General features: G+C 55.3%; 92 protein-coding genes, 3 pseudogenes and 1 riboswitch (2 of these 96 cut by a window edge). Of the genes and pseudogenes, 27 read left to right on the top strand and 68 right to left on the bottom strand.

The genetic code is table 11. From position 1 onward, the window contains the following. From FHS19_RS24980 to FHS19_RS24950, 7 genes and pseudogenes are all read right to left on the bottom strand, one after another. Positions 1 to 1,574: the 5' portion of an ATP-dependent DNA helicase gene (locus FHS19_RS24980; RefSeq protein ID WP_183584469.1), read on the bottom strand. The gene continues 382 nt to the left of window position 1, outside the view; the window shows 1,574 of its 1,956 coding nt (coding positions 1-1,574); it begins with the start codon at positions 1,572 to 1,574; its stop codon lies beyond the left edge, outside the window. A gap of 262 nt (positions 1,575 to 1,836) precedes the next feature. Then, a complete protein-coding gene (locus FHS19_RS24975; protein ID WP_183584468.1) occupies positions 1,837 to 3,012 on the bottom strand; it encodes an AI-2E family transporter in 1,176 nt (391 codons plus the stop codon). A 2-nt stretch (positions 3,013 to 3,014) separates the two neighbouring features. Further along, positions 3,015 to 4,325 carry a hemolysin family protein gene (locus FHS19_RS24970; protein WP_183584467.1) on the bottom strand — a complete coding sequence of 437 codons (1,311 nt, stop codon included), beginning with the start codon at positions 4,323 to 4,325 and terminating at the stop codon, positions 3,015 to 3,017. 600 nt (positions 4,326 to 4,925) lie between these two features. Then, complete coding sequence (locus FHS19_RS24965) at positions 4,926 to 5,489, bottom strand: NADPH-dependent FMN reductase (protein ID WP_183584466.1); 564 nt, start codon at positions 5,487 to 5,489, stop codon at positions 4,926 to 4,928. A 199-nt stretch (positions 5,490 to 5,688) separates the two neighbouring features. Further along, a pseudogene (locus tag FHS19_RS24960) lies at positions 5,689 to 7,174 on the bottom strand (DHA2 family efflux MFS transporter permease subunit). Between the two features lie 48 nt (positions 7,175 to 7,222). Beyond that, positions 7,223 to 7,855 (bottom strand): TetR/AcrR family transcriptional regulator, encoded by a 633-nt coding sequence (locus FHS19_RS24955; RefSeq protein ID WP_183584465.1) that lies wholly within the window; start codon positions 7,853 to 7,855, stop codon positions 7,223 to 7,225. Positions 7,856 to 8,073: 218 nt separating this feature from the next. Then, a complete protein-coding gene (locus tag FHS19_RS24950) occupies positions 8,074 to 10,836 on the bottom strand; it encodes a glycoside hydrolase family 2 protein (protein ID WP_376771958.1) in 2,763 nt (920 codons plus the stop codon). Positions 10,837 to 10,981: 145 nt separating this feature from the next. Here FHS19_RS24950 and FHS19_RS24945 point away from each other — a divergent pair, with 145 nt between their 5' ends. After that, complete coding sequence (locus FHS19_RS24945; protein ID WP_183584463.1) at positions 10,982 to 11,920, top strand: ArsR/SmtB family transcription factor; 939 nt, start codon at positions 10,982 to 10,984, stop codon at positions 11,918 to 11,920. Between the two features lie 352 nt (positions 11,921 to 12,272). On the opposite strand, the pseudogene FHS19_RS24940 reads toward FHS19_RS24945, so the two are convergent. The 11 genes and pseudogenes from FHS19_RS24940 to FHS19_RS24890 form a co-directional block, all read right to left on the bottom strand. Beyond that, positions 12,273 to 12,620, bottom strand: a pseudogene (locus tag FHS19_RS24940) (beta-glucosidase); the annotation flags it as partial. A gap of 223 nt (positions 12,621 to 12,843) precedes the next feature. Continuing rightward, positions 12,844 to 14,463: a type 2 periplasmic-binding domain-containing protein gene (locus FHS19_RS24935; RefSeq protein ID WP_183584461.1), complete on the bottom strand. Its 1,620-nt coding sequence runs from the start codon at positions 14,461 to 14,463 to the stop codon at positions 12,844 to 12,846. A 41-nt stretch (positions 14,464 to 14,504) separates the two neighbouring features. Then, positions 14,505 to 15,413, bottom strand: a complete 909-nt coding sequence (locus FHS19_RS24930; RefSeq protein ID WP_076173532.1) for a carbohydrate ABC transporter permease — start codon at positions 15,411 to 15,413, stop codon at positions 14,505 to 14,507. Positions 15,414 to 15,428: 15 nt separating this feature from the next. Continuing rightward, positions 15,429 to 16,352, bottom strand: a complete 924-nt coding sequence (locus tag FHS19_RS24925) for an ABC transporter permease (RefSeq protein ID WP_246426823.1) — start codon at positions 16,350 to 16,352, stop codon at positions 15,429 to 15,431. Positions 16,353 to 16,788: 436 nt separating this feature from the next. Beyond that, on the bottom strand, positions 16,789 to 17,031 hold the full coding sequence (locus FHS19_RS24920; protein ID WP_183584459.1) for a hypothetical protein: 243 nt from the start codon (positions 17,029 to 17,031) through the stop codon (positions 16,789 to 16,791). 561 nt (positions 17,032 to 17,592) lie between these two features. After that, positions 17,593 to 18,012, bottom strand: coding sequence for a pyridoxamine 5'-phosphate oxidase family protein (locus FHS19_RS24915; RefSeq protein ID WP_183584458.1), 420 nt, complete (start codon positions 18,010 to 18,012; stop codon positions 17,593 to 17,595). Between the two features lie 79 nt (positions 18,013 to 18,091). Beyond that, positions 18,092 to 18,541, bottom strand: a complete 450-nt coding sequence (locus tag FHS19_RS24910) for a Dps family protein (RefSeq protein ID WP_183584604.1) — start codon at positions 18,539 to 18,541, stop codon at positions 18,092 to 18,094. 155 nt (positions 18,542 to 18,696) lie between these two features. Further along, on the bottom strand, positions 18,697 to 19,809 hold the full coding sequence (locus FHS19_RS24905; protein WP_183584457.1) for a GerAB/ArcD/ProY family transporter: 1,113 nt from the start codon (positions 19,807 to 19,809) through the stop codon (positions 18,697 to 18,699). Positions 19,810 to 19,828: 19 nt separating this feature from the next. Continuing rightward, positions 19,829 to 20,911: a Ger(x)C family spore germination protein gene (locus tag FHS19_RS24900; protein WP_183584456.1), complete on the bottom strand. Its 1,083-nt coding sequence runs from the start codon at positions 20,909 to 20,911 to the stop codon at positions 19,829 to 19,831. Continuing rightward, the gene (locus FHS19_RS24895; RefSeq protein ID WP_183584455.1) at positions 20,904 to 22,379 is read right to left on the bottom strand and encodes a spore germination protein; all 1,476 of its coding nucleotides are present in this window, start codon (positions 22,377 to 22,379) and stop codon (positions 20,904 to 20,906) included. Before FHS19_RS24895 ends, FHS19_RS24900 begins: the two co-directional genes overlap by 8 nt. Before the next feature lie 248 nt (positions 22,380 to 22,627). Continuing rightward, a complete protein-coding gene (locus tag FHS19_RS24890) occupies positions 22,628 to 22,924 on the bottom strand; it encodes a hypothetical protein (protein ID WP_183584454.1) in 297 nt (98 codons plus the stop codon). A 105-nt stretch (positions 22,925 to 23,029) separates the two neighbouring features. Here FHS19_RS24890 and FHS19_RS24885 point away from each other — a divergent pair, with 105 nt between their 5' ends. The 11 genes from FHS19_RS24885 to FHS19_RS24835 all read left to right on the top strand — a co-directional run bounded on the left by FHS19_RS24885 (position 23,030) and on the right by FHS19_RS24835 (position 33,261). Continuing rightward, positions 23,030 to 23,269 (top strand): hypothetical protein, encoded by a 240-nt coding sequence (locus FHS19_RS24885; protein WP_183584453.1) that lies wholly within the window; start codon positions 23,030 to 23,032, stop codon positions 23,267 to 23,269. A gap of 5 nt (positions 23,270 to 23,274) precedes the next feature. Beyond that, positions 23,275 to 23,775 (top strand): hypothetical protein, encoded by a 501-nt coding sequence (locus tag FHS19_RS24880; protein ID WP_183584452.1) that lies wholly within the window; start codon positions 23,275 to 23,277, stop codon positions 23,773 to 23,775. Positions 23,776 to 24,131: 356 nt separating this feature from the next. Continuing rightward, positions 24,132 to 24,860, top strand: coding sequence for an MgtC/SapB family protein (locus tag FHS19_RS24875; protein WP_183584451.1), 729 nt, complete (start codon positions 24,132 to 24,134; stop codon positions 24,858 to 24,860). A gap of 90 nt (positions 24,861 to 24,950) precedes the next feature. Then, positions 24,951 to 25,712, top strand: a complete 762-nt coding sequence (locus FHS19_RS24870) for a DeoR/GlpR family DNA-binding transcription regulator (protein ID WP_183584603.1) — start codon at positions 24,951 to 24,953, stop codon at positions 25,710 to 25,712. A gap of 112 nt (positions 25,713 to 25,824) precedes the next feature. After that, positions 25,825 to 26,913, top strand: a complete 1,089-nt coding sequence (locus FHS19_RS24865; protein ID WP_246426790.1) for a zinc-binding dehydrogenase — start codon at positions 25,825 to 25,827, stop codon at positions 26,911 to 26,913. A 166-nt stretch (positions 26,914 to 27,079) separates the two neighbouring features. Further along, complete coding sequence (locus FHS19_RS24860; RefSeq protein WP_183584449.1) at positions 27,080 to 28,129, top strand: ABC transporter ATP-binding protein; 1,050 nt, start codon at positions 27,080 to 27,082, stop codon at positions 28,127 to 28,129. Beyond that, complete coding sequence (locus FHS19_RS24855; RefSeq protein ID WP_183584448.1) at positions 28,126 to 29,004, top strand: carbohydrate ABC transporter permease; 879 nt, start codon at positions 28,126 to 28,128, stop codon at positions 29,002 to 29,004. Before FHS19_RS24860 ends, FHS19_RS24855 begins: the two co-directional genes overlap by 4 nt. 187 nt (positions 29,005 to 29,191) lie before the next feature. After that, positions 29,192 to 29,932, top strand: a complete 741-nt coding sequence (locus tag FHS19_RS24850; RefSeq protein ID WP_246426822.1) for a carbohydrate ABC transporter permease — start codon at positions 29,192 to 29,194, stop codon at positions 29,930 to 29,932. Between the two features lie 46 nt (positions 29,933 to 29,978). Continuing rightward, positions 29,979 to 31,313: an ABC transporter substrate-binding protein gene (locus tag FHS19_RS24845; RefSeq protein WP_312887326.1), complete on the top strand. Its 1,335-nt coding sequence runs from the start codon at positions 29,979 to 29,981 to the stop codon at positions 31,311 to 31,313. 42 nt (positions 31,314 to 31,355) lie between these two features. Next, positions 31,356 to 32,144, top strand: coding sequence for a glycerophosphodiester phosphodiesterase family protein (locus FHS19_RS24840; protein WP_183584447.1), 789 nt, complete (start codon positions 31,356 to 31,358; stop codon positions 32,142 to 32,144). Between the two features lie 43 nt (positions 32,145 to 32,187). After that, positions 32,188 to 33,261, top strand: coding sequence for a phage baseplate protein (locus FHS19_RS24835; RefSeq protein ID WP_183584446.1), 1,074 nt, complete (start codon positions 32,188 to 32,190; stop codon positions 33,259 to 33,261). A gap of 119 nt (positions 33,262 to 33,380) precedes the next feature. Here the strand turns inward: FHS19_RS24835 and FHS19_RS24830 are convergent. Continuing rightward, positions 33,381 to 34,250, bottom strand: a pseudogene (locus tag FHS19_RS24830) (sigma-70 family RNA polymerase sigma factor); the annotation flags it as partial. Positions 34,251 to 34,636: 386 nt separating this feature from the next. Between FHS19_RS24830 and FHS19_RS24825 the strand changes: the two are divergent. Both FHS19_RS24825 and FHS19_RS24820 read left to right on the top strand, forming a co-directional pair. Then, positions 34,637 to 35,014, top strand: coding sequence for a VOC family protein (locus tag FHS19_RS24825; RefSeq protein ID WP_183584445.1), 378 nt, complete (start codon positions 34,637 to 34,639; stop codon positions 35,012 to 35,014). A 550-nt stretch (positions 35,015 to 35,564) separates the two neighbouring features. Continuing rightward, positions 35,565 to 37,091 carry an FAD-dependent monooxygenase gene (locus FHS19_RS24820; RefSeq protein ID WP_183584444.1) on the top strand — a complete coding sequence of 509 codons (1,527 nt, stop codon included), beginning with the start codon at positions 35,565 to 35,567 and terminating at the stop codon, positions 37,089 to 37,091. Positions 37,092 to 37,180: 89 nt separating this feature from the next. Here the strand turns inward: FHS19_RS24820 and FHS19_RS24815 are convergent, their stop codons facing one another. Continuing rightward, positions 37,181 to 38,311 (bottom strand): Gfo/Idh/MocA family protein, encoded by a 1,131-nt coding sequence (locus FHS19_RS24815; RefSeq protein WP_183584443.1) that lies wholly within the window; start codon positions 38,309 to 38,311, stop codon positions 37,181 to 37,183. An 18-nt stretch (positions 38,312 to 38,329) separates the two neighbouring features. Beyond that, the gene (locus tag FHS19_RS24810) at positions 38,330 to 39,085 is read right to left on the bottom strand and encodes a sugar phosphate isomerase/epimerase family protein (protein WP_183584442.1); all 756 of its coding nucleotides are present in this window, start codon (positions 39,083 to 39,085) and stop codon (positions 38,330 to 38,332) included. Positions 39,086 to 39,240: 155 nt separating this feature from the next. Here FHS19_RS24810 and FHS19_RS24805 point away from each other — a divergent pair, with 155 nt between their 5' ends. Next, entirely contained in the window at positions 39,241 to 40,071 is an 831-nt protein-coding gene (locus FHS19_RS24805) for a helix-turn-helix transcriptional regulator (protein ID WP_183584441.1), read from the top strand. A gap of 24 nt (positions 40,072 to 40,095) precedes the next feature. Here FHS19_RS24805 and FHS19_RS24800 read toward each other — a convergent pair whose 3' ends face one another. Then, positions 40,096 to 41,067 (bottom strand): alpha-L-fucosidase, encoded by a 972-nt coding sequence (locus tag FHS19_RS24800; protein ID WP_183584440.1) that lies wholly within the window; start codon positions 41,065 to 41,067, stop codon positions 40,096 to 40,098. Positions 41,068 to 41,208: 141 nt separating this feature from the next. Here FHS19_RS24800 and FHS19_RS24795 point away from each other — a divergent pair, with 141 nt between their 5' ends. Next, complete coding sequence (locus FHS19_RS24795) at positions 41,209 to 42,087, top strand: AraC family transcriptional regulator (protein ID WP_183584439.1); 879 nt, start codon at positions 41,209 to 41,211, stop codon at positions 42,085 to 42,087. A gap of 89 nt (positions 42,088 to 42,176) precedes the next feature. Then, positions 42,177 to 43,292 (top strand): substrate-binding domain-containing protein, encoded by a 1,116-nt coding sequence (locus FHS19_RS24790; RefSeq protein ID WP_183584438.1) that lies wholly within the window; start codon positions 42,177 to 42,179, stop codon positions 43,290 to 43,292. Positions 43,293 to 43,422: 130 nt separating this feature from the next. Here FHS19_RS24790 and FHS19_RS24785 read toward each other — a convergent pair whose 3' ends face one another. The 20 genes from FHS19_RS24785 to FHS19_RS24690 all read right to left on the bottom strand — a co-directional run bounded on the left by FHS19_RS24785 (position 43,423) and on the right by FHS19_RS24690 (position 76,889). After that, positions 43,423 to 44,742, bottom strand: coding sequence for a family 43 glycosylhydrolase (locus FHS19_RS24785; protein WP_204797580.1), 1,320 nt, complete (start codon positions 44,740 to 44,742; stop codon positions 43,423 to 43,425). A gap of 107 nt (positions 44,743 to 44,849) precedes the next feature. Then, the gene (locus FHS19_RS24780) at positions 44,850 to 46,667 is read right to left on the bottom strand and encodes a cache domain-containing sensor histidine kinase (RefSeq protein ID WP_183584436.1); all 1,818 of its coding nucleotides are present in this window, start codon (positions 46,665 to 46,667) and stop codon (positions 44,850 to 44,852) included. Beyond that, on the bottom strand, positions 46,660 to 48,297 hold the full coding sequence (locus FHS19_RS24775) for a response regulator transcription factor (protein WP_183584435.1): 1,638 nt from the start codon (positions 48,295 to 48,297) through the stop codon (positions 46,660 to 46,662). Before FHS19_RS24775 ends, FHS19_RS24780 begins: the two co-directional genes overlap by 8 nt. A gap of 18 nt (positions 48,298 to 48,315) precedes the next feature. After that, on the bottom strand, positions 48,316 to 49,869 hold the full coding sequence (locus FHS19_RS24770; protein WP_183584434.1) for an extracellular solute-binding protein: 1,554 nt from the start codon (positions 49,867 to 49,869) through the stop codon (positions 48,316 to 48,318). A 263-nt stretch (positions 49,870 to 50,132) separates the two neighbouring features. Beyond that, entirely contained in the window at positions 50,133 to 51,503 is a 1,371-nt protein-coding gene (locus tag FHS19_RS24765) for an ABC transporter substrate-binding protein (protein WP_183584433.1), read from the bottom strand. A 120-nt stretch (positions 51,504 to 51,623) separates the two neighbouring features. Further along, positions 51,624 to 52,601: a carbohydrate ABC transporter permease gene (locus FHS19_RS24760; protein ID WP_183584432.1), complete on the bottom strand. Its 978-nt coding sequence runs from the start codon at positions 52,599 to 52,601 to the stop codon at positions 51,624 to 51,626. Further along, positions 52,598 to 53,494 carry a carbohydrate ABC transporter permease gene (locus tag FHS19_RS24755; RefSeq protein ID WP_183584431.1) on the bottom strand — a complete coding sequence of 299 codons (897 nt, stop codon included), beginning with the start codon at positions 53,492 to 53,494 and terminating at the stop codon, positions 52,598 to 52,600. Before FHS19_RS24755 ends, FHS19_RS24760 begins: the two co-directional genes overlap by 4 nt. Then, complete coding sequence (locus tag FHS19_RS24750) at positions 53,491 to 55,644, bottom strand: DUF5696 domain-containing protein (RefSeq protein ID WP_183584430.1); 2,154 nt, start codon at positions 55,642 to 55,644, stop codon at positions 53,491 to 53,493. Before FHS19_RS24750 ends, FHS19_RS24755 begins: the two co-directional genes overlap by 4 nt. Positions 55,645 to 55,708: 64 nt before the next feature. Then, positions 55,709 to 57,724 carry a YIP1 family protein gene (locus FHS19_RS24745; RefSeq protein WP_183584429.1) on the bottom strand — a complete coding sequence of 672 codons (2,016 nt, stop codon included), beginning with the start codon at positions 57,722 to 57,724 and terminating at the stop codon, positions 55,709 to 55,711. A 26-nt stretch (positions 57,725 to 57,750) separates the two neighbouring features. Then, positions 57,751 to 58,617 (bottom strand): carbohydrate ABC transporter permease, encoded by an 867-nt coding sequence (locus FHS19_RS24740; protein WP_183584428.1) that lies wholly within the window; start codon positions 58,615 to 58,617, stop codon positions 57,751 to 57,753. 4 nt (positions 58,618 to 58,621) lie between these two features. Further along, complete coding sequence (locus FHS19_RS24735) at positions 58,622 to 59,593, bottom strand: carbohydrate ABC transporter permease (protein ID WP_312887325.1); 972 nt, start codon at positions 59,591 to 59,593, stop codon at positions 58,622 to 58,624. Beyond that, positions 59,590 to 62,544, bottom strand: coding sequence for an extracellular solute-binding protein (locus FHS19_RS24730; RefSeq protein WP_183584427.1), 2,955 nt, complete (start codon positions 62,542 to 62,544; stop codon positions 59,590 to 59,592). Before FHS19_RS24730 ends, FHS19_RS24735 begins: the two co-directional genes overlap by 4 nt. After that, the gene (locus tag FHS19_RS24725; protein WP_183584426.1) at positions 62,541 to 63,659 is read right to left on the bottom strand and encodes an ABC transporter ATP-binding protein; all 1,119 of its coding nucleotides are present in this window, start codon (positions 63,657 to 63,659) and stop codon (positions 62,541 to 62,543) included. The genes FHS19_RS24730 and FHS19_RS24725 overlap by 4 nt, the downstream gene beginning before the upstream one ends. A 467-nt stretch (positions 63,660 to 64,126) precedes the next feature. Next, positions 64,127 to 68,536, bottom strand: a complete 4,410-nt coding sequence (locus tag FHS19_RS24720) for a glycosyl hydrolase family 28-related protein (protein ID WP_312887324.1) — start codon at positions 68,534 to 68,536, stop codon at positions 64,127 to 64,129. A gap of 205 nt (positions 68,537 to 68,741) precedes the next feature. Then, the gene (locus FHS19_RS24715) at positions 68,742 to 69,605 is read right to left on the bottom strand and encodes an NAD-dependent epimerase/dehydratase family protein (RefSeq protein ID WP_246426788.1); all 864 of its coding nucleotides are present in this window, start codon (positions 69,603 to 69,605) and stop codon (positions 68,742 to 68,744) included. A 23-nt stretch (positions 69,606 to 69,628) separates the two neighbouring features. Beyond that, positions 69,629 to 70,840, bottom strand: coding sequence for an enolase C-terminal domain-like protein (locus FHS19_RS24710; RefSeq protein WP_183584425.1), 1,212 nt, complete (start codon positions 70,838 to 70,840; stop codon positions 69,629 to 69,631). A 30-nt stretch (positions 70,841 to 70,870) separates the two neighbouring features. Then, the gene (locus tag FHS19_RS24705; RefSeq protein WP_183584424.1) at positions 70,871 to 73,627 is read right to left on the bottom strand and encodes an alpha-mannosidase; all 2,757 of its coding nucleotides are present in this window, start codon (positions 73,625 to 73,627) and stop codon (positions 70,871 to 70,873) included. Between the two features lie 67 nt (positions 73,628 to 73,694). Continuing rightward, entirely contained in the window at positions 73,695 to 74,513 is an 819-nt protein-coding gene (locus tag FHS19_RS24700) for a carbohydrate ABC transporter permease (protein ID WP_183584423.1), read from the bottom strand. Between the two features lie 13 nt (positions 74,514 to 74,526). Further along, positions 74,527 to 75,420: a carbohydrate ABC transporter permease gene (locus FHS19_RS24695; protein WP_183584422.1), complete on the bottom strand. Its 894-nt coding sequence runs from the start codon at positions 75,418 to 75,420 to the stop codon at positions 74,527 to 74,529. Positions 75,421 to 75,503: 83 nt separating this feature from the next. Next, a complete protein-coding gene (locus FHS19_RS24690; protein WP_183584421.1) occupies positions 75,504 to 76,889 on the bottom strand; it encodes an ABC transporter substrate-binding protein in 1,386 nt (461 codons plus the stop codon). 432 nt (positions 76,890 to 77,321) lie between these two features. Here FHS19_RS24690 and FHS19_RS24685 point away from each other — a divergent pair, with 432 nt between their 5' ends. Further along, positions 77,322 to 78,461 (top strand): GntR family transcriptional regulator, encoded by a 1,140-nt coding sequence (locus FHS19_RS24685; protein WP_183584420.1) that lies wholly within the window; start codon positions 77,322 to 77,324, stop codon positions 78,459 to 78,461. Positions 78,462 to 78,538: 77 nt separating this feature from the next. Here FHS19_RS24685 and FHS19_RS24680 read toward each other — a convergent pair whose 3' ends face one another. From FHS19_RS24680 to FHS19_RS24600, 17 genes are all read right to left on the bottom strand, one after another. Beyond that, positions 78,539 to 80,029: a glycoside hydrolase family 43 protein gene (locus tag FHS19_RS24680; protein ID WP_183584419.1), complete on the bottom strand. Its 1,491-nt coding sequence runs from the start codon at positions 80,027 to 80,029 to the stop codon at positions 78,539 to 78,541. A 539-nt stretch (positions 80,030 to 80,568) separates the two neighbouring features. Beyond that, entirely contained in the window at positions 80,569 to 81,774 is a 1,206-nt protein-coding gene (locus tag FHS19_RS24675; RefSeq protein ID WP_183584418.1) for a TraB/GumN family protein, read from the bottom strand. Between the two features lie 44 nt (positions 81,775 to 81,818). Beyond that, the gene (locus FHS19_RS24670; RefSeq protein ID WP_183584417.1) at positions 81,819 to 82,001 is read right to left on the bottom strand and encodes a hypothetical protein; all 183 of its coding nucleotides are present in this window, start codon (positions 81,999 to 82,001) and stop codon (positions 81,819 to 81,821) included. Positions 82,002 to 82,044: 43 nt separating this feature from the next. Beyond that, complete coding sequence (locus tag FHS19_RS24665; RefSeq protein WP_183584416.1) at positions 82,045 to 83,334, bottom strand: ABC transporter permease; 1,290 nt, start codon at positions 83,332 to 83,334, stop codon at positions 82,045 to 82,047. Next, the gene (locus FHS19_RS24660) at positions 83,327 to 84,229 is read right to left on the bottom strand and encodes an ABC transporter ATP-binding protein (protein WP_183584415.1); all 903 of its coding nucleotides are present in this window, start codon (positions 84,227 to 84,229) and stop codon (positions 83,327 to 83,329) included. The genes FHS19_RS24665 and FHS19_RS24660 overlap by 8 nt, the downstream gene beginning before the upstream one ends. Further along, positions 84,207 to 85,145: an ABC transporter ATP-binding protein gene (locus FHS19_RS24655; RefSeq protein WP_183584414.1), complete on the bottom strand. Its 939-nt coding sequence runs from the start codon at positions 85,143 to 85,145 to the stop codon at positions 84,207 to 84,209. Before FHS19_RS24655 ends, FHS19_RS24660 begins: the two co-directional genes overlap by 23 nt. Further along, a complete protein-coding gene (locus tag FHS19_RS24650) occupies positions 85,146 to 85,556 on the bottom strand; it encodes a GntR family transcriptional regulator (protein ID WP_116232716.1) in 411 nt (136 codons plus the stop codon). 52 nt (positions 85,557 to 85,608) lie between these two features. Continuing rightward, positions 85,609 to 86,325 (bottom strand): hypothetical protein, encoded by a 717-nt coding sequence (locus FHS19_RS24645; protein WP_183584413.1) that lies wholly within the window; start codon positions 86,323 to 86,325, stop codon positions 85,609 to 85,611. A 208-nt stretch (positions 86,326 to 86,533) separates the two neighbouring features. Further along, the gene (locus FHS19_RS24640; protein ID WP_183584412.1) at positions 86,534 to 87,430 is read right to left on the bottom strand and encodes a DUF4850 domain-containing protein; all 897 of its coding nucleotides are present in this window, start codon (positions 87,428 to 87,430) and stop codon (positions 86,534 to 86,536) included. A gap of 405 nt (positions 87,431 to 87,835) precedes the next feature. After that, on the bottom strand, positions 87,836 to 88,300 hold the full coding sequence (locus FHS19_RS24635) for a DUF420 domain-containing protein (RefSeq protein WP_183584411.1): 465 nt from the start codon (positions 88,298 to 88,300) through the stop codon (positions 87,836 to 87,838). A gap of 28 nt (positions 88,301 to 88,328) precedes the next feature. After that, on the bottom strand, positions 88,329 to 89,243 hold the full coding sequence (gene ctaG / locus FHS19_RS24630; protein ID WP_183584410.1) for a cytochrome c oxidase assembly factor CtaG: 915 nt from the start codon (positions 89,241 to 89,243) through the stop codon (positions 88,329 to 88,331). 98 nt (positions 89,244 to 89,341) lie between these two features. Further along, complete coding sequence (locus FHS19_RS24625; RefSeq protein WP_076172878.1) at positions 89,342 to 89,662, bottom strand: cytochrome C oxidase subunit IV family protein; 321 nt, start codon at positions 89,660 to 89,662, stop codon at positions 89,342 to 89,344. Positions 89,663 to 89,666: 4 nt separating this feature from the next. Continuing rightward, positions 89,667 to 90,293 carry a cytochrome (ubi)quinol oxidase subunit III gene (locus tag FHS19_RS24620; RefSeq protein ID WP_183584409.1) on the bottom strand — a complete coding sequence of 209 codons (627 nt, stop codon included), beginning with the start codon at positions 90,291 to 90,293 and terminating at the stop codon, positions 89,667 to 89,669. Next, a complete protein-coding gene (gene ctaD / locus FHS19_RS24615; protein ID WP_183584598.1) occupies positions 90,290 to 92,140 on the bottom strand; it encodes a cytochrome c oxidase subunit I in 1,851 nt (616 codons plus the stop codon). The genes FHS19_RS24620 and ctaD overlap by 4 nt, the downstream gene beginning before the upstream one ends. Before the next feature lie 73 nt (positions 92,141 to 92,213). Next, positions 92,214 to 93,257, bottom strand: coding sequence for a cytochrome c oxidase subunit II (gene coxB, locus FHS19_RS24610; protein WP_183584408.1), 1,044 nt, complete (start codon positions 93,255 to 93,257; stop codon positions 92,214 to 92,216). Between the two features lie 414 nt (positions 93,258 to 93,671). Further along, entirely contained in the window at positions 93,672 to 94,424 is a 753-nt protein-coding gene (gene map, locus FHS19_RS24605; protein WP_183584407.1) for a type I methionyl aminopeptidase, read from the bottom strand. A gap of 219 nt (positions 94,425 to 94,643) precedes the next feature. Continuing rightward, positions 94,644 to 94,832, bottom strand: coding sequence for a hypothetical protein (locus FHS19_RS24600; RefSeq protein ID WP_036651115.1), 189 nt, complete (start codon positions 94,830 to 94,832; stop codon positions 94,644 to 94,646). Between the two features lie 381 nt (positions 94,833 to 95,213). Here FHS19_RS24600 and FHS19_RS24595 point away from each other — a divergent pair, with 381 nt between their 5' ends. From FHS19_RS24595 to FHS19_RS24580, 4 genes are all read left to right on the top strand, one after another. Then, positions 95,214 to 96,233 (top strand): serine hydrolase domain-containing protein, encoded by a 1,020-nt coding sequence (locus FHS19_RS24595; RefSeq protein ID WP_183584406.1) that lies wholly within the window; start codon positions 95,214 to 95,216, stop codon positions 96,231 to 96,233. Between the two features lie 94 nt (positions 96,234 to 96,327). Then, complete coding sequence (locus FHS19_RS24590) at positions 96,328 to 96,621, top strand: transposase (protein ID WP_183584405.1); 294 nt, start codon at positions 96,328 to 96,330, stop codon at positions 96,619 to 96,621. 188 nt (positions 96,622 to 96,809) lie between these two features. Next, complete coding sequence (locus tag FHS19_RS24585; RefSeq protein ID WP_076172872.1) at positions 96,810 to 97,148, top strand: DUF4870 domain-containing protein; 339 nt, start codon at positions 96,810 to 96,812, stop codon at positions 97,146 to 97,148. 124 nt (positions 97,149 to 97,272) lie between these two features. Beyond that, positions 97,273 to 98,205 (top strand): diacylglycerol/lipid kinase family protein, encoded by a 933-nt coding sequence (locus tag FHS19_RS24580; RefSeq protein WP_183584404.1) that lies wholly within the window; start codon positions 97,273 to 97,275, stop codon positions 98,203 to 98,205. Positions 98,206 to 98,276: 71 nt separating this feature from the next. Here FHS19_RS24580 and FHS19_RS24575 read toward each other — a convergent pair whose 3' ends face one another. Beyond that, the gene (locus FHS19_RS24575) at positions 98,277 to 99,635 is read right to left on the bottom strand and encodes a nucleobase:cation symporter-2 family protein (protein WP_183584403.1); all 1,359 of its coding nucleotides are present in this window, start codon (positions 99,633 to 99,635) and stop codon (positions 98,277 to 98,279) included. Between the two features lie 38 nt (positions 99,636 to 99,673). Further along, positions 99,674 to 100,252, bottom strand: coding sequence for a xanthine phosphoribosyltransferase (locus FHS19_RS24570; RefSeq protein ID WP_183584402.1), 579 nt, complete (start codon positions 100,250 to 100,252; stop codon positions 99,674 to 99,676). 125 nt (positions 100,253 to 100,377) lie between these two features. After that, a riboswitch (purine riboswitch) is annotated at positions 100,378 to 100,477 on the bottom strand. A gap of 170 nt (positions 100,478 to 100,647) precedes the next feature. Here FHS19_RS24570 and mscL point away from each other — a divergent pair. Continuing rightward, positions 100,648 to 101,121, top strand: a complete 474-nt coding sequence (gene mscL / locus FHS19_RS24565) for a large conductance mechanosensitive channel protein MscL (protein ID WP_183584401.1) — start codon at positions 100,648 to 100,650, stop codon at positions 101,119 to 101,121. Positions 101,122 to 101,251: 130 nt separating this feature from the next. Here the strand turns inward: mscL and FHS19_RS24560 are convergent, their stop codons facing one another. Then, positions 101,252 to 101,557, bottom strand: a complete 306-nt coding sequence (locus tag FHS19_RS24560) for a hypothetical protein (RefSeq protein WP_183584400.1) — start codon at positions 101,555 to 101,557, stop codon at positions 101,252 to 101,254. A 123-nt stretch (positions 101,558 to 101,680) separates the two neighbouring features. Here FHS19_RS24560 and FHS19_RS24555 point away from each other — a divergent pair, with 123 nt between their 5' ends. Further along, entirely contained in the window at positions 101,681 to 102,316 is a 636-nt protein-coding gene (locus FHS19_RS24555) for an NUDIX hydrolase (protein WP_183584399.1), read from the top strand. A gap of 129 nt (positions 102,317 to 102,445) precedes the next feature. Here the strand turns inward: FHS19_RS24555 and FHS19_RS24550 are convergent, their stop codons facing one another. Both FHS19_RS24550 and FHS19_RS24545 read right to left on the bottom strand, forming a co-directional pair. Beyond that, on the bottom strand, positions 102,446 to 103,309 hold the full coding sequence (locus FHS19_RS24550) for a TrmB family transcriptional regulator (RefSeq protein ID WP_183584398.1): 864 nt from the start codon (positions 103,307 to 103,309) through the stop codon (positions 102,446 to 102,448). Positions 103,310 to 103,393: 84 nt separating this feature from the next. Further along, positions 103,394 to 104,194, bottom strand: a complete 801-nt coding sequence (locus FHS19_RS24545; RefSeq protein WP_183584397.1) for a zinc ribbon domain-containing protein — start codon at positions 104,192 to 104,194, stop codon at positions 103,394 to 103,396. Between the two features lie 303 nt (positions 104,195 to 104,497). Here FHS19_RS24545 and FHS19_RS24540 point away from each other — a divergent pair, with 303 nt between their 5' ends. The 3 genes from FHS19_RS24540 to FHS19_RS24530 all read left to right on the top strand — a co-directional run bounded on the left by FHS19_RS24540 (position 104,498) and on the right by FHS19_RS24530 (position 108,107). Continuing rightward, entirely contained in the window at positions 104,498 to 106,624 is a 2,127-nt protein-coding gene (locus tag FHS19_RS24540) for an ATP-dependent helicase (protein WP_183584396.1), read from the top strand. A 134-nt stretch (positions 106,625 to 106,758) separates the two neighbouring features. After that, a complete protein-coding gene (locus FHS19_RS24535; RefSeq protein ID WP_183584395.1) occupies positions 106,759 to 107,127 on the top strand; it encodes a hypothetical protein in 369 nt (122 codons plus the stop codon). 239 nt (positions 107,128 to 107,366) lie between these two features. Then, a complete protein-coding gene (locus FHS19_RS24530) occupies positions 107,367 to 108,107 on the top strand; it encodes a GTP pyrophosphokinase (protein ID WP_183584394.1) in 741 nt (246 codons plus the stop codon). A gap of 144 nt (positions 108,108 to 108,251) precedes the next feature. Here the strand turns inward: FHS19_RS24530 and FHS19_RS24525 are convergent, their stop codons facing one another. The 4 genes from FHS19_RS24525 to FHS19_RS24510 form a co-directional block, all read right to left on the bottom strand. Beyond that, positions 108,252 to 109,094: a M15 family metallopeptidase gene (locus tag FHS19_RS24525; RefSeq protein ID WP_183584597.1), complete on the bottom strand. Its 843-nt coding sequence runs from the start codon at positions 109,092 to 109,094 to the stop codon at positions 108,252 to 108,254. Further along, positions 109,091 to 109,861, bottom strand: coding sequence for a hypothetical protein (locus tag FHS19_RS24520; protein ID WP_183584393.1), 771 nt, complete (start codon positions 109,859 to 109,861; stop codon positions 109,091 to 109,093). The genes FHS19_RS24525 and FHS19_RS24520 overlap by 4 nt, the downstream gene beginning before the upstream one ends. Positions 109,862 to 110,022: 161 nt before the next feature. Then, positions 110,023 to 113,115 carry a DEAD/DEAH box helicase gene (locus FHS19_RS24515; protein ID WP_183584392.1) on the bottom strand — a complete coding sequence of 1,031 codons (3,093 nt, stop codon included), beginning with the start codon at positions 113,113 to 113,115 and terminating at the stop codon, positions 110,023 to 110,025. A 376-nt stretch (positions 113,116 to 113,491) separates the two neighbouring features. After that, a protein-coding gene (locus tag FHS19_RS24510; RefSeq protein WP_312887323.1) for a glycoside hydrolase family 31 protein crosses the window boundary here: on the bottom strand, positions 113,492 to 115,343 show its 3' portion. The gene runs 68 nt beyond the window's last position; only the last 1,852 of its 1,920 coding nucleotides appear in the window; the start codon falls outside the window, past its right edge; it ends in the stop codon at positions 113,492 to 113,494.

Here is a 115,343-nt window from a genome sequence, read left to right as displayed (position 1 = left end):
TAGAACGGAACGTCGGGCACCTGAACCGCGCCCGCGGCAAGCTCCTGCTTAAACCGCCGCAGCTCCTCCCTGCCGTTAAACAGGATCAGCGCGCGGCCCCCGGACTCGCGAAGAAGGCGGGCAGCGGCTTCCAGCTTGCCGTTAAAATCGGCCGTCGACCGGGAGTCGGCCGGGGTCAGCACCTTCATCTGATCCGCGTAATCATACGGGGACGGCACGGAGAAGGAGAGGAAGCTGCCGATGCCCAGGCTGTCCGCGACATAGCCAAAGGATCCCTGAACCGACAAGGTGGCTGAGGAGAACACGATCGGCATCTTCGAGCCGAATACCTGCTCCTGCAGCACCTCCTTGACCGTTCTCGGCATGATAGACAGCGTGAGCCCGTCCGGTCCGTCGACGGCCCAGCAGATCAACGCCTCGGACCGCTCGAACAGATGGAGCGCCTTCTGCATCATCTCCAGATGCTCCTCTACAATCCGGAGCTCATACTCGTTCAGCGTGTACAGCTCGCTCTCAAACACGAGCTCCTCCTCGATTGAGGTGAGGAGCGAACGGAACCGGTGCACCTCGGCGAGCAGCGCGCCGTCCAGCACGATTTCCTTCCGGTCGGAGCCGGCCACATTGCGGCTTTGCCGGCCGAAGGCCGCGAACATCGCTTCGCTTTGCACGATCGCCTCGTCGATCAGCACCGCCAGCGATTCGCGGATCTCACCCTGAAGCAGCCGTGTGATAAGTTCCTCGAACACGACATGCTTCATTTTGTAGCTGAGGGCCTTCATGGCGGCCGATTCGAGCAGATGCCCTTCGTCGAAGACGACGGCACAGTGCTCCGGCAGCAGGGGCAGCTGCCCCTCCCGCTTCCGGCCCTCATAAGTCCATACATGCTCCATGTAATAATCATGCGAGCAGATGATCAGGTCCGCCGCCTGGCGGTAATGATCCCGCGACAGCGTCTGGCCGCAGCGGTGGCGGCGGTCGCAGGTGAAGCAGTCCTGGAACGGATCCCAGTTAATCCGGCTCCATTCCTCATCGGTTAACTCCGGGTACCCCTTCCGGTCCCCGTAAGCGTGAAAGGATTGCATCGGTGCGGTGGAATACACAAAATCCGGCAGGCCGGCGGCCAAGTCGTCCCAGCGTACCCCTTCTTCGTCCCGCAGCCGGACGTCGTCCAGTTTGCGCAGGCACAGGTACTGGTCAGGCGACTTGCCCAGCCGGGCATCAATGTGAAGCCCAAGATGGCGGGCCAATTTCGCGATGTCGCCCTCCGGCTTCACCAGCTGCTCGATCAGCGATTCGTCGGCGCAGGCGATGACCGCGGGTCTGCGGGTATACCTCGCATAGCATACGGAATAGAGCAAATACACGAGCGTCTTGCCCGTTCCGACTCCCGCCTCGGCAAATATCGTTTTCTTCTCGGCAAAAGCCTTCTCCAGCTGAAAAGCCATATAAATCTGCTCGTCGCGGACTTCGAAACCCGCTTCCGGCAGCACATCATAAAACACATCGGCGACCCATTCGCCTGCTTGCTGGACGAAAGGCCGCTTTGGATCATACGTAAAAGGATACCGCTTCACGTCTTTTGGTTCCCTCCAAGCTACTCATAAATACAGCCGTCCCCACTTTCGGGAAGGCGAACAACCCATTATCACATGCTCCCTCCCGAATTACAATGGGGGGTCAAAAAATAAAGCCGCCCCCTTCGGACCCATACATCCGGGGGACGGCCAGTTTTCTTTGATTCAGGCAAGCAAGATCGTTCCATGTCTTATGACGCACGTCATCTGCAGCAGAACTCGATTTTCTATTATAGCGGTCGGCTTCGAGCGGCTCTCGCCATCACGGCTCCTGGGAGTCGCCCGCTGCAACCGCCGGCGGGGGTTCGGGCCCGTAAAGTCCCGAGCGCACCCGAAACCAGCGGTACAAATGGGATACGACGACCTTCAGCACGGCATATCCCGGCACCGCAAGCAGAATGCCAACGATGCCAAACAAGTTGCCGCTCGTCAGAATGACGAAAATAATCGTGATCGGATGAATTTTCAGCGTCTTGCCCATAATTTGCGGAGAAATGAACTTCCCTTCGATGAGCTGGACGACAGTCCAGACGATGATCATCTTGAGCAGCATGATCGGCGAGGTAACGACCGCAACGATGAGCGCTGGCGTAATGGCGATCGCCGGTCCCAGATACGGGACAACGCTGGTGCATGCCGCGATGATAGCCAGAATGAGCGAATACTTTAAGCCGATTATGATATACCCGGCAAACAGCAGCAGCCCGATACAGCAGCTGACGATGATCTGCCCGCGGATATAGGAGCTGATCTGATGGTTCATTTCATTCATGACCCGCGAGGTTTCCCCGCGCAGCCGCGTCGGCACAAAGTTTAAAATGTAACCCGGCAGCCGTTTACCGTCCTTCAGCAGGTAAAACAGAATGAACGGCAGTGTCACCACGGCCAGCACGACCTCGATCAGGCCGCCCACGAATCCGCCAAGCCCCGTCCAGGTGCGGTTCAGAAATTCCGAACCTTTCTCCGAGACGGTCTTCATCAGCTCCTGCGGATCGAACGACACGGTTTCCTGCAGCTTGCTGACCAGATTGCTCCCCATCAGCTCCTCGACCTTGATTCGGGCGACCTCGGCGTAGCTTGGGAAATTGTTCACCAAATCCATAATCTGCTCCCGGATGACCGGGATGACCAGTGTCACGAGCGCGGCAAGCATGCCGATAATGAAGACGTACAGCAGCAGAATAGTGTGCAGTCGCTTCACCTTCCGCTTTTCCATAAAGTCCACAATCGGGTTGAGCAAATAATATGCAATTCCGGCGAGAATGATCGGCAGCACGACGGTTTTAACCAGGACGATCAGCGGCTCGAACACGAATGAAATTTTGGTGAGGACCAGAATGTTCAGTCCCAGGAGCAGCAGCACCAGCATAAACAATACAAATCTGTTATTTAGTAAAAACCGCTTAAAACGGCTTGCCCAATTCACCGGATTGTCCATATTTATTCCTCGCTCATCTTGATCTTCTTGATTTCGATGCGGCAGTAGCGGTTATGATCCCGCTCCAGCAGGGTAAAGGCCGTTCCTTCGTACACAAACGTCTCGCCTTCGGCCATTTCGCTGATCTGGCTGTACAGCCAGCCGCCGATCGTATCCCATTCTTTTGTATCCAGATCCATATAAAAATAATCATTGATCATTGAAATCGATACTTTGCCGTCCACGATCAAATGATGCTCGCCGATCTCCTGGACGTCTTCAACTTCGTCCTTGTCAAACTCGTCGCGAATTTCGCCGACGATCTCTTCAATAATGTCCTCAATCGTAACAAGACCGGAGGTCCCGCCGTATTCATCGATCAGGATCGCCATATGCGTCGCTTCCTTCTGCATCCGCTGCAGCAGCACATTGACCGGCGTCACTTCGGATACCGCCATCACCGGATGGATCAGGCTCGCCACATCCAGTTCTTCGTTTTCTTCATAAGCCAGGAAAAATTGCTTTGTATTAATGATGCCGATGACATTATCCTTGCTTCCGTCGATGAGCGGGAACCTGGAGTATTGCTGTTCTTTAATAATTTTCATATTTTCAGACCGCGACTTGTCTTTGTCCAAACAGATCATGTCCGTCCGCGGTACCATAATTTCCTTCGCCAGCATGTTGTCAAACGCGAAAATCCGGCTGACATAACCAAATTCGTTATCGTTGATTTTTCCACTCTCGTGGCTCTCACTCAGAATAATCTGCAGCTCCTCCTCGGAGTGGGCTTCCTCATGCTCGGAAGCGGGCTTTACGCCGAACAAACGGACCAGCTGGTTCGCCGATCCATTCAGCAGCCAAATGAACGGGTACATGATTCTGTTAAACCAGATAATGGGTGTCGCCGTCAGCAGGGCAACGGTCTCCGCTTTGCGGATTGCCACTGTTTTTGGCGCCAATTCGCCAATGACGACGTGCAGGTACGTAATGACCGTAAAGGCAATCAGCAGGGACAGAAAATGACCTAACGCTTCGGGCATATGCCACTTCTCAAACACCGGGGTAAGAATCTTCTCCACGGTCGGCTCCCCCAGGAAACCAAGACAGAGTGATGTAATCGTAATCCCGAGCTGGCACGCGGACAAATATCCGTCCAGATTGTCGATAACCTTCTTCACAGCCTTTGCGCCCTTGCGCCCTTCGGCGATCAGCTGATCGACCCGGCTTCCCCGCACACGAATCACGGCAAACTCCACCGCAACGAAAAAGGCCGACAAACCGATCAGTAATGCAACCAAAACCAAATTTAACACATACCTGTCACTTTCCACTTCTACATCTTCTCCTTATAAAGTAGTCTCGATGATTCCATCCGGCATCCCGCAGGAAGCTTCGCCTTCTGCCGTTAAGGCAACAAACGGGGCAGAACTTAAGCCCTCCCATTCATTTACCATGTGGCGGCCCGCTGAAACAGGTCCATCGCAAAATACTGGATAACTAGGTAATACGCAGAAGCCCGGGTTCAGGTTTCAAGCGACTTCTAAAAAACCATTCCATCGGCTAAGCAAAGCGAACGGTTCCGGGCCTTGTATTAAGAAGGAGGACCCCCATGCAGCTGACATAGCTGACACCTTACTTGTCGGATCAGGACCTATTGCCATAGAGCTAACGATCTGGACTATCAAAAAGAAAAAAGGCTTCAGCCATCACGGGGCTCCCCGTGTACCGAAGCCTTTCCCGCCCTGTAAGCGGACGCCCCTAACGGCGCGCACGAAGCGTTCATCCATATCCCTTGTTGGACAGGCCTCTCTCAGCACCCGTTGTTAAGTATTCTGTTCACGCTGCTTGACCGCAGCGTTGAAACCCCAGGTTCCCTTCAACCCGGAAGGCTGACCGGGAATGGGCCGATACAGCGTGCAAGTCCGGCCTGCTTACTGTTCCTCAGCGTGCTTTTTGATTTTGGTGACCAAATTATCCACGAGCTGCTGCATAATTTGCTGGGCCATCGGGTCGGTCAGCGCACCGGAGTCGTCAAATTTGGTATGCGATTGCGGGAGCAAAAATTCCGGCCGGTTCACCGCATCCATGTTAAGCGCAAACAGCAGCGAGCGTATGCCGACTTGGGCTCTGCCCGTACCGCCCATGCCCGGCGTGGCGCCCATAAGCGCTACCGGCTTCAGGGCCAGCGGCGTTTGGAGGGCCGGTCTTGAAGCCCAATCCAGCGCATTCTTCAACGCGCCTGACAGCTGCCCGTTATATTCCGGCGAGCTGATTAAAAAGCCACTCCCCGAATGCAATAGCTCGGCAAACTGCTTCACCGCTTCCGGCAGTTCACTTTCCAAATCCTGATTATATAAAGGAAGTGCGGAAATATCGGCAAGCGTGAAACGAAAATCCTCCGGCAGAAGCGCTGCCGCGTTATGGAGCAGCTGTGTATTGTGGGAATGCTTGCGGAGACTTCCGGAAATCCCCACGATATGAAAACGTTCAGACATGATCGATTTCTCCTTTTTATCGTAAGTATAGAAGCAAGGGATAGGGCAGCACGCTCCGTGCCCGAAAAGGGCCCTAGGTTCATGATACGACAGAATTCGACGGGTGAACATCAAATTTTTCCAAAAAAGAGGGAACCCGGCCTCTTCAATCAAGAAGGATTCCGGGTTCCCGTTTGGGGATGGATTCGATGATTGCCGATCAGTGGCTGATCATCAGCGACGGATCCGGCCGGCTTCCATCCGCGGTATCCGCAGCGGCCGGCTTCGGTCTCCGCAGAATGAGGCACAGCACCACGCCGACGATCGCAAAGCAGGAGGCCAGGAAGAACACATCGTCAAAACCCTGCACAGCCGCGTTCAGCGGGTTGCCTCCATGGCTGGCGTGAGCGGTGGTGCGGCTGATCAGGTAGCCTGACATGCCGGCGACCGCAAAGGACACGACGACCTGCTGGGCAGCGGCGGTCAAGGGCGTTACCCGGTTCACCAGCTTGCGCGGTGCGGCGTTCAGCACGTGAGTATTGAGCGGCATCATCGACAAGCCCATGCCGAAGCCGAGCATGAAGAGCAGCGGCATGATCGTCCACAATGACGTGTCGGCCGTAATATGCGACAGGCTGAACAGCGCGGCCGAAATGAGGAGAAGGCCGATAATCGCCACCGGACGGGCGCCGTATTTATCGAAGAACTTGCCGCCGATCGGCATGCCGATCCCGGAAGCCAGCGCCTGCGGCAGCAGGATGAAGCCGGTCTCCAGCGGCGTAAACTGGCGGATCTGCTGCAGGTACAGCGGAACGAACAGCATCGAGCCGAACAAGGCCGCCTGCATGATCCAGGATAGAATGATGCCCCGGGTAAAATCCGAGGAACCGAAGACGCGCAGCTCCAGCAGGGGGTTCTTCTGCCGAAGCTCCACGGCGATAAAAATCAGCAATGCAGCCCCGCCGACGATGAGTCCGGTCAATGCGCCGGCCGAGGACCAGCTCACGCTGCCTCCCTCATTGACGCCGTAAGCCAGCATGGCGAAGGCGATCGGGGCCAGAATCATGCCGATCAAATCGAGGTGCGGAGTCTGCTGCCGATCCGCTGTCGGCAGAAACTTAACGGCCAGGATGACGCCGACGATGCCGATCGGCACGTTGATCAGGAAGATCCAGTGCCAGTTCACATACTCCACCAGCCAGCCCGACAGAATGGGGCCGAGCGCCGGAGCGAGAAGCATCGGAATGCCGAGCAGCCCCATGATCGAGCCGCGGCGCTCGGGAGGAGCAAGCTTAAAGACTAGCGCCATGCCGATCGGCGCGACCATGCCCCCGCCGAGCCCCTGGATGACGCGGTAAATAATCAGCTGGGTCGACCGACGTCTGTGCCATGGAGCAGAGCGCCGATCCGATGACAAACATAATAATGGTAGCCAGAAAAACCTGCTTGGAGCCAAAACGGTCGGTCATCCAGCCCGCCAGCGGAATGACGGCTGATAGAGCCAATGTATAGCCGGTAATCGCCCATTGAATGGTCTTCAGGTCGGTGTGAAAGTAGCTCACCAGGTTTGGCACCGCCACGTTGACCACCGTGCTGTCCAGAATAACCATGATCATGCCGACGATAATGGCCAGCATGGGCGGAATGATTTTTTTCAGCGAGAATGGGACTTCTGCAGCGGGACTGCCCGCCAAGGTTTTAGACATAGATCTCTCCACTCATTTCTATATATAGTCTGGTTCTCCCGTTCCACTCTAGCTGTATTGGTGAAAATAATGCTCAAACAACGTGTCGATCTGCTCCTCAAGCGGTGCGATATGGATGGCGGGTGCCATGTCCTCGTCGCCTTCGGCCAGGAAGGACTTCATGATGACCGGGAAAAAGATCGCCCCGTACAGCTGCATCAGCATCTTCCGGATGTTATCGTCGTCTTCCTCCCCGGTGATTTCCCGGACCGTCCCGATCAGCCGTTGGGTCTTCATCACCTTGCAGTAATGCGAATACTCATGCTGCGATTCGAAAATAACGCGGGTCTGATCGATCATCTGTCTCACCAGTCCCGGATATTCCTGCAGATGGCGGACGTAGCGGTAAAAGAACTGCTTCAGTCTTTCTTTCGCCGGCATCGTTTCGTCTTCCAGCGCGCTAAACACATCTTCAAACGTCAGCACCAGGGAACGGATCGCCTGGGTGATCAGTTTCTCCTTCGAGCCGAAGTGATAGTTGACCAGCGCCAGGTTGGTGTCCGCCTTGGCCGCGATCCGGCGCAGCGTGGCACACTCGATGCCTTCATCCCGAATCAGCTCGACGGTGGCTTGTAAAATATCGTGTTTGGTGTCGGTTCCTGAGGTATGCCCTGTGGTGTCTTCCTTCATCGGTTCTTTCACCTGTCCTCCTCCCCTGTCATGCAGCAAATTTAAACAGCGTTTAATACGTTGTTTAATTTACTCTCGGCCGCCCTCCTTTGTCAATATTTATCTGTAAATAAATACATAAGGTTGCTTCGGGCGAATCTCACGCACATATAAAAAGCCCTGCAGCATGATGCTGCAGGGCCTCCGGCGTTCACTATTTCATCGCGCGATGGCTCTATTAAGTGGTTGCGTTACTGGCAGTGGATCACGATATCCAGCGGATAACGGCCGGCATTCCGGCCGTACAGCGCGATCCCGCCTTCGCCGGCCTGAAGCTCCAGCCGGAACTGGCGGCTTCCGTTCAGGCGCGACGCGATCCGGCTCGGCACTTCCACTTTGCATAAATAGCCGTAAGAACCGGCTTCCTCCAGCTTGTTATGCGCCGGCTGGTAATGCCAGGACAGCACCCCGCGTGCATCCGCAGGATCATCCGGCAGGACGATCGAGGCAACCTCCTCGCCGTCAATCAAGACGCGCACCCGCGACTCATGCTTACGTTCCCCGGTCATAGGGTACGAGTTCGGGTTGTACTCGGGATCCGAAAGGGCACCGTGCATAAAGTGGATGCCGGACTCCAGCTCCCTCGCCCCTTCCTTGTTCCGGACGAGCAGATGCTTGGAGCTTGCTTCGAACAGAATTTCCATCCGCCCGATCAAAGGCTGTTCCTTCGTATCCGGCAGGGAGATGTCGTAGGCAAAAGCCCCTTCCTCTCCGCCGCTTACCTTATGGTTCTGGATGGCATTCCACTGATAGGCAAAGGTCTGCTCGGCGAAATCTGCGACCGGAACGCTCAGCGTCCGCCCCTGAACCCCGTACACGCCCTCACTTTGATCGCTCCGGACATCAAACGTGGTGAAGTTCCGGGTGATGACGTTTCCTGCAGCGTCCACAAGCCGTACGGAGAACACAGCCACAGCGTCGGCCGCGGGCATCTGCACCTGAACCGGATCCAGCGGGGCTACGCCGTAACCGTCCCATGCGGCGGCTGCACTACCGCGGTCATGGACGATCCGGGTCCCGAGCCGGTCATAGGCCAGTTCCCATTCCAGACGCAGCTGCTGGCCGTGGTAGCGGTTATCGTAGCTGGAGCGCAGCAGGGACACGGTCTGGACCGAACCCGCATCGACCGTCGCGCACGGTGGCGCGTCAATGACCACGAAGTCGGCCGTATGCAGATCCGACAGCGACATACCCGGCACGATGCCGTCGTAGCCGAAATCTTTATCCGTTCCGTCGAGCCGATAGTAGCCGTTGAACTCGTTCGTCACGTCCCGCAGCTCCGTGAACACGAAGCCGCACATTTTGTCATGACGTCGGAACTCGTTCAGCATGAAATGATAATGCCAGGCCAGATCGCTGTCTCCCGTGCCGCCTTCCACGCCCCAGACGTTGCCGCATTCGCTGTTCATCAGCGGAGCATCGGTCTGGACGTTGCCGCCGATGTAGTTGGCAGCAGAGCCGGGATAGGTCTGCTCTACGACTTCAGTGACATGGGCCCGCAGCTGGTCGTAGCCGTTAATATAAAAGTGCCAGGTGTTGATATCCGTTTCGACATGGTCCCGGTTGCATGGCGAGTTATCCTCGACGATGCGGGTAGGATCCAGGCGCTTGGCCCACTGGTAAATGCCCCGTACCCATTCCTGCGTGTCCGGCAAATAGTTGCTTTCCCGGTTCCCGTCACCGGTCAGACCCGCGCTCTTGGGATCCGTCTTCAGCCCCCAGGTTTCATTGAACATAACCCAGGAGAATACGGAAGGGTGGTTGTAATCCCTTTCAATCGTCTCCAGCGCTTCGCTTTCATAGGCCGACCGCGCCTGTTCATCCGGGTTGCCCCAGAAGCAAGGCATGTCTTCCATGACCAGCACGCCGAGCTTGTCGGCCCAATACAGCTTCCGCGGCTCCTCCGGCTTGATATGGATACGGACAAAATTAAGGCCGATCCGCTTCAGCATGTAAATTTCGTGGCGCATATCCTCATCGGACGGGAACGTAAAATACCCGGTCTCGTGATAGGACTGGTCCAGCGTCCCGTTTAAATAGATCGGCTTGCCGTTCAGTGTAATCCAGCGGTATCCCCGCTCCCCGAACCGGGCCGTACCGATTTCGCGGATGCCGAAGTATGTACGGACGTGGTCCTGCCCGAAGCTTCCGCCCAGGCGGATCTCCCCTTCGTACAGCTCCGGCGAATCCGGGCTCCACAGCCGCGGATTCTCCACCCGGAAGGACGTCTCGATCCGGTTCTCTCCCGCTTCAAGGCGAATCGTCTGCCGATGACGCACCGATCCTCCGTCAAAATCGAACTCCAGCTCGGCCTCCTGCGCCACTGCGGATACGATGGCGGACTGAACGCGGATGGTCCCGTCGATCGCGGTATGGAACTTGCTTCTCTGAATGTAGCTCTGCGGCCGCGCTTCCAGCCATACCGGCTGCCAAATGCCGCGGCTCTCTCCATACCCCTGCTTGCCGCGTGCCTGAACATCCAGATCGTTGTCCTCTGCGCGGATGACGATCGTATTGTCCGCTTCCGTGCTCCACAGCCCGGTCACATCGAACTCAAACGTGCCGTATCCTCCCTGATGTGACCCTGCCGGGCTGCCGTTTACCCAGACGTCGCAGCGATAATCGACCGCGCCGAACCGCAGAAACACGCGGTCGCCCGGGTTCGCAGGGGCCCAGGCCACGGTACGGCGGTACCAGCCGGTTCCTTTCCGGTCCTGGCCGATGCCGGATAACGGGCTGGCCCAAGAGAACGGAACCGTAATGGTTAAATCGTACGCCGTCTCCGCGGTGAGGTGGGGCGAGGCCTCCGATCCTTCGTTATCAGCGCCAAACCGGAAGGACCATTCCCCGTTTAAGTTCAGCCAATCGGTCCGCTCCCAGTCGGGACGGGGGAACTCCGGCCGTGGAATATCGGTGTGGACCTGGTTCAGGATGGTGTGCGTCAATATGAACACAACCTTTCATGGATTGGATTTGCCCCCATTGTAGCATTGATATATAATTATGACAATGTGTATTATGTTTTTACAATATAACAAAATCATTGTAAACTATTGGTTATGAAAACATGATGAAAATGAAAAGAAAAGGAACTGGCCTATGAGCGAATTCAAACAGGAATTGATCCACTTCCCTGCATCCCGCATGATCGATGTGGCCAAGGCGCTGTCCAGCGATGTCCGGGTGCGTATCCTGGAAGCGCTCGGCGAGAAGCCGATGAGCGTCAGCCAGCTGGCCGACGCGCTTGGCGTCGCGCAGCCGACGGTGTCGATCAACGTGCAGATTTTGGAGCAGGCCGAGCTCGTCGAGTCGCGGACGGGAGCCGGCCGCGAGAAAATCTGCTCCGTCAGCTACCGCTCGATCCTGCTCGAGCTGCCTTCCCGACCCGGAGACGGGCTGAACCGGACGGAGGAGATCCACATGCCGATCGGCATGTTCTCCCACTGCTCGGTTCAACCGCCCTGCGGGCTGGCCGCCCGGGACGGATCCGGCATCGGTTCGCCGGACGATCCCCGGGCCTTCTACATGCCCGAGCGGACGGAAGCCGCGCTGCTGTGGTTCTCGGGCAGCGGCTATTTGGAGTATTACTTTGCCAACCCGCTGCCTCCCGGCGTGGAGCTCGACGAGCTGTGCTTCCGTGCAGAGCTGTGTTCGGAGGCCCCGGGCTTCCAGCAAGACTGGCCCTCGGACATTACGGTATCGATCAATGACTGCCCGATAGGCACCTGGACCAGTCCCGGCGACTTCGGCGACCGGAAGGGCCGGTTCAGTCCGGACCGCTGGAGGGGCAATACCGAATACGGCCTGCTGACCGAATGGCGGGTGAACGGCAACGGCAGCACGGTGAACGGCAAGCCTTCCGAGGGAACGACCATCGAGCGGCTGAAGCTTGCCTTCAACCAGCCCGTCCGCGTCCGGCTGGAAGTTCGCGAGGATGCCGTTAACCGCCGCGGGCTGAACCTGTTTGGTTCGGGCTTTGGGGACCATCCGCAGGATATCGTGCTGTCCTTCGTGCGGCGGATCGAGCGCGAGGAGTAAGCATCCCCGCGTTAAGCCCGTTTCGGCTCTGAAGAAGAACGCCTGACGGGTCATTCGCCGAAAATAAATGCAGCCGCCCATGCTCAAATGGATCTTGTAAAAACAGATTCGGGAATTCAAGCCAAAAAGCCTGCAGCAATTGCACTATGCAATGCTGCGGGCTTCTTTTGTTGTACCTTTTATGCCAATGGCTTATCACACCCACAGGCTTCTGCGATCTTAATTTATCGACCTTTCCGCCAACTTGACGGTGTCGTCTAGAGGTAGCAGGGTTTTGTATTCCGCGGCCTCATTCTTTTTCCAGAACCGTCAGCACGGCGGACTGCACGTCCTGCGCATGCCGGCCGATCTGGATTTCAAATTCGCCGTGCGAGCACTCCTCCCCGAACAGGATCGGGATGCCAAGGCGTGAGTGCTCGATCGCGTTGATTGTCTCCGCACCTTCCCTTGGCGAGAGTCCCGTTGCCAGCATCACTTCCGTCCACGGGTCGGCGCGCAGCACGCCGTACAGTGAACCGATGCCGCCGCGTTCGGCTGCCTCTTTGAACGCTTCATCCAGCGCAACGCCGCTTCCCTCCCGCCGGTACGTTTTCCAGCCGAACAGCTGCACGAGCTGCCCGACCTTTTCCTCCAGCGTCATAAGGCTGAGCAGATGCTCTGCTCTCGCTTCGCTGCTTAAAGTAGAATCTTGGTAACTCATGGATTTCCCTCCGTAAACCTTGAACCCTCTGCTCCATACCAAAGTCTCGGACAGTCATGAGCGCTCGCTTGGTCCGGATAGATAAACGACGGATCGCAGACAACAGCGCCTCATAGTGGGTGATGGGGTCAAGTTACCTCGATCCCATCTAAAATGACAATTAGCCAACCCCCGGCCTCGCGGCCGGGATATGTTGGCTCCTTGCACTTAGGTATGAATCGGCTTATTTGCCGGTGTTCCACTGGTCGTATGCGGCTTGGTACAGTTCCACGATGCGGTCGGATCCCATCTTTTTCACCTGTGCCTCGTACTTATCCCAGTTGGAGAGCGGCTCCTGTCCGGTAATGAATTTCGCTTCCATCTGCTGTACGTAGGTATCGAGGTCGGACATCAAGGCGGACGCTTCGCTCTGCTGTTCGTTCGTCAGATAGACGTTCGGGAACGGCGATTTGCCGATCGGTGTCAGCTTCTCTGCATTCTCCTTGTCGATCCAGTCGTCGAACTCGGATCTGAGGCCTTTGGTCACTTCCGGATCGTTGACGCCAGGCGTCAGGATGCCAAAGTTCGGCGTAATTTTGCCGCGGTATTCTTCGCGGTCGCCGCCGCCCGGTACAGGCAGCCATTCTTTGACATGGTTTTCCTTGTCCTTGTACTTCCACAGTACGCCTTCCGGTCCTTGGTTAAACAGCGTCGAACCTTCGTAGCTGTACAGATAGTCGATCCAGCGCATCGTCGCTTCCGGTGCCGGGTCCTTGCTCGTGATCGCAAACGTGCCGTTGGCCGACATGCCCGGATGCTTGCCGTAAACCGGCGTTCCTGCAATTTCGCTGGCAACCGGCGTCATGAGCGGGTTATCCGAGCTTGGCTCGCCGCCCAGCGTGAAGTAAGGGAAGTAGTCGTTAAACACGCCGATCTGGTTGTTTTGCCCTTTGGCTTTTTTCTGATCCGCGGTCTGCGAGAACGTCTCGTGATCCAGCAAATCTTCCTTCCACAGCTTGTTCATGAAGGTCAGGTAACCCTTGTAGCCTTCCTCTTGAGGGGAGTAGTGTACTTTGCCGTCCTTGTCTGCATAAATCTTCTCGTCGTACATGCCCCAGAATCCGAAGAAATACATCCGCAAATCATCCAATTTAACCGAAGTCAGCGGAATTTCGTCCTTTTTGCCGTTGCCGTTCGGATCCTCATCCTTAAAACGTTTCAGCAGCGTATACAGCTCGTCGGTCGTCTTCGGCAGCTCGGTTACGTTCAGCGCCTTCAGGAACTTGCCGTTATACCACATCGGGCTGCGGTACCATACGGCGGCCGTATCGATAAACGGCAGGGCATACATGTGTCCGTCGGGCGTCGTAAACGACTTGCGAACATCCGGGTGCTCGTCGAGGATTTTCTTGATGTTCGGCGCATAGCCTTCATCGATGTACTTTTCGAGCGGAATCAGGACGCCCTGGGTTCCGTACGTCACCTGCTCCGACGGCTTCAAGTCGGCCGCATACAGCATATCCGGCAGGTCGCCGCTGGCGAACATCAGATTCTTCTTCGTTTCAAAGCTGTCGATCGGCGAAAGCTGGTATTCCAAATGGATACCCGACAATTTCTCCATCTCCTGCAGCACGGGCATTTTGTTCCAATCGGCCACGCCCGCGTCCTGGGACATCACTTTCAGCGTGAGCGGCTTGTCGACGATCGGAAAGCCTTCCTTCTTTACTCCCTCCGCGGTCGCCGAACTTTCGGATGATGCGGATCCGCTTCCTCCGTCTCCCTTAGATGATCCGCAGGCTGCAAGCAGGCTGGCGGAGATCGTCAGGCAGAGCAGAATGGATGATGCTTTGCGAAGATTTTTCATGACAACAACTCCCCTTTTAAAGTTATTGATCTATGGCAAGATCAGCCCTTAACCGAACCGATCATGACACCTTGCACAAAATAACGCTGAAGGAACGGGTAAATGACAATAACCGGAATGGTGGCGACGATAATCACGGAATACTTCACCAGGGCGGCGATTTCCGCCTTGTTGTTCATCGCGGCCGCCGTGGAGGCGTCGATCGCCCCTCCGCCCTGCGCCGCCATCTCCTGCAGCACCAGAATCTGGCGCAGCACCAGCTGCAGCGGGTATTTCGCCGAGTCGTTCAGGTAAATGAGCGCCGAGAAGTAGCTGTTCCAGTTGCCCACCCCGTAGAACAGGGCCATCACCGCGATGATCGGCATCGACAGCGGCAGGATGATCTTCACGAACAGCCGCATGTTCGTACATCCGTCGATCTGCGCCGCTTCCTGCAGCTCCTTCGGAATCGAGCTCTGGAAGAACGTCCGCGAGACGATGATGTTCCAGATCGACGCGGCCGACGGAATGACGATCGCCCACATCGTGTTGACCATGCCCAGCTGCTTCACCAGGAGGTACGTCGGCACCAGGCCGCCGCCGAAGAACATCGTGACCATGAACATGCCCATAAAGAAGTTGCGGCCGACAAAGTCTTTGCGGCTCAGCGCATACGCCGCCGGCAGCGTGACGAGCAGGTTAATCGCGGTTCCGACCACGGTGTACAGAATCGTGTTGCCGTACCCCGTCCAGATGCTCGTGTTCTCGAACACCCGCTTGTAGCCGTCAAACGTAATGCCTTTCGGCCACAGCCACATCTCCCCGGACCCGACCGCTTTCGGGTCGCTGATGGAGGCGCTGACCATGTACACCAGCGGGTAGAACACGATCAGAAACGCCAGAAACACATACAGGTAATTGAAGGCGAGAAAGACTTTATCCCGCCGGGTTTCTCTCACTCCGGATAACATCGAAGCTCCTCCTCTCTACCACAAACTGTTCTCGCTCGTACGGCGGACGACCTGATTGACGACGATGAGCAATACCGCATTGATGACCGAGTTGAACAGGCCGATGGCGGTCGAGAAGCTGTACTGCGCATCCACCAGACCCGAGCGGTAGACGAAGGTGGAAATAACGTCCGACGAGCTCATGTTGAGCGGGTTTTGCAGCAGCAGGATTTTCTCAAAGCCGACCCCGAGCAGGCTGCCCATATTCAAGATGAGCAGGATGGTCATCGTCGGCACCAGCACCGGGATGTTAATGTGCCGTACGCGCTGGAAGCGCGAAGCCCCGTCGATAATCGCCGCCTCATGCAGCCCCGGATCGACGCCCGAGAGCGCGGCGAGATAGATGATCGTGCCCCAGCCGGCGCTCTGCCACACGTCCGAGAAGACGTACATCGTCTTAAACCAGCGCGGGTCGGTGAGGAAGTCCGGTGATTTCAGGCCAAGTCCCTCGATCATGTGGGTGACGATCCCCGTCGACGGCGAGAGGAACGTGATAATCATCCCCGCCATAACGACCATGGAAATAAAGTGCGGCGCGTACGTGACCGTCTGGGACAGCTTCTTGAAGAAGCCGTTTCGGACCTCGTTGAAGGCCAGCGCCAGAATGATCGGGATCGGAAACCCGATGGCCAGCGAGTACAAGCTGATGCTCAGCGTGTTCCAGAGCAGATCCCAAAAGTAGTAGGAATGAAAGAAGCGGACGAAGTGGTCGAAGCCGACCCACGGGCTTCCCGTGATTCCTTTTGTCGGAATGAAGTTCTTGAACGCGATCTGGATGCCGTACATCGGCCCGTAACAGAAAATAAGAAAGTAGAAAAAGGCCGGCGCAATAAACAGGTACAGCTCCCAGTTCATCATGATGCGCTTCCATAAGCTTTTGTTGGTCTTCTTTCTCGGCATCACAGCCGGACGACCAGCGATGGCAGCTTTTGTATCATGCATCGTATCACTCCTTTTCTGGTAGGTTCTTTGTTGCCTTTATCTCTCCGTGATGGCGGATGTTAAAGCCCGAAAAAGGCGGGTGAACAAGGTTTGTGATCTAAACGTATTCGATAGGTAAATCCTTCGTAAATATGTCATTTTCCACATGAGCCTGAAATTCGGGGCAAAACCCGTACGAACAAGAAGAAAATCGACCGGTTTGGGTCCAAGGAATATGTTGTTTTTGCATCGCTTTCGGGTGAATTCGGCAATACATTACGTGGTAATGATAATTTTATTTACATTAAATGTATGATATATTACCTAATTGAGTAAGAAACTTGGGTGAGCTTCTTCTTTTGAACCGTCTGACGGGATGTGTCCAGACAGCTGACTTGCGTTGTTCTCCCTTTTACTAAGGAACGGAAGTTTCGGCTGACCAGCATCTAAGCGATAGCCCTTCCTCGTCATGGTCGTTAAACCAGGCAAGCAGCTTAGCGCCCTCATTTCCAACTGGAGCTAGGGAGATCCTCCGATCGGTTCCGAGGGTTCCGTCGATGAAGAAGCATCCCTCTTCAACGTCCCTCTTCAATGGAACCCCCATCTTCGCAGAAACATCCATCTTCGCTCGCAGAAGCTCCATTTTCAATGCATCCATCTTTGGGCCGCTCCTCCACCCAATGCCCTTTTTCCTGGCCACGGGGTTTCCTGCCCGTTCCTCCGCATCGCGCTACAGTTGCGGGTGATAACGCTTACACTAAACATATCGGAGCCCCCGGCATGCGTAAATATGTCGTTTTCGTCCCCTCCTCAAATTGGCTTGAAATCCGGCTCCGGTGGTTGCGTTGACTTGTGATACAGGGGCCGAATATGTCATTTTTGATGATTTGGATAGCCTTTATGGTGTATATATCAAAAATGACAATTCCCGCACGAGCCCTTATGGGGCGTGGTTTTGCGGCAGATCAAAAATAACATGTATGCGTTTACATAAAATTGGCCGGCATAACCGGACAATAATGGCTCTAGGTCATTCTCCATTCCACTTTTTCGCATGCTGCAGCCCGCAGATCATCATTGCCGGCTGCACTTCGGTCAGGACCTGTGGTCATATCAAACATCCTTAACGCTCCTTCGAAAGTTATTTGCGCACACCAAAAAGCCGCCTCCATCAGGATTTAACCTGATAAGGCGGCTCTACCCGTTGCCGCGGGATTCATCAATAATCGAACCACTCGTGCTTCTGTCCGTCCTTGTCGGCATACTCCACACGAATGGCCTTAACCTGAAGGATCACATAATCCGGATCATCCGGTCCGGAGAAATCCTTACTGAACTCCTCCCTCCAGATCTGCCGGCGGAGGGCCTCCTCCGTGTTCACGGTTAACTTGCCGTCGATCTCCACCGCTTCCCGGGAGTCGTTCTCCTCATGCCCCACCAGCAGCGACACCGGCGTCTTGCTTTCCAGGTCCCAGATTAGGCTTTTCCGGTCCGCGACAAGATAGATGCTCAGTCCTTTGTTGTACTTCGGCATCCGGCGCAGCCGCGGCTTCTGATTCTCCACTGTCGCTACGGCGGCGTATTCGTGGTGATCCAGAATTTTAGCAACCTCATGCTCCATGGCGAATTTGGCTTCCATTGAATAATCACACCCCCTTCTCATCTGACAAAATCGACAAAGGGGCCCTGAGCCCCTCGTTCATTGAAAATCGTTGAAATCAGCCAAGGTAGGATTCAAGCATCCATACATGCTTATCCAGGTCCGCCTGCATCGCGATCAGCATATCGGCGGTTGGGTGGTCACCGGCGCTTTCCGCCAAGTTGATGGTCTCATGCAGTTCCTTGCTTACCGCCGAGAAGTCATGGATGAGCGACTGCACCATGCCGCGCGCGTCCTCTTTTCCTGTAGCTTCCTCAATCGTGGCGATGTCCAGGTACTCTTTTAATGTAGCAGACGGTCTGCCCTTGATCGCCAGGAGGCGTTCGGCGATTTCGTCCGTTTTTTGCGTAACGTCGTTGTACAGTTCCTCGAATTTCGCATGCAGCGTAAAGAACTGTTCCCCTTTTACATACCAGTGATAGTTATGAATTTTCACGTAAAGAATGCTGAAGTTCGCCACCTGCTGGTTCAATGCCTGTTCCAATGTTAATGTCGTTGTGTTTGTCATCATTTATCCCATCCTTTTTTATCAGTCAGTGAAGGCCTTCGGCAAGCCTTTCGGTTCGTAAGCTTTTGTCTCTAACTGAATTGTACACAATTTAGTTACAGTAAATCAATATGCCATTTCTATCATTTTCATCCCACCCCGGCATGGGTACGATTTCACCCCCCTTCTACTGCCGCCCTTCGATTTTGATACCGTTGGACAATATGAACCCAGAGGCAAAGCAGCGGAAGATAGACGTACAACAGGACCAGTCCGGCCCAGGTTACCACGGAATCCAGCTTGTCGATCGTCTTGGGGCCTTGTAATACGGCAATAATGACAAACGACATTCCGCATGTGAACCATACCAGCGGCTTGGATCTCAGTGGGGTGGCCTGTCTCAAAATCCTCGTTCCTGCCCACATCGCCATGCATACCGGCGGCAGAATCACGACAAACCAATTGAACACGTACACGTAATCGAACCGGTCGATGAACGGGAGCCGGGCGACTTTCGATAGGATCAGCGTCGGCCAGATCGTATGCTCCAGCTGCTGAACATTAAAGAACGCCAATGTTACTATAGCCACGATCAAGTAGAGTACGGTGGAATGGGCTACGGCGATATGAGCCCACTTCCGGGACTTTTCTTGATGCTTGATAAAGGGATACAGCAGAAGCAGAAACTCCACCCCGTAAAATAAATTGAGCGAATGGAACGCCGACTGGGCATATTCACGCGGCGTATGATTCAGCAGCGGCAGGAGATTCGTCCAATGGGCGTACTGTATCGGAAAATAAATCGACACCAGGAGCAGGGTGGGAATGACGACACAGAAAAAGCAGATTCCGGTGATCACCCGCAGCCCCCCGGTTACGATGTACACGGCGGTCAGCAAAATGAGCAGGCATACGAACCAGAGCGGCGTCGTGGGAAACGCCCAAATATGGATGACCTCCATGTAAGACCGGATTTGATAGACGATAAACAACAGCATATAACCGTAGAGCAGGAGATTCAATGCTCCTCCCAGCCATTTGCCGAACAACTGCCGATGCAGGTGGAGAATATCGCCTCCGTCCGCATGCTTCATGATCGCATATATGATCCATACGACCGCGTGCAAGCTCAGACCGACGAGCAGTAAGGACAACCATGAATCCTGCTGAGCCCCCTTAATGTTCCGGCTTTGAAAGTTCAGCATGGCAATGCCCGTCTGCGTTCCGTGAATCATAAACCACAAGAGATAGGGGGATACGGTTAAGCTTTCCTTGATCTGTCTGGGCATCTTCGATCACCTGTCCTTGTCATTCTCCGATTCCCGATTTGGTCAGTTGAAGATTGATAGCGATATCGAACGCCGTTTTTGGATACATCCTTTCGTAAAATTCCTTCTCGTCCCAATCCCGGGTATACGCCCTGACCAAATCTCCTGCGCCCAGCGGATCCACGCCGCTGTCCCTCAGCTTGACGAGCAGCGACATCATGCGGTCCCGCATCTGCTTTTCCAGCTGGCGGTCTACCTCGCGGTCATTGAAGTCCTTGCGCAAGTCCATCCATCTCGGATATTCCTTCACCATCCCGATGATCGCGAGCTGGAATTGAATATGCAAGCCATTTGCTCTCATGACCGCATGCTTGGACTCCCTTCCATAGCTCACCGAAAAAAGGGCGGTTCCTTCCTGCCCGTGCTTTTTCAGGGTAAACGGAATTTCCCCGCGCATGGAATATCCCTGAAGAAGCTTATAGTAGAACATTTCCTCCGGATTCAAGGTCAGCTTTAACCGGTCCCCCTTAAAAATGCCATAACCCGATACCTGCAATCTGCCTGCACCGTTTAACCGGATGATCGGAAGCGAAACATCCCTTCCCGCACAATGATAATCAAACAACATCATCGAGAGGTTGGATCTCGGTATATTCCCCGATTTCATATTCTGCTCAATGAGATGGTACGGCAGCTCCCCGCTGCCCTGCCCGGCGATAATCTTGGCCAGGGACGCGACCGGCTCCTCCGATACGGCCACCGTCAAATAATTGCTGATCAGCGGGTTGCGGCAGATCGAATTGATGAAATACGAAAGGCCGCGCTCCGCGAGCTCCCGGCTGAACAGGAGCAGCCGCAGCTTCTCGATTTTGACCGGCTGGGCCGACTGGCCGTTCATTTCGTTCAGAATCAGCTGGGTCTGCTTCGCCCGCCCCTCCAGCACGCCGACTTTCCCTCGCTGCGTAAAATCGCTGTAGATCGCGGTCCCGACATACCCCGGCGGGTTATCGTCAAATCCGAGTACCGTGACCATACGGATATTATTGACCATCCGGTCGTTGCCGCATCCCGCGAGCACCAAAACGATACCGAAAGTCCCCAGCCACCTTGTGAGGCTATTCATGCTCAATATCCTCCTTGTCTTCACTCGGGGTATACCGCTTGGAATCCAGAGGCCTTAGGTAAATGTTCCGGTTGGTGATATACCGGTACGATCGCCGAACGAAGCTGTCGCCGAAATTGCCCGTCCGCAGCGGGAACAGCGGCAGCAAGTACGGGATTCCGAGGGATTTGAGCCGCAGCAGATGCCCAAGCAGCAAAAAGAACCCGGCCACGATCCCCATCCCTCCCCATAGGCCGGCCAGCAGGATCAGCGGGAAACGCAGGAGGCGGATGGTGTTGGCCATTTTAAATATCGGGGTCGTAAACGAGGCAAGCGCCGACAGCGCCACAATGATCAGCAGAATGCTGCTCGTCAAGGCGGCTTCCACCGTCGCCTGCCCGATGACAATCCCACCTACGATGCCGAGCGTCTGGCCGATTTTGGTCGGCAGCCGGGCTCCGGCTTCCCGCAACAGCTCGATCGTCACTTCCAGGAAGAGTGCCTCCAGCACAGGAGGAAGCGGGACATGGGTTCGGGACATGATCAACGGCTCCAGTATATTTTCCGGAATGACCTCGAAATGATACGTTAATACGGCGACATAGACAGGCGTGACAAAAATGGAGAAAATAACGCTCAGAATGCGGACGATGCGAAAGAAAGACCCGATAACCCAAGGCAAATAATAGTCCTCCGGCGATAGGAAAAAGTCCAAAAACGTGGAAGGGCCTGTAAAGACGTAGGGCGATCCATCCGCAAACACCGCGACCTGCCCGGAAGTAATGGCGTAAGCCACCCGGTCCACCCTTTCCGTCGACAGAAAAAGCGGGAACGGTGAGTTGGTATGGTCGGATATAATCTGATCGAGAATCGATGTGTCGAATACGACCTCGAAGTCGATCTTTCCAAGCCGCTGTTTCATCGTTTCGATATGCTGCGGATTCGTCACCCCGTCAAGGTAAGCGATCATGACCTTCGTATTGGACAGGCTCCCGATCGAAACCTCCTCGATCACCAGCTTCGTAACGGCGATTTGCTGTCTCAGCAAATGGACGTTGACATGAATATTTTCCACAAAGCCGATTTTGGGCCCCACGACGCTGAATTCATTTTCGGTCTCGTTGCTTTGGCGGTGTCCCCGTTCGGTATGGTTGATATTAACGATCAAAAAAGCCGGCTCTTCCGGCGCGATCTGGAGGATCACATACCCCTTGACCAGCTTGGACTCGACTTCTGACGTATCCTCGGTAATTTCCGCCTCATCAAACGGGATGCAGTTCTGAATGTCCGCCAGCCGACGAATGTCATCAAAATGCTGCTGGATTTCGGCGATAAGATAACGGTTGATCTTCTCCGCATCCACAAGAGAAGAATAGTAGCTGATCCGGATCCGGCCGTCCTCCGCGGAGGGCGAAAACTGCCGGAAATCGCTGGACTTGGCGGCTTGCTCCAATATATCACGGAGGGTCTTGGGTGCATCAGGCTTCATGTCGATTTCCTTTCCTGTGAGAAATGAGCATAGATCCCATTATGATCGGCGCCCGGTCAAAACATACCTGATTTCCCGGATGCAGCTAACAGAGTAAAAACGAAAAGAATCCCCAAGGAAAGCCGGCAGTCCGTATCTTGAGCCAATCTGCAGCATGCATCCGCAAGGTGCAAACGAAAAAACCGGTACTCATGATGTACCGGTCATTTTTAACGCTTTCGTTAGGATCTTTTACTTCATCCCACAGCTCATTCCTCAGGAACTCTCGGCTTATTTACGTCATCGGGAATCCGCTCATCGAAAACGTCCTGACCCGGGTAATCCCGGATATGGCCTTCGTGCAGCTCATGATTCTCGTAGTCGAAACGGCCGGTGCTGCGCTGGTCCACCCGCCATGGCGTGCTTTTCCCCAACTCTTCAGCATTGACCGGTGAACCGAAAGGTCCATCCGGGAACTCCTCAACGGCCAGATCGTTACGCTGCGACTCCACGGTCGACAGGTCCGTCGAAAGGGCCCGCTTCTCATCCTTCATTTCTTGACTCATGGGCGACTCCTCCCTGCGTTTTCGGCTCCATGTCGCTGATATCATTGGATCCGATCATTCTCCTTATTATGGATGGAAAAGAGCAAAGTATTCTGGTGGAAATCGTTGACAAACAAAAAGACGCGCAACGTGATTCCATTAATGAAATACATCGAGCAGCGGCAACAAACAGGAGAAATCATAAACAAGGACCCGGCAGTCATCGTCGGTATGATGCGGGCAGCCATGTTGATCGAGGTCCATAAACAAGAATTTGAAGAAAACCTTTATACCGAAATTGAAGACATGATGTTTCATGCTGTTGCCAGTGCTTTGACGAATCTGCCTGTATCCATAAAGGAGTGATCGAAATGGAATTCCATCAGCTCTTAGACTGGGCTTTCCAAAGACACTTGAATCCGTTAAGTTGGTATATCCGGCCCATTTTTTTAATTGTATTGGCTTTCTTCGCGTATAAACGAAACTGGAAAGGTATGTTCATCACCTTTTTACTTATGATGAGCAGCATGGTTTGGTTTCCTGCGCCGAGAACGATCAATCCACAGATGGAGGCTGTATTGGATTATGAAAAAATGCTATTGAGTGATCCGGGTTCGGCCGTGTTCACGCTGGCATTTATGATGGCTTTTATCGTATCCATGGGCGTTGCTTTCTGGAAACATTCATTTAAAATAGGCCTGGTTATCCTTAATGTGACCCTCATTGGAAAGGTCGTATTATCGCTGATATTGACCGGAGAAAATGGAGGGGCTCCCATTGGCAACACCCTTTTCGGACTGCTGTTAGTCAATGGGATCGGCTTGTTACTGTTACGACTGCAGCACAAACAAAGATTGACGAGCATTCGTTAGTCATCCAAGAAGCCTTCAACGATCCAGCGGTGCGCTATCTACTATAGTGTTCCGCTGTTTTTTATTGTCTTTTCTTCCAAATGAACTCCGGCAAATCGAAAATGCTGCCCAGACCTTCAACTGCCCCATCGCCGCTCACCCCCTTCCTCTAAAAAAATATTTCAAAAATTTCCTCCAGATATATTGTCTTCCGCAAATCCGCGTGTTAATATATCGACAAATGAACAAATTGTGAACATAAACGAGCAAATATTGTACAAATCATACTCATTTATGTTTGCTTTGGGCATTGAGTGTTCATTTTCGCTTGAATTAAGGGGGAATGATGAATCGACAGTGTGTGGCATATCAGCAACATGGATTTGACGCTCCGGCTGCTGTTATCGGTCGCCATGGGCGGATTGATCGGCATGGAACGCGAATGGAACAATCACGCCGCCGGCTTCCGGACCCATATCCTGGTCTGTCTCGGCTCGGCGTCCATCATGATCCTGTCCATGTACGGCTTTGAAGCCTTCGTGGACGAAACGAACGTCCGCCTGGATCCGGCGCGGCTTGCTGCGCAGGTGATCAGCGGAATCGGCTTTCTCGGTGCAGGAGCCATTCTCCGTTCGGGACAGACGGTATCCGGACTGACGACCGCCGCTTCGGTGTGGGTCGTGGCCGCGATCGGACTGTCGATCGGCGCCGGATTTATCTACTCGGCTCTCCTGACAACCGGTCTTGCTTTTATCAGCCTGTTTGCCCTGAACAAATGGGAAAAGCTCATCATGCACCGCAAGAGGAACTTCGACTTCCTCATCCGGGTGCCCGACAAGCCGGGCATGCTCGTGACGGTCGCCAGCGAGCTGGATGTGCTCGGCATCAAGATCAACAATATCGAAATCCGCACGCCCGACGGGCTGGCGGACGCCATGGTCGAACTGAAATTCCATATCCGCTCCCCAAATCCGATGCAGGTGGTTGCCGCCATGGACAAATTATCTTCCCTGCCCGACGTGCTTGGCATTGAATCGTCGGGAATCTCCTCAGAATTCGCACAAAAATTTTCCGCAAACAACAAGTATTCCAACTTCAAGATGTAATGAAATGAACAGACGGCAAGCCTGACAAACGGGCAAAAGTGAACAAATGTAAGCAAACGCATAGGCGATTTGGCGGAAAGGATGGTTATATTGCTGGCAGCTGAACGAAAAATGAGAATCGTCGAATTTGTCAGACAGCATCGGTCGGCTTCTGTCGGCACGTTAGCCAAGGAATTCGGCGTTCATGAAGCGACGATCCGGCGCGACCTGGCCGAGGTCGAGCAGGAAGGGCTTCTGAAACGGACGCACGGCGGCGTTATTGTGGAGCAGCTTACGCATCACGAGCCTTCGTTCAACGAAAGATCGGGCATCCAGCTCGATCAGAAGGAACGCATCGGCCAGAAGGCGGCAAGCTTGGTGGAAGACGGAGATCACATTATTTTGGACTCCGGCACGACCACGCTGCACATCGCCCGCAACCTGGTCCACCGCTCCAACATCACCGTCATTACCAACGACATGAACGTAGCGGCCGAGCTTCGGGACGCCCCCGGCGTCAAAGTGACGGTCACCGGCGGGGAGCTGTATCCGTCCAGCTTCATGCTAAACGGCATGTTTACGGATTACGTGCTGCGGTCGGTACACGTATCCAAAGCTTTTATCGCGACTACCGCAATACATCCCAAGTACGGCCTTACGCTTCCGGAAGCCCAACTGGTCGTGGCCAAACAAGGCATGATTGCGGCAGCCCAGGAAGTCATCGTCGTCGCCGACGAAACGAAGATCGGCAAAATCTCGCTGTACAACGTCGCGCAGAGCAGCGCGATCCATACCCTGATCACAGGCAAGGAAGTTGCGGATTACGACATTAAGCAGTTTCAGGACGCCGGCATTCAAATTTTAACCGTCTGACGAGACTCGGCTCCCTTAACGGGAGCTGACGGTGGCCTTCGTCCCGGACGAATGAAAAGAAATTTTAAAATCCTAAAAACCAAATAACGCTCACATGGAGGTGTTCCCTGATTTGAGTACGATTACGCAAACGGTGGACTCCCGGTCGCTCCGGCTCACCCATCCCCACCATGTCGAAGAAATGACAATAGATCGGAACGTCGCGGAAGGATTCGTCGTCATTGAACCCACTTTGGCCAGCATCTGCCATGCCGATCTGCGGTATTTCGGAGGCCTCCGGAAACCGGAAGTCCTTGCCCGCAAGCTGCCGATGGCCCTGCTTCATGAAGGCATCGGGAAAGTCGTCGGCGGCTCCTCTAAGCTTCCAGCAGGACAACGGGTCGCCATCGTGCCGAACCTGCCGGGCTATCTGCTGAACGGCGTCAAGCACGACGAGTGCTGTCCGGCCTGCCGGGGAGACATTCCGGAGAACTACTGCTACAACGGCAAGTTTCTTGGGAGTACGATTGACGGTATCGCGCAGAGCCGGCTCGTCATTCCGGAGGCATGCGCCATTCCGATCCCGGATTCAATTCCGGACGACATTGCCGTGCTGGCCGAGCTGTGCAGCGTATCCTACCGGGCGATCCGCCCCGTGGCCGATCTGCTGGACAGCGCACAGGTCGCCGTATTCGGAGACGGCCCGGTCGGCTTCCTGACCGCCGCCATGCTCCATTACGCCTTCGGCGTCAGCACCGAGCGCCTGACGGTATTCGGCGCCATCCAGGAGAAGCTGGAGCATTTCACATTTGCCCGGACCGAAATGGTGCAGGAATACGATTTTCAAGGCGGGTGGAAGGTTGATGTCGTGCTGGAATGCACGGGCGGAAGATTTAGTGAAAGCGCCATCAATCAAGGCATCGACTTACTTCTGCCTGGAGGCCATCTGATCGCCATGGGCGTCAGCGAGGATCTTGTCCCTATCAATACGCGGGATATGCTGGAGAAAGGCATTACGATCCACGGCAGCAGCCGCAGCTCGCACAGCGATTTTCGGAAGGTGCTTGAAGTGATGAAGCAGGAGGAATGTCAGGAGACGCTCCGGCAATTGGTGCCGGATGATTATATCCCGGTGAGCAAGGCAGAAGACTTTGCGGGCGCAATGGAATCTGCCCTGGCTCACAGAGACTGGAAAAAGATGTACCTCGATTTTCGCTGGTGAGAGAGCGAAAATCATGTTCAATAGTGTACCACACAAGCGGATTGAAGTAAAAACGGCAGGAGGATGCCCAGGCATTCCTCCCTCCGGTCTTCATCTTATGTAAGCGCTTGCCGTGGACGATGAACCCAAACAACACATAGCATCCGCTGGTGAAGGAGGAATCCGTGTGGCATCCATTGAGTTGGTCGATGTAACCCAATCTTTTGACAAAAACACCATCATCCCCCGTCTGAACCTAAAGATCGAAGACGGCAAATTCACCGTCCTGGTCGGTCCTTCGGGCTGCGGCAAGACCACCCTGCTCCGCATGATCGCCGGACTCGACCGCCAGACTTCAGGGTCGGTCCTGATTGGCGGCAGCGATGTATCCACCATTGCCCCGGGCCAAAGAGGCGTAGCGATGGTGTTTCAGAACTACGCCATTTATCCGACGATGTCCGTGCGCGAGAATATCGAATTCGGCCTAAAAAACAACAAAGTACCCAAGGAGGAACGGACACGGCTCGTGGAAAGCATCAGTGAGACGGTCGGGCTCCGGCCGTACCTCGACCGCAAGCCCTCCACCCTTTCGGGCGGCCAGCGGCAGCGGGTGGCGCTCGCGCGGGCGATGGTCAAGAAACCTTCGGTGTTCCTGATGGACGAGCCCCTGTCCAACCTGGATGCCAAGCTCCGGGTGCAGATGCGCGTCGAGCTTATCGAGCTGCACAAGAAGCTGGGCTCCACCTTCGTCTACGTTACGCACGATCAGGTTGAAGCCATGTCTATGGCAGATACCATCGTGCTGATGAATCAGGGGGAGATCCAGCAGGAAGCTTCGCCGGCTGAAATTTACCGCGAACCGGATAACCTGTTTGCCGCGCAGTTTATCGGGGTCCCTCCGATGAACGTCGGCGACATGGGGCAGGACGGAGTCCGCTTTGGCTTTCGCCCGGAGCACGGGCTGCTGTCCACCGAGCCGGCGGATGCCCATTTTACGGCTAAAGGCGTCATCTCCACCCGAGAAATGCTCGGCTCAGAGACCATCTACCAGGTCCGTACCCGGGATCATTCCTTTATGATCAAATGCACCGAAGACCTGTTCAGCGTGGACCAGGACATCTATCTCTCCGTGGACGAATCCAAGCTCTTTCTCTTCGGAGCGGATGAAAAGCGGATTTACCGCGATGACCAACGGCATAACACCTACCTTCATGCGCTAAGGGGACGTTTCCAATGAACCGGCGCAGAGTATGGGAGACGACCAGGCCGTACGCGCTCATTTTGCCGGCGATGATCGCCTTGTTCCTGTTCGTGGTCTACCCGGTCTTTTACCTCATTAAATTAAGCCTGTATAAATACAACCTGCTCAATAAGGACAAAAGCAAGTTCATCGGTCTCGACAACTACCGGGAAATCTTCACCCGGGACGATTTCTATCACGCTCTGGCCAACACCGCCATCTACACCGTCGGTGTTGTGCTCTGCACCATGCTGTTCTCGCTCGGCGTGGCCGTATGGCTGCGCAAACGGTCGCGGTTCAACGCCATTCTGCAGGCCGGCCTGTTTACGCCGCATATCATTTCGATCGTCTCCATCGCGCTTGTCTGGATGTGGCTGATGGAGCCGGGACACGGTCTGCTCAATTATGTACTGAAGGCCTTCGGACTTCCAGGATCGCCCTGGCTGCAGAGCTCCAGCACTTCCATGATCTCCGTGATCCTGGTCTCGGTGTGGCACAGCATCGGCTATTACGCCCTCATTATGGTGGCGGCGCTGCAGAGCATTCCCCCGACCATCTACGAAGCCGCTGCGCTGGACAATGCCAGCAGGTTCAAGGTGTTCTGGAAGATTACGCTGCCGCTGATCTCGCCGCAGTTGTTTTTCATCCTCGTCATCATGACGATCGGCTCCTTCAAGGTGTTCGATACAGTCAAAATCATGACCGGGGGCGGCCCCAACGGCTCGACGACGACGCTCGTGTACTACATCTACGAATTCAGAACGACCAGCATCGGCTTCGCTTCGGCCACCGGCGTCGTGCTGATGGCGATTATCGCGGTGCTGACCTTTGTTTACTTCAAAGTCCTTGCCCAGCGGATTCATTACCAATGAGCCGCGCCATGGGCAGACAACAACCTGAGGGGGTGCTTTTCCCGTGCTGATCCAGGAAAAGAAACAAGTCGGCGGGAAGCTGCGTTACCGGATCCGGGACCATGCGTCCCTACGGCTTCTGAGACGGCTTTTGGGCTTCGTGGCCAAGCTCGCCGTGCTGATCGTGTTTATTTTTCCATTCCTGTGGATGATATCCACATCGCTGCAGACCTTTGAGGAGACGCTGGCCTTTCCGCCGACGTGGATTCCCGCCGCGCCGCGGTGGCATAACTTTGCCGAGGCCATGAGGTCGGCTCCCTTCGTGACCTATGCGAAGAACTCGGTCATCATCACCGTCTCCGTCATCGTGCTGCAAATGATCGTCATGATCCCGGCGGCGTACGCTTTCGCCAAATACCGCTTTTGGGGCCGGAACCTGCTGTTCGGCATCGTGCTGCTCGCCTTCATGATTCCCGGGCAGGTGACGTTCATTCCCGTCTACCTGATGATGGCGGACTGGGGCATCAACAACACCCTTCTGCCCCAGATCATTCCGTTCATGGCCAATGCCTTCGGGATTTTCCTGCTCCGCCAGTACTTTATGCAAATCCCGCAGGAGATCATCGAGTCCGCGCGGCTGGACAATGCCAGCGAGTTCAAAATCATGCAGAAGATCATGATTCCCATGGCCGTTCCCGCTCTGGCCACCGTCGCCTTGTTCAGCTTCGTGAGCCATTGGAACGACTACTTCTGGCCGCTCGTCGTCACCGACTCGACCGCCGTCCGGCCGCTGACGATCGGGATCGCCATGCTCCGGGAATCGGAGGGCGTATCCAACTGGCACATCATCATGGCGGGCAACGTTGTGCTTGTCCTGCCGATTCTGATCGTATATCTGTTTGCTTCCAAGCAGATCGTCAAGGCTTTTGTATACTCCGGTATTAAATAAACTGTCGCTATAACGATTTAAATCACCTGAAAATGGAGGAGTTTCTGTGAAGAACAAGTTCCCATTCATCGCGCTGACACTGGCGCTGATCATGACTTTATTGGCAGGATGCGGCGGAGGCGGAAGCGGGTCCGAAGGCGAAACGGCAGGCACGGACAGCAAGGCCGCTTCGGGAGAGGCATCCAGCGATTCCGGTAATTCCGGCTCCGGCAAAGAGACGATCCAGTTCTGGCACTCGATCGGCGGCAAGAACGGGGAGTTTCTGGACGCAATGATCAAGCGGTTCAACAGCTCCCAGGACAAAGTCGAGGTCGTCGGAACGTTCCAGGGCAGCTACCAGGAAACGGTAACCAAGCTGCAGCAGGCCGTTGCGGCCAAGACCGCGCCGGACGTGACGATGCTTGAGCGTTCCAACGTGCAGCTGTTTGCAGACGCGGAAGTTCTGGAGGACCTGGCCCCCTATATGGAAAAGTCCGGCCTCAGCAAGGACGATTTTGAGGAAGGGCTGATGGGGCATTCCTATTTTAACGATAAGCTGGTCTCCCTTCCTTTTAACCGTTCTACGCCGGTGATGCACATCAACAAGTCGATGCTGGACGAAAAAGGCCTGTCCATCCCAACGACTTGGGACGAATTGAAAAAAACGGCCGAAGCGCTGGTCGTGAAGGAAAACGGTGAGGTAAAGCGCTACGGGCTGACGATGCCGTATGATACCTGGTATCCCATCGCCATGATTACGCAGGCCGGAGGCAAGTTCTTCAATGATGAAGGGACGTCCGTCGGCTATACGACCGAAGCGTCCAAAACCTTCAAATATCTGAAGGAGCTGCAAAATGCCGGTGCCCTCTACTATCCGCCAAGCCAGGACTCCGGCAACATTACGAACCAGATGTTTACCAGCGGCAAGGTAGGGATTCTTTTCCAATCGACCGGTTCGATCTCCGGCCTGACCCAAGGTGCGAAGTTCGATTACGTGACGGCATTTCTTCCGCAGGATAAGCAGTTCGCTACTCCTACCGGGGGAGGCAACGTGGCCATGATGGCGGCTTCCAAGCATAAGGATGGGGCGTGGGAGTTCATGCACTGGCTGATGACCAGTCCGGAAGGCGCCCAGCAGTTCGTCATCGATACGGGCTATCTGCCGTTCACGAAGCAAATGGTCGAATCGGACGCCGTCAAGCAGTTGTGGGAGAAGGAGCCGAACCGGAAGGTGGCCTTCGAACAGCTCCAGTACGCCGTTGATACGAACAAGAGCGTCCAATGGCCGCAGGTCGAGCAGGAGTTTAACAAAGCGATCCAGGCGATCATGTACGATAACAAGGACGTCGATGCCACGCTGAACAGCTACAAGGAAGAAGTGGACCGGATCTTGAAAAATTAACGTGATCCCATTCCCGCCAATAACAAGGAGGTACACTGCCATATGCTAGAACATTTGCAGCAGCTGCAGTCCATCGTGGTGTCCGGACATCGCGGCTGGAAGTCCGCTTATCCGGAAAATACGCTTTTGTCGTTTCAACAAGCGCTGGATCTCGGCGTCGATATGCTGGAGCTGGACCTGCGCATGACCCGCGACGACGTCGTGGTAGTTATCCATGACGCCACCGTCGACCGGACGACGGACGGGTCGGGTCCGGTCGGCGATTATACGCTGGAGGAGCTGAAGCGTCTGGACGCCGGCGGCTGGTTCGGCAAGGTGTTCGAGGGACTCAAAGTTCCGACCTTCGAGGAATTCTGCGAGCTGATCGCCTCCTATCCGGACGTCCTGCTGAACGTGGAGATCAAACCGGACGAACGGGCTCTGGAAACCGCGGACGCCGCCATTGTCCAGCTCGCATCTAGGGGGGAACTTCACCGGTGCGTGTTTACCAGCTTTGACGCCACGGTTCTAGCGCATATCCACGACAAGCATGGCCTTAAGACGCAGGGCTTTCCCGGTGAGCAGATGCACAACTATGTTCCGGGTCCCGAAGGGACAATTTCGAAAATGTGGGCGGTGGGGCTCAGCATGAAGCTGCTGACGCCTGCCCGGGTGAAGGAATACGAAGATCTGGGCATTCTGCCGTGGTGCTACTGCCCGGACGACGACCAGCAGGTCTACTACGCGCTTGGCTGCGGTTCCCTGCTGATGACAGTGAACAACCCGCTTCCGGCGATGCGGATTCGGGAACAGATGGATCTCTCACCTGCAAGTTTCATGCCGCAGCCGTGAATGTCCGGTTTCATCCCAACCCTTGATTGGAGGATTGATGTCCATGGATCATTCGAAAATTGACAGCCGCTCAGCCGTGCGGGGATTGGCCCGCCGCACACTCATGAAATTAACGGCAGGCTTCCTGATCGCCGCCCTCCTGCCTCTCTCCGCTTCCGGCGCCCATGCGCAGCCGTCGCCGCTGAAGTCCAAAATGTTCGACCTGTCGCAGGAGGCGAAGGAAGTGATCCGCGAGAAGCCGCTGCACAACGGGACCGTGCTTCAGTCCTTTGCCATCGATAATGCGAACGGGCGGATTTATACCGTTCAGCTCATGGCCGGCGGACAGCAGCTCCCCGGCGAAACGGCGCCGGTAAGCGGAGCCGCCCGCTCCAGCAGCGGCGATCTGGCCCTAACCCAGCTGGATATGAACGGAAACGAGCTGGGGCACATGTTCCTGAAGGGATTTGGCCACGGCGTGCAGATCGGCGTGGAGGCGGACGGGTCGCAGGCCTACTTATGGACGGAGACCGACTCGGTAACGGAGTCGGGCAGCGGCTGGGGAACGCAGCTGACCCGGTTCGCCTTCCAGGACGGCGCCATCCTGACGCCGGCGTCGCCGGAACTGGAGAAGTACCGGCTGATTCCCGGTGCCGACCGGACGACGGTCCATATCGACCAGGCGAATGGACTGCTGACGATGCGTTACCGTCTGAACGGAGCCTTCCATTTTGGCGTCTTTGAGCTGGAGAAAGTTAAGCAGCATAGCTACGAGCCGGTGGCGGACGTCCTCCAGCCTTCCCTTGGCACGTTCCAAGGCTTCGCCTCCTATGGCGGTTACCTGTATCTCCTGGAGGGCAGCGCCTACGGTTCGGCCGGATCAGTAGAGGGCACCGGCAATACGTACATCACCGTCGTGAAGCTGAGTACCGGGGAGGTCGTGGACCGGCAGCTGATTCTTACCGCTCCGGAGCTGACTTACCGGGAGCCTGAGGGGATGTCAATCCGGATTCCGGACATCAGGCATCCACAGAAGGCCGAGCTGTGCTTTGGCTTTGCGTCCGCCTTTACGCCTAACCGGCTCGCCAGCATCTACGCGTTTGACCGACTCCTGCCAGAGCAGGCGCTACAGGATTAAAGTTAAAATGAGGAAGGCGGCCGTGTATGGCCGCCTTTTTCTATGAAGCTTGTATTCCTGGGTATGCTCTAAGGACGATTCAACAAGAAGCTTATGCCTACAATGGGGCAACAGTAATTTCAATTGTTCAAAGCGGCGATGTCTAGCCCGCGAAGGCTTGCCTGATCGGCAATCATGTCGATCTCGGTGATCTTGCCATCCACAACCGTAAATTCGAGAATGAAGATCGGTTGATCCACTTGACCCGCGATGACGCCTGCCGATCCGTTCACAAGCACCGTCTTCATGCCACGGGCACGAGCGGCAAATTGATTGGCTTGCTTGGCCACGGCCTCCGAACCGTGAACAACCGGCACACTGGCGACTGGCGCGAATGCAGGGTCGTTTCGGAGTACGACATTCGGGTCCAATACCGAGAGCAGTTTCTCAAAGTCTCCGTTGCGCGACGCGGCGAGGAATGCATCCACAAGCTCCCTTTTTCGCTGAAGCTCCGCAATTTCCGAAGTCGACCCGGCACCCTTGACACGGCGACGTGCGCGGCTCGCAAGCTGTCTTGCCGCGGCCTCGTTACACCCAATAATGAGAGCGATCTCCGAGAAAGACAAGGCGAATATATCGTGAAGCACGAACGCAATGCGTTCAGCAGGTTTCAATTTCTCGAGGACAACGAGCATCGCAAGACCGACGGAGTCAGCCATCAGCGCTTCGTGCTCGGGATCGCCTCCGACTTGTTGACCTGTAACCGGTTCAGGTGCGCTAGCCGTCACAAGCTCTTCACGCCGCGACTTGCGTGATCGAAGCATATCCAGACAAACCCTCGATACGATGGTTGTCAGCCATCCTCCCATATTTTCTACTTCGCCTGTATCTGAGCGGACAAGACGGATCCATGACTCCTGTACAGCGTCATCTGCTTCGCTCCGTGATCCGAGCATCCGGTAAGCTACCGCCTGCAAATGATTCCGATGCGCCTCGAATTGTTCAACAAGTCAGGTGTGATCGTTCATAGGCCACAATCCCTCTCTTCGTTTCTTTTTAATTTACTTATTTGTCGTAAGAAATTCTGTAAATGTGACGAAGTTGATCAAAAAAACTTTTTCCGATCCATCGGTCACGTTTTCTCATGCGTTTACGACATAGTTAGTGACAAGGGAAACCGGTCAATAGGTGATGCGCCCATTGGTGTCCCGGAAATTATGAACAAGGAGGGATTTAAAAGTGGCACGCGCCAATGAATGGCCCTGTCATAGCAGACACTTGACTGTTTGTCGTCCCTGCACAATGATCGATAGCCCGGAAGGCAAAAGTCAACACGGGTTCTAAATCATCGTCGTCTTTAGGTCCTTAAATCAAATTCTAAATTGGAGGAGTAAAAATGAAATCGGTATCCCCGTTGGTAATCGTAGACAATTGTGATGAAGCATTAAAGTTCTATCAAGAAGTGTTGGACGGAGAAGTAAAGATCCTCAACAAAAATGAAGACAAAGCCACGTTCGCTCATTTTCAGTTAGACCATTCTTTGATTCAATTTGCGGACTCTGCGACCGCGGGTTATCCGGTTGCCCGTGGCGGGAATCATCGAATCTACCTGCAGTTCGATCATGAAGAGGAAATCAAGAAGGTATACGAAGCATTTCAGACTGACGGAAAAGTGGATTCTGAACTGCAAAAGACCTTTTTTGGCGCATTTCTTGCTGTATTAACTGATAAGTTCGGAGTAAATTGGAACCTCGTTTATTCTTTTGCAAAATAACAGTTCCGGATGATGATAGACTGCTGCTTGAAAGCGAACTGTATTTCTGCACCATAGAAGGCTATGTACATCCTTCTATATGAGAAATGTACAAAGAAGCATTCACAAAGGATGCTCAAGACTGTCGGGAATGTCTCGACAGTCTTTCCCATTGCTCTATTATAGACCCGCCACCGCCGGGTTTCACCGTGAAACTGGAGTTCATGTTCAAGAACCGAAAAACCACCGATTGCTAGGCTCCCAACCTAATTCCGGTGGTTTTTCTTGTTATGCCGCGCTTGCTTCCAGGCACTGACCAAAGTTTTCAGGCCAGTAATAATACCGACCAGCTTCAGCAGTCTCTCATTTCACATTAAAAAAGCATTGATGGTTCTCTCTTCCGAGATATAATCTGATTTAACAGCCCCAGCTTGCAAACATATTCCCCAGCTCCCTGAACACTCCACCGATTTGTGCCGCTTACTGATCACAATCAGCCCTTTTGTTGATGGCGTTTCGAAGGGTAAAAACTATAATGTACACATAAGCTCCAAAAAAGGAGGCAGCGATCATGCAACCTCAGGTATTGATTGTCGGCGCCGGTCCGACCGGTCTGGTATTGGCTCTGGCCCTGGAGAAGCAGGGAATCCCTTTTCGGATCATCGATCAACGCTCCGGACCGGGAGAAGCCTCCAGAGCCATGGTCGTTCATGCCAGAACCCTGGAGTTCTACCGGCAGTTCGGCATAGCGGATTCATTTGTGCAGCGCGGCATCCCGATGCATACCGCCCAAATTATGAAGAATGGAAAGCTCAAAGGAACCATCAACTTTGGTGATTTTGGAGAAGAAATCAGTCCTTATCCCTTTGTACTCAGCCTGCCCCAGGACGAGCATGAAGCCCTCCTCATCGAGCATCTCCGTTCCAAAGGAATCCCTGTGGAATGGAATACCGAACTCGTTTCCCTTCAGGAAGAGGCTGAGACGGTGCACGCCGTTACGACCCGGCAAGGGCTCCAAGAGGAACAGGCGTATGCCTATATTTGCGGATGCGATGGCGCACATAGTACGGTCCGCAAGGAGATGGAACTGGAGTTTCCCGGGGGAACGTATGAACAGATGTTTTTTGTGGCTGATGTGGGGAGCAAAGCGCCCGTGACAAACGTGACCATGAACTTTTTTGAAGAAGGATTCTGTCTGGTCTTCCCGATCCGCACGAGCGGACAGGTCCGGCTCATCGGACTGATTCCGCCTAAGATCCTGAATCAGGGAGTGCCCGCGGATCTGGAGCCTCTGATTCCTTATGTGGAGCGAAATACAGCAGTTAAGGTCAGCCAGGTAAACTGGTATTCGACTTATAAAAGCCACCACCGGGTATGCGAGCACTTCCGCAAGGGACGGGTCTTTATCGCCGGGGACGCGGCCCATGTGCACAGCCCGGTCGGAGGGCAAGGCATGAATACCGGTATTGGGGACGCCGTGAATCTGGGCTGGAAGCTTGCCGCGGTGCTTCTGGACAAAGCGGACGCCGGCATTCTCGATTCTTACGAGACGGAGCGGATTGCTTTTGCCCGGACGCTCGTGGCCACCACAGACCGGTTGTTCCAATCGATCGTGGGTGGCGGAATCATGACGTCCCTGGTTCAGGACATGGTCATTCCCCATATCGTCCCCCTGCTTCTGGACGTCCCGCCTATACGAAAAATGGCCTTCCAACGGCTGTCGCAAACGCAGATCCGTTACCGGGACAGCATGCTGAGCAGCGGTGCTTCCGGTTCCGTTCACGGCGGCGACCGTCTGCCCTGGATTCAGACCGCCCATGAGGATAACTTCGCTCCGCTGCAATCCATCGATTGGCAGCTGCATGTGTATGGCCAGGCAACGCAAAGTCTGCGCCGGCTCAGCGAAACGACAGGCATCCCCTTGCATGAAATGGGATGGACGCCATCCATGAAAAAAGCCGGCATGCACGCCGATTCGGCTTTTTTGGTCAGACCGGATGGATACGTTGCATTGGCAGAACCGAATCAGGATACCGTTGCGATTCAGGCATACCTCGATCGCTTTCATATCGCTCCGTTTACAAACCAAAAGAGCTGACGCAAGCGTCGGCTCTTTTGAGTTGTTGCGATTTGGATTGTATCCGCAGCAATCGCTGCAGCTATAAACCCGCCATACCTTATCTAACGTTAGATACCAGCAGTCACCTTATGTTTCGACGCCGCTATCCGCTTATTCAGCTCCTCCAAAAACAGATCCTCGTTGATAGGAAGCTCCACGGTTTCGCCGGTCCAGCTGGACAGATGCATCGCATTGGACAGCATTAAGCTGTTGATGCCCTCCTCACCGTCAGCGATCAGCGGCGTGCCGTCCAGGACGGCCTTGGCAAACGAAGCGATGACGCCCGTATGCTGGCTGTTGTCACCCTGCGTCTCGATGACGGACACCTCCACGGGAGGCTTGGCAAAACCGTCCTTCGTTGTAAAGCAGTATTCCCGCTCGTTCTGGCTCAGCTTATGCAGCGTCAGCGTATTGTTTTCGCAAACCAGCTTGCCCATTTCCAGCGTAATTTCCAGACGGTTCGTTCCTGGCAGGTCTGCCGTTGTCGTGACGAATACGCCCGTGGCTCCGTTCGGGAATTCCATATATGCCGTGACGTCATCCTCCACCTCGATGTTATGCCACTTGCCCTCATGGCAAAAGGCACGGACTTGAGCCGGCATGCCGCAAATCCATTGGAGGAGGTCGATGTTGTGCGGGCATTGGTTGATGAGCACGCCCCCGCCTTCTCCGGCCCAGGTAGCGCGCCAGCTTCCGGAATCATAATAGGCCTGCGACCGATACCAGTCGGTAATGATCCAGTTCACCCGCTTAATCGCGCCGAGCTCGCCGCTGTGCACGAGTTCATACATTTTCCGGTACATCGGGTTGGTCCGCTGGTTAAACATCATGCCGAAGATGCGGCCGCTTTCACGCGCCTTCTCGTTCATTTCCCGTACCTGCTTCGTATAGACGCCGGCCGGCTTTTCGCATAAAACGTGCAGCCCTTTGGTAAAAGCCATAATGGCGAGCCTTGGATGGTCGTAGTGCGGCGTCGCAATAATCACGGCATCGCAGAGACCGCTGTCCATCAGCTCATCCGGAGTCGCAAAGTAACCGATATCGCCTTGCAGATACGTTTTGGCGTCCTCCAGCCGCTTGCCGTCCATTTCCGACACCGCGGTCAGCTCCGCCTCCGGCACGTTGCCCTTGTTTAATTTTTTGGCATGGTCCGAACCCATATTGCCCATCCCGATGACGCCGATCCGTAATTTAGACATCAAGATCCTCCATTCTCCTTAGCGGTAGCCAAGGGAAGCCAAATTGTTATAGCTCGTCTGCAGGCAGTCGAACGGACTCGTCTGGCATACATCCTGCTCGACCAGCAGATATTTCGTATTCGCTTGTTCAAGCGCTTTCAAAATCGCCGGAAAATTCATGTTCCCTTCCATGACGGGGGCCATCAGCTGCTGCGTCCCCTGAACGGCCATGTCCTTCAAATGCACGCAGTGAAGGCGGTCCTTTAACTTGCCGATCCATTCGCAAACGTCGGCGCCGGCCGCCTGTACCCAATATGTATCGAGTGTGATGCCCATTTCCTCGGGGGCGAAATCCTCCACCAGCCGCTCGATGAGGCGCTTGCCGCCGATTTTTTCGAACTCAAAATGATGGTTGTGGTACATAAACTGCTTGCCTGCCTTGGCGATCCGCCCTGCCGCTTCCCGGAAGTCTTCCGCGAAATACCCGTACCAGTCGAGACCGCGGTACTTATCAGGCATCGATCCAATGCCGATGTAATCGCAGCCCAGAATATGATGCTCCTCGATGACTTGATCCGTTTCGTTCAGAATACGGTCCGGACTCGTATGCGTCAGAGCGATTTGAAGCGACAGCTCGTCGCATATCGCGCGAAGCGTCTCGGGACGGATGGAACCGATGGCCGAAATCTGGACCGATGTATAGCCCATGGCCGCAATTTTTTGCAATGTTCGCCGAATATCCTTTTCGGTCTGGAGAAAGGATCGGACGGTATACAATTGTGCGCCTAAAATCATGAATTATGGCCCCTCCTTCAAGATTTCAAAAGTGCATTCTCCCCTTAATTATAGTCCCGGACACCGGAATCGCCATTGTAAATCGAAGCCATAACATTGCAAATATAGCGGTCATTCGGTAGACTAAACCCAACATCGCTTGAGGGGGCGAACGGATGCTGTACGCGAATATCCATACCGACTCATTGAATTTCCACCACGCGGCAGACCGGCGCAAAACGGACCAATATGCGCTGCATTGCCACCATTTTTACGAAGTGTACTATTTTATCGCCGGAGAAGTCAGCTACCTGGTCGAGGGCAAGCGCTATGTACCGGAACCGCACAGCCTGCTGCTCATCGCCCCACACGTGTTCCACGGCGTAAAAATCGAAAGCGACATCCCTTATGAAAGGATATCGCTCCATTTTGTGCCCGGATTTCTTCCGCCCGAAAACCAGTCCGCCTTATTGTCTCCCTTCCATCCCGATGACGGTCCGGCAGGGATCTATTACAAGGACGACGGTAACCGCGTCATGTTTTCCTTCTTCAAGCAGCTGATGGATGCCCGGCACGCCGATGCCGCCATCCGCGATCTGGCGCTCCGGGTCCGCCTCGAGGCGCTGCTGTCGCAGATCCTAATCCACAGCTATGTGCTGAAAGGCACCTCGGACACGCCGTCCTCCGCTCCGTCGATCCCGCGAATCATCGCTTACGTCAACGACCATATTACCGAATCGGTCTCGCTCGACGATCTGTCCGCCGCCTTTTACATCAGCAAGCATCATTTGAACAAAATGTTCCGCAGAGCGACGGGCACGACCATCGGCAATTATGTCATCCATAAACGGGTCGTAATGGCACAGAATTTGATGCTTCAGGGCCATTCCGCGAGTTCGGCGGCCGCCGCCGTCGGCTTCCATGATTATTCTTCTTTTTTCCGCGCGTATAAAAAGGTGCTGGGCTACGCTCCGTCCGCCAAACGTCATCCCATGCTGCTCCATTAAATCGCTTCACGGGTTTGCAGCAGCTTACCCCCGGGTCAGCCAGCCTTCGGGAATGACGGTCAGTTCGCCCGGTTTCCGGTACCGCTGTCCGATCTCCCGGAAGCGCTCCAGCACGTTCGCGTCCAGCAGTCCCTGCCGGTTGGGTGCTCCGTTCAACAGAAAGGTCACGTTCTGGCGGTTGCAGTCATGAACCATGTCCAGCGCCCAATCCACCGTTTTCAGCTCTCTGGCCGTATCCGTCGTTCTCCAGAACCAGGTTTTCGTTAACACGTTACAGCTTGCGCCCGGTCCCACAAATCCGTCTTCCACTTCCTGCCCTGCGGCATTCTCATAAAAAACGACGTCCGTATGATTCAGGTTGGATTCGCAGCTGATGTTCATCAGCAAGCATTGGGGCTGCAGCGACTTGACCCATGCGTCGATTTCCTCGAACGGAAGGTTCTCGTACGAAGGGCCGCCCCAATGGGCGTTCCAGCCGTCGATAATGAGGAACGGAAGCTCGCCGTAGTTCGTCAGCAGCTCCTCGAGCTGGTTTTTAATGAATTGCTTATCCTCCGGCGTGCATTTTCTCCGGCCAATTTGGTGATGCAGGTCCAGCATGGAAAAATACAGCCCCGCCTCGATCCCTTCCGCCCGGAACGCGTCCAGGTACTCCTTGACGACATCCCGCCGGCTCGTTGCGTTACGCACGCAATGCTCCGTATGCTCGGTCGGCCACAAGCTGAAGCCTTCATGATGCTTCGCGGTCAATGCCGCAAAGCTCATCCCCGCCGATTTGGCGGCCTTCGCCCACTGCGAGCAGTCCAGCTGCTCCGGGTTCCAGTCCTTCGGGTCAAAAACGAACCGGCGGGGCTCATCACCGTTCTCGTGATCGTATTCCCAATCGATGATGTCCGAATCGGCAAACTGAAACGTTGCGCTGTTGAAGTGGATAAACATCCCGAACCGCTGATTCACAAACCACTGCTGCCTTTGGATGAGTGCCTGTTGATCCATTACTCACTGCCTCCCTGACTTCGCTTAAATCATATAATATCTACCACTCTACAGGATCATCTCCCTTGATACAGCTGACAGCGGCGACTTCTTATAGTACAATTTCTACATTCATCTTTTTCGAAAAGGAGCGATAGCGATATGCTCGTCCTTGAACTCAAGGTGCCGCCGTTTCCGCTGCTGGCCGCGATCGGCCATACGGTGTGGCAGGCGGGCGTGGTGCACGCCGAGCGCCAATTCGAAGCCTATGACCTGATCGTTTGCTCCAAAGGCACGCTATATATGGAAGAGGATGGAGTTTCGTACGATATCCGGGAGGGAACGATGCTCGTCCTGGAGCCCGGCAAGTCGCACCGCGGCTGCCGTCCAACCGATCGCGAAACCGAGGTGTATTGGATCCATTTCGAATACCCCGCGGCCGAACAGCCGGTTCTGACCGAGAAAAGCCACTGGCAGCAGCCGCTGCTGAACCGGTCGGATCAGGATACCCAGGCCCGGCCGGGCATGGTGGACATTCCCAAATTTGCTGAGGTGGATTTGCGCACGATGGTGCCGATCCTGCAGGACATGCTGAAAGTGCACGGCATGCTTACGCCTTACGGGGTCTACGAACTGCATATGTTATTCGGCAAGTTCCTGATCGAGCTGCAGGGAAGCATGAGAAAAGGCAGTCCGCATGCCCGCTCGTTTTTCCTTGGCGAGCAGGTCGCAGCCTATTTGGCGGACAACCTTGAGGCTCCCTTTGACTCGGCCGGCATGGAGCGCGACCTGCATTACCATTTCGATTATTTGGCGCGCTGCCTGAAACAGTATTCGGGGATGAGCCCGCTGCAATACCGGCACCATCTGCAAATGGAGCGGGCCAAGCGGCTGCTGGCGCATTCGGAGCTGCCCCTGGTCAAAGTCGCCGAACAATGCGGATTCCGGGACAACAACTATTTTACGCGTCTGTTTAAACGCCAAACCTCGTTCACTCCCGGCGAGTACAGGAAACGGTATCAGGTGTTCCGGACGGATTGAAATATTGGCTTGGTTTGATATACTAAATAAAAGCTGCACGCGGCTTGTGTGCACATTTCATAGAACGTAACGAGAATCGGAGAAAAACAATGCCGAAGGACCCATCAAGATTGTTATATCAAATGATTAAGGACGACATTCTTGCCAGAATTGAAAATCATCAGTTTGAATACGATAAGCCGATCTGTACGGAAAAAAGCCTGTCCGAGCAGTACGGCGTCAGCCGCATTACCTCCAAGCGGGCCATCGAGGATTTGGAGCAGGCCGGCATCCTGTACCGCAAGCGCGGGGTGGGGAGCTTCGTGCGGCGCATTCCGCTATCCGCCCAGCCGGCAAGCTCCGACACTTCCCTTCCGGACGGGCTGCCTCCGGGGAGAACCATCCCGGTCATCCTGCCTTTCGCTGTCAACCAGGGCGGCTTCTTCCGGATCGTTGAGGCGGCTGCCGCACGGCTGGACGGTGCCAACGTTCATTTGGCGATCCATATTTGCGAGCCGGATCCGGATAAGATGAGAATCCTGCTGCTCCGGCTTCTGGCTCAAGACGCGGATGCCCTCGTGCTGTATCCGGCGGGCAACGAACTGCATCTGGACGTGCTCAGGAAGTTTACGGAGCAGGGCAAGCAGGTCATCATCCTGGACAAGCCGCATGATATTCCTTATTTAAGCAGCGTGGTCTGCGACAATTTCGGGGGCAGCTACCAGCTGACCCGGCATCTGATCGATTACGGTCACCGCCGGATCGCCTACGTCTCCCGCTTCTCGCCCCGTGACATGTCCAGCTTGTCCGAACGCTTCAGCGGGTTTACGAAATGCATGAACGACCACGGACTCGAAGTGGTCTCCGAGTACGTCAAATTTAATGTGACGCCCGATTACCATATGCTGAAGCATATCATCAACGGGTTTTACCGGTCGGGCGTCACTGCCATCGAGTGCGAGAACGACGAGGTCGCCTTTAACGTGTACATGTGCTGTCTCGGCTTGTCCATCCGGGTCCCGGAGCAGATGAACATTACCGGCTTCGACAATATCGAGTGGGCGGTGACCGGCAGCGCACAAATCACCACCATCGACCAAAATTTCGGCGTCATCGGCGAAACGATCGCCGATCTCATTCTGAACGGAGACCGTCACCCCGTCATCACGACCGTCCCTGTAAGCCTCGTCCCCAGGGCCTCGACCGGGCCTGCGGCGGCGGATTAACGAAAGGAAGACTGCGTCCAGGAGACGTGGTTTCCCAAATCCCGAAACACCAAAAAGGCCCCTGCCGCCGGTAAGCTTGCCAGCTTGACCGGTGAACAGGGGCTGCTTGTTTAAGCTAAGCCCAAATTTCTTATTCCTGGAATCGGCTGACCGATAGTCCGCCTACCGCAATGCGGCCGTGCCCGCCCGCCAGCCGGACGGTATTCTGCGCGCCGGGCTGAAGCCGGACCGTGAAAGACGCGGTGCCCTTCGCTTCCTCGCCGCTTCCCGTCCGCGGGGCATTGATCAGCGTGTAATCATGGCCGTTGACCGTTAAGTTAAGCTTGGCCAAGGCTTCGTCTGTGCCGTAATGGATGTACAGCGCGGCCCGCCCGCCGCTGCCGCCGTCGACGCCGACGAATTCGCAATAGGCACCCTCGGCGTCCAGTCCGCGGACGACCGCTTCTGCCCCGGATCCGCCCGTAACTTCGGCACCGCCCCCCGTATTGCTGACTGACGCCGCATAGTAGGCCGAAATTTCGGCTTCCGGCGCTTCACCGACAGACTTGACGCTGCTCTTCGTCTGAGCCACCGTTTGAATGGTCCCGTCTTCGTTAAAATCCAGGCGGTCGATGCATACGCTGCGCAGGTTCCCGTGTCCCGAAATGTCCTGGTTATGATAGAACAGGTACCACTGCCCTTTGTACTCCACCACCGAGCCATGCGTCGTCGAGCAGCCGGTCGGTTCCAGGAAAATGCCCTGATAAGTCCACGGACCGAGCGGATGCCGGCTTGTCGCGTATCTCATCCGGTTGTTGTCTTCCAGATTGTCTGCGTAGGTGAGGTAGTACAGCCCGTTGCGCTTGAACACCCAAGCAGCTTCATGAAAGTCCTCCAGACCCGTCATGTCCTGCATCGATCCTTTGATGGACATCATATCTTCGTTTAATTCCCCACCCTGGCATTTGCTGCCGCCGCCGTAATACATATACGCCCTGCCGTCGTCATCGACGAAGACGCAAGGGTCGATCATGGCGAATCCGCCGAGCCCTTCGATATAGCCTTGGTCGACAAAGCCGCTGGCCGGCTTATCGCTGGTCGCCACGCCGATTTTCCAGGTATCGTTCCAGTCCGATCCGCTTGGATGCGGATAATAGAAATAATACGTGCCGTTCTTGTAAGCGCAGTCGGGAGCCCACATGAATCCGCCTTCCGGGCGCCCCCAGGCCACGTCCCGCGAATGGAGAATCTCGCCTTCGTCGATCCAATTCACCAGGTCATCTGAGGAAAATACGTGGTATGCGTCCATCAGATCGCATCCCCGCGGCGGATCGATATCATGGGAGGCGTATATGTATATTCTTCCATCCTCCCACACATGGGCGGAAGGGTCCGCCGTGTAAATGCTGGTGATGACCGGATTTTGGCCAGCCGATTTGATCAAGGCTTTCGGAATTCCCTGAGTGGTCATGGCATGTTCTCCCCTCATTTGTATGATATATCATACCTTGTTATTTGATATATACCTAACCACATTTTACACGGCGCCTCCCCTTGCCGCAATACCGGATTTCACGCTCAGCTGACTTCCTGATCCGCGCCCCGTTCCGTTGTCGTCATCTCTTCCCCGCCGGGCGGGAGAATCGGATGGCGGATCGTAATTTTGGTTCCCCTGCCTTCCTGGGTTTCGATCCGCAGCTGGTAATCAGGGCCAAAATAAATCTTCAGCCGTTCGTTCACATTGCGCAGTCCGACGCCCGATCTGCCTGCCATTTTTCGATTGCTGGCCGTATCGTTCAACTCCTTCAACACCTCTTCCGGAATTCCCTTACCGTTGTCGCTAATATCGATGACCAGATCCCGCTCTTCCACGCGGCCGGAGAGGATAACTTTGCCCTTCTCGAAGTTGCCGCGGATACTGTGCTGGATGGCATTTTCAACCAAAGGCTGCAGCAGCAGGCGCATGAATGTCATATCCAGCATCTCTTCGTCAAAAAAATACAGCACGCGCAGCGGCATGCCGATGCGGGCCTGCTCGATCTGCACGTAAGCCTTCACCTGCTCGATTTCGCGTCCGACGGTCGTAATATCCTTGCCTTGGTTCAAGCTGAGCCGCAGCAAATTCCCGAGCGCTGATACCATCTCCCCGATATCGTTGCGCCCGTGGTTTTCCGCTTTCCAGCGGATCGATTCCAGCGTGTTGTAGAGAAAATGCGGGTTGATCTGGTGACTGAGCACCTGAAATTCCAGCTCCCTTTTCGTTCGCTCGGCGCGCGTAGACTGCAGGATGAGATCTTCGATTTTCCGGACAATGCTGTCAAAGCCGCGGTACAGCCAGCCGATCTCGTCCTTGCGGTTCTGATGCGGAATAAGCATGCTGAAGTCCCCTTCCTCCAGCTTGCGCATCAGCCGGACCAACTGGAAAACGGGCTGGGTAAAATTCCGTGTGAGATAAATGACCACCCCAACGGCACAGAGCATATAAGCGATCAGAAAAAAGATCAGCAGTCTCTGCATCGCCGTAATGGGCTCCGTCAAAGCGTGCATCGGTGTCAGACTGACGATCGTCCAGGGCAGGCTGTCCATGCGGACGAAGGCGATCAAATTTTTCTCGTCATAAATGGACAGCGTCTCAACGCCCTCCTTACGGACATTCCGCATCGCCAGTAATTTGGGGGACGGCAGCTGCTCTCCGGTCCACTCACTTCCCGCCGAATCGTATACAATTTTTCCCGTTTCGTCGACGATCAGGAACTTCTGCCCCTGCAGCCGTTTGGTCGGCGAGAAGAACCGGCTGAAATGGTTATCCGCCAGATCGGCGACCACCAGCCCCCTCGGGGTTCGATTATGCAGGCTGGTGAACGTTTTGACATAGGAGAGCAGCGGACCGCGGTTCGGCCCTCCATCCACCGACAGATGCCAGATTGGGAGCGTACTGTTCGCCGCATTCTGAAACCAGTCTTCATTGCGGGTCGATGTCGTAACTTCGAGCGCCCTCAAATAGGTGGGGTAAGCCTCGGAATTCAGCGGATAGACGCGCAGCTGCAGGGCATCCATCTGCTTTTTCTTCTGGTACACAATGTTCAGGAGGTCCACCGAGGCCGACACTTCGTTCTGGCTGCTGGCCGGGGGCTGCTCGAGCAAATTTTGCAGCTGCTTGTCTCCGATCAGCTCGTTCATCTGGTCGTTTAATTTGGCCAAGTATGCCTCCAGATTGATCTTGGACTGCTCCAGGTAGCTCATGGAGAAGGTAGCATTGGCCTGCTGGATTCCTTCCACCGACTTCGTATGCGCGTAAGCCGAGAATAAAATGAACGGAACGATCGTAATCGCGAGAAAGATCAGAATCATCCGGTTCCGCAGCGAGGAGGCCAGCCGGAGAAAAGACCTAATCATCCAGAATCCCCTGCAAACGGCGGAATTCTTTGGGCGTAACGCCGACCAGCTTTTTGAACAGCTTTGTAAAATGGACCGGATCCTTGTACCCCACCTGATGGGAAACCTGATAAATTTTATATTTCGTGTCGCCCAGCATCTCTTTGGCCCTGGCAATCCGGACGTTCGTCAGCTCCTCGATGAAGGTGCGTCCCTTTTCCTTTTTGTACAGCTTGCTGAGCCAGATCGGCGTCACGTGAACGGCCGCGGCCACCGACTGCAGCGACAGATTTTCGGCGTAGCGGGTACGGATCATCTTTTCGGCCTCCTGGACGATCTGGCTGGAGGAGGTCGCCATTTTGCGGAAGTCTCCGGCCAGGGACAGCAGCCGGTTCTCCACCTGATCCTGAAGCGACTGCAGCGTGTCGTACTGCTCCAATTGCTCCCACAGGCCGATCGGGTCCTGCTCCCAGGAACGGTCGGGCCACCCGGCCGACGCGGCCGTACGATAGATCCCCATCAGCCATTTGAACAACTGCTGCTGGATATCTTTTACATTAGGCAGCTCCCACGATTTGACCATATCCTCAAAGTCGGCCATGGATTCCGAAATGTCGGCGTCCGTTCCGTACTTCACCAGGTCAAGCACCGCCCCCGGCTCCCGGATCGTCAGCCTGCCGGCCTCTGCGGCGCCTTCCTCTACGCTGCCGGTAAAGACCCGGTTGCCCCCGCAGACGACCTTCTGCTCCAGGGACTCGGTGCAGTCTACGTAGAGCTGATGCAGCTTGTTCAGCTCTTTGGGCGCGGGGCTGATCCCGATGCTGGCCTTGACCTTCACGAATTGGTTGATGCGCAGCAGACAGGTCTCGGCGACGGCATGGCATGAATCAAGCATTTCGGGATCAGGGCAGCCGATGACGGCCACCCACCGTTCGTGCGTATCCTTGAACAGGGCCGACGGCATGTTCAATTGCTCGGCAAGCGTATGGCCGACGACATTGCCGATGCCGAACAGGACAAGCTCCTTCTCATCCGGCATGCCTGGCCGGACGGGCAGGGCTCTTAAGTCGTCCCCTTCAATGGCCATCAGCAGCAGCGGTATCCGGCTCATCCAGTCCAGTCTCAACGACTGCAGGCGGTGGGAGATGCGGGTCTCGCGGTACGGATCGTATTCATTCTCCGCCATTTCGCGCAGCAGCTCCTCCTGAAGCTTCGGTTCCGCAAATTGTACCTGGTACGTGAGGCGGTCATGCGTTTGCTGCTGCAGCCGTTCCCGTTCAATCGCATCCACCGCTTTACGGACGATGCGCTCCAGTTCATCCAGTTTGATCGGCTTCAGGATATAGTCCATCGCGCCAAGCTGGATCGCCTGTTTGACCAGGCTGAAATCGTCGTAACCGCTGATCAGCACCGCTTTCCACAGGTAATCCGGTAAAGTATGCAGCTCTGCCAGAAACTCAAGCCCAGACATCCGGTTCATCTTGATGTCCGTCACGATCAGATTCGGCTGATGGTGACGGGCCAGTTGCAGTGCCTCATCCCCATCCGAAGCCGCCATGACGGCGTTAATGCCGTATTCATTCCAGGGGACCCGCTTGCGGAGCCCCTCGCGAATTTCAAATTCGTCGTCCACGATTAATACGCTGATCATAAAGGCATCCTCCCCTTGTCATGAATGTTGCTGCTGTGCCGCCAGGAATTGGTCGACCTGACGCTGCACTTCCCGGATAATCGTATCCAGCCCATTGCTTTTTTGCATCATACGGTAGTCCGACAGCGCCTCGGCTACATCCGGCACCATGCCGTACTCGATTGATTTGCCGTAGTCCTCATAGGTCTGATCGCGCTCTTCAAGCAGCGGACTGATCGACTGATCGTTCAGCAGCAATCCTTCCACGGGAGAATCCACATTCACGGGCAGATCCGCAAAGCGGGCTTCCTCCTTCCAGAAGTCCCCCGGGTACGTTTCAGTGGGGCGCAAAAATTGCGGTTTCCACAGCGCCCACTGTCCTCCCCAGTCCATGTAGTTGCTGGTGGAAAAGTTCAGGTTATCCGGGTACTTGACCTTCCCTCCGTCCAGCTCATAGGTTTTCCCCTGAATCCCGTACACGACAAGATCAAACAACCTCTCGTCCGTCTCCAGCATATCAAGAAACCGCAACACCAGCTCCGGGTGCTCGGCATTCCGGTTAATGGCCACGACATTTGCGATCGGGCTGCGGTTGACCGTTTTTTTGTCGGGATACAATAGCGACATCTGCTGCCGGTAGCTTGCATCGGCAAAACCCGGATCGGCTGCATAGGCCCACTCATGGGATGTGAGCGTGAACAGCATTTTCCCGTTGCGCCATTGATCCGCGGCGTCTTCGGTATCGATCTTTGAATCGGGATTCAGAATCCCGTCCTCGTACCATGCCTTGCTCATGAAGGCGGCATCCGCGTAAAAAGGCTGATCCTCGATCGCCTGTACCTTGTAATGAGGATCATTCAAATAGAATCCGAGGCCGTGGAAGCCCAAATCCACCCATTCGTCCCGTACCACATACAGGGGGAGCGCCGGGATCCGGCTCAGCTTCTGATTGGGATAGGCTTTCTTGAGATCGTGGAGAAGCGAATCGACATCCTCGGCGGTTCGTACCGATTCAGGTTCGCGGTAAATTCCCGCCTTCTCCGCCAGGTCCACCCGCCATCCGGCATAGGGCCGCTGATTCATCCTGATCGACCAGGGCAAGCCGACGATATCCCCGCCGATCGTGGCAGAGGGCAGGTTATGCTGCTGCCGGTAGCGTTCATACAGGTGGGGCGCATACACCGGAAGAAGATCGTTTAATCTCAAATAGGAACCCCGGGACGCCATTTGCTTGAATGAGCCTTCCGAATCGAAATTCAGGTCCCACCGGTCCCCCGCCGCCGCCATGACCAGCAGCTTCCCCGAATATTCCGGCCAGGGAATGAAATGGACGGAAAATTTGACGTTTAATCCTTTGGTTTTGACGTAATCGCTTACGGCCGCCCAAACTTCATCCGTCGCCGCCTTTTTCTCGCCGCCGAAATAAAACTTTAGCGTCGCTTCCGGCTCGCCGGACGAAGCGGTCGCATCGCCGAAAAGAGAGGGACCGTCCATGCGGACATCGCCGCCGGCCGCGCAGCCCGCCAGTCCGGATGCCAGTGTGATGCACAGCAGACAGGCGACGAACCATCCCGGAATTCGGCAAAAGGACATGGCTACTCTTCCTTTCCGCATCTATTTTGTAAACGTTTTCACAAAAGAGTCCAATTGTATGGTGCGGTTCTCTCTTCGATCTACAAAGATTAATATAAACGAAGTGCTGTAAATGGACAATGGGACGATATTAAACAATCCCGTCATATATTGGCCGATATATCCGCCCACGGCAAATAGCCCCACAAAGCGGGGCGATTGCTCTATTATAACTTCAAAAAGAAAGCTGCCGGACTGATGTCTGCCCGGCAGCCTTCCCTCACTTATTGCTTCAAGGCGGCTCTCACTTCCTGCGTCTTCTTGTTCCATGTCTCCGTTTCCGGAATGATGTCGTTGATATCCCGGTCGCCGAAGATAATGTCGTTCAAGATGTTGTTATAGTTGTAGTCGTTCCATCCCGGCACGGTCAGGCCGGATTGGATCTTGGCGTTCTTTTGGGCGATCTTGACCGCTTCGATATTTTTGCCCTGCCAGATCGGAGCCTGATCGTAGTAGCTCGTCAGCTCGGGATCGATGACGGAAGCATTGGCTCCCTGATCGATTTTCCACTTTTGGGCTTCCGGCGTGAATTGGAAGCTGAGCCACAGGAAGGCTTCCTCCTTATGCTTCGAACCCGACAGAAGCGCCAGCGGTCCATAAATCGAATACCCGGGCTGGCTGACCTTGCCTTTCGGGAACGGAAGAACGTCCCAGTCGAATGTCGCTTTTTCCTTCAGGGTTGGCAGAACCCAGTCGCCGCCGATGGCGAATGCCGTTTTTCCGTTGATGAAATCCTTCGTCACGTTGCCGCCTTCTTCTGCGGCTGCGTTGCTCTGCATGGACCCGTCCTTCGTGACCAGCTCCTGGAACCATTTCACGTCGTTCATGACGTCCGGTGTGCTGAGCATGCTCTGGGTCAGGTCTTCGTTCATGTATTGATGATTCGCCGCATGGCCGTCGGCAATCGCTTTAGAGGATAGCAGGCGCATTTGGATTTCGGGCTGCGTCGTAATGCCGTACTCGCCGGCGCCCGGGTCGGTCACCTGCTTGGCGATGCTGCGGAAGTCGTCGTAACTCCAGTCGTTTGCCGGCATATCCACGCCGTGTTTGGCCAGCAGATCCTTGTTCACCAGCACCCACATCGGGACGTCAACCATCGGCACGGCAAGCTTCTTGTTGTTGAACATCATCGTCTCGAAGAAGCCGTCGGGGAATTTGGCGTTCTTGAAAATATCGCTCTTCTCGATGTAAGGCGTCAAATCCTCGATGAGATTGTTCTGCTCGAAGGTGATCAGATCGCTGTCGATCTCGGTCACGTCGGCAGGCGTGCCCGCCGCTTCCAGCGATGCGATGATTTCCATGATCGGCTGCGAATTGGTCACCGGTACCTGCTCAATGGTGATCCAGGGGTATTTCTGATGAAACAAGCCGTACAGCTCGTCATAGGTCCCGTTCTTCCAGGAAATGAATTTGAGCGTAACCGGATCATGCTTTTCCTCTGCAGCCGGCTGGTTTGATGTTGGCGCAGGTGCAGGTTCATTGCTTGTTCCGGACGATGAAGCGCTGTCATTATTGCTGCTGCTGCACCCAGCAAGGGTGAAGGTCATGAGCATGACCATCGATAAAATGGATGACGCGATGCGTTTTCTTTTCAATCCTTATTCCTCCCCAATTTGATTTCATCGGATGCTGACGATACCCCTTTGTTCCCAAGCTATACCTGCTAGGTCGGCATTCCCCCTTTCAATGCTTCCGGCAGAACGGCATGCCAAGGCTTATTCCACAATCCCCGTCCGTTCGATGCCGGTAATGAACCAGCGCTGCAGAAACATGAAGATCACGAGCGGCGGAAGGATGATCAAGAAGGCGGCGCCCATTTTGGTGCCTTCGGTCACCGGATTGCTGACCAGGTCTTTGCTGCCGAGCAGCGACGGGTTCAGCACGTCCTCCAGCTGGTCCAGCCGGATGGAGAGCGGCGTGAAGCCCTTGGCCAGGAACATTGAAGGCTCATAGTACATGTTCCAGTACCAGATGAACGAGAACAGAAAGACAACCAGACATGCCGATTGGGCAAGCGGCAGCATGATCCGGAAATACAGCCGGGCAGCGGAAGCGCCGTCCAGTTTGGCGGCCTCCTCCAGGCTGGGCGGCTGCGCCCTAAAGAACTGGCGGAAAATAAGGATAAACAGTGCTCCCTTGAGCCCCTGCCCGAAAATCGCCGGTACGAGGAAGACGAACAGCGTGTTGAGCAGGCCCAGCTTGCTGAAGATCACATACAGCGGAATAATGATCACCTGCGGCGGGATCAGAAACGTCAGCAGCACCAGCGCCGTGATCAGCCCTTTAAACGGAACGGCCAGCCGGGCGAGCGCATAGCCGGTCATCGAACAAATCAGCACCTGGACTATCGAGCAGCTCAGGGCGATAAGGGCGGTGTTCCGGAGGGCTTCCGGATACTGCAGCCCTTTGTAGGCTTTGGTCAGGTTCTCCCAGGTAACGACCCGAGGAATCCATTTGACGCTGGGATCCAGCAAATCGCTGACCGTCTTAAGCATCGTGCTGATCATATAGAGCAGCGGCTGCAAATACAGATAGGCCACGATGGACAGCAGTACATAAATGACCATTTTCGCCAGGAGACCGTCCGACAGATTCCTGCCCAGCATGACCATCTTGTACTTCTGCGCCTTTCGGCTCCACAAGAAGCTCATGGCGTAATTTCTGGCCCTTTGAACCCATGGTTCCGAATTCATGGTCTTCCTCCCTTGAGCCGCATGCTGCGGCTGAATAGTCCCGTCACGAGGGCGAGCAGGACAAAAATAAAGCCGAAATAAATCCAAGCGAGCGCACTGGCGTAGCCATATCCGGTGTCGACCTTGAACATGTTGTCCTTAATGTGCTTCAGGACCGGATTCAGCGGAAAGGTGAACAGGTCGATGATGGTATAGAGCACGTTCAGGCTGATAAACGGAACGCTGGCCGGAAGCGTAATCTTCCAGAAGCTCTCCCATGGAGAAGCGCCGTCGATGCGCACCGCTTCGTAAATTGACGGGGAAATGGTCTGAAAGCCCGCGATGAAGATCAGGATTTGCACGCCCGAGTACCAGAGGATAAGAACGACGCGACCAAGCACTTCCATGACCGTCTTGGCCAATTCTCCCCCGACATACTGCCGGACGACAGGCTCCAGATTGTACTGGTCCAGAAACGGGATATCGCCGGCGCCCTGCGTAAACAGCTCGGACAGCACCTGCCCCGTCGCAAAGATGACCGGCAGGAAGAACAGCGCCCGGTACACGAACCGTCCGGGGAACCGCTGGTTCAGCAGCAGGGAAATCAGCAGGGCGAAGATGACGATAATCGGCACCATCAGGATCATTTCCTGAAAGTAGGTGATCAGCTCGATCGGAAACACATTGTCCTTGAGAAAGGCATCGCGGTAATTTTGCAGACCAAGCCACGTATATTTGAATCCCCCCGGCACCACCGCGACCTTGTGCAGGGACATGAACATGGACCAGCCGATCGGAATCGCCACAAACACGCAGAACCCGATGATCCAGGGGAGCATAAACAGCAGTCCGACGCCGTATCGCTTCAGATGATATTGGGCCGCTTTTCGTTTCAAATCCGGAACGCTGCTCATTTCCCCGCTCCTTTCTCCACGGTAAAGTTCTTGACTCCGTAATCCACGATCACCCTCGTGCCGTCCTCATAAGTGGTGGCATATTTCTGGCCGGACAGCTTTTCATGACCGATGATCCGCATGGAATACAGCTGGCTCAGTGAATCGAACTTCGCGTATTCCTCCTCGATCCTTCGCTCCCATTTATCGAAACGGCTGCTGTACAAAAAGTTCGAGGGAGTGTCCTTCAGCTTGCGGGAATCGTCATGGGTCACAAAGAACGAGGGCAGCGCCCCGTATTCGATTGCCCGCAACAATTCGGCATCCTCATCGTCGCGAAGATTGCCATCCCCGAACGTGTAAGGAACGAAGCCATGCAGCACGATCGGGTAAAAGGGAACCGTCTCGTCGATCATGAAATCATAGCTCGATTCGGACGGCAGCCCGTCAATGTAATCCGTTTGTCCGAGTGCATAAGCATCCCCCTGGTTGACCGAGGCGCTTCCCAGTGTATCCCGGGTATACTTCAGCAGTCCGTCGTATACGGTTTTCGCATATTCCCGGGTTTGGATGCCGGAAGGCTCGTAATCATTGAGCAGCATCTCGCCGATCCCGCTGAAATGGATGCCGTTAACTCCAAGTCTCTTCAGCCTGTTTACCGTATCTGCCGCCGTTACCGCCGTATAGGCGGGCTTGGCGATATACCAGCCGTCGTCGACATAGGCGGTTCCGTCAATCCCCCGGATGGCGTCCGTCTTGCCGGAAAAGGAGGAATGGCCGTCGACCCAGAGGAAGTCCTCGCTGAAGCTGACAGGGACGCCCCGCTCCTTCATCCCGGAAATGAAGGTCTTTGCGGCCGGTTCGCCGCCAAGCGCCGGATCGATCGGAAACCGCTTCTCCATGTTGTAGTCGCCTTCATTTTGCCAACCGTAGAAAATGGTGCGTAACGAAGCAACGCCCTTGCTCTGCAAGGTGCTGACGATATCACTTGCCTGCTCGAAGGTCGTGGCGGCCACATACCGGATTCGGCCAAAGGCCTTTTCATAATTGCCGCCCATGATTTTCAGGTACAGCGGCACATGATCCACCGGCTTCAGCGCCTCGGTAAGACGGCCGGTCTCCTGCAGATAGCTCCGGTAAGCTCCCGCCATACCGACATAATCCGCGTCCGCACCGTTCAGGAACCGGTATTCCACCTCCCGGTCCCGGTTCAGCCGTTCCTTCTGAACGGCCTTGCTCGGCGCGGCCAGCCGGCTCATCCGGTAGAGATATTCTTCGCGATAGATTTGACTGGAAAATACCTGGTAGAACGAAGACTTGAGTCCGGGCGCCATGGCGGATACGTTGGCGGAATCCTCCCCCTTGGTCATGACGGCCAGAAAGGCATGGTCGCCCTTTTTCAACCCGAACACAGGGTAAGCGATGTCTTCCCTCCGTTCTCCCGTGCGCGTCCAATTCTCCTCATTCGTTACCTCTTTGCCGTAAACCTGATGCGAGTAGCCTCGGGTAAGGCTCGCATGCTCCTGATCGAAGCGGATGAGTCCTCCAGGGCCGTCGGGAACGAACACATAACCATTCTCTTTGGCGGGTGCGGCTCCAAAATAAGGCAGCACGTCGAGCGAGAACAGCGCAGACGCTCCTTCCTCCCGAATGCCGGCCGCAGGTACCTTGACCGTGAGGCCGCTATCCGTCAGCTCATACTGCATGACAAACCCCAGCTGTTTGGCGGGAAACGAGTATTCGATTTGCAGCCCCTCCGTCTTGCGGACCATGGCCGTTTGCATGCCGGCCGTCTGGTTGCTCAGCGTCTCCCTGACCGTCTGATCGGCTCCCTGCGTCCGGACATGGGTCAGAAGAAAAGGCGATTGCAGGTTGGCCAGCAGCTGTCCTTTGACCGTTTCACCGGCCAGCTCCTCCTTGGTCGGATTGCTGGACCAGCGGTAGCCGGATGCTTTATCCAGCACGGCGATCTGGGTGTTATCCGGGCGGACGTACAGTGCATAATGTTCGTTCTCCAGCGCCAGTGCATAACCGTCAGCCCCTGCGGCCGGTTTCCAGGGATCGCCCTCATACAGGGCGTCCGGCGTTGGAAGGTCCGCGGCGATACCCGTATGGGAGAAGCGTTCGGCCGTCGTTTGCTCCCAAGGCTTGAACACCAGCAGCAGAAGCACGATCAGAAGGGCCAGTACGATGGCGGCAGGCCATTTTGCTTGGCGGAATCGTCGTTTGGCAGCGTTAATGATAGATGTTCACCTCTTTGTAAAGCTCATAGAAAAAGTCATACAGGTTATAGGACAATCCGAAAATGATGAAGCCGAACATCCAGATGGTCAGAATCGCAAACACCGAGATAGCCGAGTTTTTCAGCGTCTCCAGGAAATCGAAGTTGTGGATGACCTGCGTCATGACGATGAACATGGCCAGCAGCCATACGGTCATGATCGTGTTCAAGGCATGAATGATGACCACCTCATCCAGCGATGCGATGTTGGACAGCAGGATTGTCGGGACCGAAAAGAACACATAGGGCGACAGCGCATAGACGCTGCCCTGAATGACTTCACGAAACCGGCCCTCCCCGTCCTTGATGCTGCAGACCAGGTAATTGGCGATGATCCAGGTGACCCATGGCAGGGCAAACAGACCGAGTTCCTTCATCAGATTGACTTCCGACAGGTCGACAGGATGGAACAAAAATCCGGTGAAATAAACTCTGCACAGCTTGATGCCTATGACAAGGAGCAGCAGGGAGATCGTGATCCAGGCGGGAATCCTGGCCTCCTTGATTTTGTAGAATCCCTCGTAGGGATGAATCAGGACATAGCCCAAATTACGGATGTACGCCAGCGGTTCCTTCCAGGATGCCGGCAGCGGACGCTTGCGCAGGAACCAGCGAATGAGACGATAGCCGAAGTAAACGGCAAGCATCACCGCGGCCAGTCCGGCTACCAGGGCGACAAAATGGCGCTGAAGCCATTCCATCCGGATCTGCCAAAAGGCCTTCGAATAGCCGTCGGTATCGAAAGCGGCTTTCATGTAGCTCAAGGCTTCGTCATTGCGGTCCTCGTGCAAAAACACTTTGCCCAAGCCTTGAAAGGTCCCGTTGTACATATCGTTGCGGGCATAGACTGCCTCCCAGTACGGCTTGCTCTCTTCGTATTTCCCGTCGGCATACAGCGCGAGCGCCTGAAGTGCGCTGCTGCCGAAGGCGGTACGGACATATTTGTGGACCGTATTCGTACCGCTGTCGGATATCCAGATCGCGTGTTCCGAGTCGATGCCGATCCCGGTCGGGTAACCGAGCACGCCGTACTGCTGCGTTTCCTTATCGATGTCACCGAACTCGAACATGGCCTCGCCGCTGCGGTCATAGAGATTGATGCTCATGGAATCGAGGTCGATATTGTACAGGAAGCCTTCCGGATCAATAGCAACGTCGACGATGCCGTGTCCGTTCACCAGCGTCTTGTTCTTAAAAGCGTCCACCCCGCCCGCGTTCAGCTTGCGGATCGCTCCCTTTCCTTCCCCGCCGGCGGTGGCCGTGTACACAAATCCGTCCGGATCGATCGCCACATTCGTAATCGGCTTGGGAAGCGCGCCCTTTTCTTTGGACAGCTGCTCCTTGTTCAGCACCAGCTTCTTCAGCCAGTTCAGCATCGACTGATCCGCCTTGTTCGCACCGAAATAGCCCATGAATTCGCCTTTCGGATTCAGCCGGACCAGTCCCTGATACGAGGAGTTCAGCTGAATGTACATCACGCCGCGCCGGTCCACGACAAGCTTGACGGGAACAAAATGCTCCGAGCCGAGCAGCGGGGTATCCGGTTTCTTGTACTCCTTCTGGAACTGTCCGCTCCCGTCAAACACGGCAATCCGCTGATTTCCGGAGTCCGCCACGTATACCTCGTTGTCCGAAGTGACGTATACGCCTTCCGGTCCCGAGAGCTGGCCTTTGCCTTCGGCGTCGCCGATCGTCCGGAGCAGCGTGCCGTCCGGATTCAGCACCGCAATGCGGTCCTTCTTCTTGTCGGCGATATAGACCCGGTCGTCGGCGGCGATATCGAGATCGGCCGGCTCCCCGAAATCGGCGGAAATGGCCCCGGCCGGACGGTAGATCGGCTGGATGCGGAACCAGGACGACTGGTTCGGGTCATAGTAGGATGTCATGTATGGAGGTTTGGCCATGGCGGTACCCGGCAGGGACGTCAAGACGGCCATAAAGACTAGCAGTAATGGAAACCATTTTTTCATCGTTCCGACTTCCTTTGCTGATGACATTACTTGATACCGGAATGGACCATCGTCTCAAGCACTCTTCGCTGAAAGAGCAGGAAAATGATCAGATTCGGAATGAAAATAAGCAGCCCGGCTGCCGCCGCCATGTTCTGGCCCGCCACGTTGTTCTGTAAACCGCTCAGCAGGCTGTTGACGTAGAAAGCGAGCGTCCGCATCGTTTCCTTTTGCATGAACAGGGTCGAAGTCTCCACGTCTCCCCATACGCCCTGGAACGTCAAAATCGAGATGGTCGCGATCGCCGGGACGGACAGGGGCAGGATCATGCGCACGAAGATGCCGACATGACCCGCGCCGTCGATCCGGGCCGCCTCCATCAAATCGCTCGGAATTTGCGAGATGAAGCCGACAAGCATAAACACCGCGACGGGCGATGCCAGCGACGGCAGGATGTGCCCGAGATACGTATTGTTCAGCCCGATGCCGTTGATGACGAGATATCTCGGAATGGATACCGTTTCGGGCGCGAACATCAAGGATAAGGTAATTAGCGACATGATGAGCTGTTTGAAATGGAATTGGTATTTGGCCAGAACATAAGCCGCCATCGTACTGACCACCACGACGCTGACCAGCGTCAGCGAAACGACGATCAGGCTGTTGAACAAATACCGCGTGAACGGCACCGTCGCATTGGACGCATGCAGAAAGAGCGTTTCGAAATTGTGCAGGGTCGGATGCCGGACGAAAAACTGCGGCGGAAACAGGAACAGCTCGTTTTGCGGCTTAAACGCATGGTTGAAGATGAAGACGATCGGCAGCGACATGAACAAGGCCAAGGCGGTAAAAAGCGTGATCAAAATGACCTGAAACGGCGACGCCGTGCGGAGCCGGCGCAATTTGGGCATCATGGGCTTACAGTTCCTCCTTCGAGTTAAACATCCGGTAGGCAAACCTCATCACGAAGTAACTGAGGAGCAGCAGAATGACCGACACCGCTGAAGCATAGCCCAGTTCGAACCGGATGAACGCGTAATCGTCGACATGGTTGATGATGAGGTGCCCCGCATACTGCGGGGTAATCGCCATCCCGGTCAGCTGGGTTGAAATGCTGCCGGCTTTCAGGGTCGAAACGATCGTCATGACGGCGCTGAACAGCATTTGCGGTTTCATGGACGGCACGGTAATGTAGAACACTTCCTGCAGCCGGTTCGATATGCCGTCGATCCGTCCAGCTTCATACAGCTCCCGGTTGACCGTCTGCAGACCCGCCAGCATCGCCAGAAATCCTACGCTGAAACTCATCCAGAGGGATACCAGAATCATGATGTTCAGCAGGTACTTCGGATCCTGCAGCCAAGTTACCGGGGAATCGATCCAGCCCATATTCAGCAGGAAGTTGTTCAAATAGCCGACGCGGTCGCCGCTGAATGCGGCAATCCAGACAACCGTCAGCGCCACGCCGCCCGCCATCGACGGCGCATAGAACACCAGCGTGTAATAATCGCGCACCTTTATCGGCAGCTGATGAATGAGCCAGGCAAACAGGAAAGACAGCAGGTATCCGCCCGGCCCGACGATCAGCGCGAACACGAACGTGTTCGGAAGTGCCTTGGTCAGAAAGATAATGTCCTGCGTAAACAGCGCGATAAAGTTGTCAAAGCCGATAAAATGCAGCTTGCTGAATCCGTCGTAGGACGTGAAACTGAGCGTCGCGGCCATCACGACCGGAATGACGATAAAGACGAGAAAGCAGATGAGAAAAGGAGCCAGGAACGCGTAGCAGAAGGCATCCTTCTTCAAATCCAGCACAAACCGTTTCAGCTTGACCGCTACCGGGGATGGCGGCTTCGCGGCGGGCAAAGCGGGCGTAATTTCTGGTTTCACGGCTTAGCCTCCTCCCAGTTAAAAGGTTCGGTAATCTGCGGCACGTGCAAGTTTCCTCCCGCGATGCCGAAGTTTCGCTGCCTGCGGTCCATCTCCCGCTGCAGCGACAGGCTGGCCTCTTCCAGCGATTCGCTCGCCGGCACGCCGTCAAATACCGTCTTGTTCCAGGCGAAGTCCATTTCACGGGCCAGGAAGTAGTACCCTGGAACATTGGGCAGATTCGCCGCCCAGCGGGCCTGTTCCCGGATCGCTTTCAGGTCTTCGGACGGCCAGCTCAGCGACTTCATCGCCTCAACATTGGCCGTGTTCCAACGGTACTCGATGCCGTAGTACGACTCCATATCCCCGGCATACCTCGACTGGACATCCACGGAAGTCCACCATTTCAGAAACTGCCAGGCCGCATCCTTTTTGTCGCTCTTCTTCATGATCATGGCCGTGGACAGGCCTTGCGGCGACCAGCGGGCCACTTGACCGTCCGGCTGCTTGATCCCCGGCAGGGGCGCGACTTTCCAGTGCCCCGTGATCTCAGGCGCAGCCACCTGCAGCTGCACGTACGTGTTGAAATCGGATATGCCGATCGGGATATCCCCGTCGCGGAAATGCTGGAAGAAAGCCGGTATGTCGATCGGCAGGTTGAATTTGGTGTACAGCTGCGTCCACTGCTTGAACGCCTTTTGCCCCGAATCACTGAACAGGCTGGACTTCAGCCCGTCAGGCGTATACGGCGATGCGCCATTTTCGAGAAAGAGAGTGGCGAAATCCGCCTTCGGAACATTCATCGTCATGCCGTTCTCCTGCAGCGTCGGCAGGATGTCAAACACGTCATCCCAAGTGTCCGGCGCCTTCAAGCCCAGGCTCTCGAAAATATCCGAGCGGTAAAACAGCAGCTGGAAGTTCTGCACCTCCGGCAAGCCGTAAGTGCCGCCGTTGTAAGTCAGAGCTCTTGATGCGCCCGGGATGAACCGTTTCATGACATCGGCGAATCCCGGATAGGAGGACAGATCCTGGACGGCGTCCCGCATCGCATAATCGGCCGGTGTGGCCTCTGCCAGCCCGAGCGCCACGTCGGGCACGTCGCCGGCGGCATTGCCCAGAATCAGCATGTTGGGATTCGGCATGAGATTGATGTTGACCTGAATCCCCGTTTTCGGCGTGAAATCCTGGCTCACCAGCTCCCGCAGCTCATCGACGTAATCGCGGCCGCGGCCGACCCAGATTTCCAGCGCCCCGTCCTTCTTCTCCCCGTCCAGGTCGTAATCCATCGTAAAGGAACGGGCGAAATCGGCGATGGAATACGGAATCCGGGAGAACGCCGTAGGCTCTTTGAGGCCGGTTTTGGCGTCCGGCGTCCGTACCACGAAATAATCGAGCATCAGCGGCTGCTGGGTCAGTGTGGACATCCATGTGCCGATGTTGGCCTGGATCGTGGAGAAATCGTTCACCTTGTTCGGAACGTTGTTGACGTCGGCCGCCATCTCTTCCAGCATGCTCACCGCTGAAGCGATCGCTTGCGACAGGTCGGAGCTGCCTTCATTAACGCGGTTAATGTAGTCCCGGATCAGCTTCAGGCGATCGATCAAGGATTGAAGCGTTTTGCCCGCATTGGGATCGTATTTATTCATGTCCCAGGTGCGGCTGGCATCCAGGTTGGCATCCGAGGCGCTTTTGCTGTAATTGCCGGTGATGAGCCGGATATGGCGGTCGAAACCCGATATTTGCGTAAGGGTATCCTTCAGGGCGATCAGGATCGGCTGCATCGTGCTTGAATCGGCCGTCATTCGCATCGTGTGGGTCCCTTTATTCAGATAAAATTGATAGGGCCTACCTTCCGCATCCGATATCGCCGAGATTTCGAATTCCTTGTGATACGCCAGGCCGTAATGAAGCAGTTCCTCGAACGGGACCTTTCCATCGATTTCGATCGTCCGATAGGCTTTGAACCCGGATCTGTAGTTTTGGAAGTTTTTCAGATCGATGACGTACCAGCCGTCGGCAGGAACCTCAAAGCTCCACTCCACCCACTCGCCCGGCTGCTTCCAGCGGTTCCCTCCGAGCACGTTATAAGTGATACGTCCCTTGGGGTCCGGAGAAATGTATGGCTCCGACCAGCGGTCCGTCTGAATGGACAGGCTCGACTTGCGCTGGAACTGCTCGGCCTCCGTCTGCTTGAACCAGCTCTCTTGGGCGTTCACGGAGGGCTGCTGTTTGACGTATTCCGCATAGGCCGCGATCGGCTCCTGGGTCTGGAAATAGATATCCCGGATCGCGACCGCTCCCCTCTCTCCGGTTATTCTCAGCGTGTGCTGGCCGGGCTCAAGCCGGTACAGAAGCGGCCGGGAAGAAGCCGAATAATCGCTTGCCGCCTTATCCGTCCATTCCGGCAGCTCAGTCTGCTGGGGACGGACCTGCATCCCGATTTCGTTGACTTCGTACGGATATTTCGCGTCCTTCCACATCCGTTCCAGCTCGATGCGCTCCGATTCTGCGAAAGGGTACTTTCCGTCGATCATGGCCCCGCGGATCACGGAGCTGCCGCTGCCCGGCAGCGCCTTATAGTCCAAATGGAGCTCATACCAGCCGGCCTCGGGGACCGTAAAGGTCCACTCCACCCAGCCGGATTCGTTGCTCCAGCTCAGCATGCTTCGTCCGCTCTCGGTCTCCTTGGCCAGGTCCGCATCGGTCGATGCCGCCTTGTAATGAACCGGATCGAGCCGAATGGCCGTCTCGCCCGCAACGGCATATTCGCCTTCCTGTCCCTTCATGAGCTGGGCGTATGGGGGCTCGCCTTCCTTGCTTGCCAAATCAAGCAGGTCGGCGGCGGTGACGCTGGTGGAGTAAACCACAGGCTCATCGGCCGACAGCCAGCGGACGAGTCCGAACAGAAGTGCGGCAATGATCAGCAGTCTCAGGGAAATGCGCGCGAAGCGGGGCAAGGTGCGTTTCTTCATGCCTCACCTCTCCCCACCGATTCCTCCGTACTTTCATCGAAAACGTGGATTTTGTGCATCTGCATGCCTACGGAGACCACGTCTCCGGCAGCGTACATCTGTTCAGGATCGGTACGGGCGATCAATTGATAGGAGCCGATTTGCACGTAAACATAACAATCCGCGCCGGTAGCTTCCGTCATTTGCACAAGCCCGGTAATGAAGCCGGCTTCCTCCGTGCTGCCGCGCTTCAGGATGACGTGTTCCGGCCGCACGCCCAAGATGACGCTGCGAACGGTTTTGGGGGCCCGCTCCAAATTTCCGCCTAAGGCCTCAGGCAGGAGCAGCCTCATCCGTTTGTTGGAAAAATAGAAGTCTCCGTCGTTTTTCTCGATCGTGCCGTTCAAAAAGTTCATTTGGGGCGAACCGATGAATCCGGCGACAAAAACATTGGCCGGTTCGTCATACAGCTTGCGTGGCGCGGCCACCTGCTGAATGACCCCGTCCTTCATCACCACGATCCTTGTGCCCATCGTCATGGCTTCCACCTGGTCGTGGGTGACATATACCGTCGTCCGTTTCAGGTCGCTCTGCAGCTTGATCAGCTCGGCCCGGGTCTGCGCGCGCAGCTTGGCATCGAGATTGGACAGCGGTTCGTCCATCAGAAACACCTGGGGCTCGCGGGCGATCGCCCTGCCGAGCGCGACCCGCTGCTTCTGGCCGCCGGACAGCTGACTCGGCTTGCGGTCCAGCAGATGGGCGATTTCCAGGATGGACGCCACCCGCTTAACGCGCACATCGATTTCATGCTTCGCCGTCTTGCGGAGCTTGAGGCCAAGGGCGATATTTTCATAAACGGACAGATTGGGATACAGGGCATAATTCTGAAAAACCATCGCGATGTCGCGATCCTTGGGGGAGACGTAGTTGATAAACCTGCCGTCCAAATACAGCTCGCCGCTGCTGATCTCCTCAAGCCCCGCCAGCATGCGCAGCGTCGTCGATTTGCCGCAGCCGGATGGGCCGACCAGGACAAGAAATTCCCCTTCATCAATGGACAAATGGAAGTCGTTCACGGCGGGGCGGGATTCGCCCTTGTACCGTTTAAATACATGATTAAATGTGATGCTTCCCACCGTTCTCACCTCACGCTATCTAACTGCCGTTTCTACCTCAATGGTAGCGCATTCAAGATAGGGTCAAAATGAGGCGGAATTAATGTTTGCAGTCCATTTTTAACGTGTCCTTCGTTTTGGGCTGCTGGCAGGTCTGAATTTGCCTTAGGCTGGTATCACTGCAATCGGCAAGGACGCAAAAAAGCCTGTGCACGATCGCTCGAAAGCGATGCTTTGCACAGGCATGTTATGCTGGCTTGCCCCAAGGCAGCAAATTATACAAGTGGTACACCAGAACCGCCGTTTTCGCCCGCGCGATCGGTTCTTTCGGATGGAACTTGCGCCGTCACCTTGCAGCAGCTTCGCACTTCAGCTGCACGACCGGCGTCTTCATTCCGTCTTTGCCTGGATTCCGCCGAATGCCTGCTTAGCCTCCGTGCTGCCTAGGCGGACGCTCGCCAGGTTGGACGTTTGATCCAAAGCCCACGTCAAGGCATGCTGTCCGGATTCGAGCCTCTGACGGGTGTCCCGCTCCCTGCTAAACCGGAGCCGATGCCAGAGCCAGTGCCAAAACCGGAATTCCCTCCTCCATTCGATCCCGGTCCTCTAGGATGACCCTCTCCGCCCGGAACCGTTCCAAGCTTCGAACCAATGGCAGCGAGCCGAGCCTGCAAGGATGTCTTCAGCCCACTATCCGGCAGGAGAATCACGAAATTGGCAGCGGCATCGACGGTGCTGACCTCTTTCTTTTGCATGGCCGACTTCACGCTGGCTTGGGCGGATTTCTCCAGCAGCTTCACGTAATCGTCCTGGAGGAGGTACAGATTGCCGAATAATCCGGCATCCTTGCTCGTGCCGATGCCTCCGTTATACTCCATGAATCCGGACCGGCCGTCTCCGTCATTTTCGTTGACGAGCAGCGCAAGCCCAATCGGTTTATCGGCGTGGAAATCGTACCCGGCGCTGTGAAGCGCCTGAAACGGAAGGGTCAACTCATAATGCGTCACCTTGGCCGTTTCGTCGCGGGTAACGACCGCCTGGACGGACTCGAGCGGACCGGGCGTTATTCCATCCGGAGCACGCCATCTCCATTTCTGCACACTGCCGTCCTCGTTCAGCGCAAACCCGAGCTCGTTCACCTCGCGGCTGGCCGCGCCGTCTTCCTTCGCCAGATCAATACCGACCTGCAGGCTGTCGCCCTGCCATATATCGCCGTTGGTAAACGTCTGGCTGTGGACGTTATCCTTGACGTCCACGTTGACGTATACATGGGCATCATCCCAGGTGACCTTGGAGGTGAGCCCGAGATCATCGGGGCCTCCCCAGCTTCCGCCAACGCTGTAGTAATGCTCCGGCCCGGACACCTCAATGGATGGCGTATGTTCCGGGGCATCACTTCGCGAAGCGAAGGACTGGGACAGCTTGACCGAGGTTTCATAACGGTCGCCGTTGTCCAGCGCAACCCTGAACTTCAGGGAATCGGCCGACAAGTAAGGGATGGCAACGCTCCGGGTTTCTCCTTGTTTAAGATCTTCAAAACGGATCGGCTTCAGCGTTTCCTTATACATGCCGGGACTGACCCATTCGATTTGTCCCTTCAGCGTTCCGTCTCCGGCCGCATTGGTTATCGACAGCACCGTTCCTGTATCTTCCGGGTGTGAAGGGTCGAAGGGTGCCTTCTCTAACTTCAGCGTCACAGGATAGAGATTGCTTCCCGACACTTTGCCCGGCGCATCGTTCTGAATTTGAAGTCCCCCGCTGGCCAGGTTGTTGGATACGACCATCTTTTCGATTCCCGGCCCGGCATACACATGAGTCGTTTGGGACTGCTGGAAGTAGGAATCGTACAGTCCGATGTCGCCGCCGACGGCATTAATGCCGATGTCGCCGACTTTCGTAAAGTTGGCCTGCTGAATCCGCACCGTACCCCCGAAGATGTCGAAGGAACGGTTCGTATCGCCCCACATCGAAGAATTGAAAAACACCGCTTTGGAGCCAAAGTCTTTGCCGACCTCAACATAGACTTTGTCAGTCGTGCTGATCGAGACCAGCTCCGTGTTAATAAACCGGAGTCCCGCCTTGTCCGCGCCTTCCAGCACGGCTCCCTTTTTGCTTCCGTCCGTGCCGTGGCCGATCACGACGGCTTCAGGGCCCTGCCCGTCCTGTCCTTCGAAATGGATGCCGAACTTCGAACCGAAGACGAACGTATTAAAGATGGTCTCCTGCTTGACATTGCCGATGCGGAAAGCATCCAGGTTGTCCTTCTGGTAATTCCAGACCATGTCGGAATCCGCCCCGGTGGAAGGGTGGTTCGGGTAATTGCTGCGCCCGTAATAATGCGGATTGAATTGGACGTTCCGCAAGTATCCGCCTTGCGCGCCGCCGCCCAGGTAAATCCCTTCCTTCAGCGGGGACCCGGCCACGTAATCGATGTAATGCCCGCTCGTATCGTAGGTTCCAAAATCGACGGCCTGATACGGATTGACCAGCGTCGTATCGATCAGGTAAACGTCCTTCCCCTGGCCTTGGACGGTCCATGGGTACGGCTTGACCGGGTTCGCTTCGGTCCATGTTTGATGGTCGTAATATACGGATATTCCGCGAAGGCCCGCCGACGCTTTCAATTGGATCAACGCCGGGGCGTCCGGTTCATTTTCCCCGTAGTTCGTAAACATGACGGTGCCGCCGCCTATCGTATGATGCGGAACATCAAAGTTGCCGCGCAATTCTACGCCTGTCGGCACGACGAGCGGCTGCCCGACCCGGTAGATCCCGGCCGGCATATACACCGTGCCGCCGCCAGCGTTCCCGGCATCGCTTAGAGCCTGCTGGATCGCCTGGGAGGCATCCTCGTTCCCGGTCGGATCAGCGGAGTACGGAGCATTCACCACATTAAACAATGCGCCCGTCGCCGGCTTGGGACGTACGGCGATATCCACGGTAGACACCTCAGGAAGGCTGTCCAGGACATATTTATCGTCTTGGCGGATATTCAGGTCCGTTGATGTGCTGTTATTGGTCACGGACAGCTTGCCGTCATATCCCGAGTTAATGGAGTTGATCGTTCCGACATTCCCTTCAAGCAGGAGATGGCGATCGGGCTTGGCGAAGCTGGAAGCCCCCAGAATCAGCGATCCGCCGCGGGCGACGATCGCATAATCTCCGCTGCCGTCCCCCCAGTTTGCGAACGTACTGTTTTCGAAGGATAAAGTGCCGCTGCCCTCGTTCAGAACCGCCTGATCGGGATGCCCGCCTACCGTAACGCCGTTAAACTGAACAATGGAATTGAAGCCCTGCGTCGCGTAAATGGCAACCGGATGGTCCCCGGCCCCCGCTTCAAACCGGCTGTCTGTAATCAGCAGGCCGTAATTGTTGACGCCCTCGATTTTGAGCGCGACATGGCAATCCTCGACCTGAATCTTGTACAGCTGCGCATTGGCCGATTCAAGACTGCCGGTTCTTGTCGTCATCCGCATGCCCGTCTCATATCCGGAAATATGGATGTCCGACATGTATTCCCAGTCGGAGCGGCCCATCACAATGCCCTCGGCGTGACTCGTCATGTAATCATGCAGTTCGCCGCGTTCGGGTGATCCTGTGAGGCCCGATCCGGACCAGAGATCCGGGGACAAATGAATCCCCTCCAGCCGTCCGATATCCGTCGTATAATCGAGGAAAATGCCCGTCTTCAGCGTGGTACCGTAGAGATTTTTGACGTAATGCAGTTCGTTCCAGTCCGGTCCGATTTTGATCCCCTGGTAGGCGTTGACCAGCGTGACGTTCTTGACGGTCGCACTGTCGCCGGGAAGCTGTTCGATCGTCCATGGATAGGGGAACGGATCGGACGCGTTTTGTTCCGGATACCAGATCGACAGGTTCGTCACGCCGCTGGAAGGCTGCAGCTTGATGAAGCTCGTGCCCGACTCCTGTCCCTTGCCGGCGTAGACGGCAAGAATGGTGCCCAGGACCTTACCGCCCTGCGCTTCGGGATTCGCCCAATCGCCGCGGAGCGTGACTCCCGTCGGAACGACGAGCTCACTTGTCAGCCGGTACGTGCCTGAAGGCACGAATACGACACCTCCACCTTGGCTTCCGGCATCCGCCAGCGCCTCCTGGAAAGCAAGGGTGTCATCCGTGCTTCCATCCCCTTTGGCCCCATAATCCTTCACGCTGCGGTCGGCGATGACGATATCGTCCGTCGGATATGCCGTATCATAGACCTTGGTTTCGGGGGGATCCAACGACTCACGTGGCTGCTTCGTCACGGTCACCTTCGCCAAATACAGCTCGGGATTCGGCGATTGTGCCCCGCCGCCGGTAACGCCGATCCGGAAATCCGAACCGTTCGCGCCGTTCTCAAAGCGCGCGTCGCTCAGCTTGAAGGTATGCGTCTTCCAGGTTCCCGAATCTCCGTAAGAAAACAGGGGAGCGTCCTTAAATGGGGATGACTTGGAATCATATTGAAGGACCATGTCCCCATGGCCTTGGTCATAATATTCGGCCGTTACCAAAACGTCCTGATGGCTAAGATCGCCGACGAAGTCGTCATCTACATTGAAATAAAAGTAGAGGATGTTCTGTGCCGGATCATCCGGATTTACCGCTTGGTTGGTCTTCCAGTACGTTTTACCGTCCATGTCGCCAACCAGCAGGTTTTCTTCCGGACCGTCCCCCGGACGGGCAGTCATGCCTTGTCCCTCCGGCGTATCTCCGAGCGTAATGTACACGGAATCGGTGACCGTTACCGGGGCGGATGGCGGAAGCTGGCTGCCGCCCCCCGCATCATCGTCATCGGCGGCGGCTCTTAGCGGAGCCGGGGCCATCCAGAATAAGGAGACGACCATCACGATGACGGTCATTTGCGCGATAAAGCGCCTAAAGCTCAATCGATTGCTCACGATTATTCCTCCCATGCTTGATTTGTTGAATCAAGCTGCACGAAAGCAACGCTGCTTCGCTGCGGGATCATGATTGTATTCGCTTTCAATTTGCAGCAAAAAACCATCGACAACTACCCGCCTTGTCCCGTGTCCAATTTAGCGGCACCTCCCCCTTTCCCGCAGGCGGCTTGCTTCATCTATGAAACCTGAAGGGAAACCGGCCTTAACGGCCGGCGTTCCTCCAGGAATGAGCAGGCTCCCAGTTCAGGACCGACTTCGCCCGGGCGTTGGACACGAGCGCCGTCAACTTATCTGGGTCCTTGCCTGGAAAAGGCACCTGCGGATAATACTTGGCTGCCAGCTCGCTGACGCTTGCATCGCTCAGCAAGTCGCTGGATGTGATGTTCAGGCGGCAGGCCTCCGCCCGGCCATGCCCGGCTGCTTCCAGCGCAAGCCGGCAGGCGGAAGCGGCGTCGCGTGCGTCGACGTAGCTCCATAGAATGCGGTGATGTCTGGCGGTGTCGCCGAAAGCGGCGATCTCCCGATCATATTCATTCGGCGCCAGTATCAAGGAGAAGCGGAGGGCATAGATCTCCATGCCCGTACGCCGGGCAAACATGTCGCCCGTCTGTTCGTTCACCTGCTTGGACAGCCCGTAGCTCTCCTGCGGGAGCAGCACATGCTCCTCGTCAACAGGGAGCGTATGCGGCGGAAAGGGATGCTTCGCCCAGCAGAACCCATAGGCCGATTCGCTGGATCCGAATACGACGCGCTGAATGCCGAGCTTTGAAGCGGCCTCCAGGATGTTATATGTCGCCATGACATTGTTGGCGAAGATCCGCTCCGGCGAAAAATTGATGGGATTCGGCACAGCGGCCAGGTGAACGACCGCATCCGATTCGGCCAAAATCCCGTACACCTCGCCAAGCTGGGTCAAATCCCCCTGGACATAACGGGCATAACGGTTTCTACCGCTTGCTGGACGGGCATCCGTTCCGATAACCCTGTAGCCTGCATGGTTAAGCTCTTGAACTACGTAGTGGCCCAGTTTTCCTTCCGAGCCGGTCACGACGATTTGTTTCATCATCTTTTCCTCCTTCCGGCCGGGCCTTACGGACGAAGCAGTGTTCCATCCGGCTTGCGGTCCAGCTTGTATGGGTGATGGTATGCTGTCAGTGAACCTTGATCCTTTACCAGGGCTGCCGCCTTATACTCGTCAATATCGATGCCGAGCCCCGGTTTATCGTTCAGCTTCAAATGTCCGTGCTCCAAAACCGCGTGGCCCGGGAAGGCCTCCTTCTCCTCGCTGCGGAAATGGTTGATCTCCTGTACACCGAAGCTCATGATCGCCATGTCCAGATGCGCGGCCGCGATTTGGTTGACCGGGTCGTTCTCCCCGCCTTCCTGCCACGCCGTGCGGACGCCGAATGCTTCGCAGACGGCGGCGATCTTGCGGCATGGGGTGATGCCGCCGGCCTTGGAGACGCGCATCCGGACAAAGTCGATCAAGCGCTCCTGTACCAGCGGCAGCCATTCCTGCGGGTGAACAAACAATTCGCCGACGGCCTGCGGCGTGGTGCTCGTTTCTTTGACCCGCCGGTACCATCCCGTATGCTCCGATTGCAGCAAGTCTTCCACGAAGAACAGGCGGTACGGATCGAGCGATCTCGATAAGCTGACGGCGCCGGAAGGCGTCAGGTGTTCGTGAACGTCATGCGTAAAGCCCAGGTTCATGCCAAACCGCACGCGCAGCTTCTCGAACATGTCGGGGATCGCCGTGATGTAGCTGGCTTCATCGAACACGCTGGCAGGAGGGAATTTCGATGTGCCCTGCGGAGCGACGAATCCGCCTCCGCCATAGCCCCCGAGCTGGCAGCGGACCACGCCGAAGCCCTGCTCTTGGTAGGCATGCACCTCTTCCTCCAGCTGCTCGTAAGTGGCACCGTTGGCATGCGCATAACATGGAACGGCCGAACGGACCGCGCCGCCCAGAAGCTGGTACACAGGCATCCCTGCTTCCTTCCCCTTAATGTCCCATAGCGCCATGTCGATACCGCCCATGGCGGTATGAAGCGTAGAGCCGTTGCGCCAATAACCGCTCGTATACATCGTCTGCCACAGATCCTCGATCTGAACGGCGTCCCGTCCGATGAGCAACGGTGCCAGCAATTCCTCAATGACACTGACCACGGCTCCCGGCTGGTAGATATCGCTGGCTGAGCCGATGCCGTATAACCCGTCCTGGTCCGTCATGACTTTGACGATGACCCAGCTTCCATCATGTCTCGTTCGAATGCAGCGTACTGCCGTGATTTTGGCCATACCGCTTTCCCCTCCCCCAAATGGACTATATTAACGAAGAGCCGGATGAATGCCGACCGTCAGAATTTTTGCCGGTCCCAGCTCCGCCGTATATCGGCTTTGCCCGTTTCTTCCCATCTCTTTCCCGCGCTGTTCAATGATGGTGCTCTCATATACGCCGTTCACCTGGAATGAAGGCGCGACCGACAGAGTAGACGGCGCAGCCGATGAAACGTTAAATACCCGGAACATCAGATCTTCGTTCTCCTCGCCCAGCTTGAGTGCGCTGAAGGCAAGGCGATCGCCTTCCCACTCGAGAAACGCATGATTTGCCGGCAGCTTCCCGCCGTGAACGCCCGTCTGCCGAACCGTCCATGGAACCGGGAATTGATAGGCCTCGATAAATGCGCCCGATTCAACCACATCGGCATCATGGGAAATCAGCTCCATGTCCAGGACATGGGTTCCCAGGCACTGCGCTTCGGGTGTAGCGAATACGCCCCAATCCCCAAGCTCTCTGACGCCGCGCACGAGCGTGACCGCCATCGTGTTATGCGCCGGAAGCACTTCGTATTCGTTCAGTCCCTGATTCGCAACGGTAAGGCCCGCTTGGCCGTCGCTCAAGCTGATGAACGCGTTCTGATGCTGGGCGTTGCTCGGATTGCTCCACGCGGCTTCAGGCTGAATTGGGCGCCGCGCCACTTCATAGATGGAATCCGCCATGACATGGCCCGTTTGCAGTCCGCTCTTGAACAGCATGCGGATGCGGTGGTCCTTCACCGTGTTGTCGATCATACTCCGGATACCGACGGAGCGGCTGTCCTTGCCCAGGGTGAGCTCGGTGACGATCTTCACCCCGGCTGTCTCGCTGACGCGGCGGGATTTCCGGTACCGGAAAGGAACCATGGAACGAATTTCTTCGTCCAGCAGTGTATCCGCTCCAAGCGGCAGGTTCCAGACGCGCTCGATCCGGTATACGGCGGCCAGCGGCGTATGCTTCACCAGCTGAATATCCGCCGAAAGGCCTTCCGTCGTCAGCGGTGCTTCTGCATCCGGCTGCCGGTACATGTACTCGTTTCCGATGTCGCCCGTATCCTCGTAAATCCCGAGCCCCTCATACTTCCGGCCATTTACTTTATCGGACAGCGTAAACGAGCCGTCTTCCGCAATCTCCACCCGAAGATAACGGTTCTCCATCGCGTTGCCGCCTGCGGTCAAGCCGTCTGCATCAGGAGAAATGGACTCGGCCTTGGATAGGGAATCCTTGCGTACAAGGGCGTAGGTCCGATAACCGATTCCCGGAACATCCTTGACGTAGAGCTCCACATCCACCTGAAAAGCCCAATAAGGCTGACGGAACCGGTCATCCGGGAGGTCGTAGCCGAACACCGGACCGATCGGCTCGATGTTAGCCTCAACCGGCTTGCCTCCTTCGTCTGTCACGATCCATTCCTCCGGATCAAAGGCCTGGTACTCTTCTTTGAACGCTTCGTATTTCTCGTGCGGAGCCTGATGATCGAAATAGCGGCGCTCCACGTCCACTGTCATGCGAACCGCGCCGGAACGGGAATGGCCCGACGTGTTAAAGACGACAAACGGCCGCGCCGATTCCGGGTCAAAGCCGGAGGTGTCCACGGCACCCGCTACCGCCGCGGCGCTGTCCGCAGCGATCGACTCCGCCACCTGCTGCGATTTGGCGAAGCGCGTCATCATCTCGCGGTGCACCTCGTCAACGCTGCAGCCGCAGATGCTGTCATGCGGATGGTTTTGTAGCAGCGTCTTCCACGCATACAGCAGTTCGTGCTGCGGATAGGCCGTGCCGGTCAAATGGGCCATGACGGCCAGCGGCTCGGCTACCTTCTCCAGCAAGGTCTGGCTCCGCACGTTTTGCTGTTTGATGTATACCCGGGCCGATGCGGTATTGACGAGCGTGATCCAGCCGTCCGTCCACTGGCTTCGAAGCTCGCCGCGCACGACATCAAGGTCATCCGGGTTCGCTTGACGAAGCGCTTTAATATACTCAGGGAAGCTGGAATGACGGAACTCCACGTTCGGCACCATCTCGCCGGCGGTATGCAGCGCCCTGGACAGATCCTTCTGCAGCGGCTGATGGTCGCAGCCGTTCATGAAGAGCAGCTCCGCTCCCGAGGCGAACGCCTCGGCGGCCGCAAGCTTTTCCGCCCAATACACCTTCGCGGCTTCAGGGTCCGTCGGAATCTCCATCCCGTTGTTGTACCAGTTGGCGAACAGGATCGCCAGAACCCTGGAGCCGTCGGGAGATTCCCAGTACATCTCGGAGTATTTCGACGTATGTTCATTACCGGACTGGACCTCGTTGTTGAATCCCACCGGCTTGACGCCGCGCCCGTATACGGCTACATCGATGCCCGCCTGGCGAATGAGCTGGGGCGCCTGCCCCATATTGCCGAAGGAGTCGGGAAAATAGCCGATTTCCGCGTATCCCCCCATCTTTTTCGAAGCGAGGATCCCGATCAGCAGATTGCGCGCGTTCGCTTCGCTGCTGACCAGGAATTCGTCCTGCAGAATGTACCAGGGACCGACGATCAGTTTCCCCTGTTCGACCAGCGAACGCACTTGCTCCGCCCGGTGCGGCATCATTTGCAAATAATCCTCCAGGACGATATATTGGCCGTCCAAATGGAAGCTGGCGAATTCCGGGTCCCGCTCGAAAGCCTCGATCAAATCCTCCATCAGGCGGACCAGCTTCAGCCGGTGTTTTTCGTATGGCAAATACCACTCTCTATCCCAATGCGAATGCGCAATAATATGCGCTGTTTTTATGGTCATCTCTTTCATCCCATTCTTGTATGTTTTCTTGTGCGCAATCGAGATGGTACGGCCTGAATGATGCGTCTTACATTTTGACCGAACCGACAGTCATGCCTTTAACGTACATCTTTTGCATAAACGGAAACGCGATCAGGATCGGTATGACGGTAATGAGCGCTCCGGCCATCAGCTCGTTCCATTTTTTAAACGATGAGGAATCCAGATACATCAGCCCCATCGGCAGCGTGAACATCTCCTGCTTGTCGACGATAATCATCGGCCACAGAATGTTGTTCCAGCTTCCAATAAAGTTCAGGATGGCGATCGTTCCGATGGCCGGCAGGGCCAGCGGCAGATAGATACGCCAGTAAATCTTGAAGTTGCCGCAGCCGTCCAGAACCGCGCACTCGTACAGCTCATGCGAGATGGTCCGGAAATAGCTCGTAAACAGGAAGATGGCAAACGGCGCAGCCCCGTTGATCATCGGCAGGATCATGCCGACGTACGTGTTCTGCAGGCCGAGATTTGTCATGTTGATGTACAGCGGAATGAGCGTCGTCACGCCCGGAACGAGAAGCAGCGCGATGAACGTGTAGTACACGAACTTTTTGCCTTTAAATCTGAACTTGGCGAACGAATACGCCATCATCGTATAAATCAGAACGACCCCAATGATGACGATGATGCTGACGACCACGCTGTTGACGAAAAAGCGGTAAAAGTTCAGCTTGTTCCAAACTTCTGCAAACGTGGACCACTCAGGCGCCCCTTTGGGGATGGGTGACTGCGGATTGGCCAGTGCATCCTGGGATGTTTTCAAAGAGGTGCCGATCATCCACAAGAAAGGATACACGCAGGTCAGCCCGTATAAAACCAGAATGATGTGCTTGATAGTCTTGACCATCTCGGGTCCTCCTCTAAATGTCGACTTTGAATGAACGGATACTGAACATGGCAATGGCTCCGGTAATCAGGAAGGATACCCATCCGATCGCGCTGGCCAGCCCGTAATCGTTATTCAGGAACGCTGTCCGGTACACGAGCGTCCCGATGACCTCCGAGCTGCCCGAGGGTCCGCCTCCGGTCATGATGAACACGTTCTCGAACGCCTGGAACGCACCGTTGACCATTTGGATGACCGCAATCAGCGTAATCGGCTTTAGAAGCGGCCATGTGATTTTTGTGATCATCGTCAGCTTGCTGGCTCCGTCGACGTCCGCGGCCTCGTACAAGGTGGGATCGATCGAGGTTAATCCGGCATAATACAGAATCAGCGTGCCCGGAAGGCCGCCCCATATCGAGGTAATAATGATTCCGATCAGTGACGTGGACGAGCTTCCCAGCATCCCCCCGGGTACGGTCAGAAAGTCGAGTCCGATCGCATGAAACAGGGAGTTAAAGGCGCCGGTAGGCTCAAACAGTCCTTTCCACACGTAAAAAATCGCCACACCCGATGCGATCATCGGCAGGAAGTACACCGTGCGGTACAGCGACGCCATCTTCGTATTCTGCAGGACGAACGCCAGCACGATCGCGATAGGAATGACGATAACGACCTGGGCTGCACCGATCAGGACGTTATGCAGCAGTGAGTTGTAAAAGTTCTGTGTCACGATCGGGTCATCCCCGAGGAGAAACTGCCTGAAGTTAGCAAGGCCCTCGAAGCGGGCCGTCGAAAAGTCGATCCCCGACCAGTTGTAAAAACTGAGCATAATCGAGAAGCCGACCGAATAGACGCCAACGGCGAGAAACAGGAGAACACCCGGCAGTAAAAATAGATACGGTACCCATTTATTTCTAGTTGTTATCATCTTCCATCACCTTTGGATTTGGATTAAGCAAAGCGGCGGAAAGGAACGTGTCCCTGCCGCCGTTTGCATCATACAGCCAGAGATCAGTTGCCGCTGGCCTGCAGGCTCTTCATCGTATCGTCGAATTTTTTCGCCGCCTGCTCGGCTGTCATTTTCTTCTCGATCATGGATTGGATGGACTGAGCGTACACTTCCCACTCCTTGTTCTTGCCCCGGTAAGCGTTGATGGCCGGCTGAGCTTCCGAATACGGTCCGGGCTCGGTGGCAAACGAGTCGACGATCGCCTTCAGGTTCGGGTCGAGATCTTTGGCGCGGTCGCCCAAATTGAGTGCCGGAACCGTGTATGCCGCATTCGCGAACGCAACGGCCGCATCCGGATCTGTGGTCATATATTTGATAAAATCAAGCGCGGCATCCTTGTTCTTCGAGTCTTTGTTCACGGACAGCATCGTCAGTGTGAACGGATCCGTGCTCCAGGAAGTGATTTTCGAGCCTTCGATCGGCGGTACCGGGAAGGTGACGATATCCTCCGGTTTCATGCCCATCGCAAGCAGCGTGGACATCGTGAACGAACCGCCAAGGTCAAATGCGGCTTTGCCCGCGGCAAACGCCTGATCGGCGCCGTCGATATCGGTCGACAAAATGCCCGGCATCAGCAAGTCTTTGTCGGCAAGCGTCTGAACCGCCTGAACAACCGGCAGATGCTCCGGATCGCTCATTTTCGCTTTGCGTTCCAGCAGGTCAATATACGACTGAGGTCCCCCGTACATGATCGCTAGCGCGGAGCCGGCCCAGTTCTCCCACAGGTCGGATGTTTTGGCGCCAAAGACAAGTCCCGGCGTCCCCGTCTTGCTCTTGATCGTTTCCATCATTGTGACGAACTCTTCCCACGTTTTCGGAGCTTCGGCAGTAAGTCCCGCCTTCTCGATCAGCTGCTTGTTGCCGTAAAAGGTGAAGAATCCGCCGATATCGAGCGGCAGTCCGTAGAACTGCCCCGCCTTCAGCGACTTTTGCACCGTCGTGGCGTTTTTGTCCTTCTGCCAGGAATCGACCTGGCTTTGGCTTACTTTGATCGGATCCATGGCCGTACCGTAATATTTGCTCAGCACGTCGTCGCCAACTTCGCCCGACAGCTCAAGCACGGAACCTTCGATAGAGTCGCCTGCCGTAGCCCACCAGTTGACGACGTCGGGGAGATTTTTCGAGTTGGCCGCCGCCTGAAACTTCTGTCTGTAAGTATCGTCAGGCGTAAAGGTCTCGACATCCACTTTCACGCCGGTCTTCTCCTCGTACAGCTTGGCTGCCGCTTCGATTCCCGGCGTGTAAGCGACTTTCCAGGTCCACATGGTCAAATGCTTGCTGCCCTCCTCGCTGCTGCCGCCCTCCTGCTTCTGCCCTCCTGAGCAAGCGCTTACAAACAAACAAAGAACGGACAGCATCGTTACCATCAAGGTTGCTTTTCTTTTCATTGGATAACCACCTTTTCGCTTAATCGGTTAACTTGGTTTTTTATTTCTGAAGGATCATACGGATTGCAATCCCTTTCAATATGACGGACCTGGATACCACCCCCTTGTTAAAATATGACAAGTGATTATCTTGCCCGCATCGCTGCCAGCCTTCTTTTCACGATGCCTTCACGATGTTCGACTCAACTTATGATAACAATATAAACATCTTATTTTTTAATGTAAATGTTTATTTTTTTATTACAACTTGGTTGGAGACGAAATCATAACCACGAAAAAACGTTGAAACAACTCACATTTTTCACTAGCCAATTTAGAAACAGGGAATAAAAAACATACCATCCTGCATAAAAACTTGTACTTTTCTCTTGTTCAGGTTGAATATTTGTAATATATTTTATACAGACCTATTCTCGAATGGAGCGCCGTGACATGACAAAAAAGTTTACTCCCATGTATAAAAAAATCGAAAATTATATCATGGAGCAGATCCGCAGCGGGAACTGGAAGCCGATGAACCGGATCCCCTCGGAGAATGAGCTCACGGAACAATTCGGAGTAAGCCGGATTACGGTCAAGAATGCGCTGTCCGATCTCGTGGACAGAGGTATCGTATACCGCATGCAGGGAAAAGGAACCTTCGTGTCGGAGCTAAGGACGGAAGCCCTGTTTCCCCCGCTGTCCACCGAAACGGAACTGCCGCCTAGCAAAACGGTCGGTTTTTTGCTGCCCCGCCTGGACAACCGTTTTACCGCTAATTTGTTCAGCGGTATTGAGGATTCCCTAGCCGAAAAGGGCTATCATCTGCTATTTTCCAAAACGAATGACTCCCAGGAGTGTGAAATCCAGAAGATACGCGAAATGAAGCAGGCCGGCGTCGCCGGACTGATTATCTATCCCGTAGAAGGCGAGAATTACAATAACGAAATCTTATCGCTTACGCTGAACCGTTTTCCGCTGGTGCTGTTGGACCGGCTGCTGAAAGGGGTCGAGACCAACTCGGTCAGCTCCAACAACTACGAAGCAGGCCAGCAGGCCGTACAGCATTTGTACGATCTGGGGCATCGGCATATCGGATTTATCTCCACCAAATCGGAAGGAACCTCAAGTATTGAGGATCGGCTTGCCGGATACGAGCAGGCACTGGAAGACCGCCACATTCTCATCGACCGCAGCCTGCAGATGACCCATTTAGGCATGGAAAATAGCGACGAAGAAGTCATCGAGATGATCCAGCAGTTTTTGCAGGATAATCCCCATATGACCGCGGCCCTTTCTTCGAATTTCAGCCCGCATGTCATCCAGGCCGCCTTGGCTATGGGACTGCGGGTACCCGAGGACCTCTCCGTTGTTTTCTTTGATGACGTCGTGTATCCCTATTTCAGCATCGTTCCCCCGACGGCCGTGGTGCAGCAGGAACGGGAGTTGGGCCGGGAGGCCGGAAAGCTTATTATCGAGCAGATCGAAAACGACGCACCCGGGTACAGGCAGATTAAGCTGCCCACTCGCCTCATTCCGCGCCGTTCGACGTCGGTGCATACGGGCGTTTCCGTTTCCCAAAGAGGGCTGTGATGACGCATCTGAAAAGCAAAAACCGACGTTTTCACGTCGGTTTTTTTAAAACCTTACGATCTCCCCATTAATAGAAATTATAGATATTCACATGTGAAATTTGTAAATTGGGCAGCAGCGTCTTTGCCGCAAGCATACAAACCGATGATGACACCCGTAAATCCTCCAGCTACTTCGGAAGAAAGGTACTTCGTCTGCGCGGTGCCAAGCTGTATTTCCTGGCCGTCCGCTAGCAGAAGGAACCGGTAGTGCGTGGGGCTGGCTTGGATCACCAGGGAGGCGCGGTTGTTATTTTTTATATCGACAGCCTTCTCGATGGACTTGATATCCCCCACATTCAGGCGCTCAATGACTTCATATCCGCTTCCGCCTTGACGTATCGCGAAATCGTAATGATGATTCTCGTCCATGTAGAGCGTAATGCCGGCCTCGCCATGAGTAAGACTGATGTCGCAGGAAATCACCGCTTCAAAATCTTTTTGGCGAATCCCGATGAAGGTGGGAGAATCCGCTTGATCGAGCGTAATCCCGGTTCCTCTCAGCTCCAGCTTGCCATGCTCATACGAGTAGTTGTCCGGATCCGGATGGCGCAGATGACACCAGTCCTTATCCCACTCCATATTGTCGAAGGTATACTGCTTCTTCTCCTGCTGAACAACTCCATCCGGAATGCGGTCGGTTTCAAAGGACGACAACGTCGTGCCCCGGTGTCCAGCCGTGAACCAGCCGTCTTCGCCGAACGTAACCGGTGTCAAAAATACCTCGCGCCCCAGATGATGATAAGGAATCCACTGTCCCATCTGCCGGAATCCCAGGTGAAGCAGCCACCAGTTTCCTCTGTCGTCTTGAACGAGGTCGCCATGGCCTACCGCCTGAACTTCATAGCCGCCCATATTCCGGTTGGTTAATACAGGATTATGGGAATACGGTTCAAACGGTCCGGAAGGAGAATCTCCCCGCGCGTAGGTCACCATATGGCCAAACTCGGTGCCCCCTTCTGCGGCTACTAAATAATAGCGTCCGTCGATTTTGTATAAATGCGGGGCTTCGAGATATCTTCCTCCCGTCCCCTGCCAAATGGAACGGCTTGGCGTCAGCTTCCGCCCGGTTTCGATGTCGATTTCGCACTGCACGATGCCACCGATGCCCTCATCGTCCACGCCGTTGCTCATAAAATAAGCCTTGTCGTTTTCAAAATATAAATCCGGATCGATCCCGCCCTGATCCACACCGATCGGGTCCGACCATTCTCCGTAGATGTCGTCCGTCCATACATAGAAGTTTTGGCGCGTCGTGTCATTAGTAGTGGTCATATAGAATCGTCCGCTGTTATACCGCAAGGTAGGAGCAAATACGCCGCCCGAGCTGTTGACCTTGTCCAGCTGAATTTGGCTCTTGCGCGTCAGGCAATGGCCGATTTGGGTCCAGTTGATCAAATCCTTGCTTTCAAAAAGAGGAACGCCGGGAAAATACTGCATCGAACTGCAAACGAGATAATAAGTATCGTTCACCTTGCAAACGCTGGGATCGGGATAAAATCCTTTGATGACCGGGTTATCGTATTTCATGGGTTCACCTCTGTATGAGATCTGCATAGATGGTTTGAATTTTACCTTACCGCGAAGAACAATAATACCCGAAAAATCAGCGGAGAAATCATGTCAAATTAAAACTTTATGATCATCCTGTCCGATATCCCTGAAGGCTCTAAGTACCGAAACGTGTCCCCGCCTCAATTCGATGCTTCCGACAGCAAGACGGGCAGCCTCCATATGGAGTTCGTCAGTGATGCGGAGACCCGGACATACATCTATCAAACAAAGGATGCCGGAGAACATTGGGTTGAATAAAAAGCATTTCCCGGGTTAAGCCTTTCCATTGCCCGGAACATTGTGGAGCTGCACGGAGGAACCTTAACGCTCCAGCACAGGAATCGGATGTTTACATTTCATCTGACACTGCCGTTAAGGGATAACACAGATGAATAGGTCAATTGGGGTCATGTAAAAAAACTTAAGCCAGGCGGGACGCAGATGTCTGTCCCCGGCTTAAGTTTTTTTCTTTTCTGGCTACCCGGCATAGGGCTGAGTGAACCACAATGGCCTGTTTATTTACGTACAACCGTGTACCCTTTATCCTCCAGCAGTTTAATCACGCCATGTTCGCCCAGATAGTGGGCTGCGCCGACGACGATGAAGTACTCCGCTTTCTTATCGCTTTTCAGGTACCCGTCGATTTTATCGGCCATGCCGATGTTGCGGTCGATCAGCATCGCTTTGTTGTACTCCGCATCTCCCGCCATGCTGTTCGTCAGCTCAAGGAGCGCCTTTTCGTCCCCCTTTTTCCACATGTCCGCCATTTGATCAACGCTGTCGTCCAGGACGTCGAAATTGTCCAGTGCCGCATTGAGGTTCTTCTCCTGCAGTTCTTTGGAGAACTGATCGAACATGCTCAGTTGGGACTCGTAGGATTCCAGCTCCACGATCGGAATTTTGCGATCCAGCGCCTTTTGAATGAAGTACAGGTCAATCCCTTCCGTCGCCTCGTATCCGGCCATGACCGATTTCAGGCTGCTGATGGTCGTCTCCACGACCCATGGCTTGAATGCATCCAGCGCATCCGGCTTCATTCCGTTTTGCTCCAGAATGTCCCTCACTTTCGCATACGTTTCCTTGGACACATGGTCCTTCAGCGTCGTGCCGTCCTGGTACATGCCCAGCTTCATGATCATGTTCTGCTGCTCTTCGTCGGCCGCCTTGCTGAGGTCAATCTCGACGCCCAAATAATCGGCTTCGGCAAAAGCCTGCTCGAATTCCGAGCGAAGCGGGTAGAAGCTGTCGTCCGCAATATGCATGGACCCTACCAGGTACACCGTATTCCCGTTACTTTTCACTTCCCACATGAAGCCGCGGCCCGCTTCCTTCGTCGCTTTCGAGAGCAAGAACACCGTGCGGGTTGCCGGATCCCAATAGACCGTGTAACCGGCGGCTTCGCCAATGGTCCGGACCGGTACATAAGTCACGCCGTTGACCTGTTTCGTCTTGCTGCTCACCGTGATCTTCTGATCCCCCGCAACGGCGTGAATGGTTCCGTTCTCCACATCGGTCAGCTTGACGTTTAGCGCTTCAAGCGTCGTACGCAGCGGAACCAGCGTGGTGCCCTGATCGACAATAGGTGCGCTCGAGGCAAAATCGATCGTCTTGTTATTGACCTTGAGTTCCGGCTGCTGCGGAGCTGCCATAGCCGGAGCCGCCGCAGCGAGCATCCCTGCAGAAATCATAAGAGATAAGAGCGTTTGTTTCCAACTTTTCATCCAGAATTCCCCTTATTGTAATTTGTAGTTTATAGACTAGATTCTTACTGCTCTGCCGTCTTCCGCGGCATCTTGATCAGCGCCAGCAGCATACAGCCCATTCCCGCCCCGGTCAGCAGACCGTCCGCAAAGTCGTTTAATGCGACGCCTGTATGCTTCAGGGCCAGCGGACCGACGATCAGCAGCATGCCTGCCGCGATGACGTATTGAAAAGCTTTTTTACTCATGCGGAGCCTCTCCTTAATCAATCTATCAAATTAGAATACGTGCCTAAATCTTGTAAGCTTTCATGGCCTTACGCAGCTCTTTGATGGATGGGCGCTTGCCGTACATCAGGACGCCGGTACGGTAGATTTTGGCGGACAGCCAGCCAAAAAACAGAATGGACACCAGCAGCAGAACGAGCGATATCAGGATCTGCCAGGTCGGCACCGTCCCCATTCCGATCCGCACGAGCATTGCCGTAGGTGCTGTGAACGGGATGAAGCTCGTCACCTTGATCAGCATGCTGCCCGAAGCGCTGATGCTGAATATTCCGATGTAGAACGAAGCCAGACCCAGCATCGTAATCGGCATCACGGCTTGGCCGAGATCCTCGGTACGGCTGACGATCGATCCGATGGCTGCGTACAGCACCGCATACAGGAAGTAACCGAAGATATAGAACAGCAGTCCGTAGAGCAGCACCGACAGGTTAATATCCGAGATGCTCAAGCTGTAACCTTGCAGAATGTCCTGGTTGTGCGGCAGCATCAGGTTCGCCCCGACCACGACGCCAAATACCGCAATTTGTACGATCCCGACCAGGAAAATACCGATCACTTTCCCGAACATCTGGGCCAGCGGCGAAACACTGGTGATGAGAATTTCCATAATCCGCGAGCTTTTCTCCGACGTTACCTCGGCAGCGATCATATTGCCTGTCATCATATTGGAGGAAAAGAACAGAATCATCAGCACATAAACCACCACATAGTTCATGGCTTTCTGCATGTCTTCGCGTTGGGTGTCCCCGCCCGCCTCCGTCTGGCCTTCCGCGTTCATGCGCACCGTATCGAGCTTGACCGGCTCGTTCAGGGCGGCGATCTGCTCCGCAGACAACGCGTCTTTGGCAATCACAGTCGTTTTGACCGTCTGCAGCGCAAGCGTGAGGAAGCTGCTGAGCCCCTGCCCCATGCCGTCTTCGCCGCCGGTGAAGGTCACGGCAGGAAATGCCTCCCCGCCGCCATCAAACGAGAGGTAACCCTCGATCTTCCCATCCTCCAGGTCCTTTTTCGCCTGGTCCGGTGCGGTCCCTTCGTATTTGACGAACGTGTAGTCCTTATTGCCGGACTGCGCGGCGTACTTCTCCAGCTCCGCGGCAATCACCGGCTGCGTGCCGTAGAGGATCCCGATCTGCTCCGCCTTGGACGCATTGTCCCCTTGGACCAGCTTAATGATATACGGCACGTTCATGCCGATCGTAATCAGAAGTGCAAGAATCAGGGTTGTAATCAGAAAAGATTTCGTTTTGACTTTATTTTTAAACGTAAAGCCGATAATCGTCCCGAGCTTATTCATGCGAATCACCCACCTCTTGAATAAAGATTTGGTTCAGCGTCGGCTCCTTGATTTCAAAGCGCTCCACCGTGCTTTCCTGCATCGCTTTCTCCAGAATGGCCTGTGCCGTTTCCGGCGCAGCGATCCGGATGTGGTATCCCCGTTCGATGCGTTCCACCGCTGTCACACCCGGAATCACATCCAGGCCGCTGACATCGCCGGTCGTATGAAGCAGCACTTCCTCACGCGGATAACGGCTCTTGATGTCCGTGATTTTTCCCTGAACGACCGTATTGGATTTGTGCAAAATCGTAATGCGCTGGCACAGCTCCTCGACATGCTCCATCCGGTGCGTGGAGAATAGGATGCTGGTTCCCTGATCCCGCAGTTCCTTGACGGTCGCCTTCAGCAGCTCGACGTTGACCGGGTCCAGTCCGCTGAACGCCTCATCCAAAATGACGATTTGCGGCTTGTGCACGATGGCGGCGATAAAGCCCATTTTCTGCTGATTGCCCTTGGACAGCTCCTCGATCCGCTTATCGTAATACTCCGGAACGTCAAAGCGTTCCAGCCAGTAGCGCAGGCTCTTATCCGCGTCCTGAGGCGACATGCCCCGAAGACGGGCCAGATACACGATCTGCTCACTGACCTTGATTTTCGGATACAATCCTCTTTCTTCGGGCAAATATCCCATGACTTGCTGGAGCTCCGCATGATAGGGCTTGCCGTTATACAGAATCTCTCCCCCGTCCGGATAAATCAGGCCCAGCACCATTCGCATCGTCGTCGTTTTGCCGGCACCGTTCGCCCCAAGCAGCCCGTATATTTCTCCTCTGCCGACCTCCAGCGAGATTTGGTTGACTGCGGTTTTGTCTCCATATTGTTTTACCACGTTAACTAGTTTTAATGGTTCCATACGTCTGTTCCTCCCCCTCCTGCACACCGGCAGGCCTATATCCTTGCACCCACAAGGTTAAAATCTCGTCCAGCTCCAAAGCCCGTGTCTTCAGCACGTTGATACCCGAATCGTACAGGATCTGTTCGAGCTCACGGCAGGACGTCGTCACCACACGTGTAACGCCATGGGACTCCTGCTGCGTCTGCACAATGTTCGGCAGTTCTTCCAGATCGGCTGCCGGGCAGCCTGCCCACACTTCCTTCCAGTTGTCCAGCAGACTGTCCTTCTCCGCCATCCCCATCCACTTGCCATGGTGAATCAGCATGACGTAGTCCGCCAGCCTTTTCACCTCATCAATAATGTGCGTGGACAGCACAATCGTCGTATCCTCGGTCTGCAGGCATTCCCTCAGCACTTCGATCATCATTTTCCAGGCAAAAGGGTCCAGGCCCGACGACGGCTCATCCAGCAGCAGCAGTGTCGGATGCGGTGCAAGAGCCGCGGCGATTTCGTATTTGCGGCGCTCCCCCTTGGACATTTTGCGCAGCCTCGTTGCTTTCGGCACTTGAAACAGACCGCACAGCTTTTCAAAATAAGGCTGATCCCACTCCGGGTACCAGTACGCCCGAAAAGCGGCGGCTTCCTCGGCGGTCAGGTTATCCTCTTCCAGATTGGATTTTTCCGCCACATACCCGATCTGTCTGCGTACTTCCATAGGAATGCCTTTAGTGTAAGCGTGCCCGAACCAGGAAATGCGCCCCGAATCCGGAAATACGGTCTGCAGCAGCATGTGGATCAGCGTGCTCTTGCCGGAACCGTTCTCGCCAATCAGCCCGTATACATATCCTCTCGGCAGGGACAGGTCAATCGGCCCGATCATTTTATGCCGTCTTTGCTTGGTCACGCCTTCCATTCGTATGATGGGCTGCTCCATTTATGCCTCACCTTCTCCCTTCTCCGGATGGTACTTTCTTTTCAATATCGATAAAAACAGCTCCCTCAGCTCGTCTTCCTCGCATTTGACGGACATGCCGACATCCACCGCATGGCTGAGCGCCTCTTCCACCGCTTCCCGCCGGAATACTTCACGCTGTGAAGTACCGACCTTGGCGACAAACGTGCCGGTTCCCTGCTTCGTGCGCAGAAGTCCTTCGCTCTCGAGATCCTGATACACTCTTCGAACCGTAATTACGCTGCAGTTTAGCCCGTTGGCAAACTCTCTAATCGACGGCAAAAGGGTTCCCTCCTCGATCTGTCCGCTGATGATCAGCGATCTTAATTGGGACTCGATTTGATGATAGAGCGGTTCAGCGCTGTTCTCATTCACTTGTATAGGTATCCACACCTTTCGCACCTCACCTTGCTATACTCGTCAATCCTCATATTAGTTTCAAAGCTTACACCAGATCTCTGGATCCCAGCCTGCGGAGTGTCCCGATCGAGCACAGCATGATGCTGATGGCTCCGGCCAGCAGCATTCCCCACATCGCCGGCGATAGCAGGCTCCATCGTTTGGATGCTTCCACCGTGTACACCAGCAGGTTCCCTCCCGCCGAAAAAATGGATGCCGCTGCCACTACGGAGCCAGCCAGGAAAATGAGGGTCGACAGCAGATAAGCTTTGCCATGATTGGAAAACTCAAAATAGATATAGGGTCCGGTCATCATGACCCCGTAACCGACCCACGTCAGCGCAAAAGCCAGATAATCGTCAAACCGCATATGATCCAGCAAGGTCCCCTGCACGAAATACATAATCACGAAGAAGATGATGCCGTTCACAGCAAATGCCAACACCGACTGCATCACCCGGTATACCAGGACCACGCGGTTGGAGATCGGAAGCACCCGGAAGTATGCCAGCATTTGCGTATAGGAATCCTCCGTTAAATACTTGAAGGATCTTCGGGAAAAGTAAAACCCCAGCATGGGGACTAACATTAGCAGGATGAAATCGGCTACTGGACCAATGGCTCGTGCTTCTTCGCGCCCCAGTAACATGACCCCTGTGGTTCCTCCCATGTAGGCAGCAAATACGATAGACCACAGAAGGTACTTTTTCTCGCCGCGCAGATCCTTTCGTACCATCATCCAAGCGTCTTTTATTGTGTTCAACAAGAATCGCCCTCGCTTTTTCGGTAATCCATCATGGTGTGTATACAGCACAGGTTACTGTGCTCATTCACCACTCAGTGTGTATACTGTGTATATGTTTATACACAGTATACAGTGTGAATACCGGAGATGCAACGGCAAAATGAAAATATTAACAAAAAACGCAGCACCCTATCGTCGGGTGCTGCGTGAAGCAATGCATGTGTATTTAGGATACGCTGGGAATTCCCAGGTAAGGCTGTACCGAGAGGTCAGCGGCAACGGAACCCGGAAACCGGGTAAAGAAATCCAGCATCACGTTCGCCATGTCCAAATCCTCCGGTGGAACGCTGATTTCGTAACGGGTAAACATCGTATCATGCGGTTCATGGCGCTCAAACGCAGCACCGACCGTCTTGTAAGCTGTGCTGCCCGGCGGCAAAACATACGTTACGACATGATTCCGAATGTAAGCATGATGCAGGAACTTCATCGGCTTCCCGGGAAAGCCCTTTTCTTCGGCCCAGTTCTTTAATGCCGTGAAATAGGAACCGATTAACGAGATGTTGCAGCCCTGACAGGGACCGCCGTCCAAGTATACGGCCCTGCGGTCCGGGTGCAGCGGGTCAGCAAGCTCAAGGCCCACCGATCCGTTGGCCCCGATATCGGCCCGAACCACTTCCCAGTGTCTCGGTGCGAGGAGCAGATGCCCCCAGGTTCCCGATGAATCGCTTAACCAGAACGCCCCCAGATCCGACAGCATCTTCTCCGGGATGACGGCGTCGGTCTTCACCAGAAGCGGACTTGCCGGCTGCATCATGGGTGCGTCTCCGGCATGATATTTCCCTTCGATGCAGTACAGCGGGATTTGATGTTCCTGCACCTTCCGAGCGCCATGCCTCAGCTTCATCACGCCGCATTGAACGCTGCTTGGTTTGAAGCCAGCTTCCTGCGGCTGGCCTGTGGTTCCGCCGCCGGGACTGCCGGTCCCTTGGCCCGCCGCTGGATCCTTGTCTGTTCCGTCGGCCTGGGCCGTACGGTCACCGCCTTTCACAGCAGTTATGTATTTCGGGATGAGCGAAGTGGTAAACATGACAATAAAGCCGCACGAGAGCAGCAGAATCAAGACCAACACCATTTTTTTATTATGTATACAATTCCTTCTTCGCCTCATATTATCCCCATACCTTTTCTTAGCTTCGCTCAATGAACCTTATATATGAATAACGCTTGAAGAAGCACAAAAGTTTCCACTAGATAGAATGAACTACAAAATAAATGTTATCAATCTCTATATCTCGTGTTTCTACAACGTTCTTAACCATTTTTACCGCGCTCGACCCCAGCGTCCCAAAAAAATCAATGCTGCCCTTCGGAATTGACTTCGAACAAAGAAACTCCGGCGTTATTTCATCATATGAAACAAGCCAGCTAAAACCGGGCTTTTCAGCGGAATTAGCTGCTTTTTATTCACAAAAAAAGCCCGGCGGATGATCCCGCCGGACTTCCTTTCTGACCCGATCCACTCGGGTTATGCTCCCAAAATAACATCCCATACCGGCTTCGTATGCCCGCCTGGATACAGAATGTACAGCAGCACGTAAACTACAACACCGGTTATGGCTGTGACAAACCAGATACTTGCCGTAACCCGGCCCCATTTCCGATGCTTCGCAAATCTTTCCCGGAATGCCAGAACCAGCGTCGTAATCCCGAATACCGCGGCAACCGTCGCCAGAATGATATGGAAGATGAGGAAGATCTGATAGTAGATCTTCATTTCGTCCGATCCGCCCCATGAGGTATTGCCGACAAAGGCCGTTCTGGACACGTAAATAATGAAAAACAGCAGCGCCGCGATCGCGCCCCAGATCATCACTTTTTTATGGGCGTCCCGTTTGCCTTGAACGATCAATGCCCATCCGATGGCCACCAGAATCGCACTGATGACGATGAATGAAGTGCTGATCGTAGGGAACAGCGTATACAAATCCATGAAAATCCTCCTTAACGCTTAGACCAACTCATGCCCGGTTCAAAGAACCGTCAGAAAAATCGGTAGGAATGATATCGTCGTCATCCTCTTTATTTTCACTCTTATACCAGCGGAAGAATACCCTCGCCAGCATCGAAGCGAATATAAATTCCTGAATGAACTTCATGACGATGCCGCCCAGTTGTTGGTCGACCTTGGTGCTCAGCCCATAGAAAAAGTTTGGTCCGCCGAAAGTCTGCAGCAGAGCCGACGTATCGCTCGATACGCAGTATCCCATCGCTTTGGCCCACGTATTGGGATCGCTGTAGGTCGCATACATCGGATGCGTTGAGAAAATGATTAGGCCGCAAGCAGGCGTCAGCAGCACCATGTTCAGAAAAATAAACCCGATCTTCGCAAGGCCCGATGCCTTGTCTTTCTCCGGCAGCGGATTGATGAGCGTCCACCACATGAGCGCGGCAGCGATGAATAAAACAATATAGTACAGCCGGTGCACCGCAAAATGTAACATGACGTAGTCGTGGATGGCAGGGATATGGTAGAACGAAAACAATCCGTTAAATACCACAGCCGCGACCACCGGCTTGGCCAGAAAACCAAGCTTCTTGAACGGGTTTATCCGGTCAAAAGCACGCCACAGCCAAGTCGGAATCCCCAGCATAATAAGCGGCGTAGCAACCAGGTAAGACAAAGCCATCGATGTCATGTGGAACGTAAACATAATGTGGCCCAGCAGACTCACCGGTCCGCCCTGAGCGAGATACAGGAAGAACATACCGCTGACGAACATGATCTTTTTGCCTATCGGTACGGGCTCGGCATCCGCGAACTTCTCACTGAGCGGGCCGATAACTACAAAATACGCAGCCGTTACCAGCAGTATAAATGCCAGAAACAACGGACTGAACAATGCGGCAAAGCTAAAATATTCTAACCCCAGCATATGAAAACCTCCTCCCGCCGGGCGGAATTTCTGTCGATATTGTGACACCTTGATGCCATTTAAAAAAAGAGGGGGCATCCGGCCCGCCTCTTTTTATTTTACCACCAAACCCAATACAATGCTGTGACGATCGCAGTAAATGCGACAAAGGCGCCTCCGCACATGAAGATAATCGGCATCAAATGTCCTTTATCCTTCAAGTGCATCCAGTATCCCAACTGAACCAGTGCCTGCAGCACCGCCATCACGACCAGAAGAATAACCGTGAAGGCGACGTTCACCCCGCCAGCCATGACCGAAGCAAAAGCGATGGCGGTCAGGATAATGGAGAAAATAAATACGATGACATGCTTTTGCGGTCCTTCATGGCGATGACCGTGTTTTACCGTATCATCTTGATGCTGTTCAACCGTAGTCATAATCTTAGCCCACCTTTCCAAGCAGGTAAACGACCGAGAAGATGAAGACCCATACGACGTCGATAAAGTGCCAGTACATGGCCGACACGTAAACCTTCGGAGCCGTTACGACCGTTAACCCCTTTTTGTACAGCTGGCCGATCAGAATACCGATCCAGCATACACCGAATGCAACGTGAGCTCCGTGGAAACCGACCAGCGTGTAGAACGCTGAACTGAAGGCACTTGTCGTCATGCCGAATTTCTCGGCAGTGACATACTCGTGGAACTCGTAAACTTCGAGGCCAAGGAAGCCAAGGCCCAAAATAACCGTAATGATCAACCACAGCCTCAGTGCAGCTGCTTTGTGACGGTGCATCGCCTGTACGGCGAATACACTCGTCAAACTGCTGACTAGCAGGATCAACGTGGCTGCAGCCGTCGTTGGCAGCGAGAAGAGCTCATTGGCTGTCGGGCCGTCATTGGTCTGGTTGCGAAGCGCCAGGAACGTGGCGAACAGGGTACCGAAGAGTACGGACTCTCCGCCAAGGAAGAGCCAGAAGCCAAGCACTTTGTTGCGGCCTTCCAGGGTTGCCTTCTCCGGTTCATGCGGCAGTGAGCCGTTTACCGATTCTGCGTGTGCCGATGTCATGCTTTAACCCCCTCTTCTTCCAGTTCTTCCGGTTCGATATGCCAGCCATGATCGTCAAACAGCGAACGAAGCAGCATCGATCCGAACGTAATGACAAGTCCGATAATGACGACGATCCAGTTGTTGAAGATCATGCTCATGAAGGAATTGTTGAACTTCTCACTGCTGAACATCAGTCCGAGACCGGCGATGAAAATACCGACGGACATTACAAAAGGCAAAATCGTTGGCGAAGGCATATGGATAGATCCCAGCGGTTCTGCAGGAGTCATCTCTTTGTTGCCTGCCATTTTTTCTTTCCAGTAAGCGTCAAGTCCGCGTACCAGCGGAATTTGTTTGAAGTTGTACTCAGGCGGCGGAGATGGAATCGCCCACTCGAGCGTACGTCCGTCTTCCCAAGGATCGTTTGCCACGCCTTTTGGCTTGGCGGCTGTTACAAAACAGTTGAACAAGAACAGCAGAACGCCGACCGCCATCAGGAACGCACCGACCGTACTTACCAGGTTCAATGTATCGAAGTCCTGGTTAGGCAGATACGTAAAGATACGACGCTGCATTCCCATGAGTCCGAGGAAATGCTGTACAAAGAATGTCAGATGGAAGCCGATTGCAAAGAACCAGAACGTCCATTTACCAATCGTTTCATTGAGTACCCGGCCGAACATTTTAGGCCACCAGTAGTGCAGACCCGCAAAGAGACCGAATACCAGACCACCGACGATAACGTAGTGGAAGTGGGCAACGACGAAGTACGTATCATGGAACTGGTAGTCCGCAGGCGCAGATGCCAGCATGACCCCGGTAACGCCACCCATTACGAATGTAGGAACGAAACCAATGGCAAACAGGTTTGCGCTCGTAAAGCGGATTTGTCCGCCCCACATCGTAAAGAGCCAGTTGAAGATCTTGATCCCCGTCGGAACGGCGATCAGCATCGTCGCGATCGAGAACAGTGCGTTCGCAATCGGTCCGAGACCTGTTGTAAACATGTGGTGAGCCCAAACCATGAAGCCCAGGAAGGCGATCAGGATGGTCGCGAACACCATCGAGCTGTAGCCGAAAAGACGTTTGCGTGCAAAAGTCGGAATAACTTCGGAAATAACCCCGAAAGCAGGCAAAATGAGAATATATACTTCAGGGTGACCAAAGATCCAGAAAATATGCTGCCAAAGAACGGGGTTACCGCCATTGGATACTTCAAAGAAATTCGCTCCCAAAATACGGTCAAATGAGAGCAGTACCAGACCTACCGTAATGGCAGGAAAAGCAAACAGGATCATGGCGGAAGTAATGAAGGATGTCCATGTGAACATCGGCATCCGCATAAAAGACATTCCCGGTGCGCGCATTGTAATAATCGTCGCCAGGAAGTTGATGCCGCCGATCAGTGTACCGAGACCGGCGATCTGGAGACCGACCGTATAAAAGTCAACACCGTGCGTTGTACTGTAGGTTGAAGTCGACAATGGCGTATAGGCCGTCCAGCCGGCGTCAGGCGCGCCGCCCATAATCCAGCTCAGGTTCAGCAGGATTCCGCCGAACAGGAATGTCCAGAAGCCAAGTGCGTTGACGAATGGGAAAGCGACGTCACGGGCGCCGATTTGCAGCGGAATTACCGCATTCATCAATGCAAAGATCACAGGCATGACACCAAGGAAAATCATGGTCGTTCCGTGCATCGTGATCAATTCGTTAAAGGTTTGCGCTGATACTAAATCATTCATAGGCTTAATCAATTGCAGACGGATCAGCATGGCTTCAACGCCGCCGAATCCGAAGAACAAGCCGCCTGCAAGCAAATACAGGATGGCTATCTTCTTGTGGTCCACGGTGGTGAGCCAGTCCATCAAGCCCGTATGACGCTTGACACTGTGAGCATGAGCCAAGGTTGGTACCCCCTCTTATTCAATCTTGCTGTTACTAGTAATTCAATTTATAGTTGGCCAAGTAATCGGCAATACCATCGATTTGTTCGTCAGTCAGACCGAGATCCTTCGGATTAGGCATTTTGTTGCCTGGCTTAACGGCTTGTGGATCCATCAGCCATTCTTTCAGGTTCTCTTTGACTGGTTTCCCGCCATCTTGGCCTTCGTTCAGCAAGATACCTGCAACCGATTCACGGGAACCGATGCCGGTAAGGTTAGGACCTACAGGTCCGCCTTGGTCGCCAACAGCATGGCAGGACAAGCATTGTTTCTTGAAGGCTTCTGCCAGAGCCGGATCTTCAGGAAGCACAGCCGGTGCCTTCATGGCAGTCACCCAGTTATCGAAGGAATCCCCGTTAACCGCTTTAACCTTGAATTCCATGAAACCGTGGGAAGGTCCGCAGAGCTCCGCACATTTACCACGGTAAACGCCTTCTTTATCAGCGCTGAAGCTGAATCTGTTAATGGTACCATCCGGGTTGGTATCCATCTTACCCGAGAGCGAAGGAACCCAGAACGAGTGAAGTACATCCGCCGTTTTCAGCTCAAACGCAATCTTCTTCCCAGTCGGAATGACCAGGGTTTGGGCTGTTTTCACACCGTACTGCGGATACTCGAATTCCCACCAGTATTGGTGCGACGTAACCTTAACCTGTACGGCGTCCTTATCATTGTAATGATCGTCACCGAAAGCAAAAATTTGCTGTACGGTAGGAACAGCCAAAATAATAACCAGAACGAGCGGAATCACTGTCCAGATGATTTCCAGCTTGAAGTTGCCTTCAACTTGCTCAGGCACACCGTTCTGCCCTTTTCTTCTGCGGAACTTCACAAGCACGTATGCCGCAATCGCGAAAACGATTACGAGTACCACAATCATGATTGAGATTGCGAGCTTCATCAATCCCAGCTGTTCTTGAGCCACCGGTCCCTGTGGTCTCAGAACCGACAAGTCCTCGCGGCCGCACCCGGCTAAAAGCAGAGAAAATACTGCGAGCAAGGGAAGAAGTCGCTTTACAGCCTGCCACCGTTTCATCATTGATCTACCCCACTTTTTCCATTTTCGCAGGCTCCGCTGAAAGCACATTCAACGGCCATTCACCTGCACTATCACGAATGATTTGCTACTGTCAATTAAAACAATCACCTATTAAATATAAGTTTCCAGTACTATTTTGTCAATGTTTCCAACCTAGTTCACAAATTGTTCGAAAAGTGCCGAAAGTCGCGCCACAAAAGCTTTTGCAATCGTTTTCATTGGGTTTACATCCCGCTTGCCCGCCCCTTTGCGTGCAACCCGGTCCATCCTCCTTCGTATACCCAAGTTTCAACGATTACATTCATTTTTACCTGTTATGGAATTTTTGAATCGTCAAAATCAAACAAAAAAGAACCTGGGGACAGGTTCTTTTTGTCGAGCGAAATATGACAAATTGTGGCGAATCGTTCCGGGTCACTGCTGCGTTAATATCAACGGGCCGTCCCGGGTGACGGCAACCGTATGTTCAAACTGCACGCCTCTGCTGCCATCCGCCGTTTGCACGCTCCAGCCGTCATCATTCCAGAGCACCGCCCCCGAAGGACCGAGGGTAAAAATCGGCTCAATGGTGATGACCAGCCCCTCAACAAGCTTCAGCCCCTCGTGACGTTTCCCAAACGCCGGCACGTCCGGCGGTTCGTGCAGCGACCGGCCGATGCCGTGGCCTACCAATGGCTTAACGATACCGTATCGGCACCGCCTGGCCACCTTCTCCAACGCGCAGCCGATATCTCCGATCGTGTTACCCGCGACGGCCTGCGCGATGCCTTTGTACAGCGCCTTTTCGGTGCGCTTCAACAAACGCTCCAGCGGTTTGCTGATCCTGCCGACGGGATAGCTCCATCCGGAGTCGGCGAGCCAGCCGTCTTTGTTGACTACGATGTCGATGGTGACCACGTCCCCTTCCGCCAAGGGCACATCGTCAGGAAAGCCGTGGCATACGGTATCGTTCACCGAAGCACATGTGGCATAAGGATATCCCTTAAACCCCTTCTGCTCAGGAACGGCTCCCTGCCCGGCCAAATATTCCTCGACCCAGTCGTTGATCTGCATGGTCGTCATGCCGGGCGTGATTTTGTCCGCAACTCCCCGGTGACAGGAGGCAAGAATACGTCCCGCTTCCTGCATGTATCCGATCTCCTCCCTGCTTTTCAGCGTGATCTCCAAGCGCCGCACGTCCTTTCCGCTGCTAAAGAATGATGAATCAGACCGTGGTTTAGTATATGCCCGGAGTCACGCAGGCAGGTACAGGAAATACAAAAAACCGTATCCCGCGCAGGTTCCGCGGAATACGGTCATGTTATCAGGCTGTTCTTCAGCTTCATCTTAATGTCCAAATCTTCAACTGCAATTCAATAAGCGATACGCTCGTTACGGCCAGCTTGGTCAGGAAACAGACGAATTCATCCGTCCTAACTCATGTTCCACAACCGAGGTTAATTCCTCTTCGTATCCTCCCATAATATGATATTTCCGGACGTACTCCTTAACAAACTTCTTCGGATCCTTGGGCCGGAAAATTCGTGTCATCTCGCGCAGACTTTCTTTAACTTCATTGTGACCTTTCGTTGCCATGATAGTTCCCTCCCAAAACACTTGAATGGATTGCTCCAGTTTGAGAATGCCGAAAAGACCTTACCTGACATCTGTGAAGTCGTCATTTGCAGTTATAGGTTTGGGCTGAACGCTCCCGGCTGCCGCTAAAGGTATCTGACACTAAGAATACCCTAAGAGGATGTTATTGAATCACTCCCTTCATTGTATCATATTCTAATGGCGAAAACAGCTTTCCAAAAAAATGTAAGGAATTACTTTTTTTCGAGTGCAGTCCTGCCGGATGAAAGCACTGTCCAGATTGCCCGTTTATTTGGATATCGGCATTTCGGGTTAAGTTAATAATACCGGTCAACCACTACCCGAACCGGACAACGATCCAGAAGAAAGGAGCCGGCCCCATTGAATCGTCCCGTTCTGCTGTTATCCTCCACGCCGCTTCACACGCCTGACTTCCCCATCTCCTCGCCGGAGCATGAAGACGTCAGGCCTGATCCGCTCGAACAGGCGCATGACCAGATTTTGAGACGTTATCCGAAAATGCGCAGCTTTCTCATCGTCAGGCACGGCAGGCTTATTTATGAGCGGTACTATAATGAAGCCGGACCCGGTACCCTGCATGATCTTCGCTCGGCGACAAAGAGCATCACGTCCACTCTCGCAGGGATTGCCGCGGGCAGACGGGAGCTTCCCGGCTTGGACGAACCGCTGATGCCTTATCTGCGGCACTATGTGCGGAAAGGGACCGACCCGCTCTTAGATGAGGTGCTGACGCTTCGGCGCCTGCTGACGATGTCGACGGGGATCCGCTGGCAAACGGGCAAAACGCTCGGCGAACCGCTGATCCACCGTTTTCACCGCAGCCGGGCCTGGACATCGTTCGCCCTCTCTCTGCCGGTGGATGCGCACATGGCGGGCATCTTCCAATACAGGAGTATCGATTCTCACCTGATCTCGGTGCTGATCTCGGAATGCTGCGGTATGGACGCTTACAGCTACGCCCGCCAGCACCTGTTCGGACCGCTCGGGATCGAATATGCCGCCTGGTCTTCCAGCCCCGAAGACCATACGATGGGCCATATCGGCTTGTATCTGACCGCGCGCGACATGGCCAAGTTCGGGCTGTGCTGCCTGAATAAAGGCCGGTGGCAGAACCGCCCGGTCATTCCCGAAGCATGGCTTGAAGAGGCGCTGACCCGGCAGCTTGACGGTTATCCCGCATTTGGCGACTACGGATATCAGTGGTGGACAGGCCGGATGTGCGGTCAGCCGTTCAGCTGTGCCCATGGTCACGGCGGGCAGCAAATGTACCTTTTTCCAGAGCTGGATGCGGTCGTGGTGTTCACTGCGGACAGCAAGGTCAGCCGCTGGCGAAACCCGCGGTCCCTCCTTCAGCAGCATATTCTCGGCAGTATGGAATGATTAGGCCCGGCGGGATAATCCGCTCCCGGTCCGGGTAACTTAAATGAGAATCAGTTCGTTGAAGGATTTCCTATGGAACGAAGGAGGACTTGTCATGTCTAATGAAGATAAACGCATGCTGCCGATTTCCCACGATAAGGTTGAGGTCGATGGCGTATATACCAACGAAGCGGGCAGAGAGGAATTGCTTCACCGGGGCGACGAGTTCCCGGCTGACCTGATTTTGGGTTCAACGGAGTGGAAGCTGACCGAATTTACATTCGATAACCATCATGAGGGCCGGACGGACCCGCGCCTGGTTCCCAAAGAAAACGACACCAACAAACGCGAGAAAATCGTCGGCCCGCGGCGGCAGTTCGGCCAAGGCGGCCACGGAGGCCAGGCATGAGAGCAACCCCACTCGCTTAATGCCTCTCTTTAGTAAGCCGATCCGACTCTTGAATGGATAGAGTGGATCATGAAGGGCATCCCGCTACCTGCACCCCAGGCGGCCGGGTGCCTTTTTCATTGCTCATAACTTGTCTCTGGGGTTCATATGATAGAAGACAATCCTGCCGCATAGAAGGAGTGGTCTATCTGTCCCCTTTCAAATCATCCACCGGTCTGCCGGAAAATATGGCCGCCACGCTCTGCTACCTGTTCGCTTTTGTCGGAGGCATCGTCTTTCTTGCCGTTGAGAAGCGCAGCCGCTTCGTCCTCTTTCATGCCTTACAATCCGTTCTGACTTTTGGCGCAATTATGATCGCCCACATTCTGTCTGGCCTGATCCCGCTGATCGGCCCGGTCATTGCCGCCCTGCTGTCCATCCTGACGCTCGTCGTGTGGGTGGTCATGCTGTTTACCTCCCTGCAGGGAAAATGGCTGAAGCTCCCCTGGATCGGCGACATCGCGGAAAAGCAGCTGCGGCACCTGTAATATGCCCCATCGCTATGCCCCATGTGATACAGCATTGACGCGCTTCCGACTAAACCGTTCCCTTTTTGGTCCGGACTTCTTACAATAAGAAGGAAGGGTTTACGTGGGCAATGGGGGAAAAACAATGTACTTATTCATCATTAATCCAAAGTCCGGCAACGGCAGGAGCCTCCGTACCTGGAAACAGGTGCGCGAGGCTCTCGATTCGAAAAAGATTCCATACGCATCGCTGTTTACTGCTAATGCGGAGGAAGTGGATGCGCTGGTAGCGGAAACGCTGAATCAGCACGGCAGCTGGAATGCCATCGTCGTCATCGGCGGCGACGGCACGATCCACAGCATCCTGCCGGTATTGAAGCGGACCGGCATCCCGCTTGGGGTAATCCCGGCCGGTTCAGGCAACGACACCGCCCTGGGGTTTGGCATCCCCCGCGATCCGCTTGCCGCGCTGGAGCTCATTCTAACCGGCAGCGCCCAAGCGGCCGATCTCATCTCGGTCGCGGGCGTGCCCGTCATGACGGCGGTGGCCGCCGGCTTCGATGCGCAGGTGAGCGAGAACGTGAACGGCAGCCGGTACAAAAAGATCTGCAACGCCATCGGTGCCGGGCGCCTCGCTTACGTCATCGGCGTGCTGCATACGCTGGTCACGTTCAAGCCGGGTCCCGTAAGCGTGACTTGCGGCGGCAAAACGGTCAGCTATCCGTCAGCCTGGCTGACCGCGGTCAGCAATGTGCCCAGCTACGGCGGCGGACTGGTGATCAATCCGCAGGCGAAAGCCGATGACGGCATGCTGGACGTCTGCGTGGTCCACGATTGCTCGCGGCTGCAGCTGCTGCTCCTGTTCCCGACCGTCCTGAAGGGAACGCATGTGAAGCTGCCGATCGTGACTCTTTTTCGAGGAGACACGGTCGGCATCAGGTTTGACCGCCCACGCCTGGCACAGGGCGACGGCGAAGACGTATCCGCCCTTCCGATGGATTTCCGGGCGGACCCTGGCGCCATCCGGGTATTCTCGGCGTTAAAAAATAACGTCTATCGACGCAAACATGCGTTCTAAAAACGAATCAAAAAGCCCGCCCCGTAAGAACACGGGGCGGGCTTTTTGAACTTCTATTTTATTTGGAGGAATTAGGCAGCATACTCATTCTGGTCGGCTTCTCCCTTTTCCGCTGAGGAAACCCCGCCTTTAAAACCGTTGAACATCAAATTCAGAACAATTGCCGTCACGCTGCCGGCCACGATGCCGTTATCCACGAGGATGCGGAAATCTTCCGGGATGGCCTTGAACAGATCCGGCACGACGCTGACGCCCAGACCCATGCCGACGGAGCAGGCAATGACGAACAGATTTTCAAAGCGGTTCAGGTCGACCTGTCCGCCCAGCATGCGAATGCCGGAGGAGACGACCATCCCGAACAAGGCGACCATGGCTCCGCCGAGCACGGATGTCGGCACCAGCTGGGTCAGCGCCGCAATTTTCGGCACAAACCCGATCACGATCAGCAGGCCGCCGGCTACGACGATGACATCGCGCGTTTTGACGCGGCTCATTTGAACCAGGCCGACGTTTTGCGAGTACGTGGTGTACGGGAAGGAATTGAAAATTCCGCCGAGCACGATCGCCAAGCCTTCGGCGCGGTACCCGCGGGCCAGGTCTTTGGAGGAGATATCTTTATCGACGATTTTGCCGAGCGCCATAAAGACGCCTGTGGACTCCGCCACGCTGACGATCGCCACCAGAATCATGGTCAGGATCGAGGAGGCATGGAAACTCGGCGTTCCAAAGTTAAACGGCTTGACCGCATGGAACCAGCCGGCCTCCTTCAGCGGACCCAAATCCACATGCCCGAAAATTGCGGCGGCGATCGTTCCGGCGATCAGGCCGATCAGCACCGAGATGGAACGCAGAAATCCGGTAGCAAAACGGTTCATCAAAATGATAAAGATCAATACGCCAAAGCCGAGGCACAAATTCAGCGGACTGCCGAAATCCTCGGCTCCCTGGCCGCCGCCCAGATCGTTCAGCGCGACCGGAATGAGCGTCACCCCGATAATCGTAACGACCGAGCCGGTGACTACCGGCGGGAAGAGCTTGATCAGCTTGCCGAATATCCCTGAGAACAGAATAACGAAAATCCCCGACGCGATGATCGCGCCGTAAATGGCCGAGACCCCGTCCTTGAGCCCGATGGCGATCATCGGCGATACCGCCTGGAATGCACAGCCCAGCATGACCGGCAGCCCGATGCCGAAGAACCGGTTGCCCCATACCTGAAGCAGCGTAGCCACGCCGCAGGCCAGCAGGTCGATCGAGATCAGGTAGGTCAACTGCTCGATCGTAAAGTCCAAAGCCCCTCCTACAATCAGGGGAACGAGAACAGCACCGGCGTACATCGCCAGCACATGCTGAATCCCGAGCGAAAAGGTTTTAAGCGGATGGCGTTTGCCTGAAAATTGAGTCGTGTCAGCCTGTTGATTCTGTTCCATGCCGGTATCATACCTCCCGTGTAATGTATATAAATAAGCTAGTCTTGATCTGCAAAAGTCACTTTGCCGTCGTCCAGTGCCGCGACGCGGACCAGCGACTCGACCCGGTAGCCGGCTTCCTTCAGCAGCCGCCCGCCGGGCTGGAACGCCTTCTCGATCACGATGCCGATTCCCGCAACGGTCGCGCCCGCCTGCTCCACGATCCGGGCCAGTCCAAAGGCCGCTTCGCCGTTCGCCAGAAAGTCGTCGATGATCAGCACCCGGTCCCCCGGTTGGATAAACTTCTTGGCCACCGTAATTTCGTTCGTTTCCTGCTTGGTGAAGGAGTACACCTTCTCCACGAAAATATCGTCACGAAGCGTCAATGACTTCTGCTTTCTCGCAAAGATCATCGGCACTTCCAGCTCCAGGGCGGTCATAATTCCGGGGGCAATCCCGGACGATTCGATCGTAAGCACCCGATTCACGGCCTCCCCGGCAAACCGGCGCGTAAACTCGCGGCCGACTTCCTTCATCAGAACAGGATCCATCTGATGATTCAGGAACGAATCCACCTTCAGCACCCGATTGCTGAGCACGATACCTTCATCCAGTACTTTCTGCTTCAGTAATTGCAACTTGCTTCCCCCTTTGATGACGTTCCATTCCTCTACAAAACACAAAAAAGCCCATCTCTTCCCCTGCCTTGATCGGCGGAAACAGACGGACTCAGGACAAACTCAAAAATTCAGGACAAGCGCCCGAAACATATCGTTCATCCCGTAGTCCGATCATTCCGGTGATCGGGTAGAGACATGCAGGCCGATTCCTGCACATATACGAGAAACCTATATTCATTCATAGACTGATGAAAGACAATGCATGAAGTATAACGCATAATGGGCTCAAAAATAAAGAGGTATTTGATGGACAATTTGAAAACATTTCAGAAACAAATACCAGTTTCAATGTTACAATGCCCTATAGAATATCTGCTAGAATAGATACATGACACTCAGGAGGTTTTGGTTAAATGAAAGGATTTATTCATGAGTTTAAAGAATTTGCAGTGCGCGGCAACGTGATCGATCTGGCTGTCGGGGTCATTATTGGGGGAGCTTTCGGTAAAATCGTCTCCTCGATCGTGAGCGACATCATCATGCCGCCGATCGGGGTGCTTCTTGGCGGAGTGGATTTCGCCGATCTCATTATCCGCCTGGACGACAGCAAGGTGAACACGCTTGCGGAAGCCAAGGAAGTCGGGGCACCTGTCATTGCATACGGGCAGTTTCTAAATACGGTGATCGATTTTCTGATCATCTCGTTCTGTATTTTCTTGCTCGTTAAAGGCATCAACTGGATCAAAACCCGGGAGCACGAAAAACCTGAGCCGGAGAAAACAACCAAGGAATGCCCGTACTGCCTTTCGGAAATCCCTGCGGCAGCTACGCGCTGTGCGCACTGCACCTCTGTGCTGGATACCGATCCCGAGCCGCAGCAGGCTTGAGGGGCCGATCCAAGTAAACAGACCGGGACCGAGCTGACTTGACGGAGAGCTTGCTCTCCTGAAGGTTTGCAGGTGATATACTTTCCTATCAAAAAAGACCGCCAGCCCCTTTCGGAATTCACTTCCGGAATCAGAGGCCGAGCGGTCCTTTTGGCATCAGCGTGCTGATGACGTTTTTCAAATCACGGTCTTCCGTGTACTTCTCTTTTCCGGTGTCCAGCTCCGTGATCCGAATCGACGTATACCCCGCGCCCGGGTCGAGCGGAACAAATTGCAGCGGTTCCCGTTCGGATGCTCTCACGTTATATTTCATGTCCTTAAACATCTGAATAAGCTGATCTTCGGTGGGGTGTCCGTCCTCCCCTGTCCAGATCAAACCGCGAAGATGCTTGCTCCCGTTGGGATGCTTGACCTCAAACCGCACGATGCATTCCATCAATGCTTCCTCCTTGATCAAAACGCTATACTTAAAAGCTTATTTTCAGCAGCCTGTCTCCAGTCTTGCTACTTTTCCGGTAATCCTCCATAATTCAAAAATATGAATGGAGGTTTTCGCCACATGAAGAAAGAGTTCTTCGACATTTATAACGACGACCACGAATGGATCGGCACCGCTTCCCGCGAAGAGGTTCATGCCAAGGGTTATCTCCACCATACGTTCCACTGCTGGATCGTGCGCGATACGCCCGATGGACGCAAGGTTCTGTTTCAAAAGCGCCAGACGTCCAAAGACACCTTCCCGGGTTATTACGATATTACCGCCGCCGGACATCTGGCGGCCGGTGAATCCGTCGCCGATGCGGTCCGGGAGCTCGAGGAAGAACTCGGCGTCACTGTCAGCCTGGACCAGCTGATCCCGCTCGGAACCGCCGATTATGAAAATCGGGGGACAGCCGGGGAAACGGCTTTTATCGACAGGGAGAGATGCTTTATCTTCGGCGCCAAGCTGGATCTGCCCCTAGCCGCCTACCGGCTTCAGGCCGAGGAACTGACTGGTCTTTACGAAGCGGACCTGGACGATGCCCTGAAACTGGCGAATGGCGAGATCGGGGAGATGCAGGCAGCCGGCATCCTTGCGGAACCGCGGCTTGCTTCCGACTCCGAAACCTTTGCGTGTACAGTGAGCTTACAGCAATTCGTACCGCATAACAGTGATTATTATCACACCGTTTTTATGAAACTGCGCGAGCTGTAATGGAATCAGCACATGCCGAGACCCCGGCGCGGCCGATCCGTCGCAGAGAATCGTTTATGTCATGAACCATCTAACGTCGGTCTTCATTAGACAAAACGGGTCCCGTCTCGACGGTACCCGTTATCGCGCTTATACTTCTTCATCCGAATTCTCAGGACCCTCGAAATCCCCGATGACTTCCGACCCAGCCTCACGCGGATCGATTTCCACATACTTGCGGTAGATCCGTTCGTAAGCCGGACCGTACCGCTCCGCAAGCTCGCCGCCCAGGTCCTGCTCCACTTCGTAGAGTACCATTTCCTGTGTAAAATGGTGAAGCAGCAGTTCCACCATCACGGGATGCTCGGTGACGAGCGCCTGCGTGGCGCAGTCCTCCCCGCGCATGCCCAGCATGCACCAGCGGCGGTCAATGACGAAGGAGAACTTGCGGCCTCTCAAAGCATGCCGCTCCCCTGCGCCCGGATTCCACGCCGACAAGGGAAGAAGCCGCTCCATGCCGGTGTCGCTGCCAATACAGGACCACAGCAGCTTCACCCCCCGTTGCTCCGCCTGCTCCAGCTCGCTGCGCATCAAAGCCGCTTCCTCGCGCCAAACGTCGACGACGATTTCGTGCTCCGCCCGCTCGAGCTCTCTGGCCAGCGCCTCCATAACGTTCCGGTCCCCTCCCACGTTGTAGAAGGGCTGCTGATCCGGCTCCACCCGCGGCATCCGGTTTTCGATGAACGAAAGCGATTCCTTCATCTGCCCCGCGATCATCCGGGTGAGCTCCTCCGTCTTCAGCATGCTGTAGCGGACCGGATCCCCTTCGCTGCGGTGCAGATATCCCTGCTGGCATAACCGCTGCAGCGTAGAGTACACATTGGAACGGGACACACCCAGCCCCTTGGCCACCTCATATCCGGAGGACGGGCCTTTGCCCGCCAGCTCCACCATTATTTTCGCTTCCATCTCCGTGAATCCCAGATTCCGCAGATGATGTAGCAGTTGTTCCATTACGTTTTGTCCTCCCAAAGCTGCCTAAAACCGCTGTCCGCCAGAAAAGCTTCTATTAAGCGTAATCGTTTGTGTGTCACACACCTAAATCTGTTCAGCGCCGCATCTCGGGCACCACTTCGAGCCCTTAGGCAGGTCTGCACGGCAAATCTGGCATTTCACCGTATCGCGTGGACCTTCTTCACGCGCCGCTGTGTCGCCGTCTCCGCTGTTCTCCTTCCAATAGCGGATGCGGCGGTCCAGCTCCAGCTGGCGTTCCCGCTCGCGCTCGAGTTCCTCGGCCTGGCGCCGCTCCCGTTCCGCTTCCGGGTCATTTTCGTCGGAAAGGTCAAGATCATCCCACGATTCCCTCATCGGAAACTCATAATCATAATCCTGTTCCACCGCGGCTGCGGCTTCCTGCTGGCCGGAATATACCCGCTCCTCCGGTTCTTCCTGGTAGGATGGCTCATCTTGGACTTTGTTGCCGAAAATCGCTTCTTCATCAAAAGCAAAACCGACCGGTTTGGCGGGCTCGCTCGGCTTCACCCCATCATCCACCAGCTTTCTTCCGCAGGACGGACAGAAGTTGGCATCCAGCGTAGCGACGTAACCGCATTTGCACAGCCGCTCGTTTTTCAGCTCGGCAATCCGGGTACGCAGCTCATCGATTTCTTCCTGAAGCAGGTCGCAGGATTTGCACAGGTCGACCATTTCCTTCTCAGCCTTGCTCATATCGCCAATGCGGTAGCCTTCATAGAAGACTTTGCCCATCTCTCTGTAGTGAATGCCCATTTCCCGTTCGATGTCGGCAATCTGGCTGTTCAGCTTGCCGACCTCCAGCGTTCCCTGAGCCTTTTCCGTTGCGCGGTTAGCCCCTTCTTTGAGGCGCTGAATAATGTTCATGAGTTCTCTCCTCCAGTTTCCATTTCATCCCATTTATTCATTCCAAATGATCATTTACAATAGTAATCTGTGCCCTTAAGGCCATGTCATCGCCCAGGCCGCTGCCCGGGCTGCCCTATTACCAAGATACCATGCCGGAGCTTTCCTGTGAAATCCGAGCCTGCCGTTAAATGCCTTGAATTTAGGGGCTTGGAATCGAGCGGCTGCAGGCGCATCCTTCCGGATGTGCATATATCATACCAAATTTACAGTGCACTTGTGAAAAAGGCAATCCCTTACAGCCAGAAAAAGGAGGTCTTATCGATGGCTCAGCCCCCCATACATCTGAATGTTTCGATACATAGCGTGCCTGCGAAGGTGCCCTCTTCCTCACCGGTTCCCCAAGCACGCCCCGCGTCCCTCTCCACCAGCCGGGAGCTGGTGGGCGCAGGCGACGCGGATGCGTTTTTCTTTCGCGAACTGGAGCGGATGGGCATCCTGTTGAACGCACCGCAGATCGATGCCGTACGCCACGGTGACGGGCCAATGCTCGCCCTGGCGGGCGCCGGCTGCGGCAAAACGACCGTCCTGGCCGCCCGGACGGCTTACCTGATCGCGGTCCGCGGCATTCCGGGTTCCCGGATTTTGCTGGTTACGTTTACGAGCAAGGCCGCCAAGGAGATCAAGGAACGGATCGGACGCATGCCCGGCATTTCCGCAGCCGCGGCCCGTGCCGTAGAAGCGAGGACGTTCCATTCCTTCGGACTGCTGCTGCTCCGCCAGCACGGATATAGCGAGCAAATTTTCGGCGAATTCACGGCCCAGCACACCATCATGAAAATGATGTTGCGCCGCCTGGATCACACCGGATCCTATCAGCCCGAGACGCTGCTTGCGGCGCTGTCCGCCTGGAAAATGCAGGGCGGATGGCCGGCTGACCTGCCTGAAGCGACCAAAGAAGAATCAGCCGTCAAACGCATTCTGCTCGGCTATGAAGATTGGAAGACACAGCGGAACCAGTGGGATTTTGACGACATCCTCCTGCATGCCCGGAAGCTGCTCGACAACCCGGCTACGCTGAAACGGCTGCAGGACCGCTTTCATTATTTGATGGTCGACGAATTTCAGGATACCAACGCAATCCAGTACGACCTGGTCCGGCGGCTGGCGGAGCCCCGGCGCAATTTGGCGGTCGTCGGGGACGATGACCAGACCATCTATTCGTTTAACGGAGCCCGGCAGGAATCGATCCTCGAGTTCGACCGCGTCTATCCGGGCACCAAAATTGTGAATCTCAACATCAATTACCGGAGCGACAGCCGGATTCTCGGCCTGGGGAGCGCCCTCGTCCGGCATAACCGGCAGCGCCGGCCCAAGGAGCTGCTCGCGGCGGGAGCCCGCGGCTTCAAGCCTGCGTATTTGACCCCTGCAACCCCGGATGAAGAGGCACGATGGGTCGTTCAGCATATCCAGGAGCATGTCGGCCGGGACGGGCTGGACTACGTCGATATCGCCATTTTGCACCGGACGTCCGACAGCAGCCGCGCCGTACTGGAGCAGCTTCTGCTGAGCGGGATTCCTTTTGTCCAGTTCGGCAGCGCACCGGTGTTCTATGACCAGACCTTGATCAAACCGCTGATGGATCACCTGCGGCTCGGCCTGACGCCCCGGCGGAAGGAATCGCTGCAGAGCGTGCTGGGCCCGTTGTATGTACCGAAAGAGGACGGCATGGCTTATATCCGGCAGCAGGAGAAGCTCCAGGCCAAGAAGTATCCGCTCATCCATCTCGCCCGCTGGGAACGGCTTCAGCCTTTTCAGCAGGAGGCGGTTAAAGAGCGTATCCGGTTCATCAAGTCGCTGAAGTCCCTCAAACCGGCCTATGCCATTCAGGAAATGCGCAGACAGTTCTATGACAAGTACCTTCAGGCGGGCGATCCACTGATTTATACCCAGTATAAAGAAACGGTGAGCGATACGCTGGAGGAGTTCGAGAGCGCAGCGGGACGCTTTGATACCGTAGAGGAGTTCGTGGCTTATGCGGATGAGCTGACAGCCCGCCATGAGCAGATGGAGGCGGCCCGGGAAGAACAGAACGGCAGTGCCGTTCAGCTCATGACGATTCACCGGGCCAAGGGGCTGGAGTTCCGTCAGGTGTATTGGATCGGCGCAAGCGAAGGGATTTTGCCGCACAGCTCCGCCTTGAAGAAGCAGCCTCCGGCGGATACCAAAGCCGGGCAAGCGCTGACGGACGAGCAGCAGCTGGCGGCCGCGGCGCTGGAGGAGGAGCGGCGGCTCGCTTATGTCGCGGTCACGCGGGCCAAAGAGAGGCTGTATATCAGCTCGCCCGCGTACTACCACGGCAAGCCGTCGGCGCCTTCCCGCTTTTTACATGAAGCTTTCGGCATCCTGCCCCATCAGGACTCGCCAAAGCCTGTTTCACCCAGACGCTGAGGCGTTTTCCTGATTCAAACCGGCCGGTCCCGTGTAAAAAGCAGTAAAAGCGTTCATGCCAGTCCGGAGCATCCACCGGGACTTGTCAATACGCGGGATGCGCGGATGCCATGGATAAGGGAGGAATCTGCCTTATGGATACCGATAAGAAGCGTTATTATATTTCCGTGAGCCATCAGCTGATTCAGGATGTGCCCAATGACTCCGCCGAATATGAGGTTCTGATGACCGAGACGGAAATGTCGAAGCTGCGGGATCTGCTGGAGGATCTCACCAAGGAAGACGAGTATGCGTTCAAGCGCACCTTTGTTCCGTATAAATCGGCCGACCATGATGATGCGGCTGATGAGTATAACGATAGACTGATCGCCGTGTATGCTTATCTGCATGAGATCGGGGACGAAAAAACGCGGCGCACGATCGAGGATATGAATATTTTAGGTAAAATGCAGCATACCGACTACCACGATGAAGGGTATGAAGGATCTCCTCTGAACAAATAAATGGACGATCCCCCTGTCCCTTTCCGGCCCTTGTCCCGCCTGACTTTCCGGTACCCCGGTACATGGAATCCGGGCGGATGGCAGGGGCTTTTGCGGCCTTTACAGGATTGCTGCACTGCCGTCTTGCTTTGCTTCCCACTCCTATTTTCAGGTAAAATATAACCATAGATAGAATGATTTAAAGAAGGCATTTCTTTCATTCTACAGCACCCCAATTTGCAGATAGGTAGGAGATTGGCATGAACGAACAGCAGAACCCACAGCTAGTCGTAAGTCCCGTAACGTTGAAAGACCTCCATCAGCTCGATATAGATAACAACCTGCTCCGTCAATTTGAAGAGTGGAAGAAGCTTCCGATGCTGTACAAACTGGCCCTGGAGGAGCTTCAGAGCAAAATCAAGCTGATCAAGACCGAACTGAAGCTGCAGGACGGTTACAGCCCTATCGAACATATCAAGGTCCGGATCAAGGAACCCAAGAGCATCATGAACAAAATGGAGCGCAAAGGATATGAGCTGACGATGGATAATATCCTGAACCATATCCATGATATCGCCGGCATGCGGATCGTCTGCGCGTTTGTCCAGGACATTTACCGGCTGCTTGACCATTTATCCCACCGCGACGACATCCGGCTGATCGAGGTCAAGGATTATATCGCCCATCCGAAGCCGAACGGCTACCAGAGCCTGCACGTCATCGTGGCCGTGCCGCTGATCCTGATCGAAGGCACCCGCTGGATGAAGGTTGAAATCCAGATGCGAACCCTGGCCATGGATTTCTGGGCGAGCATGGAGCATATTATTTTCTACAAATATGACAAGCAGGTTCCGCCGCATGTGGTGGCCGAGCTGAAAGAAGCTTCCCTGGCCGCCGACAAGCTGGATCACCAGATGCTCAGGCTCCGCCAGGAGATTCTTGCGGAGAATGGCGATTTGATCGAGGGAGCCCTGCATGAAATGCATGAGGAAGAAAGCTGACGCCGATTGAAAGCCTGGCTTTGTCTTGAAGGTTGCGAAGAAGAACAGCGACAGGTATCAAGATAAATAATGTTTGACTAGTGAAAAAAAAGCCGTCCCCCTAACGAGGGGACGGCTTTTGGGCGTACAGCAAGGTGAACGCCGTTACAGCTTTATGTTCGCTTCGTCAAAATAATCCTCGAGCGCAAGCCCGCTGCGGGCGATATCCGGTGCCAGGTCCGTTCCGACATAGCGGATGTGCCACGGCTCGTACACGTAGCCGGTCACGTTCTCCAGTCCATCGGGATACCGGACGATAAAGCCGTATTCCGCCGCATGCGCCGCAAGCCAGTGCCCTTCCTCGGATGAGCCGAATACGGCCCCCAGCACGTTGCCGACGCTGGGGCTCGAAACGTCCATCGTCAGGCCCGTCTGATGCTCGCTCGTCCCAGGGACGGCGCTGACGCGGGCGGCTTCTTCGGCCCCCTTGGTGCGGACATGCTGCCCGTAAACGGCCTGCTGGCGCTCATATGAGCGGTAGCCGGAGACGGCCCGCAGCTCCAAGCCGGCCTGCGACGCCCCGGCGAACAGCTTTTCGAGCGCGGCGGCGGCTTCCTTTCGCAGCTGCCGTTTCTCATGGTGCCCGTCGAACGTAAAGGGCACGTCCGGTTCTACGAGATCGCCAGGCGCATACCCTTCCGGAAGGCTGCGCTGCTTGTTGACCACCACGGTGACCGCATCCGGATTGGTCACCACCTGCTTCCCGTTCACGGTCCGGGCCGTAGCCTGCAGCGAATTTTCGCTGCGCTTGGCCAGGACGGGGTCGGCGACCCGCTCAAGGCCCGCCTGCCCTCCCGCACCCGAACCTCCGGGAGCCTGAAGGGCTTGTCCGCTCTCCCGTCCTGCCCCCTCCGACCGCTCGCAGCCGCCAAGAACAGCGGACGCCGAAATCATCAGAGCCGCCAGAAGGCAGGCGCCCCGGCTTCCGGCGCGGGACGGCCCGGTCATGTTCTGTTCTCCGAAGCCGGAGCCGGAGCCGGGGCCAGCCCAGCGGCAGCCGATGGTACCCGCTTCAGCTGCTCCTTGGCTCTCGCCGCCGTCTGCGACTTGATCGAGCGGATCACCTGCCGGGCTGCCGTCACCTTGGGCAGGAGGCCCGACCAATCCTCCTCCGGCATATCCTTGGCGGGCACCGCCTTCAGATCGACGGCCACCTCCCGGTACGGCGCTCCCGGCTCATGCAGCATGCCCTGCTGAGCCGCTTCCGCCAGCCATTCGCCGGGAGACGGGCCGCCTTTGCCCTTCTCCTCAAGGGAGGACAAATCGCCGGCGGCCAGCTTGGCGTCACCCGGCGGCAGGGAATCGGCCCAGTCGCCGAAGACCCGGCCGAGCAGCTCCTCGCGGGGAAGCCCCAGCAGCGCCAGCATTAGAAGCGGCTCCTCCGCCAAGCGCTGACGGATGGCCAGCATTGACTGCGAAGCGTGGGAGCATCCGTCTGTGCCGCAGCGGCAGACCGCCTCGCTCCAAGTCAGGGCGTCTTGCCCCAGCAGCTCATCCAGCCAGGGCAGCCGGCTGCCCTGAAGCAGTAAATACAGGTCGGCGGGGCAATCGGCCAGCCTCTCCACAATGGCATCTGCGGGCACTTCTCCGTCTGCCGTCACCGGAATGCCGAGGTTCCATTCCTCGCGGCCTTCTGCTGTTTTCCCTTGGGCCCGGATCAATCCGGGTTCCGCTTCCACGATCAGCTCCGTTCGGTCTTTGCCTTGTGCCTTCATCCTTTGTTCCCTCCTTTGTGGAGACTCTGAATCAGCCTCCTGCACTGCTGCGCTGAACCATAGTATACCCTTGCAGAAACTACTTCATATCATTTCCATCCGAAGCGCGATCAAGGTACAGCCTTAATCTGGCTTAGAAGGCTCAAAGCCAATTCTGCATCCTACATCCAGTCTTCCCCTTGCAGCATGATCAGTTCCTTCAGCTCGTGATCCGACATCTCGGTCAGCCACGTTTCTCCCGAACCGACGACCTGCTCGGAAAGCGACTTTTTATGTTCAATCAGCTCATCGATCCGTTCCTCGAGCGTCCCTTGGCAGATCAGCTTGTGAACCTGCACGTTTTTCTGCTGTCCGATCCGGAATACCCGGTCCGTCGCCTGGTTCTCCACCGCCGGATTCCACCACCGGTCGTAATGCAGAACATGATTGGCCCGGGTCAGATTCAGACCGACGCCCCCCGCCTTCAGCGACAATACAAAGAAGGACGGGCCCTCGCCCTCCTGAAAGGCAAGAACCATGTCGTCGCGCTCCTGTTTGGACACGCCGCCATGAAGGAAAAACGGCGCCCTGCCGTAACGCTCCTTCAGCCGGGACACCAGAAGATGCCCCATCGCCACGTACTGCGTGAAGATCAGCGCCGACTCCCGGTTTTCCTGGATGTTGTCAAGCAGATCGAAGAGCCGCTCCATTTTCCCCGAAGACTCGGCCTTGGCGCCCCGCGCGTCTTCCCTGCCGAGCAGAAGCGGCGAGTCGCAAATCTGCTTCAGCTTCGTCAGCGAGGACAGCACCAGCCCTTTCCGGGCGATCCCTGTCTGCTGTCCGATCTGGCCCATCATCTGGTCCACGACCGACTGGTACATCGCTCCCTGTACCTCGGTCAGCGTGCAGTAAGACTTAATTTCCAGCTTTTCCGGCAGATCCTTGCGGATGTCGGGATCGCTCTTCAGGCGTCTCATCATGAAAGGCGATACAAGCTTATGCAGCTCCTGCAGCTTCCCTGGCGCGACCTCCCCCGTCGTGTACCGCTGCCGGAACGAAGTGGAGGAACCGAGATAACCCGGATTGAGGAATTGGAAAATCGACCACAGCTCTCCAAGGCGGTTCTCCACCGGCGTCCCGGTCATCGCGATGCGGTGCGGCGCCGACAGCTTCATGACGCTCTGCGCCTGCTTGGTCCGGTAGTTCTTAATGTACTGGGCTTCGTCCAGCACGACGGTGGACCACAGAACCGAGGCCAGGTCGGCGCCGTCCCTTCCGGCCAAATGGTAGGTTGTCAGCACGACGTCATGCCGGAGCGCCTGCTCCAGAAATTCGTCCCCGTGAAGGCGGCGGTTGCCGTGATGAATGTACAGCTCGAGCCCGGGGGCAAAACGCTGCATTTCGCGCTGCCAGTTGCCGAGCAGCGAGGTCGGGCACACGATCAGCACGGGAGGATTGCCCTCCTTATGCTGCTCCAGCAGGCAGGTGATCACCTGCACCGTCTTCCCGAGACCCATGTCATCGGCCAGGCAGACGCCGAAGCCCATATCGCGCATCGCAGCCAGCCATTGGTAGCCCCGCTCCTGATAAGGGCGGAGTACGCCATGCAGCGAAGCGGGAACCGGGCGGACAGGCACCTTCTTCGGCCCCTCCTCGCCTAGAAGGGACTGCAGGTAGCCGATGGTCTCCAGCTCCAGCACCGGAATACCCTTCCAGGTGCGTTCGCCGTCTTCTCCTGCACTGAGATGCATCCAGTCGGACATGTTCATTTCGCCTTCGTCATGCTTCTTGATATAGCGCAGCACCTGACGGATTTCCTTCAGATCCAGCTCGATCCATTCCCCGCGGAACTTCACGTACGGCAGGGTCGATTCGGCCAGCTCGGCCAGTTCCTCCCGGGTTAGGGTGAGGCCCTCAAGGGCGGCTTCGACCCGGAAGGAGACAAGCTGCTCCAGGCCAACGACCGGATGGCCCGGCGCGCCTCCGCCTGCACCTTCCGCCAGCATCTTTAGCGATAATCCCACGCGGCGGCGCCCCTTCCGGCTCCACCGGGAGGGCATCTGGACCGTGATGCCGGCTTTCGTCAGCTTCGGAACGGAGAGGCGGACAAAGGCGATCATCTCCTCCGTGGTGAGCTCGAGGCTCTCCGGAGCAGGGCCCCTCAGCGCTTCGGCCAATTCCGGGGACAGCCTCGACGCATCGCCGAGCGCATGGAGCATTTGCTCCTGAACATTCGGAAAGACGCGGCCGCGGCGGCTGATATTCCGCTCCCGATATGACCAGATGGCCCGGATGGGAATCCATGACCCGAACTCATCCTGAAACTCAGCCCAGAACGAGACGCACCAGCGTTCCTCTTCCTCGGTATGGCAGGGCTCCAGCCGCAGTCCCAGCTGCATTCGGCCTTGTGCCGCTGCATCCCCGCTTTCCACGGCCGGGACCGAGGTTCCCCCCATCTCTCCAACCGCAGATGCCAGCTCCTCCATCTCCTCTGTGCTGCCCTGGACCGGGATCATTCTGCTGGTGGTCAGAGCGCTGTTCCACCACAGCTCCGCCACCGGGGAATATCCTCTCCGGTATTCGGCATGGTAGCGGGAAAATTTGCTCTCGTTCTCACGAATCACTTCCCGTACCTGTGCATGGATCATGGCGCCCATAAACGAGTGCAGCAAAAATGCCCCCGCTTCCTCCTTCGTCATCGCATCCCTGCCGGATAGCGCAGGTACTCCAAGCGCCACAGGCGGCATCCCCGCCGCCAGCTGCAGGAAGCGCTCCGCGTCCTGCGGCTGGTTCAGGCTCGGCTTCCATTCCGCCGCCAGCGCATGCTCGCCCGATCTGCGGCGGGCGCCGTTCGTCGGCACCGGTGCCGTGCCCGGCGCAATACAGCCGCGCAGCATCAGCTCCAGGGCGAACCGGGCCGCCTGGGCCCAGTAACCCATCTCCGCTCCAGGCTCCATACCCGCCTGCCGGATGTATGCCTCATCCCATGCGAGAAGCAGGCTGAAGGCGTCTGCGGCGCTCAGGGCAAGTCCCTCCAGCGTTCTGCCCATGAGCTGGCGCCGTTCCCCTCGGCGGCTCGTTCGCTGAGCCGCATGCGCGGACGGGTATTTGAGCTCGGCCAGCCTGAGCGCAGCCTGGGCAAAAGGGCGCGTCCCGTCCGTCAGCGTCAGCTGCTTGACCACTTTGCTCCATGCATCCACTCTCGGTTCGGACATCTCTCCTGAAAAACAAAAAAACACATCGCCAAGCCATACGCCATAAAGCGGTTGATTCATGGTAGTCTCCTGTCGTATCCGTAGTTACACATATACTTCCATCTTATACGAAAACGCATGAATTTAAAAACGAGAACCGGGTCTTTTTTAGGCATTTTTCACTATTTTTTTATGCTTTTTTCCCACTATGGGGCCGCCTGGTCTTTCCCCAGCCTGATCCCGCCGAGTCAATGGAAACGCGTCTTATCGACGTACATGCCACGAAACCAGACCGCATTTAGCACGGTTATTCTTGCGGTATAAGGAACCCGATTTTCCGACGATCTAGCTTTTTTATATTTAAAATAACTAAAAAAGCCGGAACCGTCCCGGGAGCACAAAGCTCCCTGAACCGGTTCCGGCTTGAATACAACCATAAAATCCGTATTTAGGCCGATCAGGCAGAGATAACCGCCCACTGACCGCCTTCGGGCCGATCCTCGACCTGAATGATCAGGTCGCCGCTTCGGTCATCGACGGCCCAGCCGAGCGCCCCCTGCTCCATTTGCTCTGGCGTCAGCTGTCCGAGCCCTTCGACTTCAGCCGGGCGGAACTTCGGCCGGCGCAGCACGATCCGCAGCCGGCTGCGCCGCGCTTCGTACTGCCGGTGCGGGTAAGCATACGAAAGCACAAACTTACCTTGCTCAGCCCGCGTCTCGAGCAACAATTCACTGTATGCTCCGACTTCGTAGCCGTAGCTCACCCCGTCATCCTCATACAGGCGGTAAGCGGTTTGGAAATCGCCGTCTGCTTCCGCGCCGTACACATGGAACGTTACCGTATCGTCCGCTTCGTCTTCCGCATGCTGTTTCAGCGGACCTTCCGCGATTATGCTGCCGGCTTTCACATAGACCGGCAAAACGGAGAGCGGACTGTGGGCCAGGATATACCGCCCGCCTTCATGTCCTTCGCCGGTCCAGTAGTCCAGCCAAGTCCCTTCGGGCAGGTATACGGCACGATGGTCGGTGTCCGGGCGATAGACCGGCGCGATCAGCACGTTGTCGCCGAGCAGGAATTGGTCGCACAGATTCGTCACGTTCGGATCGTGCGGATACTCCAGAATGAGCGGGCTAATGACCGGCAGCCCGGTCACGGACGCCTCATGGAACAGGTTGTACATTTGCGGCATCCAGCGGTAGCGCAACCCGATGTACTCCCGCAGGATGGCTTCGGCCTCTTCCCCGAAGGACCACGGCTCCTGCCGCACCGTTTCCAAGGCCGAGTGATTCCGGCAGTACGGGAAGAAGACGCCCATCTGCGTCCAGCGGATCAGAAGCTCCGCGGAGGTATGGTGGGCGAAGCCGCCGATATCCGGACCCGCAAACGCCAGGCCGGAGAGCCCCATGTTCAGCACCATCGGCATGGCCATGGCCATATGCTCCCAGAAGCTCCGGTTGTCGCCCGTCCAGACGGCCGCATACCGCTGGATGCCCGCGTACCCGGCGCGGGTCAGCACAAACGGGCGGCGGCGGTCCAGCTGCTCTTTCATGCCTTCAAAGGTCGATTTGGACATGAGCAGGCCGTAGAGGTTGTGCAGCTCCTCATGCGTCAGCGGCTTGCCGTTGTTGCGGTGCATCACGTCCAGGTCCATCGTCTTGGACTCGTTGAACACCGCCGGCTCGTTCATGTCGTTCCAGATGCCTTCGATGCCGAGTTCGGTATAGAAGGCATGCTGATCCGCCCACCACTTCGCCGTGCGGTCGTCGGTGAAATCCGGGAAGGCGCTTGTCCCCGGCCATACCTCGCCGAAGAACAGATCTCCCTCCAGTTTCCTGCAGAAATGGTCTTCCCGGATCCCTTCCTGATAAACCGGGTATTTTGCATCCTTCTTGACGCCGGGATCCACAATCGGCACGATCCGGATCCCCATCTCCCGCAGCTCGCGGATCATGCCGGCCGGATCCGGAAACCGCACCGGATCGAAAGTAAACACCCGGTATTCGTCCATATAATGAATATCCAAGTAAATGACGTCGCACGGAATCTGCTTCGCCCGGAACGTCCGGCCGAGCTCCAGCACCTCCTGCTGGTTCATGTAGCTGTAACGGGACTGATGATACCCGATCGCCCATTTCGGCGGCAGCTTGATCCGCCCGGTCAGAGCGGTGTAGCGCTTGACGACATCCTTCAGCTCCGGCCCGTTGATGAAGTACAGGTCGTAGCTGCCGGTCGTGCAGCTGACCGTGAAGGCGACTCCATGGCTGCGCATGTCGAAATCCGAGCGTCCCGGATTATCGAGGAACAGTCCG

It is taken from the genome of Paenibacillus rhizosphaerae (genome assembly GCF_014192015.1).
Lineage (GTDB): Bacteria > Bacillota > Bacilli > Paenibacillales > Paenibacillaceae > Paenibacillus_AQ > Paenibacillus_AQ rhizosphaerae.
The sequence above is the reverse complement of the archived record's forward strand: the minus strand, read 5'-3'. Positions and strand labels throughout refer to the sequence as shown.

Bases quoted from the DNA above. Each gene is read 5' to 3' on its own strand.
- FHS19_RS24705 (WP_183584424.1), bottom strand. From the start codon at position 73,627: ATGACCATAAAAACAGCGCATATTATTGCGCATTCGCATTGGGATAGA.
- FHS19_RS24530 (WP_183584394.1), top strand. From the start codon at position 107,367: ATGAACGAACAGCAGAACCCACAGCTAGTCGTAAGTCCCGTAACGTTG.
- ctaG (WP_183584410.1), bottom strand. From the start codon at position 89,243: ATGCTGGGGTTAGAATATTTTAGCTTTGCCGCATTGTTCAGTCCGTTG.
- FHS19_RS24525 (WP_183584597.1), bottom strand. From the start codon at position 109,094: ATGACCGGGCCGTCCCGCGCCGGAAGCCGGGGCGCCTGCCTTCTGGCG.
- FHS19_RS24625 (WP_076172878.1), bottom strand. From the start codon at position 89,662: ATGACTACGGTTGAACAGCATCAAGATGATACGGTAAAACACGGTCAT.
- FHS19_RS24795 (WP_183584439.1), top strand. From the start codon at position 41,209: ATGCTCGTCCTTGAACTCAAGGTGCCGCCGTTTCCGCTGCTGGCCGCG.
- FHS19_RS24555 (WP_183584399.1), top strand. From the start codon at position 101,681: ATGAAGAAAGAGTTCTTCGACATTTATAACGACGACCACGAATGGATC.
- FHS19_RS24965 (WP_183584466.1), bottom strand. From the start codon at position 5,489: ATGTCTGAACGTTTTCATATCGTGGGGATTTCCGGAAGTCTCCGCAAG.
- FHS19_RS24835 (WP_183584446.1), top strand. From the start codon at position 32,188: ATGGATCATTCGAAAATTGACAGCCGCTCAGCCGTGCGGGGATTGGCC.
- FHS19_RS24580 (WP_183584404.1), top strand. From the start codon at position 97,273: ATGTACTTATTCATCATTAATCCAAAGTCCGGCAACGGCAGGAGCCTC.
- FHS19_RS24675 (WP_183584418.1), bottom strand. From the start codon at position 81,774: ATGAAAAGTTGGAAACAAACGCTCTTATCTCTTATGATTTCTGCAGGG.
- FHS19_RS24810 (WP_183584442.1), bottom strand. From the start codon at position 39,085: ATGATTTTAGGCGCACAATTGTATACCGTCCGATCCTTTCTCCAGACC.
- FHS19_RS24715 (WP_246426788.1), bottom strand. From the start codon at position 69,605: ATGATGAAACAAATCGTCGTGACCGGCTCGGAAGGAAAACTGGGCCAC.
- FHS19_RS24535 (WP_183584395.1), top strand. From the start codon at position 106,759: ATGGATACCGATAAGAAGCGTTATTATATTTCCGTGAGCCATCAGCTG.
- FHS19_RS24785 (WP_204797580.1), bottom strand. From the start codon at position 44,742: ATGACCACTCAGGGAATTCCGAAAGCCTTGATCAAATCGGCTGGCCAA.
- FHS19_RS24695 (WP_183584422.1), bottom strand. From the start codon at position 75,420: ATGATAACAACTAGAAATAAATGGGTACCGTATCTATTTTTACTGCCG.
- FHS19_RS24745 (WP_183584429.1), bottom strand. From the start codon at position 57,724: ATGAAAAAATGGTTTCCATTACTGCTAGTCTTTATGGCCGTCTTGACG.
- FHS19_RS24545 (WP_183584397.1), bottom strand. From the start codon at position 104,194: ATGAACATTATTCAGCGCCTCAAAGAAGGGGCTAACCGCGCAACGGAA.
- FHS19_RS24935 (WP_183584461.1), bottom strand. From the start codon at position 14,463: ATGAAAAATCTTCGCAAAGCATCATCCATTCTGCTCTGCCTGACGATC.
- FHS19_RS24665 (WP_183584416.1), bottom strand. From the start codon at position 83,334: ATGAATAAGCTCGGGACGATTATCGGCTTTACGTTTAAAAATAAAGTC.
- FHS19_RS24685 (WP_183584420.1), top strand. From the start codon at position 77,322: ATGACAAAAAAGTTTACTCCCATGTATAAAAAAATCGAAAATTATATC.
- FHS19_RS24600 (WP_036651115.1), bottom strand. From the start codon at position 94,832: ATGGCAACGAAAGGTCACAATGAAGTTAAAGAAAGTCTGCGCGAGATG.
- FHS19_RS24740 (WP_183584428.1), bottom strand. From the start codon at position 58,617: ATGATGCCCAAATTGCGCCGGCTCCGCACGGCGTCGCCGTTTCAGGTC.
- FHS19_RS24850 (WP_246426822.1), top strand. From the start codon at position 29,192: ATGATATCCACATCGCTGCAGACCTTTGAGGAGACGCTGGCCTTTCCG.
- FHS19_RS24925 (WP_246426823.1), bottom strand. From the start codon at position 16,352: ATGCCGAGAAAGAAGACCAACAAAAGCTTATGGAAGCGCATCATGATG.
- FHS19_RS24930 (WP_076173532.1), bottom strand. From the start codon at position 15,413: ATGTTATCCGGAGTGAGAGAAACCCGGCGGGATAAAGTCTTTCTCGCC.
- FHS19_RS24755 (WP_183584431.1), bottom strand. From the start codon at position 53,494: ATGAGCAGCGTTCCGGATTTGAAACGAAAAGCGGCCCAATATCATCTG.
- FHS19_RS24790 (WP_183584438.1), top strand. From the start codon at position 42,177: ATGCCGAAGGACCCATCAAGATTGTTATATCAAATGATTAAGGACGAC.
- FHS19_RS24700 (WP_183584423.1), bottom strand. From the start codon at position 74,513: ATGGTCAAGACTATCAAGCACATCATTCTGGTTTTATACGGGCTGACC.
- FHS19_RS24515 (WP_183584392.1), bottom strand. From the start codon at position 113,115: ATGAATCAACCGCTTTATGGCGTATGGCTTGGCGATGTGTTTTTTTGT.
- FHS19_RS24730 (WP_183584427.1), bottom strand. From the start codon at position 62,544: ATGAAGAAACGCACCTTGCCCCGCTTCGCGCGCATTTCCCTGAGACTG.
- ctaD (WP_183584598.1), bottom strand. From the start codon at position 92,140: ATGGACTGGCTCACCACCGTGGACCACAAGAAGATAGCCATCCTGTAT.
- FHS19_RS24840 (WP_183584447.1), top strand. From the start codon at position 31,356: ATGCTAGAACATTTGCAGCAGCTGCAGTCCATCGTGGTGTCCGGACAT.
- FHS19_RS24550 (WP_183584398.1), bottom strand. From the start codon at position 103,309: ATGGAACAACTGCTACATCATCTGCGGAATCTGGGATTCACGGAGATG.
- FHS19_RS24825 (WP_183584445.1), top strand. From the start codon at position 34,637: ATGAAATCGGTATCCCCGTTGGTAATCGTAGACAATTGTGATGAAGCA.
- FHS19_RS24660 (WP_183584415.1), bottom strand. From the start codon at position 84,229: ATGGAACCATTAAAACTAGTTAACGTGGTAAAACAATATGGAGACAAA.
- FHS19_RS24560 (WP_183584400.1), bottom strand. From the start codon at position 101,557: ATGGAATGCATCGTGCGGTTTGAGGTCAAGCATCCCAACGGGAGCAAG.
- FHS19_RS24680 (WP_183584419.1), bottom strand. From the start codon at position 80,029: ATGAAATACGATAACCCGGTCATCAAAGGATTTTATCCCGATCCCAGC.
- FHS19_RS24890 (WP_183584454.1), bottom strand. From the start codon at position 22,924: ATGAGTCAAGAAATGAAGGATGAGAAGCGGGCCCTTTCGACGGACCTG.
- FHS19_RS24540 (WP_183584396.1), top strand. From the start codon at position 104,498: ATGGCTCAGCCCCCCATACATCTGAATGTTTCGATACATAGCGTGCCT.
- FHS19_RS24880 (WP_183584452.1), top strand. From the start codon at position 23,275: ATGGAATTCCATCAGCTCTTAGACTGGGCTTTCCAAAGACACTTGAAT.
- FHS19_RS24855 (WP_183584448.1), top strand. From the start codon at position 28,126: ATGAACCGGCGCAGAGTATGGGAGACGACCAGGCCGTACGCGCTCATT.
- FHS19_RS24590 (WP_183584405.1), top strand. From the start codon at position 96,328: ATGTCTAATGAAGATAAACGCATGCTGCCGATTTCCCACGATAAGGTT.
- coxB (WP_183584408.1), bottom strand. From the start codon at position 93,257: ATGATGAAACGGTGGCAGGCTGTAAAGCGACTTCTTCCCTTGCTCGCA.
- FHS19_RS24875 (WP_183584451.1), top strand. From the start codon at position 24,132: ATGGATTTGACGCTCCGGCTGCTGTTATCGGTCGCCATGGGCGGATTG.
- FHS19_RS24900 (WP_183584456.1), bottom strand. From the start codon at position 20,911: ATGAATAGCCTCACAAGGTGGCTGGGGACTTTCGGTATCGTTTTGGTG.
- FHS19_RS24820 (WP_183584444.1), top strand. From the start codon at position 35,565: ATGCAACCTCAGGTATTGATTGTCGGCGCCGGTCCGACCGGTCTGGTA.
- FHS19_RS24775 (WP_183584435.1), bottom strand. From the start codon at position 48,297: ATGATCAGCGTATTAATCGTGGACGACGAATTTGAAATTCGCGAGGGG.
- FHS19_RS24805 (WP_183584441.1), top strand. From the start codon at position 39,241: ATGCTGTACGCGAATATCCATACCGACTCATTGAATTTCCACCACGCG.
- FHS19_RS24520 (WP_183584393.1), bottom strand. From the start codon at position 109,861: ATGAAGGCACAAGGCAAAGACCGAACGGAGCTGATCGTGGAAGCGGAA.
- mscL (WP_183584401.1), top strand. From the start codon at position 100,648: ATGAAAGGATTTATTCATGAGTTTAAAGAATTTGCAGTGCGCGGCAAC.
- FHS19_RS24910 (WP_183584604.1), bottom strand. From the start codon at position 18,541: ATGACAAACACAACGACATTAACATTGGAACAGGCATTGAACCAGCAG.
- FHS19_RS24920 (WP_183584459.1), bottom strand. From the start codon at position 17,031: ATGGATGCATTGAAAATGGAGCTTCTGCGAGCGAAGATGGATGTTTCT.
- FHS19_RS24670 (WP_183584417.1), bottom strand. From the start codon at position 82,001: ATGAGTAAAAAAGCTTTTCAATACGTCATCGCGGCAGGCATGCTGCTG.
- FHS19_RS24915 (WP_183584458.1), bottom strand. From the start codon at position 18,012: ATGGAAGCCAAATTCGCCATGGAGCATGAGGTTGCTAAAATTCTGGAT.
- FHS19_RS24690 (WP_183584421.1), bottom strand. From the start codon at position 76,889: ATGAAAAGAAAAGCAACCTTGATGGTAACGATGCTGTCCGTTCTTTGT.
- FHS19_RS24635 (WP_183584411.1), bottom strand. From the start codon at position 88,300: ATGGATTTGTATACGCTGTTCCCTACGATCAGCACTTCATTCATCGTC.
- FHS19_RS24770 (WP_183584434.1), bottom strand. From the start codon at position 49,869: ATGTCCTTTTGCCGAATTCCGGGATGGTTCGTCGCCTGTCTGCTGTGC.
- FHS19_RS24975 (WP_183584468.1), bottom strand. From the start codon at position 3,012: ATGGACAATCCGGTGAATTGGGCAAGCCGTTTTAAGCGGTTTTTACTA.
- FHS19_RS24800 (WP_183584440.1), bottom strand. From the start codon at position 41,067: ATGGATCAACAGGCACTCATCCAAAGGCAGCAGTGGTTTGTGAATCAG.
- FHS19_RS24905 (WP_183584457.1), bottom strand. From the start codon at position 19,809: ATGCCCAGACAGATCAAGGAAAGCTTAACCGTATCCCCCTATCTCTTG.
- FHS19_RS24575 (WP_183584403.1), bottom strand. From the start codon at position 99,635: ATGGAACAGAATCAACAGGCTGACACGACTCAATTTTCAGGCAAACGC.
- FHS19_RS24710 (WP_183584425.1), bottom strand. From the start codon at position 70,840: ATGGCCAAAATCACGGCAGTACGCTGCATTCGAACGAGACATGATGGA.
- FHS19_RS24945 (WP_183584463.1), top strand. From the start codon at position 10,982: ATGAGCGAATTCAAACAGGAATTGATCCACTTCCCTGCATCCCGCATG.
- FHS19_RS24620 (WP_183584409.1), bottom strand. From the start codon at position 90,293: ATGACATCGGCACACGCAGAATCGGTAAACGGCTCACTGCCGCATGAA.
- FHS19_RS24780 (WP_183584436.1), bottom strand. From the start codon at position 46,667: ATGATTAGGTCTTTTCTCCGGCTGGCCTCCTCGCTGCGGAACCGGATG.
- FHS19_RS24760 (WP_183584432.1), bottom strand. From the start codon at position 52,601: ATGAATTCGGAACCATGGGTTCAAAGGGCCAGAAATTACGCCATGAGC.
- FHS19_RS24895 (WP_183584455.1), bottom strand. From the start codon at position 22,379: ATGAAGCCTGATGCACCCAAGACCCTCCGTGATATATTGGAGCAAGCC.
- FHS19_RS24655 (WP_183584414.1), bottom strand. From the start codon at position 85,145: ATGGAGCAGCCCATCATACGAATGGAAGGCGTGACCAAGCAAAGACGG.
- FHS19_RS24815 (WP_183584443.1), bottom strand. From the start codon at position 38,311: ATGTCTAAATTACGGATCGGCGTCATCGGGATGGGCAATATGGGTTCG.